At 42.3% G+C, this 115,343-nt stretch carries 107 protein-coding genes, 3 pseudogenes and 1 riboswitch (1 of these 111 running past the window's edge); of the genes and pseudogenes, 42 read left to right on the top strand and 68 right to left on the bottom strand.

Features of this window, described 5'->3' with window-relative positions; genetic code table 11:
* Nucleotides 1–81 precede the first annotated feature (81 nt).
* On the top strand, nt 82–462 hold the full coding sequence (locus C5469_RS01870; RefSeq protein ID WP_166301488.1) for a hypothetical protein: 381 nt from the start codon (nt 82–84) through the stop codon (nt 460–462).
* A gap of 108 nt (nt 463–570) precedes the next feature.
* Here the strand turns inward: C5469_RS01870 and mscS are convergent, their stop codons facing one another.
* Together mscS and C5469_RS01860 are read right to left on the bottom strand one after the other, a co-directional pair.
* The gene (gene mscS / locus C5469_RS01865) at nt 571–1,425 is read right to left on the bottom strand and encodes a small-conductance mechanosensitive channel MscS (protein ID WP_166301485.1); all 855 of its coding nucleotides are present in this window, start codon (nt 1,423–1,425) and stop codon (nt 571–573) included.
* Nucleotides 1,426–1,547: 122 nt separating this feature from the next.
* Entirely contained in the window at nt 1,548–1,916 is a 369-nt protein-coding gene (locus C5469_RS01860; protein WP_166301482.1) for a YacL family protein, read from the bottom strand.
* Nucleotides 1,917–2,247: 331 nt separating this feature from the next.
* Here C5469_RS01860 and C5469_RS01855 point away from each other — a divergent pair, with 331 nt between their 5' ends.
* Entirely contained in the window at nt 2,248–2,544 is a 297-nt protein-coding gene (locus tag C5469_RS01855) for a Dabb family protein (protein WP_166301479.1), read from the top strand.
* Between the two features lie 185 nt (nt 2,545–2,729).
* On the opposite strand, the gene acnB is transcribed toward C5469_RS01855, so the two are convergent.
* The 10 genes from acnB to ampE all read right to left on the bottom strand — a co-directional run bounded on the left by acnB (nt 2,730) and on the right by ampE (nt 16,055).
* Nucleotides 2,730–5,327, bottom strand: coding sequence for a bifunctional aconitate hydratase 2/2-methylisocitrate dehydratase (acnB, locus tag C5469_RS01850; RefSeq protein WP_166301476.1), 2,598 nt, complete (start codon nt 5,325–5,327; stop codon nt 2,730–2,732).
* A 446-nt stretch (nt 5,328–5,773) separates the two neighbouring features.
* Complete coding sequence (lpdA, locus tag C5469_RS01845) at nt 5,774–7,201, bottom strand: dihydrolipoyl dehydrogenase (protein WP_166301473.1); 1,428 nt, start codon at nt 7,199–7,201, stop codon at nt 5,774–5,776.
* A 206-nt stretch (nt 7,202–7,407) separates the two neighbouring features.
* The gene (gene aceF / locus C5469_RS01840; protein ID WP_166301470.1) at nt 7,408–9,000 is read right to left on the bottom strand and encodes a dihydrolipoyllysine-residue acetyltransferase; all 1,593 of its coding nucleotides are present in this window, start codon (nt 8,998–9,000) and stop codon (nt 7,408–7,410) included.
* Between the two features lie 14 nt (nt 9,001–9,014).
* The gene (gene aceE, locus C5469_RS01835; RefSeq protein ID WP_166301467.1) at nt 9,015–11,678 is read right to left on the bottom strand and encodes a pyruvate dehydrogenase (acetyl-transferring), homodimeric type; all 2,664 of its coding nucleotides are present in this window, start codon (nt 11,676–11,678) and stop codon (nt 9,015–9,017) included.
* 186 nt (nt 11,679–11,864) lie between these two features.
* Nucleotides 11,865–12,629 carry a pyruvate dehydrogenase complex transcriptional repressor PdhR gene (pdhR, locus tag C5469_RS01830; RefSeq protein WP_166301464.1) on the bottom strand — a complete coding sequence of 255 codons (765 nt, stop codon included), beginning with the start codon at nt 12,627–12,629 and terminating at the stop codon, nt 11,865–11,867.
* Nucleotides 12,630–13,118: 489 nt separating this feature from the next.
* Nucleotides 13,119–13,487, bottom strand: coding sequence for a hypothetical protein (locus tag C5469_RS01825; RefSeq protein WP_166301461.1), 369 nt, complete (start codon nt 13,485–13,487; stop codon nt 13,119–13,121).
* 48 nt (nt 13,488–13,535) lie between these two features.
* On the bottom strand, nt 13,536–13,817 hold the full coding sequence (locus tag C5469_RS01820) for a hypothetical protein (RefSeq protein WP_166301458.1): 282 nt from the start codon (nt 13,815–13,817) through the stop codon (nt 13,536–13,538).
* A 344-nt stretch (nt 13,818–14,161) separates the two neighbouring features.
* On the bottom strand, nt 14,162–14,383 hold the full coding sequence (locus tag C5469_RS01815) for a helix-turn-helix domain-containing protein (protein WP_166301455.1): 222 nt from the start codon (nt 14,381–14,383) through the stop codon (nt 14,162–14,164).
* A gap of 8 nt (nt 14,384–14,391) precedes the next feature.
* The gene (locus C5469_RS01810; protein WP_166301452.1) at nt 14,392–14,970 is read right to left on the bottom strand and encodes a hypothetical protein; all 579 of its coding nucleotides are present in this window, start codon (nt 14,968–14,970) and stop codon (nt 14,392–14,394) included.
* Between the two features lie 230 nt (nt 14,971–15,200).
* Nucleotides 15,201–16,055, bottom strand: coding sequence for a beta-lactamase regulator AmpE (gene ampE / locus C5469_RS01805; protein ID WP_166301449.1), 855 nt, complete (start codon nt 16,053–16,055; stop codon nt 15,201–15,203).
* Nucleotides 16,056–16,316: 261 nt separating this feature from the next.
* On the opposite strand from ampE, the gene nadC reads away from it, so the two are divergent.
* The 8 genes from nadC (at nt 16,317) to yacG (ending at nt 22,346) form a co-directional block, all read left to right on the top strand.
* Nucleotides 16,317–17,207, top strand: coding sequence for a carboxylating nicotinate-nucleotide diphosphorylase (gene nadC, locus C5469_RS01800; protein ID WP_166301446.1), 891 nt, complete (start codon nt 16,317–16,319; stop codon nt 17,205–17,207).
* A gap of 201 nt (nt 17,208–17,408) precedes the next feature.
* Nucleotides 17,409–17,834 (top strand): prepilin peptidase-dependent pilin, encoded by a 426-nt coding sequence (ppdD, locus tag C5469_RS01795; protein WP_166301443.1) that lies wholly within the window; start codon nt 17,409–17,411, stop codon nt 17,832–17,834.
* Between the two features lie 180 nt (nt 17,835–18,014).
* On the top strand, nt 18,015–19,460 hold the full coding sequence (gene gspE, locus C5469_RS01790) for a type II secretion system protein GspE (RefSeq protein ID WP_166301440.1): 1,446 nt from the start codon (nt 18,015–18,017) through the stop codon (nt 19,458–19,460).
* Nucleotides 19,460–19,939, top strand: a complete 480-nt coding sequence (locus tag C5469_RS23440; protein ID WP_242689354.1) for a type II secretion system F family protein — start codon at nt 19,460–19,462, stop codon at nt 19,937–19,939. Before gspE ends, C5469_RS23440 begins: the two co-directional genes overlap by 1 nt.
* An 8-nt stretch (nt 19,940–19,947) precedes the next feature.
* Entirely contained in the window at nt 19,948–20,658 is a 711-nt protein-coding gene (locus C5469_RS23435; RefSeq protein WP_242689353.1) for a type II secretion system F family protein, read from the top strand.
* 91 nt (nt 20,659–20,749) lie between these two features.
* Nucleotides 20,750–21,373: a dephospho-CoA kinase gene (gene coaE, locus C5469_RS01780; protein ID WP_166301437.1), complete on the top strand. Its 624-nt coding sequence runs from the start codon at nt 20,750–20,752 to the stop codon at nt 21,371–21,373.
* The gene (zapD, locus tag C5469_RS01775) at nt 21,366–22,118 is read left to right on the top strand and encodes a cell division protein ZapD (protein ID WP_166301434.1); all 753 of its coding nucleotides are present in this window, start codon (nt 21,366–21,368) and stop codon (nt 22,116–22,118) included. The genes coaE and zapD overlap by 8 nt, the downstream gene beginning before the upstream one ends.
* 30 nt (nt 22,119–22,148) lie before the next feature.
* Nucleotides 22,149–22,346 carry a DNA gyrase inhibitor YacG gene (gene yacG, locus C5469_RS01770; protein ID WP_166301431.1) on the top strand — a complete coding sequence of 66 codons (198 nt, stop codon included), beginning with the start codon at nt 22,149–22,151 and terminating at the stop codon, nt 22,344–22,346.
* A 38-nt stretch (nt 22,347–22,384) separates the two neighbouring features.
* Here the strand turns inward: yacG and mutT are convergent, their stop codons facing one another.
* The 3 genes from mutT to secM form a co-directional block, all read right to left on the bottom strand.
* On the bottom strand, nt 22,385–22,777 hold the full coding sequence (gene mutT, locus C5469_RS01765) for an 8-oxo-dGTP diphosphatase MutT (RefSeq protein ID WP_054479263.1): 393 nt from the start codon (nt 22,775–22,777) through the stop codon (nt 22,385–22,387).
* Between the two features lie 116 nt (nt 22,778–22,893).
* Entirely contained in the window at nt 22,894–25,605 is a 2,712-nt protein-coding gene (gene secA / locus C5469_RS01760; protein ID WP_166301428.1) for a preprotein translocase subunit SecA, read from the bottom strand.
* 80 nt (nt 25,606–25,685) lie between these two features.
* Nucleotides 25,686–26,213 (bottom strand): secA translation cis-regulator SecM, encoded by a 528-nt coding sequence (gene secM / locus C5469_RS01755; RefSeq protein WP_166301425.1) that lies wholly within the window; start codon nt 26,211–26,213, stop codon nt 25,686–25,688.
* A gap of 31 nt (nt 26,214–26,244) precedes the next feature.
* On the opposite strand from secM, the gene C5469_RS01750 reads away from it, so the two are divergent.
* Entirely contained in the window at nt 26,245–26,769 is a 525-nt protein-coding gene (locus C5469_RS01750) for a DUF721 domain-containing protein (protein ID WP_166301422.1), read from the top strand.
* A gap of 88 nt (nt 26,770–26,857) precedes the next feature.
* Here the strand turns inward: C5469_RS01750 and lpxC are convergent, their stop codons facing one another.
* The 19 genes from lpxC to ilvI all read right to left on the bottom strand — a co-directional run bounded on the left by lpxC (nt 26,858) and on the right by ilvI (nt 48,550).
* A complete protein-coding gene (gene lpxC, locus C5469_RS01745; protein WP_166301419.1) occupies nt 26,858–27,775 on the bottom strand; it encodes a UDP-3-O-acyl-N-acetylglucosamine deacetylase in 918 nt (305 codons plus the stop codon).
* Between the two features lie 98 nt (nt 27,776–27,873).
* Nucleotides 27,874–29,034 carry a cell division protein FtsZ gene (ftsZ, locus tag C5469_RS01740; protein WP_166301416.1) on the bottom strand — a complete coding sequence of 387 codons (1,161 nt, stop codon included), beginning with the start codon at nt 29,032–29,034 and terminating at the stop codon, nt 27,874–27,876.
* Nucleotides 29,035–29,097: 63 nt separating this feature from the next.
* Entirely contained in the window at nt 29,098–30,354 is a 1,257-nt protein-coding gene (gene ftsA, locus C5469_RS01735; RefSeq protein WP_166301413.1) for a cell division protein FtsA, read from the bottom strand.
* Between the two features lie 42 nt (nt 30,355–30,396).
* Nucleotides 30,397–31,191: a cell division protein FtsQ gene (ftsQ, locus tag C5469_RS01730; protein ID WP_166301410.1), complete on the bottom strand. Its 795-nt coding sequence runs from the start codon at nt 31,189–31,191 to the stop codon at nt 30,397–30,399.
* Between the two features lies 1 nt (nt 31,192).
* Nucleotides 31,193–32,113: a D-alanine--D-alanine ligase gene (locus tag C5469_RS01725; RefSeq protein WP_166301407.1), complete on the bottom strand. Its 921-nt coding sequence runs from the start codon at nt 32,111–32,113 to the stop codon at nt 31,193–31,195.
* Nucleotides 32,106–33,581, bottom strand: a complete 1,476-nt coding sequence (murC, locus tag C5469_RS01720) for a UDP-N-acetylmuramate--L-alanine ligase (RefSeq protein ID WP_166301694.1) — start codon at nt 33,579–33,581, stop codon at nt 32,106–32,108. Before murC ends, C5469_RS01725 begins: the two co-directional genes overlap by 8 nt.
* Before the next feature lie 55 nt (nt 33,582–33,636).
* Nucleotides 33,637–34,704: an undecaprenyldiphospho-muramoylpentapeptide beta-N-acetylglucosaminyltransferase gene (murG, locus tag C5469_RS01715; RefSeq protein WP_166301404.1), complete on the bottom strand. Its 1,068-nt coding sequence runs from the start codon at nt 34,702–34,704 to the stop codon at nt 33,637–33,639.
* Nucleotides 34,701–35,894, bottom strand: a complete 1,194-nt coding sequence (ftsW, locus tag C5469_RS01710; protein WP_166301401.1) for a cell division protein FtsW — start codon at nt 35,892–35,894, stop codon at nt 34,701–34,703. Before ftsW ends, murG begins: the two co-directional genes overlap by 4 nt.
* A complete protein-coding gene (gene murD, locus C5469_RS01705; protein ID WP_166301691.1) occupies nt 35,894–37,204 on the bottom strand; it encodes a UDP-N-acetylmuramoyl-L-alanine--D-glutamate ligase in 1,311 nt (436 codons plus the stop codon). Before murD ends, ftsW begins: the two co-directional genes overlap by 1 nt.
* A 2-nt stretch (nt 37,205–37,206) precedes the next feature.
* On the bottom strand, nt 37,207–38,289 hold the full coding sequence (mraY, locus tag C5469_RS01700; protein WP_166301398.1) for a phospho-N-acetylmuramoyl-pentapeptide-transferase: 1,083 nt from the start codon (nt 38,287–38,289) through the stop codon (nt 37,207–37,209).
* Nucleotides 38,283–39,662, bottom strand: coding sequence for a UDP-N-acetylmuramoyl-tripeptide--D-alanyl-D-alanine ligase (gene murF / locus C5469_RS01695; RefSeq protein WP_166301395.1), 1,380 nt, complete (start codon nt 39,660–39,662; stop codon nt 38,283–38,285). The genes mraY and murF overlap by 7 nt, the downstream gene beginning before the upstream one ends.
* On the bottom strand, nt 39,659–41,146 hold the full coding sequence (gene murE, locus C5469_RS01690) for a UDP-N-acetylmuramoyl-L-alanyl-D-glutamate--2,6-diaminopimelate ligase (RefSeq protein ID WP_166301392.1): 1,488 nt from the start codon (nt 41,144–41,146) through the stop codon (nt 39,659–39,661). Before murE ends, murF begins: the two co-directional genes overlap by 4 nt.
* A complete protein-coding gene (locus tag C5469_RS01685) occupies nt 41,133–42,899 on the bottom strand; it encodes a peptidoglycan glycosyltransferase FtsI (RefSeq protein ID WP_166301389.1) in 1,767 nt (588 codons plus the stop codon). The genes murE and C5469_RS01685 overlap by 14 nt, the downstream gene beginning before the upstream one ends.
* A 29-nt stretch (nt 42,900–42,928) precedes the next feature.
* Entirely contained in the window at nt 42,929–43,249 is a 321-nt protein-coding gene (gene ftsL, locus C5469_RS01680; protein ID WP_166301688.1) for a cell division protein FtsL, read from the bottom strand.
* Entirely contained in the window at nt 43,246–44,190 is a 945-nt protein-coding gene (gene rsmH / locus C5469_RS01675; RefSeq protein ID WP_166301386.1) for a 16S rRNA (cytosine(1402)-N(4))-methyltransferase RsmH, read from the bottom strand. The genes ftsL and rsmH overlap by 4 nt, the downstream gene beginning before the upstream one ends.
* Nucleotides 44,191–44,192: 2 nt before the next feature.
* Nucleotides 44,193–44,651 (bottom strand): division/cell wall cluster transcriptional repressor MraZ, encoded by a 459-nt coding sequence (gene mraZ / locus C5469_RS01670; protein WP_166301383.1) that lies wholly within the window; start codon nt 44,649–44,651, stop codon nt 44,193–44,195.
* A gap of 583 nt (nt 44,652–45,234) precedes the next feature.
* Nucleotides 45,235–46,242 (bottom strand): catabolite repressor/activator, encoded by a 1,008-nt coding sequence (cra, locus tag C5469_RS01665; protein WP_166301380.1) that lies wholly within the window; start codon nt 46,240–46,242, stop codon nt 45,235–45,237.
* Between the two features lie 86 nt (nt 46,243–46,328).
* Entirely contained in the window at nt 46,329–46,820 is a 492-nt protein-coding gene (gene ilvN / locus C5469_RS01660) for an acetolactate synthase small subunit (protein ID WP_012777275.1), read from the bottom strand.
* Nucleotides 46,821–46,822: 2 nt separating this feature from the next.
* Entirely contained in the window at nt 46,823–48,550 is a 1,728-nt protein-coding gene (ilvI, locus tag C5469_RS01655; RefSeq protein ID WP_166301377.1) for an acetolactate synthase 3 large subunit, read from the bottom strand.
* Between the two features lie 185 nt (nt 48,551–48,735).
* Here ilvI and C5469_RS01650 point away from each other — a divergent pair, with 185 nt between their 5' ends.
* From C5469_RS01650 to C5469_RS01640, 3 genes and pseudogenes are all read left to right on the top strand, one after another.
* Nucleotides 48,736–48,900: a hypothetical protein gene (locus tag C5469_RS01650; protein WP_166301374.1), complete on the top strand. Its 165-nt coding sequence runs from the start codon at nt 48,736–48,738 to the stop codon at nt 48,898–48,900.
* Nucleotides 48,901–49,242: 342 nt separating this feature from the next.
* A pseudogene (locus tag C5469_RS01645) lies at nt 49,243–49,473 on the top strand (hypothetical protein); the annotation flags it as partial.
* Between the two features lie 389 nt (nt 49,474–49,862).
* The gene (locus C5469_RS01640) at nt 49,863–50,429 is read left to right on the top strand and encodes a tetratricopeptide repeat protein (protein WP_166301368.1); all 567 of its coding nucleotides are present in this window, start codon (nt 49,863–49,865) and stop codon (nt 50,427–50,429) included.
* 174 nt (nt 50,430–50,603) lie between these two features.
* Here C5469_RS01640 and C5469_RS01635 read toward each other — a convergent pair whose 3' ends face one another.
* The 3 genes from C5469_RS01635 to leuO all read right to left on the bottom strand — a co-directional run bounded on the left by C5469_RS01635 (nt 50,604) and on the right by leuO (nt 54,663).
* The gene (locus C5469_RS01635) at nt 50,604–51,170 is read right to left on the bottom strand and encodes an RBBP9/YdeN family alpha/beta hydrolase (protein ID WP_166301365.1); all 567 of its coding nucleotides are present in this window, start codon (nt 51,168–51,170) and stop codon (nt 50,604–50,606) included.
* Nucleotides 51,171–51,683: 513 nt separating this feature from the next.
* Nucleotides 51,684–53,483, bottom strand: coding sequence for an AMP-dependent synthetase/ligase (locus tag C5469_RS01630; RefSeq protein WP_339413435.1), 1,800 nt, complete (start codon nt 53,481–53,483; stop codon nt 51,684–51,686).
* A gap of 235 nt (nt 53,484–53,718) precedes the next feature.
* On the bottom strand, nt 53,719–54,663 hold the full coding sequence (gene leuO / locus C5469_RS01625; RefSeq protein ID WP_166301359.1) for a transcriptional regulator LeuO: 945 nt from the start codon (nt 54,661–54,663) through the stop codon (nt 53,719–53,721).
* 937 nt (nt 54,664–55,600) lie between these two features.
* Between leuO and leuA the strand changes: the two genes are divergently transcribed.
* From leuA to C5469_RS01550, 14 genes are all read left to right on the top strand, one after another.
* Entirely contained in the window at nt 55,601–57,163 is a 1,563-nt protein-coding gene (gene leuA, locus C5469_RS01615) for a 2-isopropylmalate synthase (protein ID WP_166301356.1), read from the top strand.
* 2 nt (nt 57,164–57,165) lie between these two features.
* On the top strand, nt 57,166–58,257 hold the full coding sequence (gene leuB / locus C5469_RS01610) for a 3-isopropylmalate dehydrogenase (RefSeq protein WP_054480165.1): 1,092 nt from the start codon (nt 57,166–57,168) through the stop codon (nt 58,255–58,257).
* 1 nt (nt 58,258) lies between these two features.
* A complete protein-coding gene (leuC, locus tag C5469_RS01605) occupies nt 58,259–59,668 on the top strand; it encodes a 3-isopropylmalate dehydratase large subunit (RefSeq protein WP_166301353.1) in 1,410 nt (469 codons plus the stop codon).
* A gap of 8 nt (nt 59,669–59,676) precedes the next feature.
* Complete coding sequence (leuD, locus tag C5469_RS01600; RefSeq protein ID WP_166301685.1) at nt 59,677–60,282, top strand: 3-isopropylmalate dehydratase small subunit; 606 nt, start codon at nt 59,677–59,679, stop codon at nt 60,280–60,282.
* A gap of 465 nt (nt 60,283–60,747) precedes the next feature.
* Nucleotides 60,748–62,409, top strand: a complete 1,662-nt coding sequence (sgrR, locus tag C5469_RS01595) for an HTH-type transcriptional regulator SgrR (RefSeq protein WP_166301350.1) — start codon at nt 60,748–60,750, stop codon at nt 62,407–62,409.
* A 585-nt stretch (nt 62,410–62,994) separates the two neighbouring features.
* Nucleotides 62,995–63,681 (top strand): DNA mismatch repair endonuclease MutH, encoded by a 687-nt coding sequence (gene mutH / locus C5469_RS01590; protein WP_166301347.1) that lies wholly within the window; start codon nt 62,995–62,997, stop codon nt 63,679–63,681.
* Nucleotides 63,682–63,773: 92 nt separating this feature from the next.
* The gene (locus tag C5469_RS01585) at nt 63,774–64,493 is read left to right on the top strand and encodes a TerC family protein (protein ID WP_166301344.1); all 720 of its coding nucleotides are present in this window, start codon (nt 63,774–63,776) and stop codon (nt 64,491–64,493) included.
* A 572-nt stretch (nt 64,494–65,065) separates the two neighbouring features.
* A complete protein-coding gene (locus C5469_RS01580) occupies nt 65,066–65,626 on the top strand; it encodes a fimbrial protein (protein WP_166301341.1) in 561 nt (186 codons plus the stop codon).
* 101 nt (nt 65,627–65,727) lie between these two features.
* Complete coding sequence (locus C5469_RS01575; protein ID WP_166301338.1) at nt 65,728–66,444, top strand: fimbria/pilus periplasmic chaperone; 717 nt, start codon at nt 65,728–65,730, stop codon at nt 66,442–66,444.
* On the top strand, nt 66,444–67,016 hold the full coding sequence (locus C5469_RS01570; RefSeq protein ID WP_166301335.1) for a fimbrial protein: 573 nt from the start codon (nt 66,444–66,446) through the stop codon (nt 67,014–67,016). The genes C5469_RS01575 and C5469_RS01570 overlap by 1 nt, the downstream gene beginning before the upstream one ends.
* Before the next feature lie 33 nt (nt 67,017–67,049).
* Nucleotides 67,050–67,784: a fimbria/pilus periplasmic chaperone gene (locus C5469_RS01565; RefSeq protein WP_166301332.1), complete on the top strand. Its 735-nt coding sequence runs from the start codon at nt 67,050–67,052 to the stop codon at nt 67,782–67,784.
* A 38-nt stretch (nt 67,785–67,822) separates the two neighbouring features.
* The gene (locus C5469_RS01560; protein WP_166301329.1) at nt 67,823–68,614 is read left to right on the top strand and encodes a fimbrial biogenesis chaperone; all 792 of its coding nucleotides are present in this window, start codon (nt 67,823–67,825) and stop codon (nt 68,612–68,614) included.
* Between the two features lie 82 nt (nt 68,615–68,696).
* On the top strand, nt 68,697–71,339 hold the full coding sequence (locus tag C5469_RS01555; protein WP_166301326.1) for a fimbria/pilus outer membrane usher protein: 2,643 nt from the start codon (nt 68,697–68,699) through the stop codon (nt 71,337–71,339).
* A gap of 93 nt (nt 71,340–71,432) precedes the next feature.
* Entirely contained in the window at nt 71,433–72,587 is a 1,155-nt protein-coding gene (locus C5469_RS01550; protein WP_166301323.1) for a hypothetical protein, read from the top strand.
* 436 nt (nt 72,588–73,023) lie between these two features.
* Here C5469_RS01550 and speB read toward each other — a convergent pair whose 3' ends face one another.
* Both speB and speA read right to left on the bottom strand, forming a co-directional pair.
* Entirely contained in the window at nt 73,024–73,950 is a 927-nt protein-coding gene (gene speB, locus C5469_RS01545; protein WP_166301320.1) for an agmatinase, read from the bottom strand.
* A 170-nt stretch (nt 73,951–74,120) separates the two neighbouring features.
* The gene (speA, locus tag C5469_RS01540; RefSeq protein WP_166301318.1) at nt 74,121–76,025 is read right to left on the bottom strand and encodes a biosynthetic arginine decarboxylase; all 1,905 of its coding nucleotides are present in this window, start codon (nt 76,023–76,025) and stop codon (nt 74,121–74,123) included.
* Between the two features lie 627 nt (nt 76,026–76,652).
* Here speA and metK point away from each other — a divergent pair.
* Nucleotides 76,653–77,825 (top strand): methionine adenosyltransferase, encoded by a 1,173-nt coding sequence (gene metK, locus C5469_RS01535; protein ID WP_166301316.1) that lies wholly within the window; start codon nt 76,653–76,655, stop codon nt 77,823–77,825.
* A 150-nt stretch (nt 77,826–77,975) separates the two neighbouring features.
* Entirely contained in the window at nt 77,976–78,473 is a 498-nt protein-coding gene (locus C5469_RS01530; protein ID WP_166301314.1) for a SprT family zinc-dependent metalloprotease, read from the top strand.
* Nucleotides 78,474–78,768: 295 nt separating this feature from the next.
* On the opposite strand, the gene C5469_RS01525 is transcribed toward C5469_RS01530, so the two are convergent.
* From C5469_RS01525 to C5469_RS23430, 4 genes are all read right to left on the bottom strand, one after another.
* A complete protein-coding gene (locus C5469_RS01525; RefSeq protein WP_166301312.1) occupies nt 78,769–79,659 on the bottom strand; it encodes a leucine-rich repeat domain-containing protein in 891 nt (296 codons plus the stop codon).
* Between the two features lie 534 nt (nt 79,660–80,193).
* On the bottom strand, nt 80,194–81,267 hold the full coding sequence (locus C5469_RS01520) for a magnesium transporter (protein ID WP_166301310.1): 1,074 nt from the start codon (nt 81,265–81,267) through the stop codon (nt 80,194–80,196).
* A 74-nt stretch (nt 81,268–81,341) separates the two neighbouring features.
* Nucleotides 81,342–81,513: riboswitch (M-box (ykoK) riboswitch) on the bottom strand.
* A 153-nt stretch (nt 81,514–81,666) separates the two neighbouring features.
* Complete coding sequence (locus tag C5469_RS01515) at nt 81,667–81,999, bottom strand: DUF6694 family lipoprotein (RefSeq protein ID WP_166301308.1); 333 nt, start codon at nt 81,997–81,999, stop codon at nt 81,667–81,669.
* A gap of 246 nt (nt 82,000–82,245) precedes the next feature.
* Nucleotides 82,246–82,494, bottom strand: a complete 249-nt coding sequence (locus tag C5469_RS23430) for a 2Fe-2S iron-sulfur cluster-binding protein (RefSeq protein ID WP_242689352.1) — start codon at nt 82,492–82,494, stop codon at nt 82,246–82,248.
* A 588-nt stretch (nt 82,495–83,082) separates the two neighbouring features.
* On the opposite strand from C5469_RS23430, the gene C5469_RS01505 reads away from it, so the two are divergent.
* Together C5469_RS01505 and C5469_RS01500 are read left to right on the top strand one after the other, a co-directional pair.
* Nucleotides 83,083–84,219, top strand: a complete 1,137-nt coding sequence (locus tag C5469_RS01505) for an ABC transporter substrate-binding protein (protein WP_166301306.1) — start codon at nt 83,083–83,085, stop codon at nt 84,217–84,219.
* A 309-nt stretch (nt 84,220–84,528) separates the two neighbouring features.
* Nucleotides 84,529–86,013 (top strand): aldehyde dehydrogenase family protein, encoded by a 1,485-nt coding sequence (locus C5469_RS01500; RefSeq protein WP_166301303.1) that lies wholly within the window; start codon nt 84,529–84,531, stop codon nt 86,011–86,013.
* A 51-nt stretch (nt 86,014–86,064) separates the two neighbouring features.
* Here C5469_RS01500 and C5469_RS01495 read toward each other — a convergent pair whose 3' ends face one another.
* A complete protein-coding gene (locus C5469_RS01495; protein WP_166301301.1) occupies nt 86,065–87,432 on the bottom strand; it encodes an alanine/glycine:cation symporter family protein in 1,368 nt (455 codons plus the stop codon).
* 606 nt (nt 87,433–88,038) lie between these two features.
* Between C5469_RS01495 and C5469_RS01490 the strand changes: the two are divergent.
* A pseudogene (locus C5469_RS01490) lies at nt 88,039–89,160 on the top strand (FGGY family carbohydrate kinase); the annotation flags it as partial.
* Nucleotides 89,161–89,245: 85 nt separating this feature from the next.
* Here C5469_RS01490 and C5469_RS23425 read toward each other — a convergent pair.
* The 4 genes and pseudogenes from C5469_RS23425 to C5469_RS01470 all read right to left on the bottom strand — a co-directional run.
* Nucleotides 89,246–89,383, bottom strand: a pseudogene (locus C5469_RS23425) (TehB-like domain-containing protein); the annotation flags it as partial.
* Between the two features lie 307 nt (nt 89,384–89,690).
* A complete protein-coding gene (locus tag C5469_RS01480) occupies nt 89,691–91,832 on the bottom strand; it encodes a polysaccharide biosynthesis tyrosine autokinase (protein ID WP_166301299.1) in 2,142 nt (713 codons plus the stop codon).
* A gap of 69 nt (nt 91,833–91,901) precedes the next feature.
* Nucleotides 91,902–92,330: an arsenate reductase/protein-tyrosine-phosphatase family protein gene (locus tag C5469_RS01475; protein WP_166301297.1), complete on the bottom strand. Its 429-nt coding sequence runs from the start codon at nt 92,328–92,330 to the stop codon at nt 91,902–91,904.
* Nucleotides 92,330–93,475 carry a polysaccharide export protein gene (locus tag C5469_RS01470; RefSeq protein ID WP_166301295.1) on the bottom strand — a complete coding sequence of 382 codons (1,146 nt, stop codon included), beginning with the start codon at nt 93,473–93,475 and terminating at the stop codon, nt 92,330–92,332. The genes C5469_RS01475 and C5469_RS01470 overlap by 1 nt, the downstream gene beginning before the upstream one ends.
* A gap of 726 nt (nt 93,476–94,201) precedes the next feature.
* Between C5469_RS01470 and C5469_RS01465 the strand changes: the two genes are divergently transcribed.
* Nucleotides 94,202–94,597: a VOC family protein gene (locus C5469_RS01465; protein WP_166301293.1), complete on the top strand. Its 396-nt coding sequence runs from the start codon at nt 94,202–94,204 to the stop codon at nt 94,595–94,597.
* Between the two features lie 80 nt (nt 94,598–94,677).
* Here C5469_RS01465 and C5469_RS01460 read toward each other — a convergent pair whose 3' ends face one another.
* The 20 genes from C5469_RS01460 to sctW form a co-directional block, all read right to left on the bottom strand.
* Nucleotides 94,678–95,127: a lysis protein gene (locus C5469_RS01460; RefSeq protein WP_166301291.1), complete on the bottom strand. Its 450-nt coding sequence runs from the start codon at nt 95,125–95,127 to the stop codon at nt 94,678–94,680.
* A 9-nt stretch (nt 95,128–95,136) separates the two neighbouring features.
* Entirely contained in the window at nt 95,137–95,538 is a 402-nt protein-coding gene (locus tag C5469_RS01455; protein WP_054480612.1) for a structural protein, read from the bottom strand.
* 9 nt (nt 95,539–95,547) lie between these two features.
* On the bottom strand, nt 95,548–95,874 hold the full coding sequence (locus C5469_RS01450; protein WP_166301290.1) for a phage holin, lambda family: 327 nt from the start codon (nt 95,872–95,874) through the stop codon (nt 95,548–95,550).
* 476 nt (nt 95,875–96,350) lie between these two features.
* Entirely contained in the window at nt 96,351–97,148 is a 798-nt protein-coding gene (locus C5469_RS01445; protein ID WP_166301289.1) for an alpha/beta hydrolase, read from the bottom strand.
* Nucleotides 97,149–97,399: 251 nt separating this feature from the next.
* A complete protein-coding gene (locus C5469_RS01440) occupies nt 97,400–98,386 on the bottom strand; it encodes a glycosyltransferase (protein ID WP_166301288.1) in 987 nt (328 codons plus the stop codon).
* A 643-nt stretch (nt 98,387–99,029) separates the two neighbouring features.
* Entirely contained in the window at nt 99,030–99,422 is a 393-nt protein-coding gene (locus C5469_RS01435) for a YscW family type III secretion system pilotin (protein WP_166301287.1), read from the bottom strand.
* Nucleotides 99,419–99,652: a T3SS regulon translocated regulator ExsE family protein gene (locus tag C5469_RS01430; RefSeq protein ID WP_166301286.1), complete on the bottom strand. Its 234-nt coding sequence runs from the start codon at nt 99,650–99,652 to the stop codon at nt 99,419–99,421. Before C5469_RS01430 ends, C5469_RS01435 begins: the two co-directional genes overlap by 4 nt.
* Nucleotides 99,649–100,092 carry a type III secretion system chaperone gene (locus tag C5469_RS01425; protein WP_166301285.1) on the bottom strand — a complete coding sequence of 148 codons (444 nt, stop codon included), beginning with the start codon at nt 100,090–100,092 and terminating at the stop codon, nt 99,649–99,651. Before C5469_RS01425 ends, C5469_RS01430 begins: the two co-directional genes overlap by 4 nt.
* Before the next feature lie 338 nt (nt 100,093–100,430).
* Complete coding sequence (locus tag C5469_RS01420) at nt 100,431–101,315, bottom strand: YopD family type III secretion system translocon subunit (RefSeq protein ID WP_166301284.1); 885 nt, start codon at nt 101,313–101,315, stop codon at nt 100,431–100,433.
* 11 nt (nt 101,316–101,326) lie between these two features.
* Nucleotides 101,327–102,487 (bottom strand): type III secretion system translocon subunit SseC family protein, encoded by a 1,161-nt coding sequence (gene sctE / locus C5469_RS01415; protein ID WP_166301283.1) that lies wholly within the window; start codon nt 102,485–102,487, stop codon nt 101,327–101,329.
* Nucleotides 102,468–102,977 carry a SycD/LcrH family type III secretion system chaperone gene (locus C5469_RS01410; RefSeq protein WP_166301282.1) on the bottom strand — a complete coding sequence of 170 codons (510 nt, stop codon included), beginning with the start codon at nt 102,975–102,977 and terminating at the stop codon, nt 102,468–102,470. The genes sctE and C5469_RS01410 overlap by 20 nt, the downstream gene beginning before the upstream one ends.
* A gap of 9 nt (nt 102,978–102,986) precedes the next feature.
* Nucleotides 102,987–103,976, bottom strand: a complete 990-nt coding sequence (locus C5469_RS01405; protein WP_166301281.1) for a virulence-associated V antigen — start codon at nt 103,974–103,976, stop codon at nt 102,987–102,989.
* Between the two features lie 10 nt (nt 103,977–103,986).
* Entirely contained in the window at nt 103,987–104,265 is a 279-nt protein-coding gene (locus C5469_RS01400; protein ID WP_149616237.1) for an LcrG family type III secretion system chaperone, read from the bottom strand.
* Between the two features lie 40 nt (nt 104,266–104,305).
* Nucleotides 104,306–104,740: an LcrR family type III secretion system chaperone gene (locus C5469_RS01395; RefSeq protein WP_166301280.1), complete on the bottom strand. Its 435-nt coding sequence runs from the start codon at nt 104,738–104,740 to the stop codon at nt 104,306–104,308.
* Complete coding sequence (sctV, locus tag C5469_RS01390) at nt 104,737–106,809, bottom strand: type III secretion system export apparatus subunit SctV (RefSeq protein WP_166301682.1); 2,073 nt, start codon at nt 106,807–106,809, stop codon at nt 104,737–104,739. Before sctV ends, C5469_RS01395 begins: the two co-directional genes overlap by 4 nt.
* A 47-nt stretch (nt 106,810–106,856) precedes the next feature.
* Complete coding sequence (sctY, locus tag C5469_RS01385; RefSeq protein WP_166301279.1) at nt 106,857–107,186, bottom strand: type III secretion system chaperone SctY; 330 nt, start codon at nt 107,184–107,186, stop codon at nt 106,857–106,859.
* A 2-nt stretch (nt 107,187–107,188) separates the two neighbouring features.
* Nucleotides 107,189–107,554 carry a YscX family type III secretion system protein SctX gene (gene sctX, locus C5469_RS01380; protein WP_166301277.1) on the bottom strand — a complete coding sequence of 122 codons (366 nt, stop codon included), beginning with the start codon at nt 107,552–107,554 and terminating at the stop codon, nt 107,189–107,191.
* Nucleotides 107,551–107,922 (bottom strand): type III secretion chaperone SycN, encoded by a 372-nt coding sequence (sycN, locus tag C5469_RS01375; protein ID WP_166301275.1) that lies wholly within the window; start codon nt 107,920–107,922, stop codon nt 107,551–107,553. Before sycN ends, sctX begins: the two co-directional genes overlap by 4 nt.
* The gene (locus tag C5469_RS01370; protein ID WP_166301272.1) at nt 107,919–108,203 is read right to left on the bottom strand and encodes a TyeA family type III secretion system gatekeeper subunit; all 285 of its coding nucleotides are present in this window, start codon (nt 108,201–108,203) and stop codon (nt 107,919–107,921) included. Before C5469_RS01370 ends, sycN begins: the two co-directional genes overlap by 4 nt.
* A complete protein-coding gene (gene sctW, locus C5469_RS01365) occupies nt 108,184–109,053 on the bottom strand; it encodes a type III secretion system gatekeeper subunit SctW (protein ID WP_339413327.1) in 870 nt (289 codons plus the stop codon). Before sctW ends, C5469_RS01370 begins: the two co-directional genes overlap by 20 nt.
* A 235-nt stretch (nt 109,054–109,288) precedes the next feature.
* Between sctW and sctN the strand changes: the two genes are divergently transcribed.
* The 8 genes in view from sctN to sctU are tightly spaced (at most 11 nt apart) and all read left to right on the top strand, a layout consistent with a single transcriptional unit that may run on beyond the window.
* Nucleotides 109,289–110,611 carry a type III secretion system ATPase SctN gene (gene sctN / locus C5469_RS01360; protein ID WP_166301270.1) on the top strand — a complete coding sequence of 441 codons (1,323 nt, stop codon included), beginning with the start codon at nt 109,289–109,291 and terminating at the stop codon, nt 110,609–110,611.
* Nucleotides 110,611–111,072, top strand: a complete 462-nt coding sequence (locus tag C5469_RS01355; protein WP_166301267.1) for a type III secretion protein — start codon at nt 110,611–110,613, stop codon at nt 111,070–111,072. Before sctN ends, C5469_RS01355 begins: the two co-directional genes overlap by 1 nt.
* 11 nt (nt 111,073–111,083) lie before the next feature.
* Nucleotides 111,084–112,562, top strand: coding sequence for a type III secretion system needle length determinant (locus tag C5469_RS01350; RefSeq protein ID WP_166301265.1), 1,479 nt, complete (start codon nt 111,084–111,086; stop codon nt 112,560–112,562).
* The gene (sctQ, locus tag C5469_RS01345; protein ID WP_166301263.1) at nt 112,559–113,488 is read left to right on the top strand and encodes a type III secretion system cytoplasmic ring protein SctQ; all 930 of its coding nucleotides are present in this window, start codon (nt 112,559–112,561) and stop codon (nt 113,486–113,488) included. The genes C5469_RS01350 and sctQ overlap by 4 nt, the downstream gene beginning before the upstream one ends.
* Nucleotides 113,485–114,138: a type III secretion system export apparatus subunit SctR gene (gene sctR, locus C5469_RS01340; RefSeq protein WP_166301260.1), complete on the top strand. Its 654-nt coding sequence runs from the start codon at nt 113,485–113,487 to the stop codon at nt 114,136–114,138. Before sctQ ends, sctR begins: the two co-directional genes overlap by 4 nt.
* A 2-nt stretch (nt 114,139–114,140) precedes the next feature.
* The gene (gene sctS / locus C5469_RS01335) at nt 114,141–114,407 is read left to right on the top strand and encodes a type III secretion system export apparatus subunit SctS (RefSeq protein WP_166301258.1); all 267 of its coding nucleotides are present in this window, start codon (nt 114,141–114,143) and stop codon (nt 114,405–114,407) included.
* The gene (gene sctT / locus C5469_RS01330) at nt 114,404–115,192 is read left to right on the top strand and encodes a type III secretion system export apparatus subunit SctT (RefSeq protein WP_166301256.1); all 789 of its coding nucleotides are present in this window, start codon (nt 114,404–114,406) and stop codon (nt 115,190–115,192) included. Before sctS ends, sctT begins: the two co-directional genes overlap by 4 nt.
* Nucleotides 115,189–115,343 carry the beginning of a type III secretion system export apparatus subunit SctU gene (sctU, locus tag C5469_RS01325; protein ID WP_166301253.1) on the top strand. The gene runs 901 nt beyond the window's last position, so 155 of the gene's 1,056 nt are visible here — the first part of the coding sequence; its start codon is at nt 115,189–115,191; its stop codon lies off the right edge, out of view. The genes sctT and sctU overlap by 4 nt, the downstream gene beginning before the upstream one ends.

The raw sequence follows: 115,343 nt of genomic DNA, 5'->3' as shown, positions 1-115,343 counted from the left end.
ATTCAAAGGAAATCAAGCTAATACAGACTAAAAGCATTGATAAATATGTTAATTTTGTGAACATAAGAGGAAGAGATTATTTTGAAAAAAATTATTGGCTTCATGCTGTTAGTAATCATTATTCTTACTGTATTCACTATCAGAAATTACTATTTGCTCCGAAGTGATGTTGAAGAGACATTAAACCAATCTGAAATAATTAAATATTATATTGGTACAGCAAATATTACCGATGTAAAACTCAGTAACTATCAGCCTTTCTCATGCAAAAAAGGCTGTGAACGTTTTATCCTTAAAGTGCAAGGTGAAAATGGTGATGGAACAGTCACTGCTGATATTAATTTCCACGATTCAGATGTCTCATCTGCTATACTTTGCTTACTTGATAGCAAGAAAATAGTGCTGACAGAAGACATCAGCGATGATTTTATTAAAAACAATCTTGGCACTTTATGTCAATAAAACAAGTCAGATAAACAGATTGCCCGCGCCATTTACGGCGCGGTGCTGGTTTATTCGCAAAAGCTTAAAACATCTTTTTCATCAAGTGATTAAAACTCACCACTTTGATTAATCACTGACTTTATTCTGATGCAGATACACATCCATTTGTGGATAAGGAATACTGATATTGTGCTTATCCAATGTGCGTTTAAAGTTCTCCATTAAATCCCAATAAACATCCCAAGCGTCACCATTGGTAGTCCATACACGCACAACAAAATTCAACGAGGATGGTGCCATTTCATGTAAACGGACCGTCACACCTCTATCATGCTGAATACGGCTGTCTGCCGCAATGACGTCGCCCAACACTTTTTTAACTTCATCAATATCCGCATTATATGCAACTCCAACCATTATCTGAGTTCGACGGTTTGGTTCACGACTGGTATTAATGACATTATCTGCAATAATTTTCCCATTCGGAATAACAATGATTTTGTCATCGGCTGTACGCAATGTGGTAGAGAAAATCTGCACCTGAATCACGGTACCTTCAACTGCCCCCAAAATGACATATTCACCAGCACGGATTGGACGGAAAGCGACCAATAACACGCCTGCGGCAAAGTTAGATAGAGAACCTTGTAAAGCCAAACCAACGGCCAAACCAGCAGCACCGATAACCGCAATCACAGAAGCTGTCTGAACACCTAATTTGCCCAAGACCGCAATAACAGTGAATGCAATAATCAAATAACGGACAACAGCAGCCAAGAAATCCGACACAGTTACATCAATGCCGCGCAACGACATAACTCTTTTAATGCCCTTACTGATCAATCTTGCCGCCATCAACCCCAGAACAAGAATCAACACAGCAGCAACCATATTGACCAGATACTGAATGATTAAATCCTGATGACTGATAAACCAATTTGTAGCCTCATTAAAACCACCAGACAAACTGATATCTTCCATTAAAACCACCTTGATTATTTAATTATTCAACTATAATGAGCAAAACTACTTGATTACTATTCCTCAGCGCAAGAAAAAACTATCAGGTCAGAAAATTATTTCTGTCTATATACAAATTCTTATCAATAGTTTTTTTGCAAAATAAAATCCCGATAATTGGATAACATATCAATAAAATCCTTGGTTCCACAAAAGGCCAGACTCTCATTATCGTAATAACTCATGCCCTCCTCCACCGAATCAGTTTCAAACTCAAGCTGATTGGCGCGAATCATAACCTCTTCGTCATCCATCAGCAGCGTATATTCATGGCCCACGAGTTGCCACTGGCGTTCACTTCCCTGAATTTCAACCAGCGCTGAAGTAATCTTATCCAGCACAGTCAAATCACCTTTAACTTCTTCATTCAACCACTGACCAATAGCTTCGTGATCCATTGAAAACCGGGTAGTCACCTGCCCAGCGATATCCCGCAAAAATTCGTAGTCCATCATTTACCTCCAGTGCATTTTTTTCATTTTAATACTTTCCAGCAATTCCAACCCAGCATCAGCCCACAAGCTGGTTAGAAGTGGAAGATCAAAGCCTCTATAACTGACACAACTGCATGATTCTGCACCTGGATGACCGACATTTACCCAGCACTATTAGGGCTTATGTCCACTATGGATAAATGGCACTATGCTAATAATATCTCAGGGAAACAAAAACAGCAAAATTGAACGCATAACCGCTGACTGATGAGATACATTAGAAGTATTACAATACAACCATTTATTTTCTATCTTGTCTGGAAAACAGAGACACTTTTCAGGAGTCATCATGATACGTCATATTCTTTTATTAAAATTCACATCCGAGATAAAAGAGCAACAATTAACGACGATAAGAAATACTGCTATTTCCATACAGCATAAAATTAACGGTATTTCTTCTGTTGAGTGGGGAGGTAATGTAAGTAGTGAAAACAAAAATAAAGGTTTTACACATGCTATCACCATGACATTTGATGATCATAAAGCTATTTCAAACTATTTGTCTCACCCAGCGCATGACAAATTAAAAGATCTCCTTATCGATTCTGTCGACGATATCATCGTATTTGACTATGAAGCATAAAGTATGCCTGGATAACCTTAAAATCAATTTAAATATTTAACCAATAGTAAGATACAGATAAATTTTCAATTTTTCCTTTTCATTTATATATTTTCCGTAGAATTAGCACTGTAAAAAACAACCAGATAATAAAATGGGAGGTCTTTTTCCTCCCATTATTTATGTTGCAATCTACAAATACAAAGTTACACCGTAGTTTGGAAAATCACATCATCTGCTTTTTCAGTGTATTGGTTCAGTTGATCAAAATTGAGATAACGGTAAGTATCTTCCGCGGTCTCATCAACTTTATTCATAAATTGTTGATACTCTTCCGATGTAGGCAAGCGTCCTAACAGAGAAGCTATAGCAGCCAGCTCAGCCGATGCCAGGTAAACATTCGCCCCCGTCCCCAAACGGTTCGGAAAGTTACGAGTTGACGTGGAAACAACCGTTACACCATCAGCAACACGCGCCTGGTTACCCATGCACAGGGAACAACCCGGAATTTCAACCCGCGCCCCACTCTTACCAAAGATGCTGTAATAACCTTCCTCTGTGAGTTGAGCTGCATCCATTTTCGTTGGTGGAGCAACCCATAAGCGAGTTGGTAATTGGCCTTTATGTTGATCCAATAATTTACCAGCTGCACGGAAATGACCAATATTAGTCATACAAGAGCCGATAAAAACTTCATCAATTTTACTGTTAGCCACATCAGACAGTAAACGGGCATCATCCGGATCATTCGGTGCACATAAAATTGGCTCTTTAATTTCAGCCAGATCGATTTCGATAACCGCTGCGTATTCCGCATCAGCATCGGCTTCCAGCAATTGAGGATCTTTCAGCCAGTTTTCCATACCTGTTACACGGCGTTCCAGTGTACGGCGGTCACCATAACCTTCAGCAATCATCCATTTCAGCAATACAATATTGGATTGCAAGTATTCGATAATCGGCGCTTTATCCAGTTTAATGGTGCAACCCGCCGCAGAACGTTCCGCAGACGCATCCGCTAGTTCAAACGCTTGCTCAACTTTCAGATCTGGCAAACCTTCGATTTCGAGGATACGACCAGAGAAGATATTTTGCTTGCCTTTCTTCTCAACCGTCAGAAGACCTTGCTGAATCGCATAGTAAGGAATCGCATGCACCAAATCACGCAGAGTAATACCAGGCTGCATCTGTCCTTTAAAACGAACCAGAACAGATTCAGGCATATCCAAAGGCATCACACCTGTCGCAGCCGCAAACGCCACCAGACCAGAACCTGCCGGGAAGGAAATACCAATCGGGAAACGGGTATGAGAGTCGCCACCAGTGCCTACGGTATCAGGCAGCAACATACGGTTTAGCCATGAGTGAATAATGCCATCACCTGGACGCAGAGAAACACCACCACGGTTCATAATAAAATCAGGCAAAGTATGGTGAGTAGTGACGTCAACTGGCTTAGGATAAGCAGCCGTATGGCAGAATGACTGCATCACCAGATCCGCGGAGAAACCCAGACATGCCAAATCTTTTAGCTCGTCACGGGTCATCGGACCAGTGGTATCCTGAGAACCCACTGAGGTCATTTTAGGTTCACAGTATTCACCTGGGCGAATACCTTCGGCGCCACATGCCCGACCAACCATCTTCTGAGCCAGAGAGAAACCACGACTGCTTTTCTCTACCGCTTTCGCCTGACGGAAGATATCACTGAGTGGTAAACCAAGAGACTCACGAGCTTTACTGGTTAAGCCACGACCGATAATCAGTGGAATACGACCACCAGCACGAACTTCATCCAACAATACATCTGTTTTCAGTTCAAATTCAGCCAGTAGTTCATGAGTTTCGTGGTTACGTACTTCCCCTTTATATGGATAGACATCAATCACATCACCCATATTTAATTTGGTAACGTCCAGCTCTATTGGCAACGCACCGGCATCTTCCATCGTATTGAAGAAAATTGGTGCGATCTTGCCACCCAGAACAACTCCACCACCACGTTTATTGGGTACAAACGGAATATCATCGCCCATAAACCACAACACTGAGTTAGTCGCCGATTTACGGGAAGATCCTGTACCAACAACATCACCAACATAAGCCAGTGGGTAGCCTTTCTTATTCAATTCTTCAATCTGTTTGATGGGGCCAATAACACCAGCTTGATCAGGTTCAATACCTTCACGGGCATTTTTCAGCATAGCCAGAGCATGCAATGGGATATCAGGACGTGACCATGCATCTTGTGCAGGAGATAAATCGTCAGTATTTGTTTCACCCGTCACTTTAAATACCGTGACGGTGATTTTTTCTGCCAGTTCAGGACGTTCCAAATACCACTGCGCATCAGCCCAAGACTGCATAATTTGTTTAGCTTGTGGATTACCTGCTTTCGCTTTTTCTTCTACATCATAGAAATTGTCAAACATCAACAGCGTATGAGAGAGCGCTTTTGCGGCAATCGGTGCCAGTTTTTCATTATCCAGAGCATCAATCAGAGGATGAATATTATAACCACCTTGCATAGTTCCAAGCAGTTCAACCGCTCTTTCTGGAGTGATTAATGGTGAGGTAGTTTCACCCTTTGTAATGGCGGCCAGAAAACCAGCTTTTACATACGCCGCCTCATCAACACCTGGGGGAATACGGTTAATTAACAGATCTAACAGGAAATCTTCTTCACCTTTTGGTAGGCTCTTCAGTAACTCAACCAGCGCCGCCGCTTGCGCCGCGTCCAATGGCTTAGGGACGACGCCTTGGACTGCACGTTCGGCTACGTGCTTGCGGTATTCTTCTAGCACGACTTTCTCCTCGCTCTCATTATCATTTATATACCCGGCTGTCTGCACCCGACTTAAAACCTGTCTCATCAGGCTATTATGTTTTCGCAAAAATAACACTAACTAGAGCAGGCTGTGAGTTATAGTTCCGGGTGCCAGGTCAGAGGATTGCTGGCATAACCTAATCAGTTCAAGTTAAGTTATGCCCAGCTTCGGGCACTCAGCATACCAAAATTTGAATGCGATGTTAATTCGTTCACATAAAAGTAACATTAACTGATAGTAATATTCTGAATTAACAGCAGACAAAGCTATTAAAACAGATTATTCCGCTGATTTTTGCCAGTAACCCCCACAAAAGCCATACTTTTTATATCACATCTCTTCAAGCAGGTCATACCAGAATAAAAAACGGCTTTCAATAAATGAAAGCCGCTTCAGTAAATTAGACTAATCGATTTAAGAAATTATTTCTTTTTCTTTGCCTTAGCATTTGGTAAATCAGTAATGCTACCTTCAAAGATTTCAGCAGCCAGACCGACAGATTCATGCAGCGTTGGGTGAGCATGGATAGTCAGCGCGATGTCTTCCGCATCACAACCCATTTCAATTGCCAGACCGATTTCACCCAGTAGTTCACCACCGTTAGTACCAACAATAGCACCACCGATAATACGGTTACTTTCTTTATCGAAAATCAGCTTGGTCATGCCGTCAGCACAATCAGAAGCAATTGCACGACCAGATGCAGCCCACGGGAAGGTTGCTGTTTCATAGCTGATGCCTTTCTCTTTCGCTTCTTTCTCAGTCAGACCAACCCATGCAACTTCTGGCTCAGTGTAAGCAATGGATGGAATAACTTTTGGATCAAAGTAGTGTTTCTTACCGGAAATCACTTCAGCCGCAACGTGGCCTTCGTGAACCCCTTTATGAGCCAGCATTGGTTGACCAACAATATCACCAATCGCAAAGATGTGCGGTACATTGGTACGCATTTGCTTATCAACATGGATAAAGCCACGGTCATCAACTTCAACACCCGCTTTACCTGCATCCAGCATTTTACCGTTAGGTACACGACCAATAGCAACCAAAACAGCGTCATAACGCTGTGGTTCTGCAGGTGCATTTTTACCTTCCATCGTGACGTAGATACCATCTTCTTTGGCTTCTACTACAGTCACTTTAGTTTCCAGCATCAGATTGAATTGCTTGCTAATACGTTTGGTAAATACTTTCACCACATCTTTATCAGCCGCAGGAATCACCTGATCCAACATTTCAACAACATCAATCTGAGAACCCAGAGCGTGGTAAACAGTTCCCATCTCCAGACCGATAATACCTCCGCCCATCACCAGCAGACGCTCAGGAACCGTTGCCAGAGCCAGTGCATCTGTAGAATCCCATACGCGAGGATCATCATGAGGGATAAATGGCAATTGGATAGGACGGGAGCCAGCGGCAATAATGGCATTATCAAAATTAATCGTTGTTGCGCCACCTTCACCTTCAACAACCAATGTGTTAGCACCCGTAAATTTACCAATGCCATTGACAACTTTAACTTTGCGGCCTTTAGCCATACCAGCCAGACCACCAGTCAGCTGATTGATAACTTTTTCTTTCCAAACACGGACTTTCTCAATATCAGTCTTTGGTTCACCAAAAACGATACCGTGATTTGCCAAAGCTTTAGCTTCTTCAATAACTTTTGCTACGTGAAGCAATGCTTTAGAAGGGATACAACCAACGTTAAGACAAACACCACCTAAGGTAGAGTAACGTTCCACCAGAACGGTTTCCAAACCTAAATCCGCGCAACGAAAAGCAGCAGAATACCCTGCTGGGCCTGCCCCAAGCACCACAACCTGGGTTTTAATTTCAGTACTCATCATGACCTCTTAATTGTTTGTCCGGCGGGTCAGACGCCAAAAAACGATATATTCCACCGGGACCTACACACCGCGAGCAGTTTACAGAATTGTTAATAACCTGAAAAGCGCGTTAACGTGACAGAACTCGCAACAAACCAACCAGATGCAAGCTATTCCCTGCCACAGCAATAACAATCAGGCCGGCACATGGCCGGCCTTTGAGATTACATCACCAGACGGCGGATATCGCTCATCGCATGATTAATAAATGTAATGAAACGTGCACCATCAGCACCATCGATCACACGATGATCGAAGGAAAGTGACAGAGGCAACATCAGGCGTGGCACAAATTCTTTACCATTCCAGACTGGCTTCATCGATGAGCGAGATACGCCCAGAATAGCCACTTCTGGCGCATTAACGATTGGCGTAAATGCTGTACCACCAATACCGCCCAAACTTGAGATAGTGAAGCATCCACCCTGCATATCAGATGCAGTCAATTTGCCAGCACGCGCTTTCTTAGACATCTCAATCAGTTCGCGGGACAATTCGATAATGCCTTTCTTATTAACGTCACGGAATACAGGAACCACCAGACCATTAGGTGTATCAACTGCTACACCAATGTTGATGTATTTTTTCAGTGTCAATTTCTGACCATCTTCCGAGATAGAGCTGTTAAAGCGCGGCATCTCTTCCAACGCTTTTGCTACCGCTTTCAGGATGAACACCAGTGGGGTGATCTTCACACCAAGCTGTTTCTTTTCAGCTTCCTGATTCTGTTGTTTACGGAAGTTTTCAACTTCAGTGATATCCGTTTCATCGAACTGCGTAACATGCGGGATCATCACCCAGTTACGACTCAGGTTAGCACCAGAGATTTTCTGAATACGACCCAGTTCAACTTCTTCAATTTCACCAAATTTGCTGAAATCAACTTTCGGCCAAGGCAACATACCCGGCAAACCACCACCAGCTGACGCAGGGGCTGATTCAGCACGTTTAACCGCGTCTTTCACGTAAGCCTGAACATCTTCACGCAGAATACGGCCTTTACGACCCGTACCTTTCACTTTAGCCAAGTTAACACCAAATTCACGGGCCAGACGACGGATCACCGGTGTTGCGTGAACATAAGCATTATTTTCAGCGAAATCGTTTTTACCTTCTTCCACGAAACTTCTGCTCTCTATAACTGGCACCGCTTTCTCTGGTTCAGCCGCTGGCGCTGGAGCAGAAGCCACAGGAGCTGGCACTGCGCCCGCAACTTCAAATACCATAATCATAGAATCGGTTTTTACTTTTTCACCGACCTTGATTTTGATTTCTTTAACAATACCTGCAAATGGTGCGGGTACTTCCATCGAAGCTTTATCGCCTTCTACAGTGATCAGTGACTGCTCCGCTGTAACCGTGTCGCCTACTTGAACCATCACTTCGGTCACTTCAACTTCATCACCGCCGATATCCGGTACATGAACATCCATGGCCGCAGAAGCCACTGGCTCCGGCTCTGCCATACGAGAGGACAGAATCATAGCTGCTGATTCTTCCGCTGGTGCTGCGTCTACAGCACCAACAGCCGAATCAAAAATCATAATCAGTTTGTCAGTTTCAACTTTATCGCCAACTGCAATGATGATCTCTTTAACAACACCCGCTTGAGGGGATGGAACTTCCATCGAAGCCTTATCACCTTCTACGGTAATCAGCGATTGATCAACTTCTACTGTATCGCCAACTTTCACCATAATTTCGGTGACTTCAACTTCATCTGCACCGATATCCGGTACCTTAATTTCGATAGCCATTGGTTCTTTACCTCTTATGCCAGACGCGGGTTAACTTTCTCTGGGTTAATGTTGTATTTCTTGATTGCTTCTTCCACAACATTCACGTTGATTTCACCGCGTTTAGCCAATTCACCCAGAGCAGCAATTACCACGTAGGAAGCATCAACTTCAAAGTGATGACGCAGGTTTTCACGGCTGTCGGAACGACCGAAACCGTCAGTACCCAATACACGGAATTCGCTTGCAGGGATGAAGTTACGAATTTGTTCTGCGAACAGTTTCATATAGTCAGTAGAAGCAACTGCTGGTGCTTCATTCATGATCTGAACAACATAAGGTACACGTGGCGTTTCTGTTGGATGCAACATATTCCAGCGCTCACAATCCTGACCATCACGAGCCAATTCAGTGAATGAAGTTACGCTGTACACATCAGAACCCACACCATAATCGTTAGCCAGAATCTGCGCAGCTTCACGAACATGACGCAAGATAGAACCGGAACCTAACAACTGAACTTTACCTTTACTACCTTCCAGACTTTCCAGCTTGTAGATACCTTTACGGATACCTTCTTCTGCGCCTTGTGGCATCGCCGGCATGTGGTAGTTTTCGTTCAGCGTGGTGATGTAGTAGTAAACGTTCTCTTGTTTCTCACCATACATACGCTCCAGACCATCATGCATAATCACAGCAACTTCATAAGCAAATGCTGGATCGTAAGAGATGCAGTTAGGTATAGTCAGAGACTGAATGTGGCTGTGACCATCTTCGTGTTGCAGACCTTCACCGTTCAAGGTAGTACGACCTGAAGTACCGCCAATCAAGAAGCCACGCGCCTGTTGGTCACCTGCTGCCCAGCACAAGTCACCAATACGCTGGAACCCGAACATGGAATAGTAAATGTAGAACGGAATCATTGGCAGGTTATTAGTGCTGTAAGACGTTGCCGCCGCCAGCCACGATGAACCTGCTCCCAGTTCATTAATACCTTCTTGCAGGATTTGTCCTTTCTCGTCTTCTTTATAGTAAGCAACTTGCTCACGGTCCTGCGGGGTATACTGCTGACCGTTAGGACTATAAATACCGATCTGACGGAACAAACCTTCCATACCGAAAGTACGAGCTTCATCGGCAATGATTGGAACCAGACGATCTTTGATTGACTTATTCTTCAGCATTACGTTCAGCGCACGAACAAAAGCGATAGTAGTAGAAATTTCTTTATTTTGTTCTTCCAACAGAGCACCAAAATCTTCCAGTGTTGGTAATTCTAGTTTCTCTTCAAAATGAGTGCGACGACTCGGCAGATAGCCACCCAGCGCTGCGCGATGTTCATGCAAATATTTGTACTCTTCAGAGTCTTTATCGAAAGTCACATACGGCAGGTTTTCGATTTGGTCATCTGCAACAGGTACATTGAAACGATCACGGAAATGGCGAACCCCTTCCATATTCATTTTCTTAACCTGATGAGCGATATTTTTACCTTCAGCAGTATCACCCATACCATAACCTTTGACAGTCTGAGCCAAGATGACGGTTGGTTTACCGGCAGTTTCCTGTGCTTTTTTCAAAGCAGCAAAGACTTTCTTCGGATCGTGACCACCACGGTTCAATGCCCAAATCTGGTCATCAGTCATGTCTTTGACTAATTCTGTCGTTTCAGGGTAACGACCGAAGAAATGCTTACGAACATAAGCACCATCTTTGGATTTGAAAGTCTGGTAATCACCATCCAGAGTTTCGTTCATCAGTTGGATCAATTTACCGCTGGTATCTTTACGCAGCAATTCATCCCAACGCTCACCCCAAAGAACTTTAATAACCTGCCAACCTGCACCACTGAAAATACCTTCCAGCTCGTTAACGATTTTACCATTACCAGTAACCGGACCATCCAAACGTTGCAGGTTACAGTTGATAACAAATACCAAGTTATCCAGTTTCTCACGAGTTGCGATCGTGATCGCACCTTTAGATTCTGGCTCATCCATCTCTCCGTCACCCAGGAATGCGTAAACGGTTTGTTTGGATGTATCTTTCAAACCACGGTGTTCCAGATATTTCAGGAATTTAGCCTGATAGATCGCACCAATTGGCCCCAATCCCATTGATACAGTTGGGAATTGCCAGAATTCAGGCATCAGTTTTGGATGCGGGTAAGAAGACAGGCCGTTGCCATTAATTTCCTGACGGAAATTATTCATTTGCTCTTCAGTCAGACGACCTTCAAGGAAAGCACGAGCATAAACGCCCGGAGAGATGTGGCCCTGGAAATAAACCAAGTCGCCGCCATCATTTTCATTACGGGCACGGAAGAAGTGGTTAAAACAAACTTCATACATGGTTGCTGAAGACTGGAATGAAGCCATGTGACCACCTAATTCCAGATCTTTTTTGGATGCTCGTAAAACAGTCATCACAGCATTCCAACGAATAGCAGAGCGAATACGGCGCTCCAAATCCAGATTGCCAGGGTAAGCGGGCTCATCCTCAACAGGAATGGTATTGATATAATCGCGGTTAGCAGCACCTGCTGCAACATTCACGCCACCTTTACGTGCTTCGTTCAGTACCTGATCAATCAAGAACTGAGCACGATCAACACCCTCTTCACGGATGACCGATTCGATCGCCTGTAACCAGTCGCGAGTTTCGATCGGGTCCACGTCATTTTTCAAAATGTCTGACATGGTGTATTCCTTATCTGTTATCTGTTTCTAATGGTTATTTGGAGCCTATCTTCCGGTCATACCCTTGACGTTCACCCGGTCATGACCGGAAGATAGGCCCTCACTGTTGTTGCCGCTAGCGCCCTCAGTTAAGGGACTCGACTAGCCATGCAGACGCAGCAAACTTCAAGATCTGCACAGCTAATTTTATTCTGGATGTTGTTGGAGACGCCGTAATGATCGCTCGCGGCGGGTATGCTCACGGCTGAGATCCAATAAAACATCTTCAATAAAAGCTAAATGGCGATGGGAAGCTTCGCGGGCTTTCTCCGGTTGTCTTGCCACTATAGCTTCAAAAATTTTTGCCCGATGATCACTGACAGCCATCAGCATTTCTCTGCGGGTATAAAGAAACTCAAAATTCTGCCGGATATTTTGTTCCAGCATAGGTGCCATACAACGCAATAAATGAAGGAGAACCACATTATGGGCAGCTTCAGTGACAACGAGTTGATATTGCAGAACAGCATCAGATTCAGCATTGACATCACCACTTTGCTGAGCTTGTTGAATAACAAGGTGATGTTCCCGAATACGCTCAAAATCTTTGTCAGTCCCACGCAATGCTGCGTAATAGGCTGCAATACCTTCCAAAGCATGGCGAGTTTCAAGGAGATCAAACTGAGATTCTGGATGACCAGCCAACAATTGTGCCAATGGATCACTGAAACTTTGCCAGAGATTACTCTGAACAAATGTTCCACCACCTTGACGACGAAAGAGAAAGCCTTTAGCTTCCAACCGCTGAATAGCTTCGCGCAATGAAGGCCGTGACACATCAAATTGTTTCGCCAACTCACGTTCAGGTGGCAACTTCTCTCCAGGACGCAAAGACCCTTCAAGGATGAGATGCTCAAGACGCTGCTCAATGACATCTGATAATTTTGGTTGGCGGATTTTGCTATAAGCCATATTTACTGTAAGCCAGTTAATGGATAAACATTGCTTCGGTCCCTACCGTAGTCAATTGGTAATACCAATTTAAACTACAGGGCCATAAAAGTAACAAAGTATTCACCAGCTGTCCATAAAGACCTTGAGCTAAATCATAAAAACCTGCAAATTTTAACAATTTTTTTTAAAAATTAGCAAAAATTGATAACTAATAGGTTAATAAATCCTCTACAATGATATTTTAATCTAATCTTTTGAAACGTATAAATAGATATAATGAATCGTTACAGCAAAGAAATAGTTGAATATTTATTCAAAAAGTATAGATACCAAATCATCACTTGTTAATTTTAAACACAACGACTATTCCATTAGATTATAAATGTAGCTCAAATCAGCAAAACCGAATGGCCAAAAGCTGCAATTAGAAAGGAATAATTACAAATATGTGAGGAACCACCAGCAACAGCTCCACGGACCTCTTGCTGATGGGAAAAATTCACGACATTAAAACCAATAACGTGTTTCTTCATGCCATCCTTTTTTATACATACAAGAAGAAATTACCCAACTCCTTGCAGATTCATTTTTATCCCAGCGTTCAACTTCAGCTTTTGGCACAGTGATATAATGTCCGCAGGATTTATCTTTTTTCCCGTCCTTATCTTCACAAGGGAAATGTTTCGTCTCATAAGAATGAACAACTTTGCTGTCCCAGTCTGGTGGAAAACGAAAATAACCCTGCTCCTTACATTCAGAATAATCTCTGTCTCTATCAAACTGAGTTGCTCCCGGCTTTTCCCAAGACGTACAACCACTTAATAAAGTAAATAATATAATTAAAGGAATAATAGTGATTTTTTTTATGGAATTCATAAAAAAATGCCTCAAACAAAACTAAAGAAAATAATCAAGGAAATTAAATTAGAATTTAAAAGTTCCCCTAATACGGTAACTCTTATCTTCAAAAGGTGGCCTTCCACCAGATTGTATAATTTGTCTGTCTTGGATTGATGTGTTTTTATCAAAATCAGGCACAGGATGCGGAGTATTTACTTTGACTTCAGTACCCGAAATTATATCTTTAACATTACATTCAAAATAATCACAGGTTGAAATATAGCCATCAGTAAGCCATGGCCGTGGCATAGAAGAACATCCTGTAATCACAAACATTGACAATAAAGCAATGAGAAATTTATTCATTCTTAACATCCTTAATTTGCTGTATATATTATAAAAATTTAACTTAAATTAAAACCATATAAAAAGAGAGATCATTTATTACGATCAAGTAAATAATATCTACATATGCATTTTATCTTTCTGGCATTCCACGGAATATCGGAACAATATCCCCCCAGAGAGAAATATATACTCTTATCACTGGGAAAAACCTGATTTATTGGTGCTACATTAACACCAAAGAATAACAGGCCAGATAAAAAGTATGAAATAATTAATATTTTCATGCAGTTAAAACTAATTAATGAATATAAAACTCCATCTTATAAAACACCAAAAGACATACAGTGACTTTATTTGTTGTATTAACGATTATCCTCTCCATCTTCCACATATTCCAATATATCTCCGGGCTGACATTGTAAATATTTACAAATTTTTTCCAACGTCTCTATACGGATACCTTTTATTTTTCCATTCTTCAGCAATGATAGATTTTGCTCGGTGATATCAATAATTGCAGCCAACTCTTTAGACTTTACTTTCCTTTTCGCTAAGATCACATCCAATCTTATTATAATACTCATGATGATTCTCAGATAAAATAACGCTGCTCATCGCTTATCTTCTTAGATTCACGCATAACTAAGCTAACTATCAGAAGGAACACACCAAACATAATAATAAACAGAGATTCTGAACCAACGCCAAACGAAAAACTAAATACCCGTTGCCCTTTTACTAAATCCACAGATAACGCCATTCCTTGTAACATATTAATCACAGGGTAAAGAAGTTGCTCCAGAATCATCAGACAACCAATAATACATGAACCGGAAATATTACGGTTACTCCATATTTCACCTTTAGCAAACCGAAAAAATAGAATGCCAATTAATACGAAGGATGACGTTGATATAATCGGGGGTATCGTATCCAATGAGATATAAAGTACCTGACTTAATAAAGATTGCTTAAATCCTTTTGCAACCAATGCCGGCATAAAATCGCTATACATCTGAAGGGCAGCCTGACGAGTGGTGTCATGCCATAACGACCAAGAAGCAATATGGAACCCCATATCACCAACTGCCATAACGGAAGCAATAATAATAGCCAAAAGGCTAAGTAGCCTGATTCTGGGATTAGTTACAAACTCCTGTTCACTACACATTTTGTATCATTCCATATACATGTTTAACTAAACTTTCGTTAAAGTACTTCAAAAGTTATCGTATTACAATAAGTTTTTATCATTAAATAAACAGAATATTACCTCGAATGATATGTAAATCACCGTGATTATAGTTGGCAGATATAATTAATTTATTGATAGAAAAGAAAAAAGGAGCTATTTACACGGCTCCCTTTATAGATAATTAAGCTATTGAGACGACAAACAAATCAAACCAATGCCCCATAAATTGTCAGTAAAGCAACAACAACGATAATAGAGAAAGTCACCTTTTTCGCTAATGTCACCGCTGCAACAGGCGTTTGAATTGAATCAAGATGGGGATCGCGGCTTAATGAAAACTGAGCAAGCTGGCATACCACTTTATATTGTGAAGTTCTCAAATCGCTAAGAGAAGCAACCCACGCTGGTAAAGCCCGTTCACCATGTCCTAACAAAGCATAAGCAACGCCAGCCAACCGAGCCGGAATCCAGTCCAGCCAATGCAACAGGCTATCAACGCCAGACTGTGCACGCTGAATCGGAGTACCATATTGTGCTAACCAGCCTTGATAAGCTCTTAAGAAACAATATCCCATCAAAGCAACCAGCCCTAATTTACCGGCAACGATTAACCAAAAAATCGGAGCCAAGTAATAGCGAAAATTTATCCATAGCAACGCATTTTGTATCTCACGCAATTCACTTTCTTTACTGGCATCAGACGGTAAACCATGAATGATTGCGAGACGCGTAAGATATTCTCTTCGTTGCTCTCGGTCATCCTGATGAACAGTACGAAAATATTCACGATAATCATGCCGTAAGTGCCCCGCTCCAATGCACAGTAAACAAATCAGCACCCATAAAACCAGTTCAAGAATGCCGAACATAAAATCATCAAGTATTACAATGAATAACCATGTAAGCAGCATCACGGCTAATGTCATCAATAAGCTTTTCCATAATGAAAAAGACTTCATGTTGGTAAAAATTGGTTCAAGACGGTGATCCAATTGCCAATGGTCACTTAATTTAAACAATCTTTCCCACGCCAGCACTAACAACAGTATAAAGAGGGTCATTCTTTCTGCTCCTGCAACAATTGCTGATGATGTGTCCAATCGAAATAAAGTCCCAGATCAATTTTTCTTCCCGGAGCAACATCATTGTAGCCATGATGTGCTCTTTTATATCCGGGTCTGCCTATAAATCATTATGTCAGTACAACAAAGCTTTCATATTAAATCTAGATAGCAAAACCAAGATAGTGATAGTAGTTGTTCACTACACAACAGGGTAGCATGTTAAGACCATCAATATTGTTATCACCCCTGGAGCTTTTAATGACAAAACAAAATTACAATACAGATCAGCGCCGTGCTGTTCTGATGGAAAGTTTGCAGAGCGACATCCCTGCCAGTGTAACTCTCGCACTAAAAGAAGATCTGGGCGGAAACACAGATTTAGCATCTGACATTACTGGTCAGTTAATTCCAGCAGATAAACAAGCCACCGCAATAATTATTACTCGAGAAGATGGCATTTTCTGTGGTCAGCAATGGCTGAACGAAGTCTTCACTCAATTGGGCGATCAAACCTCCGTTGAATGGCTGGTAAAAGATGGCGATTCAATTATAGCCAACCAAAAACTCTGTGTATTACAAGGCTCAGCACCTGTATTACTGACAGGCGAACGCACTGCTCTTAACTTTATTCAGACGCTCTCTGGTGTCGCAACAGAAGTCAGTCATTATGTTCGCCTTCTTACCGGTTTAAAGACCCAATTACTTGATACGCGTAAAACGCTACCGGGATTACGCACAGCCCTAAAATATGCTGTACTTTGCGGAGGTGGTAATAATCACCGCCTTGGATTATTCGACGCTTTCCTCATCAAAGAAAACCATATTATTGCCAATGGCTCTATTAAACAGGCAGTAGATAAAGCTCGTTATTCTCACCCTGATGTTCTTGTTGAAGTCGAAGTAGAAACCCTGGATGAGTTGATCCTGGCTCTGAAATCCAATGTTGATATTATTATGCTGGACAATTTTACTATTCCAATGATGAAAGAAGCCGTCGCTATTACATCAGGTAAAGTCGCTTTAGAAGTATCAGGTAATATCACCCTAAATACCCTGCGCAGCTATGCTGAAACAGGTATTGACTTTATTTCTGTTGGAGCACTCACCAAACATATTAAAGCATTAGATCTCTCAATGCGCTTTCAGTAATTAACAATAATGATATTGATGGTGGTGTAAATTAGCAATGGGTAGCTAGAAAATTTGCGAACACCACCGTAAATATTTTTGCAAACCTTGCAATTCAGAAATATTTTTTCGAGTCAATTCCATAACCTCCATATATCCTGTTTCATTTTTTTCTCTTTCCTTCATTCTCCATATCGCAATACTACAACACGGGGAAAGAATATGAAAAAACAACAAGGATTTACTTTAATGGAGATCATGGTTGCTATTGCTATCATTTCCATCCTAAGTGCTATTGGTATTCCCAGTTACCAGGGATATATTCAGAAAGCAGCTTTAACAGATATGTTACAAGCTATTGTGCCTTATAAATCAAGTATAGAGCTTTGCAGTTTTGAAACTGAAGATTTTAAAGGCTGTAATTCAGGAGCAACTTCAATTCCTAATAGTCACAATAGCAGATATATTGGAAATATTTCAGTTAAAGAGGGAGAAATTACTATTAATGGACAACAGAGCCTTAAAGATCTTAACGTTATATTGATTCCAATGAAAAACCCACAGACAGATACAATTAAATGGATTTATAAATGCGAATCTGCAAGTAAATCATTAAAGAATCGTTGTCAGGAAATATTCAAATTCTAGAGCCAAATAGATGTATACCCAATGGATTTCAAGATGGATCGCGACGGCAAGGGAGCATAGATAACTCTGTGACCGGGGTGAGTGCAGCCAACAAAGAGGCAACTTGAAAGATAACGGGTATAATAGAATAGACAGTTAATTTATCGTCCTTATAAATATATATTGACTCAGGAAGAAATAATGAATCCACTTTCAGTAGCAGAAAACACATTGATGGAAAGAGAAATTCATGATATTTGTCAGCGACATCAATCTGTTGTGATAAAAAAAGATGATAATACGATAACAATTGCTAGCAGTGAATTACCCAATGATGATCTATTAGCGGCATTACGCTTTATTTCCGGGCGTATCGTTAATGTAGAAATTTGGCCGCTGGCACGAATTGAATCAATATTACACCAAAACATTTCACTAAGTCATTTACCAGAGGAAGAATCACCTTTATTACCACCTACAACGGATATTAATGCAGATGAAAATGATGCACCAGTCATTCAGCTTATTAATCAGACTTTATTAACTGCAATTCAACGGCGTGCATCTGATATTCATTTTGAACCATTTCAACAAGGTTATCGTATTCGTATCCGAGTTGATGGAGCATTACACCTCTTATCATCTCCATCTCCTCAAATGAATGCCAGCATTGCCGCACGCCTTAAGATCATGGCGAAATTGAATATTGCCGAAAAACGGCTACCTCAAGATGGACAATTTGATTGGTATGACGCACAACACAACTATGCTATCCGTATGGCCACCTTACCAACAATACATGGAGAAAAAGTTGTACTCAGAATATTAAATACAATGCGGCAACTGTCACTGGATCAGTTAGGTATCCCTGATCAGTTGTTAAATCAACTACGACAAAAATTAGCATTACCACAAGGGATGATTTTAGTGACAGGCCCAACAGGTAGCGGAAAAACCGTAACTTTATATAGCTGTTTACAATATCTGAATCAGAATAAAAAGAATATTTGCAGTGTAGAAGACCCTGTTGAAATCCCGCTCAACGGTATTAATCAGACACAAATTAACAGTAAAATTGATCTCAATTTTTCCAAAGTATTACGAGCATTATTACGACAAGATCCAGATGTTATTATGGTAGGAGAAATACGTGATAGTGAAACAGCCGAAATCTCAGTAAAAGCGGCACAAACAGGTCATCTGGTTCTTTCTACACTGCACACCAATTCAACCGTAGATACATTATCTCGCCTACAAAATCTGGGTATTTCAGGTTATATGGCTGCGTCTTGTATCAAATTAATTATCGCCCAACGACTTGTTAGAAAATTATGCCCTCATTGCCGTAATCAGCAAACGGATGAAACAGTGATTAATATTGGAAGTAATTCTGTATTTATCAGGCAATGGCTAGCAGTTGGTTGCAAGCATTGTTTCTCTGGTTATTATGGCCGAACTGCTATTTATGATTTTTTGGAAATAACACATGAACTCCAGCAAGTATTATCACAGCAAGCTCCTCAAGACTTACAAAGAATTATTATTTCTCAAAGAAAAGAGACCTTGTTTTCATCCGGTATTTTATTAGTAGAACAAGGAATCACTACACTAGAAGAAATTTATCAAGTTACAGGACAAGAAGAGTAATGAAAATCCATTATATTTATCATTGGCAAGCAATTAATAATAAAGGTGAAATATCAAAAGGAAAATCACTATGTGATAACCGAAAAGTTTTATACCAACAACTTATCCATGTTGGATTGCAACCTTATAATATAAAATGTGACAAATGGATATTTTATCACCATCAACAAATTGCCTACCGGATAAACTTTATTCGTCAATTGGCAACACTATTATCATCAGGAATGCCATTACTCAATTGCCTGAATATTCTTATTCGAGAATGTGTTAATCCATTATGGCATTGTGTATTATCAGATATTAGCAAAAAAATTACCCGCGGAGAATCACTCTCCGCTTCATTAAAAAATTATCCATTTCTATTTCCAACTCTATTTTATCAACTCATTGCTGTTGGTGAGTTAACTGGCCAATTAGAGAACTGCTGCCAATTATTGGTTAAACAACAGGAACAACAAGATAAGTTACAAAAAAAATAGCGAAAGCATTGCGTTATCCTCTGATTATTACCGTTGTTGCCAGCATCATTATTTTATTAATGCTGATTTTTGTCTTACCTGAATTTGAACACATTTATCGTTCATTTGATGCACAACTCCCTTTGCTGACCCGTAGTTTATTAATGACTTCCAACTGGCTTATTCAATATGGTGGCTATGGTGCTATTGGATTAATAGTACTACTCCTATCTTACCTACAGTTACGCCAACGCCACATAATATGGATTGTCCGTGAGAAAAATCTAATATTACGTTTACCGATTATTGCGAAATTAATTAGCTGCCAACAATTAGGGCAACTTTTCCATATCCTATTTATGACACAAAAAGCTGGCCTGACACTCACAGCCGGGTTAGACAGTGCTATTGCATCAATAAATCATCCGGTATTTTTGAAAGCAACGAAATTCTTACGTGCCCAAATTAATCAAGGAATATCAATGAGCGAAGCACTGAAACAACAACCTTGTTTTCCTGCATTGTGCCAACAATTCATCAGTGTTGGCGAAGAGTCTGGCAATTTAGAACTGTTATTGGAGAATCTAGCCGACTGGTATCAACAACAGGCACTGGAAATTTCTGAGAATATGGCTCAGCTACTGGAACCAATACTTATGGTTATAATAGCTACTATTGTTGGCATACTATTACTCGCAATGTATTTACCAATTTTTCAGCTAGGTACAATACTCACTTGAAATAAAAACAATTCCATGGTTTTGCTCTAGGTCATCTGCCTCCCTTTCGGTTACAATCCCAAAATACTATCAAGTAATATTAAGGGATAGGATGACTTATATTATTGCACTCACAGGTGGGATTGGCAGCGGTAAAACCACTATAGCCAATGCTTTTGCAGCTCTTGGTGTTCCTCTTGTTGATGCAGATATTATTGCCAGAGAAATCGTAGCTCCTGGAACTCCTGCTTTACAAGCCATCAAAGAACGCTTTGGACATGAAATACTAACGCCAGATGGTAGACTGAACCGAACACTGTTACGCCAGAAAATTTTCACAAATCAACAAGAAAAACAGTGGATTAACCAACTCCTTCACCCTCTAATACATAAAGAAACCAGACGCCAATTAGAGCAGATAACTGCACCTTATGTGATTTGGGTTATTCCATTATTAGTCGAAAATAATTTGGGGCATCTGGCAGATCGAATTCTAGTCGTTGACGTTTCACCTGAATTACAAATCAGCCGAGTAGCCACTCGTGATGGTATTAGCAACCAACAGGTTGAAAATATTTTAGCTGCACAGGCATCCCGTAGCGAGAGGCTGGCTTATGCCGATGACATTATCTCAAATCATGATAACGTACAGACAATTGCTCCTTGTGTTGCCGAACTACATCAACAATATTTAAGATTAGCTGGATCAGCCAGACAGGATAATCATGATGAGTGACCCAACTTCTACAATTATTTTTGAACACCCACTGAATGAAAAAATGCGATCATGGTTGCGGATTGAATCTTCTCTGCAACAGCTCACCAGTCAACGCCATTTAAACTCATTGGCAAGTAGCCTTGCCTTTTTCCGTACTGTTGCTGAACTCCTTGAAGTTTTAGAACGAGGTGAAGTACGTTCAGAACTATTAAAAGAATTAGAACGCCAACAAGCGAAATTAAAACAATGGGCCAAGATACCTGATGTTGATATTAATATCGTCAATAATTTCAGATTAAAATTAAAAGAACGAGCTGTTGCACTAAGCAAAGCACCACGACTAGGGCAATCCCTTAAAGAAGATAAAATCATTAGTATGGTACGCCAGCGCCTCAGTATTCCAAGTGGTTGCTGTGGTTTTGATCTACCCACCCTGCATTTATGGCTTCACTTGCCACAATCAGAAAGAGATAAAATGGTTTCATTCTGGATTGATAGCTTGTTGCCACTCCAACAAGCCCTGGAAAGTATTTTAGAACTAATACGCCAGTCTGCTACCTTCCGTTCAGAAGTCAGTAAAAACGGTTTTCACCAAGATACAGCAGAAGGTTCAGATTTACTAAGATTACGGTTACCATTAAAACCTTTATTGTTCCCTCAAATCTCTGGTCATAAGACCCGCTTTGCTATCCGTTTTTTACCTCTAGATAGTGAAAAAGGCTCTATACCTGCTCATTTGCCATTTGAACTGGCATGCTGTTAAGATTACAAACTAATTGTCCGGAGAGAGATTATGTCTGAGTTATTAACCATTGAATGTCCAATATGTAGTAAAAGTGTGGTTTGGGGAGAAATAAGCCCATACCGCCCATTTTGCAGTAAACGCTGTCAGTTGATTGACTTAGGCGAGTGGACAAATGAAGAGAAACGGATATCAAGCCAAAGTGAAAACTCCGATAGCGATGATTGGAGTGAACAACCTGAGCAATAATAAATAGCCGCGTTATTATTAATGCGGCTATAGACAACTCAAGTAGTCAATAAGGCGACAATGCTGCGATTAGCAGGTGGGAATTCATCTGCAATTAAATCTTTCTGTAACACCCACCGAGAAAGCTGACCTTCTTTGCCGAAAGGCTCATTTTCCCATTCACCTACCAGGAAGAAATAAAGGGTAATTAGTCTATCAGGAAAATCATGTTCAACCGTTTTTACCAACTCATAATGAGTAACAGTAATACCTATTTCTTCCTGTAGTTCACGAACCAACGCCTGTTCAGGTGTTTCCCCCTTTTCGACCTTCCCACCAGGAAACTCCCAGAATCCCCCCATATGTGTATCAGCATGACGCTGAGTAATAAAAATTTCATATTGTGAGTTTCTAATAATTCCAGCAGCTATATGCAGGTGTTTCTTTTCCATATCACTATTATCTTCATCTATTTTTTGGCTGCTTAAACAACCAATAGTCAAATATCGTTTCCAAAGGAGGTAGATTAAGGCTGACAGTAAAAAGGCGGTTTCCCGCCTTTTCATCATTACTGCAAACGCCCATGGCAATGTTTATATTTCTTACCTGAGCCACAAGGACAAAAATCATTACGGCCTACTTTACGAACACCACTGGCTATCTGAGCTTCTGTTTTAGACATCAAAGCACCTTTTTCAACTTCATGGCTTAATTGCTGTTGTTTTGCCAGACGTTCAGCTTCCATACGACGTTGCTGTTCTAATGCCTCAACCTCTTCCGGCATTCTCACCTGAACTTTGCTTAATGTACTAATCACTTCATATTTCAGCGATTCCAACATGTTTGCAAACATGGCGAAAGATTCACGTTTGTACTCCTGTTTTGGATCTTTCTGAGCATAACCACGCAGGTGGATACCCTGACGCAGATAATCCATTGCAGCCAGATGTTCTTTCCACAACATATCCAGAGTCTGCAACATGATACCTTTTTCAAAGTTACGCATCATTTCAGTGCTAACAATCTCTTCTTTACGTTTATGGATTTCAACAGCCTGTTCAAGAATACGCTCACGCAAAGTTTCTTCATGTAGTTCAGGCTCTTTATCCAACCACTCTTTGATCGGTAGCTCCAAATCAAAATCAGCCATTAAACGCTGCTGCAAACCTTCTATATCCCACATCTCTTCCAGAGATTGAGGGGGAATATAAGCATCAATGGTTGCTTTAAATACATCTTCACGAATGCTACTAATAGTTTCGCTAACATCACTGACATCCAGCAAATCATTGCGCTGTGTATAGATAGCACGGCGCTGATCATTAGCAACATCATCGTATTCCAGCAATTGCTTACGTATGTCGAAGTTACGGCTTTCTACTTTACGCTGAGCATTGGCAATAGCTTTAGTTACCCACGGGTGTTCAATCGCCTCACCAGGTTTCATACCAAGTTTACGCATCATACCCGTAACACGATCAGATGCAAAAATACGCATCAGTGAGTCTTCCATTGATAAATAGAAACGGGATGATCCAGCATCCCCTTGACGACCGGAACGCCCACGTAACTGATTATCAATACGGCGGGATTCATGACGCTCCGTGCCGATAATATGCAAACCACCCGCAGCCAGAACAATATCATGGCGCTCCTGCCATGCAGCTTTAATCTCTTCAATCTGAACTTCTGTTGGTTCTTCCAGTTTAGCAATTTCTGCCTGCCAACTACCTCCCAGCACAATATCGGTACCACGACCTGCCATATTAGTCGCAATAGTTACTGCACTCGCCTGACCAGCCTGCGCAATAATATCTGCTTCCATTGCATGGAATTTGGCGTTAAGCACGTTGTGCTCGATACCCGCTTTAGTCAGTTCACAGGAAACCAGTTCAGATTTTTCAATAGAAATAGTTCCCACCAATACCGGTTGCCCTTTACCGGTACATTCGCGGATATCTTCAATGATAGCTTCAATTTTTTCAGCTTCGGTCATATAAACCAGATCCGGCAAATCATTACGGATCATTGGGCGGTTTGTTGGCACCACAATGGTATCAAGCTTATAAATAGAGCTAAACTCAAATGCTTCTGTATCTGCCGTACCGGTCATACCCGCCAGTTTTTCATACAGACGGAAGTAATTTTGGAAAGTAATCGAAGCCAAGGTTTGGTTTTCGTTTTGAATTTCTACGCCTTCTTTAGCTTCAACAGCCTGATGTAGCCCATCAGACCAACGACGCCCCTGCATAGTACGGCCAGTATGCTCATCAACAATAATAACTTCACCATCTTTCACGATGTAATCAACATCACGGGTAAATAAAGCATGAGCACGTAACGCAGCGGTAACATGGTGCATCAACATAATGTTAGTGGGTGAATACAGGGATTCACCTTCTTCCATCAATTTGGTATCCACCAGTAATTGTTCAATCAGAACCAAGCCGCGTTCTGTCAAGTTAACCTGACGGGACTTCTCATCAACAGAGAAGTGCCCCTCTCCCTGGAAAGTATCTGAATCTTCTTTTTCCTGACGGATCAGCTTAGGAATCAGCTTATTAACTTTAATATAAAGCTCAGAGCTATCTTCAGCAGGGCCGGAAATAATCAATGGAGTACGGGCTTCATCAATCAGAATGGAGTCAACTTCATCCACCAACGCATAGTGCAGTTTACGTTGAACACGTTCTTCTGGACTAAATGCCATGTTGTCACGAAGATAGTCAAAGCCATATTCGTTGTTTGTGCCGTAGGTAATATCCGCTGCATATGCTTCGCGTTTAGCGGGTGCGGGCATACCTGGCAGGTTGATACCCACGCTCAATCCCAGAAATTCAAACAATGGACGGTTATTTTCAGCGTCACGCTGTGCCAGATAATCATTCACGGTGACTACGTGAACACCACGTCCAGTTAGTGCATTCAAATAAGCAGGCAAAGTCGCTGTGAGTGTTTTACCTTCACCGGTACGCATCTCAGCAATACAACGCTCATTCAGAACCATACCACCTAGTAGCTGAACGTCAAAATGGCGCATAGCAAACACGCGCTTACTCGCTTCGCGTACTGTTGCAAATGCTTCAGGTAACAGATTCTCCAGCGATTCGCCTTTTTCCAAACGAGCACGGAATTCAATCGTTTTACCTTTTAATTCGTCATCAGATAGTTTTTCAAATTCTGACTCCATGCGGTTGATTACATCAACTACCTTACGCATACGACGCAATGTACGATCATTACGACTACCAAAAACCTTAGTTAATAATTTAATCAGCATAATTAGTTACATCTCAGATAAGGCCGTTATCTCGCAGCCAACAAATAGTTATTTATTCGAAACTTGTAAAAAAATGAAGATCAAAGGTAAGCAGAAGGACCTGCACGAATACCTTGGGCTTTTGCAATCCAAAACGCCGTAGTATGAGAAGATTGTGATACGGTAATCGGAAATTGTGTCTCTGAAACCGGTTCAGGTAGCTGAGGCTCCCGAGTTAACAGTGCATTTAGCGTTTCCAGCACAATCTGCTGAATATTGGAAGAACTTAACCGGATACTTTGTTTTGCTGTTTCATTGTTCATAGGTTGGGAAACAAAAAAAGCAAAAGAAAGCTGACGGATCATATTACGTACAGCATGTTGTTGCCAGTAATTAGCACCATTATTGGCAGGCTGACGCTGAACATTTTGCGGTGAGAATAGGTTATCAAAAGCCGATAAAGCCTGATTTTGCCAACGCTGACTGGATGATGTATTAGCTTGTAAGATATTATCCGTAACACCCACTAAGATGGTAGGAACACCAATACTTGCCGCGACCATCCCTAATAACAGATGTGGCCAGAAATAACGTCTGCCAAATTGTCGCCAAAGATTTAGAATACCCATTAATCCTTCGTTATACCGGAGCTACTTTTATATGCGCGATAGTCGCCCACAATCATTAGATGTTCTTTTTGAAGACGCTTCTACCGTTGAGAAAAGCCCGCTTCATGTTATCCAGCAACATGCTGTCGCTTTATTAAAACTAAATCGTGCGGTTATCAGCCTACTCCCCGCACAATTACATCCGTGGTGCCGGGTCGCCAATTATCGCAAACAAATTCTGGTACTGGAAGCAGGAAACGCCAGTTGGATGACCAGATTACGTTACGAGTTGCCAACACTGCTCTCCACATTAAGAAGTGAAATTCTACCATCATTGTCATCGATCGACATCAGGATTAACCCATCACTAATGGTTAAGCGTGACAATAATGCGCAGAGCCTCGCAAAAACAATGAGTAGCAGTCACAAAACCTCACCGATACGTCGGTTAAGTCAAGAGAGTGCTAAGGAATTAATAGTATTGGCGAACCGTAGTCCGAAAAAATTAAAGGAGAGATTGGAACGATTGGCTGCACTAGCCGGAGAGGGTGCTAGCACAGCCAACAAGAAGCGCTAACGCTGAATAAAAAACATCAGCGAAAACAAAATCACTGATAACACAACCCACTGATGTATCATTGAGTTATCTCTTGCATACCCAAGAGTTATGCCATTACAGTTGATGGAGCACGAAAAGCCTGCGGCATTTCAGCTTCATCTTCGAAAGTGATCAGTTCCCACGCACTTTCTTGCGCCAAAACTGCCTGCAACAGTTTATTGTTCAATGCATGACCAGATTTGAACGCAGTAAACGCGCCAATGATGTTATAGCCACACATAAATAAATCACCGATTGCATCTAGCATTTTATGGCGAACAAATTCGTCTTCAAAACGCAAACCATCTTCATTAAGCACACGATAGTCATCAACAACGATCGCACAATCAAAACTACCGCCTAAACACAAGCCTTTAGATTGTAAGTACTCAATATCACGCATAAAGCCGAAGGTACGTGCACGACTGATTTGACGAACAAACGCATCTGCTGAAAAATCTAGGCAGTAACGTTGAGAACTTGAATCAATCGCAGGATGATTGAAATCAATAGTGAAATCCAGACTGAAACCATTATAAGGTGTCATCTCTGCCCACTTATCGCCATCTCCCACACGAACAGCTTCTTTAATACGCAGGAATTTTTTAGATGTGTTCAATTCTTCAATACCAGCATCCAGCAGCAAAAAGACAAACGGGCTGGCACTACCATCCATAATAGGAATTTCTGGTGCATCAACTTCGATAACAATATTATCGATACCCAACCCTGCAAGTGCTGCGTTCAGGTGCTCAACTGTTGAAATTCGCACATCATGCTCATTCACCAGGCAAGTACAGAGCATAGTATCACGCACAGATTTTGCATCTGCCGGAAAATCAACCGGTGGATTCAAGTCAGTGCGACGATAGATGACCCCGGTATTAGCCGGTGCTGGGCGCATTGTCAGCGTGACTTTCTTACCGGTGTGCAAACCGACGCCAGTCGCCTGAACAATACGTTTAAGTGTCCTTTGTTTGATCATCGTTTTATCTCGCAATGTTATCCATCCTGCCAACCACTATACACTATGGTTGGCGGGGAAGTTTAGCACAAAAAGCGGAGAATCCAATCTTTTAGCTATTAATCGGCCTGTTTACGTAAAAATGCAGGAATATCCAGATAATCTGGTTCCTTGTTTGTTTGTGCGTTTTGGTCATTCACCACTTTTGCCGCGGGTTTATTCTCTTCAGACAATGAGGACATACCACCAGACATCTGCTGATGACGGTGCTCCATTGCACTTGATTGAGATACCTTGTTGGTGACTAGCGTAATTTCAGGACGCTTATCCATGCCAATACCGGTAGCAACCACAGTCACACGCAACTCATCATTCATGTCTGGGTCCAGAGAAGTACCGATAACGACAGTTGCATTATCAGACGCGAATGCCCGAATAGTGTTACCCACGGTTTCGAACTCATCCAAACGCAGATCAAAGCCAGCAGTAATGTTAACCAAAACACCACGAGCACCAGACAAATCGATATCTTCTAGTAACGGGCTGGAAATTGCCATTTCAGCGGCCTCTTCTGCACGATCTTCACCCTGAGCAATACCAGAACCCATCATCGCGTAGCCCATTTCGGACATCACGGTGCGCACGTCAGCAAAGTCAACATTCATCAAGCCTGGACGCGTTATCAGTTCGGCAATACCCTGAACTGCACCTTTCAAGACGTCATTAGCTGCACCAAAAGCATCCAGTAGTGAAATACCACGGCCAAGAACTTTCAACAATTTGTCGTTAGGGATAGTAATCAATGAATCCACATGTTTGGACAGTTCAGTGATCCCCTGTTCAGCAAATGCCATACGTTTCTTACCTTCAAAATTAAAAGGTTTAGTCACGACGGCAACTGTCAAAATCCCAAGTTCTTTCGCGATTTCAGCGACCACAGGTGCTGCACCAGTACCGGTACCGCCGCCCATACCGGCAGCGATAAATACCATATCTGCACCATCAAGAGCAGTACGCAACGACTCACGATCTTCTTGTGCAGCAGTACGGCCAACTTCTGGGTTTGCACCAGCCCCCAAGCCTTTAGTAATACCATTACCAATCTGAATAGTCTGGCCGACAGCAGTTTTACGCAATGCCTGAGCATCCGTATTTACTGCGAAGAATTCAACACCTTCGATGCGCTCGCGCACCATGTGCTCAACAGCATTACCGCCGCCACCGCCGACGCCGATGACTTTAATCACCGCGTCATTGGTTAATTCTATTGGTTCAAACATAGTTTCTCTCCGCTTTGTGCCTTTATATCGAGACCAAAAAACAGATGTAGTCTCTGTATAAAATTAAAACTCTTTTTTCAGCCAGCTACTGACTTTCTTAAACCAGCGACTCACTGAAACATGTTTTTCAATATCCGCATCACCATTAAGGTGAGAGGCTTTTCCGTAATGCAACAACCCTACTGCTGTTGAATAATAGGGTTCCTGCGCATAGTCCGTCAGGCCAGTAATATTAAGAGGTTGACCAATACGCACCTGAGCGTGGAATACACGCTGGGCACATTCAGCCAAACCATCAATCTGGGCACCACCACCGGTTAAGACAATACCCGCAGCCAAATGGTGTTTAACACCTTGCTGACGTAACTGTTCCTGCAATCGCAGGATTTCATCATTCACTAAATTCAGTAATTCGATGTAACGTGGCTCAATCACTTCAGCCAGCGTTTGGCGCTGTAAGCTACGTGGTGGGCGCCCACCGACACTCGGTACCTCCACACTTTCATCCTTGCTAACCAACGAACCCAGCGCACAACCGTGACGTACTTTTATCGCTTCGGCATCGCTTGGTGGCGTACCAAAGGCATAAGCAATATCGCTGGTAACGACGTTCCCAGCGTAAGGGATTACTTTGGTATGACGTAGCGCTCCGCCGGTATACACCGCGATATCCATCGTCCCACCGCCAATATCTACCACACAAACACCTAGTTCACGCTCATCCTCAGTCAAAACTGCATAGCTGGCAGCCAAACCGGAAAAAATAAGCTGATCGACTTTCAAACCACAACGCTCAACGGCTTTTGCAATATTTTTCGCCATATCGTTATGGCAGGTAATCAGATGAACTTTCGCCTGCATACGCACTCCGGAAAGCCCTACCGGATTTTTGATGCCTTCCTGGTAATCGATCGCATACTCTTGAGGAATAACATGGAGTATTCGGTATTCATCGCGTACACGAACCGATTTGGCAGTATGAACGACATTGTCTACATCTTCCTGGGTGACTTCCTCTTCAGAAATGGGAACCATCCCAATTTCATTCTGACAACTGATATGTTTTCCAGATAACGCCAGATAAACAGAAGAAATTTGACAATCCGCCATCAATTCAGCCTGATCGATAGCCCGCTGTACACATTTAACAACCGACTCCAGATCGTTTACACCACCTTTATCCATGCCGCGGGATGGACAGCTTCCCACCCCGATAATATTAACCATACCATCGGGCAGAATTTCACCAACAAGGGCAGATACCTTTGCTGTGCCAATCTCAAGGCCAACTACTAATTTTCTGTCCGTCGATTTGATCATTGTTATTCTGCCTGCCTCTATATTATTGCCAGTAACTGTTTATTACCCATTGACCGGAGCACCAATTAGTAAAGGAGCCCAACCTACCGCAGCACCACTGTCATAACGTAAATCCACGTAATCCACTCTTTTCTCTGTGTTCTGCTGTAATAGTGGATAAAGCTCGATAAAACGTTTAATACGACCTGTTGTATTCATTCTTCCCAGCTTTAATCGGATATCATTATCCAGTGTCAGTTGCCATGAACGACGCGCAGTCATTGCCGCAGCTTTTAATTTCAATTTATTGGCAGCGAGAAGTTTAGCCATTGCCCGGTAGCTATCAAGCACCTCTTTCTCACTACCTTGTGGGCCATAAAGCATCGGGTAATGACCTTTAGCTTCCCATTCAACCGGTATACTGAACACCAGCCCTTCTGCATCCAGCATTTGTGTATCATTCCAACGCACATAAGGAACATATTCTACCAGATGAATTCTCAGCTCATCAGGCCACTGTTTACGGACAGTGACTTGCCTTATCCATGGCATTCGTTCAATCTGTTGCTGAATGATATTCACATCCTGCGTCATGAAAGTTCCCGGCTGCCCTAATGACAAAATTGCCTGCCGAATATCATCGTTGGTGGTGTAATGACGCTCACCCGTTACCACCAGCTTTGAAATAGGCAATCTGTTAGCATCTTTCATCCAGTTAAGAACTGCCCAACCACCCCAAATAATGGTCCCAAGTACCATCAGGAAGAAGATAAGTCCTGCCAGATAAGAGCCATTACTAGGGCGGGAACGACTATTTTCACTATCCCGCCCCTTTACTTTCAGGGCCGCCTGAGACATATCAATCAGCCAACTCCAAAATCTTTACTACCAATTGTGAAAAATTTAACCCTGCTTGACGTGCTGCCATTGGTACCAAGCTATGGTTGGTCATCCCAGGAGATGTATTCACTTCTAACAGATAGAAACCACCATCAGTGTCCATCATGACATCTACCCGCCCCCAGCCACTGCATCCAACCGATTTGTAGGCTTTTAGTGCTAGTTCTGCCAGTTGTTGCTCTTTTTCATCACTTAAGCCACTCGGACAAAAGTACTTCGTTTCCTCAGACCAATATTTTGCATCATAGTCATAAAAAACAGCAGCGGGCTGAATACGGATAGAAGGTAAAGCCGTATCATCAAGAATAGCTACAGTGTATTCTGGGCCGTACAACCATTTTTCTACCAGCAAGTCAGCGTCATAACGAAATGCCATTTCCAGTGCGTCACGCAACTCTGAAATCTCATTAACCTTAGTCATACCCACACTGGAACCTTCCAGACTTGGCTTAACAATTAATGGCAAACCTAAATCTGTTACATATTCTTGGAGTTGCGAATCAGTAAATTGTTCAAACTGCTGAAAATTAATTGCAACATATGGCGAGACAGTTAATCCTATCCCTTGCCATAACTGCTTTGTACGCAATTTATCCATCGATAATGCAGAAGCCATCACACCACTTCCGGTATAAGGCAGCTGCAAAAATTCTAATACGCCTTGCAAAGTACCATCTTCCCCACCACGACCATGAAGAGCGATAAAGACTTTCTCAAATCCTGCCTCTTTAAGTTGCGTTACAGGAAAATCTTTTGTATCAACTGGATGAACATCAATACCTGCTTCTTTCAATCCAGCTAGCACGGCATGTCCCGATAACAGTGAAACTTCACGCTCAGCAGAAGTTCCTCCCAACAATACCGCGACTTTCTCAGCCATGGTGTTTTTCCTCATTCAAAGATGGCTGTAATTTGGTTTCAGCCAGATTGCGCGCTATTTTGCCTATATTCCCGGCCCCTTGAACCAAAACTAAATCATTACCGTCTAGTACCTGTGCCAACACAGCGGCCACTTTTTCTGGCTCAGATACCAGAATCGGATCTAACTTACCGCGGCTACGAATAGTACGGCACAACGAACGGCTATCCGCCCCCGGAATAACCGCTTCGCCAGCAGAGTAAACGTCCAGCATTAGCAATACATCTACCTGATTCAATACATTGGCAAAATCATCGTACAGATCACGCGTCCGAGTATAACGATGAGGCTGAAATATCATCACAATACGCTTATCCGGCCAGCCAGCACGAGCGGCTTTAATGGTTGCATCCACTTCCGTTGGATGATGACCATAATCATCAACCAACATTGCACTACCACTTTTGCGGTTAATATGTTCCAGAGAAAAATTCCCTAGAAAATCAAAACGGCGTCCGGTTCCCTGAAAACCGGCTAACGCAGCCAGAATATCACTGCCAGAAATACCTTCTTCGGTTGCAACAGCAATTGCCGCCGCCGCATTTAGCGCATTATGGCGACCCGGTGCATTCAATACGACTTTCAAATCAACCATATCTTGGCGACTAACAGTAAAATACCCTTGAGCACCTTTTTGCTCATAATGGGTGATACGTACATCTGCTTCCTCACTGAAGCCATAAGTCGTGATATAGCGTCCCACACGAGGGATTAACTCTTTGACGACTGGATCATCAATGCACATGACTGCACGCCCATAGAAAGGTAAGTTGTGCAGGAAGCTGATAAATGTCTGTTTCAGTTTTTCGAAGTCACCATGATAGGTATCCATATGGTCTGCTTCGATATTAGTAACTACTGCCACCATGGGCTGCAAATGCAGGAAAGAAGCATCGCTTTCGTCGGCTTCCGCAATTAAATAGCGGCTACTACCAAGACGGGCATGTGTTCCTGCTGCTTTGACTAAACCACCATTAACAAACGTTGGGTCTAAACCAGCCTGTGCATAAATACTGGAAATCATCGCCGTGGTAGTTGTTTTGCCATGAGTACCAGCAATAGCAATACCATGACGGTAACGCATCAGTTCTGCCAACATTTCTGCTCTGCGAATGACCGGAATCCGAGCTTCACGAGCAGCAATAATTTCTGGGTTATCTGCTAAGATTGCAGTTGAAGCCACAACAACACTAGCATCCAGTACATTTTCAGGACGATGGTTAAAATAAATCTGAGCACCTAACTTAGTTAGTTGCCGAGTTACCGGATTTGGCGCCAAATCAGATCCGCTAATCTGATAACCTTCATTGGCCAACACTTCGGCGATCCCCCCCATACCAGCACCACCAATGCCGACAAAGTGGATATGCCTGACTTTTCTCATTTCAGGCACGAAAGCTCTTAATTTCGCCAGTTGTTGTGTATTCACGTTTTCTTCTTCACTGTATATGTTTACTTCACCACCCTTTTTCAGGTGGTCTGAATCATTTTTTGGCTGCATCGATTAATGCCGCCGATACTTGCTCAGTTGCATCAGTAATTGCTGCTGAACGGGCTTTTTTTGCCATTTCCAACAATTGTGGGCGTTGCCACTGAGTTAATAATTCCACCACTGCATCAACCGTAAGTTGTGGTTGTTCCAGTATTTTTGCTGCACCAGCTCTTTCCAGTGGCAGCGCATTCCAGTATTGCTGACGATCTTTATGCTGAAATGGTACAAAAATCCCAGGTAATCCAGCTGCTGCCACTTCGCTGACTGTCAACGCACCAGAACGACAAACCACTACATCAGCCCAGGCATAAGCTTGCGCCATATTGTCAATAAATTCAGTAACCTTATGTTCACATTTAACGGAATTATTATAGGCATCCTGAACACTTTCTTTAACCCCTTTGCCAGTCTGATGCCAAAGGGTAATTTTATCACCCATACGGGCTGCAACTTCGGGCATTATCTGGTTGAGAACTCTCGCGCCCTGACTACCACCAATAACCAGAACCCGAACCGGGCCTTCACGCCCTGCCAAACGCTGCTCAGGTGTGGGTAATGTCAGCACATCTTCACGAACAGGGTTCCCAACAATAGGCGCTTTTGGGAATGCGCCGGGGAATGCCTGTAAAACAGTTGTAGCGATTTTTGCCAGCCAACGGTTTGTCAGCCCGGCAATACCATTCTGCTCATGCAAGACAACCGGAATACCACACATCCACGCAGCAATACCACCGGGGCCAGAAACATACCCCCCCATTCCGAGCACTACGTCTGGCTGATAGCGGCGCATAATCGCTTTTGCCTGACGAATTGCTTTGAAAATTCGTGCTGGCGCCGTTAGCAGTGCTTTAATTCCCTTACCTCTCAAGCCAGAAATCTGAACAAATTCAATTTCAATACCATGTTTCGGCACTAAATCTGCTTCCATACGATCCGCTGTTCCCAGCCAACGAACTTCCCAGCCTTGGTTTTTTAAGTGATGAGCTACAGCTAAGCCTGGGAAGACATGTCCTCCGGTTCCACCAGCCATCACCATCAAACGCCGGGTCTTACCACTCATCGAGAACTCCTTACAAACGCCTGTGCTTTTGCCAAACGTGTTTCAAAATCAATTCTTAATAGCAATACGATAGCGGTCGACATAATCAACAAACTTGAACCCCCATAACTAATCAGAGGTAAAGTCAGACCTTTGGTCGGTAACATGCCTGCGGCAGCCCCGACGTTAACCAGGGTTTGAAAACTGAACCAGATACCAATTGAACAAGCCAAAAAACCAGAAAAACGCTGATCCATCTGCAACGCACGACGACCTATGGTCATCGCACGAAAAGCGACGAAGAATATCATTAACAACGCCAAAACCACACCTACGTAACCCAATTCTTCTGCCAAAACAGAGAAAATAAAGTCAGTATGCGCTTCGGGTAGATATGCCAGCTTCAGTACTGAATTTCCCAATCCTTGCCCCAAAAACTCCCCACGACCAAAAGCCATCAAAGATTGTGTTAATTGATAACCTTTGCCATACGGATCTTCCCAAGGGTCCAGAAAAGAAGTTACACGGCGTATACGATAGGGCTCAGCAATAATTAATAGAGCTACTGCAAATATCCCCGAACCAATAATTGCCAGAAACTGCCACAATTTTGCTCCCGCTAGAAATAACATAGCCAATGTTGTTACAAACAGCACTACCACAGTTCCCAGGTCAGGCTGAGCTAAAAGTAATACAGCCAACACCACCATGACGCCCATTGGCTTACAGAATCCCCAGAAGTTATTCCGTACTTCTTCCACTTTACGCACCAGATAACTGGCGAGATAACAAAATAGAGAAAGTTTGGATAACTCAGCTGGCTGAATTCTCAAAGGTCCAAGCGCAATCCAACGCGAGGCACCATTTACCGAGCTTCCTACCGCCAATACAACCAGTAGTAGAATAACAGAGACAAGCAACATCAGGTTGCTATAGCGCTGCCATAAATCCATTGGAATACGTAGTGTTATTAATGACAATCCGAAAGCTAGCAACAGATAAATCGCATCACGTTTAGCAAACAGAAATGGATCTTCTGCAAGACGCTGCCCAACCGGCATTGACGCCGAAGCCACCATAACAAAGCCGATAATACCTAATCCGAGTGTCAGCCAAATCAAGGTGCGATCATACAACACCATATTAGTAGCATCGGTTTCACGGCCACCAATAATCCAGTCTTTTAATCTACTGAACCCGGAAATAGACATCAGCCTAACTCCTCAGCCAGACGAGCAAACTCATGACCACGCTGTTCAAAATTACGAAACTGATCAAGGCTGGCACAAGCAGGAGATAACAGCACCATGTCGCCGGCAACCAATCGCGGCGCAATATCACGCATCGCCTGTTCCATAGTTTCAGTCAATATAGCTATTTCCGGGCGTAGTTGCGCCAACCGTTTACCATCACGACCAAAACAGTAAAGCCGGATTTTATTTCTGCTAAGGAAAGGTTTGAGCGGAGAAAAGTCTGCTGATTTACCCTCACCACCCAACAGCAAATAAAGCATGCCATTCAGCTCCAAGCCATTAAGAGCCGCTTCCGTACTACCAACATTGGTTGCTTTAGAGTCGTTAATCCAGCGTATCCCCTTGTTCAGATGAACAAGCTGGAAACGATGCTCAAGCCCTGGGTAAACCGCCAATGCTGCCAGGCTGGCTTTACGGGGAATACCAACTGCATCAACTAACGCCAGTGCAGCCAACCCATTAACGTAGTTATGCCACCCTGTCAGTTTGATTTCATTTGTCGCTAACAGTGATTCATTGTGAACTTTCAAAAACGCATTTTTACTGTCAAGTTGGTAGTCACCACAATCGACACCAAAACTAATACAACGACTATCGGTACCAGTTTCCGGCAATGTTAAAGAGTCCTGAGCATTAACAATGCATGTCTTCGCCTGATGATAAACCCTCAATTTAACTGCCCGATACTGAGACAAGCCTTGAGGATAACGATCCATATGATCTTCAGTTACATTCAGCACAGTTGCCGCTGCTGCCTTGAGACTATATGTAGTTTCCAACTGGAAACTGGAAAGTTCCAAAACATAAAGCTGACAAGATTGTTTCAATAGTTCTAACGCAGGAAGACCGATATTACCGCCGACACCCACTTGCCAATCAGCCGCTTTCGCCATTTCTCCGACAAGACTAGTCACGGTACTTTTACCATTAGAACCGGTGATTGCGATTATCGGGGCTGTTGCTTCACGGCAAAATAACTCGATATCGCCAACAATTTCTATGCCAGCATTAGCCGCAGCCAGTAATTCGGCTGTTGCCAGAGCAACACCTGGGCTTACAACAATCAAGTCAGCATCCATCAACCATTTGGCATTCAGGCTACCACTATGACATTCAACCTCATCAGGCAATTTACTCCTGCCAGGTGGCATTGCACGGGTATCGATCACGCGAGGAATAACACCCCGCGCCATAAAAAAGTCAACACAGGAGAGGCCCGTTAGCCCTAACCCAATAATGATGACTTTTTTACCCACATAATCCGCCATGATTAACGTACCTTCAATGTTGCCAAGCCAATCAGCACTAACATTAGAGAAATAATCCAAAAACGCACGATAACGCGCGGTTCTGGCCAACCTTTCAATTCATAATGGTGGTGAATAGGTGCCATACGGAAAATACGCTGTCCTCGCAGTTTAAAAGAACCTACCTGCAAGATAACTGACAAGGTTTCCACCACGAATACGCCGCCCATAATCACCAGTAGAAACTCCTGACGCAGCAATACAGCAATGGTCCCAAGCGCACCACCTAATGCCAAAGAACCAACATCTCCCATAAAAACCTGAGCCGGATAAGTGTTGAACCACAGGAAACCTAATCCAGCACCAACAATTGCAGTACAGACAATGACCAATTCACCAGCATGATTCAAATAAGGAATATGCAAGTAATTGGCAAAATTGACATTACCTGTTGCCCATGCAACCAGTGCAAAACCAGCCGCAACAAAAACCGTCGGCATAATTGCCAAACCATCCAACCCGTCAGTTAGATTCACTGCGTTGCTGGTTCCGACAATCACAAAATAAGACAACAGGATGTAAAGCACACCCAGTTGCGGCATCACATCTTTAAAGAATGGCATGACCAATTGTGTTGCCTGGGTATCTTTACCGACACTATACATCGCGAATGCTACGCCCAATGCCAAGACTGACTGCCAGAAATACTTCCAACGAGCAATCAACCCCTTAGTATCTTTACGCACGACTTTACGGTAATCATCCACGAAACCAACAATGCCGTAACCAATCAGGACAATCAGCACGCACCAGACATATGGGTTATTCAAACGCACCCACAACAGTACCGAAATTGTGATTGAGAACAGGATCAGCAAACCGCCCATGGTCGGCGTGCCACGTTTACTGAAATGAGATTCTGGCCCATCATTGCGAACAACCTGCCCAATTTGCAATTTTTGCAGGAAGGCTATCATGCGCGGCCCCATCCATAACGCAATAGCCAATGCAGTCAGCAGGCTGACGATAGCCCTAAACGTCAGATAAGAAAAGACGTTAAAGCCAGTGTGATACTTGACCAAATATTCGGCCAGCCAAACTAACATGTGAAGCTCCCCTGTAATGCGCTCACGACATCTTCCATCGTAGTACTGCGCGAACCTTTAACTAAAACTGAAATGACTTTGTGTTGCTGTAATAGTGGAATCAATGCTGCAACCAACGCAGTTTTGTCCACAAAATGCTGACCACAACCACTCGCTTCGCTAATGTACATACTTGAAGTGCCCACACTGAATACTTTGTCGATACCATTAACAGCTGCGGCTTCACCCACTTGACGATGGTAATTCTCTGCCTGTTCACCCAACGCCCCCATATCGCCAACGACCATGACTCGATACCCAGGCATCTGTGATAACACCTGAGCCGCAACAGTCATCGAACCGACATTAGCGTTATAAGTATCATCAAGCAGCAATTTTCCTTCCGCCAAATTGATTGGAAATAACCGGCCCGGAACAGCCTTCAATCCAGACAATCCAACACAGATATCTTTTAGCTCTGCACCAACAGAAATTGCCAACGCACTGGCAGCTAAGGCATTGGCAACATTGTGTTTCCCAGGTAATGGCAAAATGATTTCTGTGCTGCCGATGGGGGTATGCAAATGAAAATGAGTGGTCAGTTGCTTAACCTGAACATTTGTAGCATAAAAATCAGCATCCGATGCCTGTTGCATGGAAAAACGCCATACAGTTTTGTTGCCAGTAATCTGTTGCCAATTCGCCCAATCATTGCTTTCCACATTGATAATGGCAGTACCTCCTGCTGGAAGACCAGAGAAAATCTCTCCCTTGGCTTTTGCAATACCAGCCAGAGAACCAAAATCTTCTAAGTGTGCAGTGGATAAATTATTGACCAGAGCTGTTTCTGGTCGGGTCATTTCTGTGGTATAGGCAATCTCACCAATATGGCTTGCACCCAATTCAATCACGGCAAACTCATGCTGTTTTGTCAACCTGAACAATGTCAACGGTACACCAATCTCATTATTCAGATTGCCCGCAGTATAAAGCGTGTTACCACACTGACGCAAAATCGCTGCGGTCATCTCTTTCACCGATGTTTTGCCGGAAGACCCCGTTAGCGCAACAACTTGAGCTTTACTCTGCTGGCGAACCCAGCCAGCTAATTTCCCCATTGCTAAACGGGTATCTTTGACCACGACCTGAGGACAATTAACCGCTAATACACGGCTCACCAGCAAAGCACCGGCACCCGCTTTTACTACATCATCAAAAAAATCATGGGCATCAAAACGTTCACCTTTCAATGCAATAAACAGACTACCATTTTCAACCTTACGGCTATCAGTAGTGACATCACGGATATAGATATCTACTGCCTGCCGCTCAGTCACCTGATTTAGTACCCCGTCAGTAACTTGTGCCAACTGTTGCAAGGTAAGGGAAATCATGCAATTACCCCCAGTAACCGTGCAACGGTCAAGCGGTCTGAATAATCCAAACGACGATGGCCTACCAACTGATAATCTTCATGGCCTTTACCCGCCACTAATACAACATCATCTTCTTTTGCCTGCATAATGGCACTGGTCACCGCTTCAACACGACCATGAATCGCCATTACTCGCCCCGGATCAATAAAACCAGTCAAAATGTCAGCAACAATTGCCTGTGGCTCTTCACTTCTCGGGTTATCATCGGTAACAATCACATAGTCGGCCCACTGTTCTGCCACACTTCCCATTAAAGAACGTTTGCCTTTATCACGATCACCACCACAACCAAAAACACACCAAAGTTTGCCTTTACAATGCAGACGTGCAGCCGACAAAGCTTTCTCTAGTGCATCAGGTGTGTGAGCATAATCAACAACGACCGCTGGCTTATTCGGTGCAATAAACACTTCCATTCTCCCGCAAACAGGTTCAAGGCAGGAAGCAGTTTCAAGCAGTTTTTCCAATGGATAATCCAGCGCTAATAAGGTAGAAAGTGCTAACAGCAGGTTGCTGACGTTGAATGCTCCCATCAGGGGGCTGTCAATTGTACCGCCTCCCCAACTGGACTCAAAAGTAATCGATACACCTTTATCGTAATATTTTATTTCACAGGCCGACAACCAACGCCCTTGCCAATCTTCTGGCACGCGGTTTTCCATCGTCACAGCCACCGCTTGCGGTAAACGGGATAACCATTTCAGACCAGTATCATCGTCAGCATTAATGATTTGTTGTTTCACATTGTGAGAGGAAAACAGTAGCCACTTAGCGGCTTCATAGTGTTCCATATCACCATGGTAATCAAGATGATCACGGCTCAGATTGGTAAATACCACCGCCTCAAATGGTAATGCGGCCACACGCCCCTGCACCAGTCCATGGGAAGAGACTTCCATTGCTGTAAAAGTAGCCCCTTGTTGAACAAGTTGTTGTAAATCCAGTTGGATATCAACAGCTGAGCCGGTGGTGTTTTCACTTGGCGCCACATGCCCCAATAAACCATTACCTACTGTTCCCATCACTGCGCTGGTTTCACCCAATCCGAAAGCCCACTGTGCAAGTAATTGGGTCGTAGTCGTTTTACCGTTGGTTCCGGTCACACCAATCAGGTGTAATTTATCACCAGGGTGGTGATAAAACTGACCGGCTAACTGTGACAACTTATTATTCAAATCGCTCACATAAACAACCGGAACACCATGTGTAACCTGCACAGTCCCGTTATCGGCCTCGCCTTGGGCTTCTGCAATAACCGCCGCGACTCCTTGCGCGATGGCCTGAGGAATGTAGTGTCGACCATCTGCCTGATGCCCTTTAATAGCAACAAACAAATCTCCGGCAGCCGATTTACGGCTGTCCAATGTCATTTCGCGTAATGCACGCTCTGGGGCATCAATACCCAATGGAGCGAGTAAACCGCGTAGATTACGATCTGCCACCTGTATCCTCTTTCTTATTAATCACAAATTCGTTTTTATCACCTGCTGCCAAAGCATCCGGCTCCACATTCATGATGCGCAGAACACCCCCCATAATGGTGCCAAATACCGGCGCAGAAATCGCACCACCGTAATACTTACCTGCTAGTGGATCATTAATGACTACAATCAGTGCAAATCTTGGATTACTTGCTGGAGCAATGCCTGCGGTGTAAGCGATATACCGATTAATATATTTGCCATCCGGCCCAAGTTTCTTGGCTGTGCCAGTTTTGATGGCAATTCGATAACCTTTTATCGCGGCCGATGTTCCAGCACCACCGGGCAAAGCCACACTTTCCATCATATGAACCACCGTGCGCATAATGGGCTCAGGAAATACTCTTGAGCCTGGCACGGGTGGATCAACTTTGGTAATCGACAGGGGGCGATAAACGCCCATGCTGCCAATCGTTGCATAGACCCGCGCTAACTGTAACGGTGTTACCATCAGCCCGTAGCCGTAAGAAAAGGTGGCTCTATCAAGATCTGACCACCGTTGTTTTTTTATTGGATATAAGCCACTGCTTTCTCCAACCAACCCCAGATTGGTCGGTTTCCCCAACCCAAAGCGTGAATAAACATCCACTAACTCTGTAGCAGGCATCGCTAACGCCAGCTTAGAAACACCGACATTACTCGATTTCTGTAAGATACCAGTGATAGATAATTCTGAATAACGGCCCACATCCCTGATTTCCTTACCGCTGATCCTATAAGGTACTGTATTAATAACGGTATTTTCTTTAACAATACCATCATTCAGCGCAGCCATGACCACCATAGGTTTCACTGTGGAAGCCGGCTCGAAAATATCAGTAATAGCACGGTTACGCATCGCTTCTTTTGACGTATTGATGCGATTATTTGGGTTATAAGATGGACTATTTGCCATCGCTAGCACTTCACCAGTATTAACATCTACCAGTACGGCTGTACCGGATTCTGCTTTATTAAAAGCCACCGCATTGGTCAGTTCACGGTAAACTAGTGACTGCAAGCGTTCATCAATACTCAATACCAAATTGTGTGCAGCCAGACTATCAACAGATGAAATATCTTCGATGACACGACCAAAGCGGTCTTTACGTACAATCCGTTCACCCGGCTGACCAGTCAGCCAGCGATCAAAACTTTTTTCTACGCCTTCAATACCCTGACCATCAACGTTGGTCACACCAATAATATGGGCGGTTACCTGACCTGACGGGTAATAACGCCGAGATTCCTGACGCAAATAAATTCCCGGCAATTTCAGTTTATGAATATAATCGCCAACCGATGGATTAACCTGACGCGCCAGATAAACAAAACGACCTTTGGGATTAGCACTGATTTTGCTAGTAAGTTGCTCAACAGGCAGATTAATGGCATCAGACAAAGCTTTCCAGCGGGTATCATCAGTCATCCCCCCTTTTTCAAATACCTCTTTCGGATCTGCCCATACAGCATTAACCGGAACACTGACAGCCAAAGGTCGCCCCATGCGGTCGCTGATCATACCGCGGGCGGTAGGAACTGACTGTACGCGCAAAGAACGTAAATCCCCTTCTTTAACCAATTGATCCGGATTGATAACTTGCAGGTAAGTCACTCTCAATAGCAAGCCAACTAAAGCAAGGGCAATTCCCCCGCATAACAAGGCAAAACGCCAGCTGACAAAGCTGGCTTTATCTTCTTGCCGTTTTGACTTCGCAGGGCGTGCCACTTTCATCGCTTACCTTATTAATTAATCAAATTAACTCACTGTAAAACAACAACGTTTTCCTGTGCAGGATTAACATGCTGCATATGCATTTTTTCAACTGCTACTCGCTCAACCCTGCTCTGCTCACTAAGAGCATTTTCTTCAAGGATTAAATTACGCCACTCGATATCTAATGCATCACGTTCCAATACCAGATGCTCCTTTTCAGCAATCAACAAACGGGTTTCATGCGTTGTGGTCACAACAACTATGGCTGAAACCACCACAGCCACTAGAAGAATCAATGGTATTTTGGCATTTCTGAGCAAATCGCTGCCGATAATACCGGCTAATCCGTGACGTTCACCTGCCATTATTCACTAACTTTTTCAGCAAAACGCAAAACCGAACTACGAGCCCGTGGGTTATCAGCCACTTCGTTCTCTGAAGGTTTCATCTTGCCAATAGATTTTAGGCTACGCCCACCCTGTGCTTTCAGTTGCTCTTCTGTCAGTGGTAATCCTGCCGGTACTTGTGGCCCACGACTGTTATGACGAATAAATCGCTTAACAATGCGATCTTCCAGTGAATGGAAACTGATAACTGAAAGTCGTCCATGTGGTGCAAGCACCCGTAATGCACCATCCAGCGCTTGCTCAATCTCTTCCAATTCACTGTTGATATAAATCCTAATCGCCTGGAAGCTCCTTGTTGCTGGATGCTTATGCTTCTCTTTCACCGGACTGGCTTGAGCAATCAAATCCGCCAACTCTTTTGTTCGGGTAATGGGTTGTTCCTGATTACGTGTAACAATTGCTCTGGCAATACGTTTGGCGAAACGCTCTTCACCAAATGTTTTCAACACCCATGCAATATCATCCGCTTCCGCTTTCATCAGCCATTCTGTAGCTGACTGCCCGTGAGTCGGGTCCATCCGCATATCTAGCGGCCCATCACGCATAAAAGAAAAACCACGTTCCGGATCATCCAATTGAGGTGAAGAAACACCTAAATCCAGTAATACACCATCAATTTTGCCTGTCAGACCGGCTTTTTCTACATAGTGCGCTAACTCAGAAAACGGTCCATGGACAATTAAAAAACGTGGATCTGTGATCAATTTTGCAGTTTCAATCGCTTGCGGATCACGATCAATTGCGATTAAACGACCGGCCATACCCAGTTGTGACAAAATCAGGCGTGAATGCCCGCCACGCCCAAATGTGCCATCAATATAGATTCCATCTTCACGAATATTCAGTCCGTTGACTGCTTCATCCAGCAATACGCTGGTATGTTTAAAATGACTGTTTGCCATGTTTATAGTGATAAGTCCTGTAGCCGTACTGATAAAGGTTGTTGTGTGGATTGTTCAGTTGCAATATCATCCTTAACCTGTTGATACCAAGCCTGCTCATCCCACAATTCAAATTTGTTGAACTGACCAACCAGCATGACTTCTTTGACTAGCCCTGCGTGCTGACGCAGAGTATTGGCTAACAAAAGACGTCCAGCACTATCCATCTGGCATTCACTGGCATGACCTAAGAGCAAACGTTGTACCCGACGCTCTGCCGGATTCATACTGGATAAGCAGGAAAGTTTTTCTTCAATAATTTCCCATTCAGATAGTGTATAAAGCAGCAGGCATGGCTGATGAAGGTCAATGGTACAAACCATTTGCCCTTGCGATTCCTCGTTTAGCATAGCTCGATATCGGGTAGGTACGGCAAGCCGTCCCTTGCTATCGAGATTAACCAACGTTGCTCCACGAAACATCCTCAAGTTGCCTCAGACAATTCAAAATTACCACTTTATCCCACTAATCCCCACAATAAGGAGTTTACGGATGGGACGAAAACCTTGTCAAGCCAGAGCCGATGCGCTTTAGCTATATTTAGTAAAAGGATTTTGGAAGTTGGCAGCACAATGATTGAATTTAGCAATATCAATAATAATTAACACTATGATAATTTTGAACAATTTTTCGAGCAAAGGAGAATGAACGTTTACGATAAAATAATGAAAAAATAATTGTGTTATTAGTTTATTTACATAATTTACATTTCATTACCATCCAACCACCATACAATAATATTTATCATTTAAATGGGTACATTCGATACTAAAACCAACAATGATAATAAAATTATCAAAAATAACATCATTAAAATCGATTTAATATATAAATAAAACAACGAGATAAGATAAAACGCAAAAAATTACAAATCCTAATAAATTCATATTCATGCTTTTTTCTGATAAATAATTTAAGCATTGCTCTAAAGTTGCCTTCTGACACTTTTTTCTACAAACCTAGAGTAAAAGCCCCCTCACCCCAAAATTAATGAGGGGGCTTTTATCATAACTTTCGACTCAAGCTTCCTCTACGACATAAGTCACGGCGTATCCGTGTAATACCTGGGCTTGGTTTTTGCTTTTCATCCAAATGGGCTAATACTAGTTCTAATACCCGATCCGCAACTTCACGATGGCGCTGCGCTACAGAAAGCACCGGACATTCAAGGAAATCCAATAATTCATGATCACCAAAAGTCGCAATAACCAATTGATTAGGTAACCGGCCACTGTGTTTAAGCGTAACATCCATTACTCCCTGTAAAAGAGCAAAAGAAGTAGTGAACAACGCTTGTGGCATCGGGTAAGTTTCCAACCACTTAGCGAACACCTCAGCCGCCGCATCACGTTCATAGCTGTTTGAGTAAAGATACATAACTTCGCGAGGGTCATCTTTCCAAGCTTCACGGAACCCCTGTTCACGCAGAAAGCTAACGGATAGCTCAGGTAATGCCCCAAGATACAGCACAGATTCAGCGGGGAATTGACGAAACTCTTGTGCCAACATTTTAGCATCTTCAAAATCATCACCCACTACGCTGATAAAGTGTTCATTTTCCAATGCGCGGTCGAGCGCAATAATAGGCAAAGAACGATTTGCCCAGCGCTGATAAAAAGGATGTTCCGGAGGTAATGCAGTAGAAACAATAATTGCGTCCACCTGACGTTGTAACAGGTGTTCAACACAGCGCATTTCATTATCAGGCTGATCTTCAGAGCATGCTATCAATAATTGATAACCACGCTGACGAGCTTGACGCTCTAGATAATTCGCAATACGGGTATAGCTGGTATTTTCTAAATCTGGAATAACCAAACCAATAGAACGGGTGCGTCCTGCACGGAGACCAGCTGCCACAGCATTCGGATGGTAATTATGCTCTCTAACCACAGCCATCACTTTCTCTACCGTTTTATCGCTGACCCGGTATTGCTTAGCTTTACCATTAATCACATAACTGGCCGTTGTGCGCGAAACACCTGCAAGGCGGGCGATTTCATCCAGTTTCACATTAACTCCTCATAAACCCAGAAAAGGCCCTACTCTATCGCAGAGCCTCATAAATGTATGTACATTGTCCCGCAGTTTGCGATTTTTCATCGCATAATTTTATCCCCACGCGATACACCGACGATACCGGAACGGGCCACTTCTACAATTTCAGCAGCATCACGAACGGCATCAAGAAATGCATCCAGTTTATCGCTTGTTCCTACCAGTTGTACGGTATATAGGGTAGAAGTCACATCAACGATCTGCCCACGAAAGATTTCAGTACTGCGCTTGATTTCCTCACGGCCATATCCGCTGGCCTGTAATTTCACCAGCATAATCTCACGTTCTACATGAGAACCTGATACCAACTCGCTGACCCGCAACACATCTACCAGCTTGTGCAGTTGTTTTTCAATCTGCTCAAGTACCCTGGCATCCCCTTTAGTCTGAATGGTCATACGTGACAATGTCGGATCATCAGTTGGAGCCACAGTCAAACTTTCAATGTTGTAACCACGCTGGGAAAACAGACCAACAACACGGGACAAAGCCCCCGATTCGTTTTCAAGTAATACAGATAAAATCCGGCGCATAATCAGGTTCTCTCCGTTTTGCTTAACCACATCTCATCCATTGCCCCTCCACGGATCTGCATAGGATATACGTGTTCAGTTTCATCCACTGTGACATCAACAAATACCAGCCGCTGGTTTTCAGTCACCTCTTTCAAAGCTTCTGCTAATTTACTTTCCAGTTCATCATAACTCTGAATAGAAATACCAACATGACCATAAGCCTCTGCCAGTTTGACAAAATCAGGCAAGGATTCCATATAAGACTGAGAGTGGCGGCCAGCATAAATCATGTCCTGCCACTGTTTTATCATCCCCAGAAAACGGTTATTTAGATTCAGAATCAATACTGGCAGGTTATATTGCAATGCTGTGGACAATTCCTGAATATTCATCTGAATACTGCCATCCCCAGTAACACAGACTACTGTTGCTTCTGGTTTCGCCAGTTTGACCCCCAAAGCAGCAGGTAAACCAAATCCCATGGTTCCCAAACCGCCAGAACTGATCCAACGCCTTGGCTTATCAAATGAGTAATGCAATGCAACAAACATCTGGTGCTGCCCAACATCCGAAGTGATATAAGCTTCGCCTTTAGTCAGACGATAAAGAACCTGGATGGCGGCCTGAGGTTTAATCTTTTCACCATTACGATCAAAATTGAGACATTTACGACTACGCCATTGCTGAATAGATAGCCACCAATCTCTCAACGCATCCGGGTCTTGTGTATCTTCCATTGTTTCTAGCAATTCCAGCATTTGCCCCAGAACCTGTTTAGCATCACCAACAATAGGTACATCTGCGGAAACGGTTTTCGAAATTGATGTTGGATCAATATCAATATGTAAAACCGTTGCTTCCGGACAGTATTTTTCCAGATTATTCGTCGTACGATCATCAAAACGGACACCAACAGCAAAAATCACATCTGAATTATGCATCGCCCTGTTAGCTTCAAGTGTGCCATGCATACCAAGCATGCCCAGATTTTGCCGATGAGTTGCCGGGAAACTGCCTAATCCCATCAAGGAACTGACAACAGGAATATGAAATTTTTCTGCTAATGCCAGTAATTCTGCCGAACAATCTGCATTAATTACTCCACCACCTACATACATAATCGGTTTTTTCGCACTCAGAAGTTTTCTCAATGCTCGCTTAATCTGCCCTTTATGCCCTTGAATCGTCGGGCTATAAGAGCGCATGCTTATCTGTTCAGGATAAATATATGGCAATTTTATTGCTGGATTTACCGTGTCTTTTGGTAAGTCAATAACAACTGGCCCCGGGCGACCACTAGCAGCCAAATAGAAAGCTTTTTTCAGTACTTTCGGAATATCTTCCGCTTTCTTCACTAAAAAGCTGTGTTTCACGATCGGACGAGAGATACCCACCATGTCACATTCCTGGAATGCATCATTACCAATCAAGGAGCTGGCTACCTGACCGGACAATACAACCATTGGAATTGAATCCATATAAGCTGTCGCAATACCCGTGATTGCATTGGTCGCACCTGGCCCAGAAGTGACCAACACTACCCCAACCTTACCCGTAGAACGGGCATAACCATCAGCCATATGAACTGCGCCTTGCTCATGACGTACCAGGATATGCTCAATTCCCCCAACCGTATGCAAGGCATCGTAAATATCCAGTACTGCCCCACCCGGATAACCGAATACATGTTCAACGCCCTGATCAATTAACGATCGGACGACCATTTCAGCTCCTGATAACATCTCCATGGGTTTTCCTCCAGGCTCTGTTTGCAAGTTAATAATCGGAAATTATTTCCACTTTTATTTTAGTAAGACAAATAGACTTTCAGCTATTATTGTTGCTGAGTTAATTAACATAACGCCAGAGACGGATGTTAGCAATGTAAGTACTAAGTTTTCTCTTACTATCTGGCAGCCTGAGGGGAAGTTGAATGTTAATGACTATGCCTGAGAAAGAACTACAACATATATACCGTTCATCTTTCAAATTGTTGCTTTGTTGGCTGCTTTCACTTACCCCAGTCACATCGTTATCTATGCTCCTAGGGATGCGTTCACTTGCCGCCGCGCTGCAATTTGAAATCTACTGGGTATAGGTATTATCCGAGATATATACGATAAAAAACTAAAAACCAATTTTCAAAATCGTTTAAGCTACCAAAGTACGAATCTGATCTAGGAAATGCAGATAAATGCCTTAGCTAATTTGACTGTAATTTCATTGCCTAGTGAAACCTTGCTATATGTATTACAAGTTAAACAACTGCCCAGTGAAAAATTAAAAAATTTGAGCAATATTCTACAGACACAAACAGCTTATTATTCAGCCATCACGAAATCACATTGGCGTTATCCTCAATTCCACTGAAAAGTGGCAACAAACCCAAGATCTGGTAGATAATCAATATCTGACCTAGCTAAGGAAAGACAAACAACTAAGTGCAGCAGAACAACAATATCAGGCAGAACTGGGCTCACCAAGTAGTGAAATGGAAGCACTAGCTTCAATAACCCGAATAGAGCAGCAACGTACCAAGGATTATGAACGTCTCTTGGCAAAAAAATACCTGTCTCAGCATGAGTGGCTGGCACAAAAAAGTACGTTATTAGAAACACAAATCTTTTTCTCTCCACAAAAAATTCATCAATTGAAGTCAGACAGAAAATAAAACAAGCACAGAAAGTAGAAGTGTGGATCGCTAAACACCCGTTACGGCTTTTTGACTGGCAAAATGAAAAGCATCAGCTTTAATGCCATAGAACACGAAAAACGCGGCCTAATTTATCCCGCTATCATGCAGTTAGATAAAAATCATCTGACGGTTAATGGTAAATAAATGACGCTGGTTGCCGGTATGAACGTAATGGTAGAAATAAAAACCGGGCGGCGGAAAATTATTGACTATATACTCAGCCCACTAAACAACAATAACGCAGAATTGTTTGGGGAAGATTCCCAACTCAACCCCTTGCCGTCAATCTGATAGGGTAGACTAATAGAATGAAACATATACTATTACTGACGATCGTATTATTTACCTATGCATGTGCAGAACCGATGAAAATAAATGTTCCTAGAACTGTATTTGATGGAATCAAATATACCGGCATGGTTAAGGAGCTTCCACTAAAAGCACCAAGAACAGTTGAGAAATTTCGGGAGCTGGAAAAACAAACTCAAAATGGTAGCTCTGATGCCTATTTTTTATTAGGAAAACTTTATACTGACAGTTCATTAAATAAATCAGAACAGAATTATCAAAAGGCTATAGAGTATTATAACAAGGCGTTAGAGTTGGATCAAAACCATGCGGAATCTTTATATAATCTCGGTATAATTTATAGTTTTGGTTATGGCGTCCAAGAAGATCAAATGAGAGCCAATGATTTACTTCAGAGAGCTGGAGATTCAGGAATAATAAATGGATATCAGATAATAGGGGTAAATTATTTACATGGTTTGGGGAATAGCCCTCAAGATTTAAAAAAAGCGTATCACTATATTAAAATAAATGCTGCAAAAGGCACTGTGGAAAAAGGAATGTCTCAAGAAATAATAAATCATTGGGATGAATTCTTAATTCTCATGGGGTACCAATCCACCTCATTGGCAGAAAAAAAATAACTGAAAATATGTTTACAACCCCGCTCTGTATTCAGAGCGGGTTATCTTACAGTAGTAAAATAATATTTTGATAATTTATGTAAAACACACAAAATCTACCATAATTATAATCACATAAAACAGGAATAAGTTACTATTAAGAGTGAACCATCCAGTAAATAAAGGCATTCTTATTCACAACATTGAATTATCTTTTAACACCTTCTCCAGATTAGGAAAAACAGTAAAACCATCGCGATCTAAAAAGTGCCCGCCATCAGGGAAACCGTACAATTCAGCACAAATCTTCTGGCTCAAATTTAATGTAAACTGTGGGGGTACAATCTCATCATTAAGAGATAATACTACTATTCGCTGCTTTATTTTTTGTATAAAGAGACGAAAATCTAGATTCACATCAGTAAATGTACTTAATTCAGGTAGGGTAGGTAATTTTTCAGAGAATCCTGAAATTAATACGACACCCCCTATAGTGACATCATCAGGTAAAGATGAGATATACCGGAGTGTGGCAATACAGCCCAAGCTATGCCCAATAAAAAGCGTTCTTTCATTAGGATTGGGTATACTTTGCTGCAATTTTTCTTGCCACAAATGAGGAGAAGGAGCATGTGATTCTGGCATTTCTGGCACAATAACCTGAATATTTGACCTTTCATATTGACCTTTAAGCCAAGGAAACCAATGACTATTAGAGGCAGCTAGAAAACCATGAACAATAACTAAATTATCAAAATTCATTAATTCACCCAATTATACAAAATGTGTTCTATTTACTATGAAAATGAGCATAAAATACTATCAGCTCATTTTTATAGTCCTCTTTTACGTATACTTTTCATATCTTATCTTAATCAACTAGAAATAAAATACTCTATCTGATAGGAATAACATAATGTTGTCAGTCAACAGGCCATCTATAAATTAGCAGAAAAAATCACCAGCCCCTGAAACTATATGAATTTTTTTCTGAGATAAAATAATATTTTCATAGCATAAATCACCTAATAGTTTTCAGATGACAAGTATTCGAACTGTGATATTTAACAATCACAGAACGATATCAGAGAATGTAATTTACCTACGACTTTTAAGGCTGGACTACAGTTTATTCGTCCAATATTGAGATCTTTAAAAACCAGAGAACTTTGGGTAAGTTCCAGGTGGAATATGACGCAAAATACCACCTAGAACTTTCCTTGAATTACTGGCTTAAGGAAATAATATTAACTAACTTGATATAAATCCTGAGAATCAATCCTGATACATAGACTCAATTTCTTGATGGTAACGCTGCATAATAATTTTTCTTCGTAATTTTAATGTTGGAGTCAATTCACCTGTTTCCATTGAAAATGGTTGCGGCAGTAATGTGAAACGCTTGACCTGATCAAAATGGGCAAAATTTTTCTGCATCTCTTTTAGGCGTTGTTCAAACATTGCCATAATGTGGCTATTACTCAATAATTCAACTCGGTCATGATATTTGAGATTGATTGATCTTGCGTACTCTTCCAAGGCATCATAACAAGGCACGATAAGAGCGGATACAAACTTACGGGCATCAGCAATAACCGCGACATGCTCAATAAAACGATCTTGTCCCAAAGTACTTTCAATCATTTGTGGAGCAATATATTTACCGTTTGATGTTTTCATTAAATCTTTTAAGCGCTCGGTAATAAACAAATGACCATTTTCATCCAATTTACCAGCATCACCAGTACGTAACCAACCATCTTGAGTAAACGTTCTGGCAGTTTCTTCCTGATTATTGAAATAGCCTTTCATCACAATTGGACCACGCACCTGTATCTCATTCTCTTCACCGATACGGACGTCAATACCAGGCAGTGGAGTACCGATAGAACCAAGCACGTAACCTTGCTCATTCCAACAGGAAACCGTGGCACAAGTCTCTGTCATGCCATAGCCATATTTGATATTTATACCAACAGTGAGGAAAAATAGGATAATTGTTTCGTCTAAACGCGCACCAGCTGCTGGTAAAAAACGGACTCTGCCACCCAATATATTACGCAACTTACTCAATACCAACTTATCGGCCAGTCGGTGCATTACCGTTGACCAAGGACAACTTTCTTTACCTTGCTGCTTGCGTAAAAACTGACGTTCTCCACATTTAATCGCCCAATTAAAAAGTTTCATCCGATGCCAAGGCGCCTGAGAAACCTTTTCAAAAACCGCACTATAAATTTTTTCATAAAATCTTGGCACTGCACACATCACTGTTGGACGAATAGCTGCCATAGCTTGACGAACAAAATTAGTATCCGTCAAATAAACGTTTTGTGCGCCAGTATGCATGATATAAAAGCTCCATGCGCGCTCGAATACGTGGGATAACGGCAGGAAACTCAAAGAAACATCCTGATCAGTTAATGTCAGTATATGGTCATGTGAATGTAGCTGATATGCTAAACTACGGTAATCAAGCATGACACCTTTAGGCTCACCGGTTGTACCAGATGTATATATAAGCGTAAAAAGATCATCCAAGTTGCGGTTAACAATACGGGTTTCCAACTCAGACTGATGCTGTAATTTGTTATCAGTCATAAAGTCAGATAAATGCTGTGCTAATGAACAATCGTGCAAATCAACTGATTCATCCAATACAATGATATGACTTAGCTGAGGACAACATTCTGTCAATGTGATAGCAACATCGTACTGCGCCTGTCCACCAACAAATAGAATATGTATACCGGCATCATTAAGAATAAAGCCAGCCTGCTCCTGACTGCTGGTTGCATACAAAGGAACAGTAACTGCCCTGAGCTGTAATACAGCAATATCTACTAGAGACCAAGCCATACTGTTATGTGCAAAAAGGCCAATTTTTTCCTGTACATCAATACCAATCTCCAGCAATGCCCGGCTAATAGCTTTTGCCTTTTTATCAATATCATTCCAGCTTAATTCGAGTTGTTCATCTGGAGACCATTGACGAAAAGCTATTCTCTCTGGGTATTGTTTGATTTGTTGCTGTAATCGGTTTATCAAGTGATAAGGGTGTAAATTTTCAGTTATCACAATTCTTTTCCTGTTAGAAAAAACTTTTCTTATCAGAGAAAAAACAGAGGCTTTATTCTCTAATAATACCTGTTTGCATCACTTACTCGCTTTTCAGCTTACAGGTGTTAGCTATTTCCTTGCAGTCTACCTATTCCTGAACAACAGGAAAAGAATATTTATCAAAAGTTGAGAAATTTGTGATAAAGCAAAAAACTCACTACCAGTTATCCAATAGTGAGTACCAAGTTAATTAGTTTCCACCGAGTTGACTCAGCAGCGATTTCATCCACTGATGCCCTTTATCTTTTGTTGTAGATTCGTGCCAAATCAAATAGCACGGACGACTGACTTTATCCCACGGTAATGAAATAGCTTTTATTGCTAATTGCTCGCTGTAGTGTTCAACCAACCATCTTGGAGCAACCGCAACCAAATAGGTTTGAGATACGATATGTAACACACTATTCAAGTCAGTTCCTTGATAAACGACAGAACGCAAACACTCGCCACCATCATAATAAGGGATACTGAATGAATCTACATTATCCAAGGATACAACTGCATGATGCTCCTCATACAATTGCTGTTCGCTAATACTATTTCCAATTCTTGGATGACTACTGGAAACGGCCAAAACCAATTCATCATTGAATAACGGATAATGATGAAAGTCCGTACGTTCCAACTGCGTATAACTAATGACAAACTCAGTTTCTTGATATCTGAGCTGATGCTCAATATTATCATGCAGATATGATCTAATCGTGACACCCAGATTCGGCGTATTTTGTTTTACCTGTTCAACTATTTTTGCGGCCAGTCTAATATCCAAAGGGCTACAAATTGAAAGATTAAAAACCCTATCACTATCATCAGGCTCAAAACCAACCCCAGGTAACTCATTATATACCAATTGTAATGCCTGACGGACAGGACCAAATAATTGATGAGCTCTTGCTGTCGGTTGTATTCCACGCCCATAACGCACAAATAATTCATCATTGAACATTAACTTTAAACGAGAAACTGCATTACTGACCGCAGGCTGTGACATCCCTAATATCTGCGCAGCACGTGTTATATTCTGCATTTGCATAACTGCATCAAAAACAGTCAACAGATTTAGATCCACATTACGTAAATGAATTTCACTTGAACCTTTTTGGTTTGTCGTTACTGAGGTGTATTCAGCCATTGTTTAACTCCACTAAACTCATTCAGATGACCCCAACTAATAACAAAACATCGGAAATACTTCATTCATCACTCAGATATTACGATGACTTTTACTATTAACGAGATCAATTACCTTAATCATTTTGATGATAAATAATTAAGAATCGTCCTTGTACAAATCTGAATACGCATAGCTAACCAGCGCATCCCCTTATTAGTGTTAAAAATATATAATTTCAATTAGTAGAAAATGTAGATGCTCATTATTCATTCACAAAAAAGTACAATCATGTTAACAATCCATTTACTCTAGTTCGTTAGATAAGATAATAAATCAAAGAATGACATAATTCATAATAAAATTGCTGATTTATTATTATTAAACAATTTTATCAGAGTTATTATATTATGAAATTATTTTTTCAAGGATATATAACATAACTTCCTATTTACATCTATTTTGTCAATAACAGATGACGTTTTTTAGAAAAATACAAATCGCTTTCCATCTCTCTTCATGGAAAATACTTAATTTTAATTAATAAGTATAATACGCTATTTTTTATATAATTATGAGTTTATCACTAAAGTCAAAATGGGTCTTAAAAGAATAAAATAAAATCTTTTCAAATAAATACAGATTAACACTTCAATTTATCACCATAGGAAAAGTAAAACCAAGAATCATATGCCTAAATGAATTCTTGACATCACTTTTAAGATAACGTATCAATAAAAGTATCGGAATCACAAACACTCATTAATACTGCTGAAAGGTTGGATCAATATGATTCACTCAATTTGTCTATTAAACCTACTACTAATCGTATCTGATATGCGCGGTATGCTGGTGGACAGAAAACAGAGTTGATCCAAACCAGACATTAACAACCCGCGCCATGCGCGGGTTTTTTTTACCTGCTGGGCGCAAAAAACAACCACGAGAGGAGCACAATATGAACCAGCAAGTTATTATCTTCGACACCACTTTACGGGACGGAGAACAAGCATTACAGGCCAGTTTGTGTGTGAAAGAAAAACTCCAAATTGCACTAGCTTTGGAAAGAATGGGAGTTGATATCATGGAGGTTGGTTTTCCAATTTCCTCGCCTGGTGACTTTGAATCTGTACAGACAATCGCTCAGCAGATAAAAAACAGCCGTGTTTGTGCCTTAGCCCGTTGTGTAGAAAAAGATATTGATGTTGCCGCTGAAGCATTAAAAGTTGCGGAAGCCTTTCGTATCCATGTTTTCCTGGCTACCTCTAACTTACATATTGAATCCAAACTGAAAAAAACATTCGAAGATGTCATGGAAATGGCAGCTCAATCAATCAAGCGGGCCCGTCGTTACACCGATGATGTCGAATTCTCCTGTGAAGATGCTGGACGCACACCTATTGATAATCTATGTCGGATTGTTGAAAACGCGATCAAAGCAGGTGCAACCACCATCAATATCCCAGATACCGTCGGCTACACCACACCCTATCAATTTGGTGGCATCATCACCAATTTGATCGAACGAGTGCCTAATATTGATAAGGCTATATTATCCGTCCATTGCCACGATGATTTGGGTATGTCTGTTGCCAACTCAATCACAGCGGTACAATCTGGTGCCCGTCAGGTAGAAGGAACGATGAATGGTCTTGGTGAACGAGCTGGCAATTGTTCGCTGGAAGAAGTCATCATGGCAATTAAAGTGCGTCAGCAGATATTAGGTGTCTATACTAATATCAATCATCAGGAAATTTACCGTACCAGTCAGTTGGTCAGCCAGTTATGTAACATGCCGATCCCTGCTAACAAAGCGATTGTTGGTAGTAATGCATTTTCCCACTCATCCGGTATCCATCAGGATGGAGTACTGAAAAATCGTGAAACTTACGAAATCATGACGCCAGAGTCCATCGGTCTGAAAGACATTCAATTAAATCTGACTTCCCGCTCCGGTCGTGCAGCAGTAAAACATCGAATGGAAGAGATGGGATATCAAGACAAAGATTACGATATGGATAATTTATACGAAGCCTTTTTACGGCTGGCGGATAAAAAAGGCCAAGTATTTGACTATGACCTGGAAGCTTTAGCGTTCATCAACTTGCAACAACAAGAGCCAGAATTTTTCCATTTGGATAATTTTAATATCCAATCCGGTTCAAGTGTAATGGCAACAGCAGCGGTACGTTTAGTGTGTGGCAAAGAGATAAGATCAGAAGCTGCCACAGGTAATGGCCCGATAGATGCTATTTATCAGGCAATTAGTCGAATAACTGAATACCCAGTTGAACTTGTTTCTTATCAGTTATCAGGTAAAGGGCAAGGGAAAAATGCGCTGGGTCAGGTAAATATCGTTGTCGAATGCTTTGGGCGTCGCTTCCACGGCATGGGATTGGAAACAGATATTATTGAATCCTCTGCCAAAGCAATGATTCATGCGCTGAATTGTATCTGGCGCACAGAGCAAGTTAAGAAAGAGAAACAACGCATACAGCAAAATACAAAGGAAATGGTGTGAACATGTCGAACAATTATCATATTGCAGTTTTACCCGGTGATGGTATTGGCCCAGAAGTTATGACGCAAGCCCATAAGGTACTGGACGCAGTCCGCAAGCGTTTCAATATCCGTATCACCACCAGCGAATATGATGTAGGTGGAGTTGCTATCGATCGTCACGGCTGTCCGCTGCCGGTAGAAACCATAGCAGGCTGTGAACAAGCTGATGCCATATTGTTCGGATCTGTGGGGGGGCCTAAATGGGAACATTTACCACCAGCAAAACAACCTGAACGTGGTGCTCTGTTGCCATTACGCAAACATTTCAAACTGTTCAGCAATTTGCGCCCTGCTCGCTTATATGCTGGATTAGAAATATTTTGCCCTTTACGCAGCGACATCACTGCCAAAGGCTTTGATATTTTATGTGTCCGTGAATTAACAGGCGGTATTTACTTTGGTCAGCCAAAGGGGCGTGAAGGCCAAGGTAAATTTGAGCGTGCATTTGATACTGAGATTTATCACCGCTTTGAGATTGAGCGTATCGCCCGCATCGCTTTTGAATCAGCCCGCAAGCGCCGTAACAAAGTCACATCTATTGACAAAGCAAACGTGTTGCAGAGTTCCGTGTTATGGCGGGAAGTTGTCACTGAAATTGCTAAAGAGTACCCCGATGTAGAAATTGGTCACATGTATATTGATAATGCCACCATGCAATTAATCAAAGATCCGTCCCAGTTTGATGTCATGCTGTGCTCCAATATCTTCGGTGATATCTTATCTGATGAGTGCGCTATGATCACCGGTTCAATGGGCATGTTGCCTTCTGCCAGCCTGAACGAAAAAAGCTTTGGTTTGTATGAACCCGCAGGTGGTTCTGCGCCGGATATTGCCGGGAAAGGTATTGCTAACCCAATAGCCCAGATTTTATCTGTTGCGTTACTGTTGCGTTACAGCTTAAGTCAGCATGATGCTGCTAATGCAATTGAACAAGCGGTGAACCATGCACTGGAACAAGGTTATCGCACAGTAGATTTAGCCGGAAATGGTAAAGCAATCAGTACTGATGAAATGGGTAACGTCATTGCCCGTTATGTAGCCGAGGGGGTTTAATATGACTAAGACTTTATATCAGAAATTATATGATGCTCATATCGTCCGGGAAGTACCAAATGAAATCCCGTTACTCTATATTGATCGTCATCTGGTTCACGAAGTAACCTCCCCGCAAGCTTTTGATGGTTTACGCACCAAAGGTCGCCCAGTTCATCAACCCAGTAAAACGTTCGCCACAATGGATCATAACGTCTCCACACAAACAAAAGATATAAACGCCTGTGGTGATATGGCACGTATTCAGATGCAAGAGTTGATGAAAAACTGCGCCGAATTTGGTATCACATTATATGACTTAAACCACCCCTACCAGGGAATTGTTCATGTGATCGGACCGGAACAAGGTATGACCCTGCCCGGAATGACTATCGTGTGTGGTGACTCACATACCGCAACCCATGGCGCATTCGGCTCATTAGCATTCGGTATTGGCACTTCTGAAGTTGAGCATGTACTGGCAACTCAAACCCTGAAACAAGCTCGTGCTAAGACCATGAAAATAGAAGTTGTTGGCAATGTCGGTGATGCTATTACCGCCAAAGATATCGTTTTGGCAATCATCGGCAAAACAGGCAGTGCAGGTGGTACAGGTTATGTTGTTGAATTCTTTGGTAAAGCGATTGAAGCACTTAGCATGGAAGGCCGGATGACCTTATGTAATATGGCAATTGAAATGGGTGCTAAAGCAGGTTTAGTTGCGCCAGATGAAACTACTTTTACTTATATGAAAGGCCGCCAGTTCTCACCAAAAGGAGCGCTGTGGGAACAAGCTGTTGCTTACTGGAAGACGCTAAAATCCGATCCTAACGCACAATATGACACAACTGTAACTATTAATGCAGAAGAGATCTCCCCACAGGTCACATGGGGAACAAACCCAGGACAAGTAATCGCTATTGATCAGGCAATTCCTGCACCAGAATCTTTCATTGATCCTGTTGAACGCGCATCTGCTGAAAAAGCACTGGCTTATATGGATTTGAAACCCGGTATTAAGCTGACGGATGTGAAAATTGATAAAGTCTTTATTGGTTCCTGCACCAATTCCCGTATTGAAGATTTACGGGCTGCGGCAGCTATCGCGCAAGGCCATAAAGTTGCCCTAGGTGTTCAGGCGATCGTTGTTCCGGGATCAGGCCCAGTTCAAGCACAAGCGGAAGAGGAAGGTTTGGATAAAATCTTCATGGATGCCGGTTTTGAATGGCGTTTACCCGGATGTTCAATGTGTTTGGCAATGAATAATGACCGCCTGCAACCGGGTGAACGCTGTGCTTCAACCAGTAACCGCAACTTTGAAGGACGTCAGGGGCGTGGGGGACGTACACACCTGGTTAGCCCAGCAATGGCAGCTGCGGCAGCGATTAACGGCCATTTTATTGATGTACGTAATTCTGTACAGAAGTCATAAAGGAGAAAATTATGGAAAAATTTATTCAGCATACTGGCTTAGTTGCTCCTTTAGATGCCGCAAACGTTGATACCGATGCCATTATTCCCAAACAATTTTTGCAGAAAGTTACCCGTACCGGATTTGGTTGCCATCTGTTTCACGACTGGCGTTTCCTTGATGATGCAGGAGAGAAACCGAATCCTGAATTCGTATTAAATCTGCCCTGTTATCAAGGTGCCAGTATCCTTCTAGCCCGTGAAAACTTTGGTTGCGGCTCCTCCCGTGAACACGCACCTTGGGCATTGACGGATTATGGTTTTAAAGTTGTTATTGCTCCAAGTTTTGCAGATATTTTCTACGGTAACGCCTTCAACAACCAGTTACTGCCAGTGAAATTAGACGATAAAGATGTAGATGAACTATTCGAACTGGTTCAGCAAAACCAAGTTTGTCGTTTTACCATCGATTTGGGACAACAGAAAGTGCATGCTGGTAATAAAAGTTATGACTTTGAAATCGACAACTTCCGGCGTCACTGCATGATGAATGGCTTGGATAGCATCGGTCTGACATTACAACATCTGGATGACATAATAGCCTACGAGCAGGAGCAGCCGGCTTTCTTGCGTTAATCTTTTCTTTATTTATTCATCGATTAATCCCGTAGTTTTCTGCTGCGGGATTTTCTTATCACCCAGGTAGAAGAAATGCCTTAGCGTTAGCTTAAAGCATTGCAGAAATTGATACACAAGAGCAACAACAGCACCTAGACAAAATTCAACCAACATCAGATTGCTACTCAATTTTGAATCGATGCATAAAATAGAAACAATACAGAATAAAATATCTAAATTTCCCCATACTGACTTCTATTATGTGAATGTTAATCACAACAACAGAATAACAACACACACAATGTACAATAAGAAAAAAAGCCAGTAAGCTTGCTTACTGGCTGGCAAATCACCATTACTCAAGAAAATTGGGGGAGAAGCCAGATATCGTTCTGGCCTATTGAGCTACTTTCAATACTGTTAATTATCTGCTCAATATAAGGAAACAAAAATTGATCAATAATACTACGGAGTTCCTCTTTTATGCCCAGCCCACGTTTACAACAACAATTCATCAGACTATGGCAACATCATCAAGGAAAAGAGGCTGAAACAACATTACAGGAACTGGCAAATATCTTGCATTGTTCAAAGCGCCATATCCGCTCACTGCTCAACAATATGCAGAAAGCCGGCTGGTTACAATGGCAAGCAGAATCCGGTCGAGGGAAACGTTCTCAACTGAATTTCTTGCGTGACGGTCGAGAACTCCAGCAACAACGAGCTGAAGAATTACTTGAACAGCAGAATATTGAAAAGCTAGTTCAACTCGTTGGTGATAAAGATGCCGTTCGTCAGATGGTGTTATCCCAGATTGAACGCCGTTTCCGGCAAGGAAAAAACCTTCTACGGATACTCTATTATCGCCCTTTCCTTAACCTTCTACCCGGCTCACCTTTACGCCGTTCTGAAATTCATCTAGTCAGGCAGATATTTAATAGCCTGACACGCATAAATGAGGAAAATGGGGAACCAGAAGCTGATTTGGCTCATCACTGGCAACAGATATCGCCAAATCATTGGCGATTTTATCTGCGACCAGCCATCCATTTTCATCATGGAAGAGAATTACAGATGGCAGATGTCATTGCTTCGATACAAAGATTAAGTAACCAGCCTCTTTTCTCCCACATTGAAAAAGTAACAACACCGACACCACACGTAATTGATATTTTTCTTTCAGAACCCGATCACTGGCTCCCTTTATTAATTGGTAGTCCACATGCCATGATTTTGCCGCAAGAATGGCATCAACTACCGAACTTTGCTCGTATGCCAGTAGGAACGGGTCCTTACCAAGTAGTCAAAAATAGCTCTCAGAAACTGCAAATCCGAGCCTTTGATAATTATTTTGGCTTTCGAGCGCTGATTGATGAGGTGAATATATGGGTTCTGCCAGAGTTAGCGGAAAAACTAGTCTGTACAACCCTACACCTGGAAAGCGATAGTACAGGTAATAATTCGTTAGAAAGCAGGATAGAAGAAGGCTGTTATTTCCTACTGCATGACCACCGTTCTGATAAATGTAAAAGAGAAGATGTTCGCCAGTGGCTATGCAGCCTATTAACACCAATAAATCTGTTGGCACATTGTGACCCTTTCTATCAGCGACATTGGTCACCGGCATACGGCTTATTACTACGCTGGCATCACAGTAAGCTAATAGCAGAGTTAGATAAACCAGAAGATATTACCCATCTGACCGTAACTCTTTATCATCAACACCACGAATACCACACAATCAGTCAAATCCTTCAAACCATCCTGAAAAAATGCAGAGTCGAACTGAAAATCAACATCGTGGATTATGACACATGGTTCAATGGTAACGCCGAAAGTGACCTCTGGCTTGCTACCGCCAATTTTTATAACCCACTGGAATTTTCACTGTTTGCCACATTGTATGAGATGCCATTATTGAAAAAATGTCTTGGGGATAACTTAGATAAAGAAGTCTCACAATGGCGACAGCAAGAATTATCGCTTGAAGAATGGTGCCAAAAAATAGTCGATAAACACTGGCTTTATCCGCTATTCCACCACTGGCTTGAACTACAAGGACAGAGAAGTATGCGAGGAGTAAAAATGAACACCTTTGGCTGGTTTGATTTCAAATCTGCCTGGTTTAACCCATATGAAGGGTAATTCACAGAAAAGGCCACAGTTATGAACATACACAGGTATACACATCTGCTTTTATTCACTTTTTCTGTGGATATCTATGTGAAAAAGGCAGGGGTAATTCAGGTATAGCTTTATATTATGAATTATCAACCTATAAACAAAGAATGAAATTGTATTTATTTTTCATTGAAATAGCAGTTATTTACCCCGTTATTTTTGGCGTCAGCCATTGCTATAACCGGTAACATTAGTCAACAAGAACAAAAAACAACCAACAATAACATTATCCACAGGTTATGCTTTTTAGTTAAACAAAAAACAGGGTTTTTTGTAGAGAAATATGTTAGTCAAGGCTGTAAATCAAACCAGTGATCTCATTTTTGTCTACTTATCCCATAAAACTGTGGATAACATGGTGTAAAATCCTGTTCATTATTACCGGCAATCGGTGAACAATAGTGTCAGTCAATCTTACAATAATCCAAACAGCAATAAAAAATGTTTATATATCATGCTATTATCACTCTGTTAGTGACTGTGTAAAATCCAGATTTATTATTCACAAACAGCAAGGCTATTTTTTGACCTAAAAACGGATATCCCTAAATGAACACACGTTTTGCCCCGCCCCTTCCACCGGACAACGAACAACAGTTATTTGAATGCGCCCAACTTTTGGCTGGTTTATCAATGGGAGAACTCGCGACAAAAGCCGATTTACCTATCCCTCCCAATCTGAAACGAGATAAAGGCTGGGTAGGAATGTTGCTGGAATACTATCTTGGCGCCAGCGCCGGCAGTAAACCCGAGCAGGATTTTGAACACATCGGTGTTGAACTTAAAACTATCCCTGTAGACAGAAAAGGCTATCCTTTGGAAACAACGTTTGTTTGCGTTGCACCATTAACCGGGAACAGTGGTATTACCTGGCAAAGTTGTCACGTCAGACGCAAGTTATCACGAGTGCTGTGGATACCCGTTGAAGGTGAACGGGACATTCCTTTGGCTAAACGCCGGGTTGGTTCCCCCCTGTTATGGAGTCCCAATAAAGAAGAAGAAGAGTTACTGCGTCGTGACTGGGAAGAATTGATGGATTTTATCGCACTTGGCAAAGTAGAAAGTGTGACAGCCCGTCATGGTGAAGTCTTACAGTTACGCCCTAAAGCAGCCAATAGCAAAGCATTAACCGAAGCAATCGGAATACACGGCCAACCCATTATGACTCTGCCCCGAGGGTTTTATCTGAGGAAAAATTTTACGGCTCCTTTATTGGCTCGTCATTTCTTGATTTAACATCAATATTCGATCATTTTTTTCATTGATATACTTACCTTGCATTCAATCACGCGTATAATTAAGTCTTTACCTTAAGGTCTTAATACACAATGTTAGAATGGATCGTTGATCCCCATGCTTGGATGGCGCTTGCCACCCTGACAATTCTGGAAATCGTTTTAGGGATTGATAACATCATCTTTTTGTCACTTGTTGTCGCAAAACTCCCTACCCATCAACAAAATAAAGCACGCAAAATCGGGCTAATGGGAGCAATGTTGATGCGCCTGGCGCTATTGGCATCCATTGCTTGGGTTATCCAGCTAACCTACCCGATATTAACCATTTTTGAACATGACATTTCTGCGCGCGATCTGATCCTATTCTTTGGCGGACTATTCCTCATATGGAAAGCCAGTAAAGAAATTCATGAAGCCATTGAAGGCGGAGATGAAGGAGACTTAAAACGCCCTGTTCACTCTTTCTTTGGTGCTATCACTCAGATTATGCTGTTGGATATTATTTTCAGCCTGGACTCTGTCATTACCGCTGTTGGTCTGTCCGATCATCTGTTTATTATGATGGCAGCCGTTGTAACCGCTGTCGGAGTTATGATGCTGGCGGCTCGTCCTATCGGAGAGTTCGTTGACCGTCACCCTTCAGTAAAAATGCTCGCACTGTCATTCCTGATACTTGTGGGTTTTACCCTTATTCTGGAAAGCGTACAGGTACACATACCTAAAGGTTACATCTATTTTGCAATGTTCTTCTCAATGACAGTGGAAACACTGAACCTGATGCGTGGAAAAAAGAAAAGAAATAAGAAGTAGCGTTACAATAACGCCAAAAATATCATTCTCTAATATAAAAAGTATTTTACCAAAGCCCTGTTCAGTATTGCGGCATCTAAATTCCATATAACAAAAAATTGCCGGTTATTCCGGCATTTTTTTTATTACACTTAGCTAACCTAGCCAAATATGAGGGATTTATTATGACTGTCCAGGCAAGACCGCATAAAAATCAATCAAAACACTTTCGTTCGAGAGATCTCTGTTAATGCGACAGAACCCCTCCCCCCCTTTTGAAGGAATTATTAAAATTCAGATATTAATTTAATAAGGAACAAATACTCACGACACCATAACGTTTAGGTATTAATGTTGAGTATATCGGAAGCTAATAATTGATTGTCTCAAAAAGAGAACAAACTGCCTCTCAATATTTCCCGCTCAGAAATAGATATGTTATCGACGGTTTAACCAAAGTTCAGATTAGTTAATCAGCAAACAAAATAACTCAAATGACAAGTAAAACGCACCGCGTTAGCGATCTGATTGTTTAACTTGTCGTGATGTTGTTTTAGGCAAAATGTATCGAATAGATAAAAGGAATAGATGAAATGAAAAAACAAATTTTGAAGACCTGTGCGATAGCGGCCCTGTGTCTGGGGGGGATGTCGCAGGCTATGGCGGAGGAAGTTAGTGCCGGTACCCTGGCGGTGAGCTCTTCAGTGACCGCAGAAACTTGTAAGTTTGCAGCAATAGAGCCTGTTAGTCTCACCGCTTTGGTATCTGATTTCACAGCGGTAGGAAATGGAGCAATCTTAGCTAACACGCAAAAATTCGTCACGATTAAAACGGAAAAATGCCCTCTGTGGAGTTCCGCGAAAAGCGTTAAATTAACGGTTGCCGGTACCGCATTAGCATCATCCAGTAATTACTTTCAGCTTCTTAACGCTGCGGGTAATACTGCAATCACCGACCATGCGGTTATTCTGACAATAAATGATAAGGTTTTACCAGCAAATGCAGCAATTAACCTAAAAGATCCCCAATACAGCGCCGCAGTAGCCGGTGATAACGCCATCACGCTTAAAGTAGGGCTGGCTAAGATTGGTGCGGCGGCGGTAAAAGCAGCTGACTCCAAAGCAAACCTGACCGTGAAAGTAGCGTATGACTAATTTAACGCCGATAGGCGTTAGAAACACATAGCTGTGGAATTGGACAGGGAGGCCCAATTCTTACTTACGCAATACCAATCCAGACATTTTCAGGTGAGTCAGTGAAAAGATTGATGACAGCAATGATAGTGACCGCTCTGTCAGGTTGCCCGGTCATGTCCGTGCAGGCGGAAGGGGTGGGGATCAATACGACCCGCATTATCTATCCAGCGGACAGCCGCGCGACAACCGCCTCAGTGAGCAATACCAGTAAAGAGGCGGTCTATTTAATACAGGTGACAGTCAGTTCTACTTCTGCGGGAGACAAAACCGCTCCATTTCTGGTGACGCCGCCCCTGTTTCGTATGGAACCAGACAGCCAGAATCAGGTGCGCATCATCAAAACTGGCCCGTCGTTGCCAGCCGATCGGGAATCCCTGTTCTGGTTTACGGCGAAGGCCATTCCGTTAAGCTCTGAATCCGATAATCGCTCCCAGAGGAATGTCTCCGGCGGAATACAGTTTGCTATAGCCAACACGATTAAGCTGATGTATCGCCCGTCGAGACTGTCGGTTTCGCCGGAGCAGGGATTTGGTTCACTGCGTTTCAAACCGACAGCAGCGGGAATCACGGTCACCAATCCGTCACCTTATTACATCACCTTAACCTCCCTAAAAGTGGGTGGACAGGAGGTGATGACGCAGCAGAAAGAAAACATGGTCTCCCCATTCTCTGACCTCTCTCTACTACTTAAAGGAGGGCATTATCCAGCCAAAGTAAGCTGGACGGTGATTAATGACCTCGGCGGAGAATCCACCTATCAAGGGGAGATACGGTAATGTGCAAACCGTGGACTCTTATCAGACAGACAACATTAGCCAGCCTGCTCTGTACCGCCCCTCTGCCTGGGGAAGCGAGCTCAAACACAGCAGAACTGACATTGGCATTGACGCTGGAGCAGCCAACCTGTGAGCTCTACATGCAGACATCCCATGTCGAGTTTTCATCCGTACCACTCACCGAGGTGCGGTACAGCACGCAACATATTGCGGCGGCGGGCAGCAAACCCATTACGTTGGCGTTGTCAGGCTGTGCGGGGTCAGCCAGAGCAGGTCGTGCCCCGGCGATTAAAATAGTCGGCGCCACGCCAGAAGACCACCCGACGTTATTTCGGGATAAAGCGTCAACTGTAGCGGGAAATGTAGGATTTGGCCTGCGCTATCAATTGCCGGGCGGTGGGCTGGGGAACTACCTGAAAAATGGCGATTATGTGAATTTGGCGCCACTGGGTAACGCAGCTAAAGACAGTCAAATTACCTTCCTAATGGATATGCGGCATGAATCCGGCACGGCTGTGCCGACTCCCGGTGAACTGACCGCGCACATTCAATTTCAATTTAACTATCACTGAGTGTGGCTCAGGTAACAGGTTTCAGGAGGCGTTGTGGAAACAGGTCGGGTACGCCCTGCATGGTACCGGCTGGTGCCATTGGTGTTCTGGCTAGGGTTAGGGATGACCGGTACAGAATCCTGTCTAGCCGCCGGTATCAGCCTAAATAAAACCCGGGTGATTTTTACCCAAGGGGAGCGGGCACAAACGCTGACAGTGGTCAATACCACACCTCAGGCGTGGCTGGTGCAGGTAAGGATAACGGAAGATCAGGAGAAAACTACACCGGCGTTTGTAGTGATACCGCCGCTGTTCAGGTTGGAAGCCAACAGTCAAAACAGCTTGCGTATTTTGCCAACCTTTAATCACCCCCCCTTTCCGGTGGGTCGGGAATCGCTCGGGTATGTCCAAATGAATGCTATCCCCGCCTCCCATCAGATGGCGAATGAGCACATTCGGGATCAGGCGTCGATGAGCATGGGAATGCGGATTAAGTTTTTCTGGCGACCGTATGGCCTGCCGATGTTGCCTGAAGAAGCGTATGGACAGCTCCGCTTTCAGTCGCAACCCGATGGCATCAAGGCGTGCAATCCCACTCCGTATTTCCTGTCGCTGGACAGTCTCATGCTGGACGGACAGGCGCTCGATCTGAACCTCTATCCCTCCATGATAGCGCCACAGGATTGTGTGACCTATGCCGGGCTGGTGGGTAAAAAATCAGTGAGCTGGTCGATGATTAACGATTACGGCGGGGCTTCAAAAATATTTACCGTCAGGGTGGCATGTTAAATCCGCCCTTGTTTTCTACTTTTCTACGGAGGTGGAGAATGAAGAGAGTCAGTAACCGGCATGGGCGGACACACTGGGGGGTAATGCTTTATTCCCTCGGTTTCGCCCTGCTGCTAGGGAATATATTCAAGGCGCAGGCGGTTGATAATCAAGGGCTATCGTTCTCCCCGATGCAGTTGTCTTATATGGCTAAAGATAGCCCGGGAGGCGTGACGCTCAGCATGACTAATCACACGGCGCAGAACTATCTGGTACAGGGATTTGTCAGCCCGATGGACCCCGATACCGGTCGCTTTGACACCCAAGCCGAGCAAGTTCCCCCTTTTATCGTTCTGCCTCCGTTAAAACGGGTCGAGGCTGGCGAGAAATTTTCGTTCCGTATTCGCCAGCTTGGGGGGCAATTACCGCCGGATCGGGAATCGGCCTTCGTAGTTTCTTTGCGAGCTATCCCGGGAGTTGCCGTACCGGATACCGCAGAGGCACCGGCATTAAGTCACCGGACAGACAAAGCGTCGCAGGTGCAGGTCGCTTTACAGATGAATATCCGACTGTTTTATCATCCTCAAGGAGTACCCGACCGGGATAACGCCACGGTGGCTAAACAGGTGAAATTTTCCCTTCAGGGGACGCAGTTACGGGTGGAAAATCCCACTCCCTATTTTCTGACCTTTTCTGCCCTGAAAGTAGGCACCCAACAGGCAGATGATCACATACGTCAGGCGATGGTGCTCCCGAAAGGCATACAAACCTATTCGTTTACCGCCGGAGTACAGGGGCCACTGGTCTGGCGTTTTCCCGGCGACAGTCAGGATCGCCATGTTCCGTTATGACCCGTTCTCATCTGTGAGTAGTGACCGGCAAAGTGACCTCAAGATTAACAGCATAGGCTTAAGTTAGAAGCAGAAATGAGCTATGACAATAAACATTTTATTTTCGTCTGCGTGGCTGGCAGGCAGTCAACGTGCGCCCGGTCAGTCGGGCAGTTTCCGGCTCCGTCCTGTATATGTATGTCTGCTATGCTCACTGACGGCGACAACCTTGCCTACCTCTGCGCGGGAATACTTTAATCCCGCTTTCCTGATGGGGGCGACGGGGGAGCAGGAGCATATCGATCTCTCGGTGTATGAAAACGCGGGCTATGTCGCACCGGGACGCTATTTGGTGGATGTCTACATGAACCAGAATAAGGTGGATAACCGCGAGATTGAATTTAGATTGGTAAATGACCATCTGCAACCGGTATTAACGGTTGCACAGCTCGAAGAGTATGGGGTCAATATTCGCGGGTTACCGGCTTTTCAGGGAAAAGCGAGCGATAGCCCCATCACGGATCTGACGAAACAGATCCCACATGCCCGCGCGATACTGGATTTCGCCCATTTGCGTTTGGATCTGAGTGTCCCTCAGGCAGCTATGCAGCCCCACCATTCTGGGATGGTCGATCCGTCACTGTGGGATAACGGGATACCGGCCTTTTTGATGAATTACACCGTCAACGGTTCGGAAGGGCGTTATGACGGTCAAGAAACCGGCGGCGGATCACGCTCCCGTAATCTGTTTGCCTCTTTTCGTAATGGGTTGAATCTGGGGCCGTGGCGTCTGCGCAGCACGCAAACTTACAGTTACAATCGCCAGCGCAACGAAGGACCCTCCGGTTTTTCCCCCTCGACGCAAACCCAATGGCAGGTGAGTAATACCTATCTGCAACGTGATGTGCAGTCACTGCTCAGTGAATTCACGGCTGGTGAAACGTATACCGGTGGGGATATTTTTGACAGCATCCCATTGCGTGGCATGAAACTGGCTTCGGAGGAGGCCATGTTACCTGACAGTCAGCGCGGTTTTGCCCCGGAGATAACCGGTGTGGCGAGCTCTAATGCGCAGGTGACCGTATCTCAGAATGGTTATACCGTGTATCAAACCACGGTGGCGCCGGGGCCGTTTCGTTTCACCGACCTGTACACCACCGGGGATTCTGGCGACCTGACGGTCACAGTCAAAGAGGAAGATGGCAGTACTCGTGTCTCTACCCTTGCTTCTTCATCTGTCCCGATGATGCAGCGTCCCGGCGGCATTAAATATGAGTTAACGGCCGGTCAATATCACGGCGGCAACCTCACCGATGGCAGCCGTTCCCCGGTATTTGCTCTGGGCACTCTGGTCTATGGTTTGCCACACAATATCACCTTGTACGGCGGGGGACTGGTCGCAGGCAACTACCAGTCGGGTGTATTAGGCTCGGGCGTGTCACTGGGGGCATTCGGTGCACTGTCTGCGGATGTGACGTTTGCCCGTGCCCAGTTGCAAGGGGCCAAGGAGCAGGAAAATAACCGGCAACAAGGCCAATCTTATCGGGTGAAATACTCTAAGAACTTGATCAGTACCGGCACCGGCATTGATCTGGCCGCCTACCGCTATTCCACTCAGCATTATTACAGTTTCAGTGATGTTAACAGCATGGGGTACAGCTTGAATGAATATCAGGTCCCGTGGGCGCTTGACCGACGTCAAAGCACCTGGCAGGTGAACCTGCGTCAAACGCTAGGACGTTGGGGCAGTCTTTACGCCTCCGGGACGCGCAACGATTATTGGAATGGCCGTACTGACAACAATCTGAATCTGGGTTATAACGCAATGCTGATGGGGATCAGTTATAACCTGAGTTATAACATTTATCGCATGGAAGGGGCAGGCAACTGGTCGGAGAATCGTCAGGTGTCATTCAATATGCAGGTCCCGCTCAGTCTCTTTGGTTCATCGTCTGCGCTACGGGGCGTTTACACCCGTTATACAGCTTCGCGCGACTCGCAGGGTAACCTCACTCAGCAGACTGGGATCAGTGGCATGTTATGGAATAACCGTTTGAATTATACCCTCCAGCGAGGTTGGGGGAACAGCGGCCAGCAAAACAGCCGGGCCTTGTCTCTGAGTTATCAGGGCAGTCAGGGAAACGTTAATCTGGGCTACAATGACAGCGCAAATAGCTATCACTTCACCTACGGGGCTTCCGGTGCTCTTCTAATCCATCCTTACGGTATGACGCTATCACGCTCACTGGGCGAGGAAGCTGTGTTGGTCCGCGCGCCCGGGGCGAAAGGGGTGACGGTCGGTGACGGCAACGTGCAGACCGACTGGCGTGGCTACGCCGTACTGCCGGGCGGATCGGTATACCAAAAAAACACTATCAATCTAGACCCATCCACCCTGCCGGAAGGGGTCGATATTGACCAGACCAGTAAGAACGTTTATCCGACCAGAGGAGCAGTGACGCTGGCAAATTATCAAGTTCGCTCAGGCAGCCAGTTACTGTTGACTTTGACACATCATGGCAAACCGGTACCCTTTGGCGCTACCGCGACGCTGGAAGAGAATACTACTCAGGCCGGTGGTGGCATTGTGGGCGATAACGGCCGGGTTTATCTAAGCGGTATGCCCCCCGCCGGTCGCGTGAAAGTCAAATGGGGAAACGGGGCAACGCAACAATGTATCACCCGTTATCAGGTGCCGTCCGATACACCCGGGCAATTGGTGCAGGCAAATGCAGTGTGTCTGTAAGCGTTACCCTCATGTAGGCACCGACAAAAGTGAGGTTATCTCGGCAGTTAAAGTAAGCGATTTGAACAAATGAGTAGTTTGGAGAGAAGAAGAATGTTAAACACTGAACGTTTGTGGAGCAGTAGTGTAGCAAATCCCGTCTCAACCCTCATGGGCCTAGGGGTATCACTGCTCTTTTTATTGACCGCTTTGCCACTCCAATCGGCAGAGACTTATCAGGACTGTGAGATTGAACTGGTGCAGATGGTTCGCAATGTCACCGGTTATGCAATGGTGCCAAACAACAAAGATAAGCGTGATTACTCACGTGATGAGATAGTAGGCTATACCACCAGTGGTCCTCTTGACTGGTCAACAACCTGTCGCGTTTCTGCTGGAACGCAGTTTATGGCCTACACGGTGGAGTCTGGAACGAGCCCATTAATCTCTTCGTCGTCACCGAGTAGCGTCAGGGTGGGACGGTCCGGCGACTTTATGGTTGATGTCGGGCAATCTTCACTCTCTTGCCAGACACACGGTTCACCCGGTACGTATCGCTCAGCCAGTCTGGCAGGGGGGAATGTCGGCGTTAACATTCCCTGCATTCCCGATACCAACGGCCTGGTTGATGTCAGTGTCCGCACCGTGACAGGAGCAATTTACCCGGACAGTGACGGCAATTTCAATGCGAAGGCAGGAGTCAGTCCCCTGTCAGTTGGCGCGGTCGGCTGGACTCCTGCGGCCATATTGGGTTCTAACGGCATGCTGAAACCACTATGGACCACAGTTATTCTCTCACCGGTCAAAAAGCCATCCACCTGTGCGGTTGTCCTGACACCCTCATCGGTGGATTGGGGAACGGTGAAAAGAATCGGTAAACAGGCGGGAGACCCTCTGGCGTCAGCCAGACAGATAGGGATAAGCAGCACATGTTCCAGCGATGACGATGTATTCCTACATTCACGCCTGCTCTACCGAATCGATGGGCCACTTGTGCCGGGGAAACCGAATGCATTAGCTTCCTCAATAGAAGATATCGCCTTCGCGTTCACCGATTCTGCCAACAAACCCTTATCTCTCGGTACTGGGCACAGAGGCGAAGGAGAGAACGCAAGATACGTTAAGCGGGGAGACGATAGCTATACCGCATCAACACAACTGTCTGTTGTACCGATTCTGATGAAGACTGACGGAGCCGGAGGGCGAGCCAGTGCCGTTGCTGTCATCTCAGTGTGGTCGGATGTTAATTTCGTCGAACCATCTGCTTAGGCCGGGGAATTTGTCGGAATGGTTTAGCAAAAACTGCTGTAAACCCTAGCCCAGTGCGGGCGGGGAGGTTCTGTCGCATTAAGCGCTGTTTGGATAATATTGCATTTTTTTATTGCTTGAATTGAATGGCATTCGGTTAATCAATGCTCATATGTGAAAAATGATAGAGGATATCCATAGGAAAGCATATAAACACATGCATATATACCTGTCATCTTTCAAGTTGCTTCTTTGTTGGCTGCACTCACTCACCCCGGTCACAGAGTTATCTATGCTCCCGGGGATTCGCTCCCTTGCCGTCGCGATGCATCTTGAAATCCATAGGGTATATATAAAGGCCACACCAATTCAAATAATACTGAACCAGGGGATAGATTCACAACTCGTTACGAGCTTAGCGACTATCCCCTGATGTTATATATTAGTGCATAAGAATTCAGATTATCTTCTTAGCTGCCTGTAAGTAAAGCATCTCCAGCGCAACCGTTGCCCCTGCTAAAGCAGTGATCTCAGACTGATCATAAGCTGGAGCCACTTCTACCACATCCATACCGACAATATTTAGCGGTTGCAAACCGCGCAGCAATTTCAATACCCGATCGGTTGTCAGTCCACCAATTACAGGCGTACCCGTACCTGGTGCAAAAGCAGGATCAATACAATCGATATCGAAAGTCAGATAAACCGGCATATCACCAACAGTCTCTTTTATCTGAGCGAGCAAATCATCCACACTACGCTCATTAACCTGAGCAGCATCCAACACGGTGAAACCATCGTCCTGACCATGTTCAGTACGTATACCAATCTGTACTGAATGATGTGGGTCGATCAATCCTTCGTTTGGAGCATGGTAGAACATAGTACCATGGTCAAATTTGCTACCGTTTGGATAGGTATCAGAATGAGCATCAAAATGGACCAGAGCCATTTTGCCAAAATGTTTAGCATGAGCGCGTAAAAGCGGCAAAGTAATGAAATGATCACCACCAAAAGAAAGCATGCGCTTACCGGAAGCCAACACTCTTTCCGCATGGTCCTGTAATTTGTTACTCATATCCTGAGCATCACCAAAATCGAAGACCAAATCACCACAATCCACAACATTTAGATGATTGCGTAATTTAAAGTCCCACGGCCAGCGGCGGCTTTCCCATGCCAGGTTAGTAGAAACCTGGCGAATAGCCGCAGGCCCGTGGCGACTGCCTGAACGACCTGATGTTGCCATATCAAATGGCACTCCGGTAATTACCCACTCTGCATCGCTAGAATACGGCTGGAAATTCAGCGGAAAGCGCAGGAAACCGAAGGCGTTAGAAACTAGAGAGTTATCTTGTTGGTTGCCCAAGGTACTTATTGTCATGAGATATATCCTCAGAAGTTTCCTGACAGGATAATGCTATTTAATTCCAGAATACCTAATGCTATTACGAAATGGGGTATCCCTGAGATAATCCCATTTCTATGCATCCCCAAATCTGGTTTTATAAATAACGCTATCTGTATACAGGAGGCTTAATTAACACCAGAAGACTATTCATCTTCCAGATATGTGTAGCCATAAAGACCACTTTCAAATTCCAGTAAAAATTGCTCTTGCAAACCGGTGTCCAAATCCGTGCCTTTTACTTGATCACGGAAACGGGCCATCAGCACGTTAGGGTCCAGTTTCACATATTGCAGCATATCCGCGACTGAATCCCCCTCTTCACTCTGGTTATAGGTCACTTCGCCATTATCAAATACATAAACATCAATAGCCGCAGTATCACCAAACAGGTTATGCATATTGCCAAGAATTTCCTGATATGCCCCTACCATAAAGAAGCCAATCATTGGCGGGTAATCAGGATCATAAGCAGGCATTGGCATTGTCGTTGCTACACCATCACCATCCACATAATGATCAATAATACCATCGGAATCACAGGTGATATCTAACAAGACAGCGCGACGATCCAACGGCTTATCCAGCCCTTCAATCGGCAAAACAGGGAACAACTGATCGATTCCCCATGCATCAGGCATAGACTGAAACAGAGAGAAATTCACATAGAATTTGTCTGCCATGCGTTCTTGCAATTCATCAATAATTGGCCGATGAGCACGGTTGCTTGGATCAAGATCCTGCTGAATACGACGGCAGATATTCAAATACAACTCTTCCGCCCAAGCCCGCTCAGTCAAATCCAGCATGCCATGAGCATATTGTGTATGAACATCATGCAGATCAAGCTGGCTGTCATGCAACGATTCACGTAAAGAACGTCTATTCCCTTCAGAATGCATCTCCTGCCATGTTTCCCACAGACTAGCAAGCGGGCGGGAAGCATCTTCTGCCGGTGGCGTTGTCTGCGTAAATTCATTACGTTCAACACCGATAACATTGGATACCAACACAGTATGGTGAGCAGTCAGAGCACGACCAGATTCGGTGATAACGGTCGGATGTGGTAAACCATGTTCATCACAGGCATCACCAATGCCCCAAATCACATTGTTAGCATATTCATTCAACCCGTAGTTTACAGAACAGTCAGATTGAGAACGAGTTCCTTCATAATCGACACCTAATCCACCGCCAACGTCAAAACACTGAATATTGACACCGAGTTTATGTAACTCGACATAAAAACGGGCTGACTCACGGACACCCGTTGCGATATCACGAATATTCGACAATTGTGAACCAAGATGAAAATGCAGTAATTGCAGACTATCAAGCCGCCCCACTTCACGCAGAGTCTCAACCAATTGCAGTACCTGAGTCGCCGCCAGCCCAAATTTCGATTTTTCACCACCACTGGCTTGCCACTTACCCGAGCCTTGCGATGCCAAACGTGCACGAACTCCCAGGCGGGGGATCACATTCAGCCGTTCAGCCTCTTCCAGCACCTGAGCAATTTCAGACATTTTTTCGATCACCAAATAAACTTTGTGACCTAACTTTTCACCTATCAGCGCCAAACGAATATATTCACGATCTTTATATCCATTACATACGATTACAGTACGAGTCATACCCGCATGTGCTAACACCGCCATTAACTCAGCTTTAGAACCCGCCTCAAGCCCTAAAGGTTCACCAGAACTTGCCAGCGATTCAATAACCCGGCGTTGTTGGTTAACTTTAATGGGATAAACTAAAAAGTAATCACCTTTATAGCCGTATGACTCTCTGGCTCGCCTGAATGCAGCGTTAATTGAACGCAAACGATGCTGTAGGATTTGAGGAAAACAAAATAACGCCGGCAAGCGTAAATGTTCCTGCTCTTCCTGAACTCTTTTCACTAATCCCGCAAGATCAATTCTTGCCCCTGGTAAATCAGGGTTTGGACAAACACTGACATTACCTAAATCATTGACGTAGTAGTAACTCCCTCCCCAATATGCAATATTGTAAGTCTGTTGCATTTTACGAGCGATATTATCATTCATGGCAGTCTCCTTAATGGAGTTAGAGTTTCGCCTTCGCCTGTAATTAATAAATAACTCAAGACGCCATATCTTGCGTGTTAAGAAATATCAGGGAACAGCATGCTCTCAGGTTTAAAAAGCGTTTAGTTACTACTAAACAATGACAAAATTACCGAGCGACAATACGTCTGTCCGACATATCCGGCCTATTTGCTGACAACGGATAACATCGAATTAAAGACATATTGAAAAGAAAGGAAAAAGATGCGGACAAATCCGACAAGTGTGGCTGTTGGCCATTAGCAATCAGCAGATAATGGATCATTACCCATTCACCCCCACACATGGCTCATACTTAAAGAGCCATTTTCTCGATTGAGAAACAGAAGCTATTTAGCTTTCTGCAAGTCTGTAGCACAAATAATTCAACTACGGCCGCTGTTTATACTCGCAATCACACAAAATTGCAAAATGAAATTGAATAAAACTGACATATAAACAAAGAAATTATTTGTCACCAGATGAAAATTACCACTTATAACTAAAAAAATCTGGAACACGGATAGTAATTACCCTAAAATAGCCATCTAGATGTTAATCCATCCATCATTCCCAAACTGAAATTATATTTTAAGGTAACGTAATATAATGACCACATACCTTTTCACCTCTGAATCTGTTTCTGAAGGGCATCCTGATAAAATCGCAGACCAAATTTCTGATGCTGTTCTCGATGCTATTCTGGAACAAGATCCAAAAGCTCGTGTCGCATGCGAAACCTATGTTAAAACCGGCATGGTTATGGTTGGTGGTGAAATCACTACCAGTGCTTGGGTTGATATTGAAGAAATTACGCGGCAAACAGTTCGAGAGATTGGTTATGTCAATTCTGAAATGGGTTTTGATGCAAACTCATGTGCAGTATTAAGTGCCATTGGCAAACAATCACCAGATATTAATCAAGGCGTTGACCGCAAAGATCCTCTACAACAAGGTGCTGGCGACCAAGGGCTAATGTTTGGTTATGCAACCAATGAAACTGATGTACTGATGCCTGCACCTATCACCTATGCACACCGTCTGGTCCAGCGTCAAGCGGAAGTTCGAAAAAATGGTGTACTACCGTGGCTACGTCCAGATGCAAAAAGCCAGGTAACATTCCAATACAGTAACGGCAACATTGTCGGCGTTGACGCAGTTGTACTTTCAACACAGCATTCTGAAGACATTAACCAAAAAGATCTGCAAGAAGCGGTAATGGAAGAAATCATCAAGCCGATTCTACCTTCTGAATGGTTAAATCCAACAACCAAATACTTCATCAACCCAACTGGCCGTTTTGTAATTGGTGGCCCAATGGGTGACTGCGGTCTAACAGGTCGTAAAATCATTGTAGATACTTACGGTGGTATGGCTCGTCACGGTGGTGGTGCATTCTCTGGTAAAGATCCATCCAAAGTTGACCGTTCAGCCGCTTACGCTGCACGTTATGTAGCAAAGAATATTGTGGCTGCTGGCTTAGCTGATCGTTGTGAAATTCAGGTTTCCTACGCTATCGGCGTTGCAGAGCCAACTTCCATTATGGTGGAAACATTCGGTACTGAAAAAGTGCCAACAGCAACTTTGACTCTACTGGTACGTGAATTCTTCGACCTGCGTCCTCATGGCCTGATTCAAATGTTGGATCTGTTACACCCAATCTATCGTGATACCGCTGCCTATGGCCATTTTGGTCGTCCACAATTCCCATGGGAAGCAACTGATAAAGCAGAAATCCTACGTGAAGCGGCTGGTCTTAAACTGTCAGCTATCAATATATAAAAGCAAAAAACCCGGTTTGGATAAACTGAACTGGGTTTTCCTTAACATTAGCTGACGATTGAAAAAATCATGAAATTATTATTATCGTTAGCGAGTGTTTAAGAATTTCTAACCAATATCCACCTATCTCACTTACTTCATTTTCAACACATGAAATCAGTTAGAGTTCCAATCGCGTTACAACAAGCTGTTATGCAAACCTTGCGGCAAAAGCTGCAACAGGCAAATTTGCATCTTAAGCGTGATTTTCCCGAACCTACAATAAATTACCGCCAGCGAGGAACCACTGCCGGCAGCGCTTACATACAGAGTTGGGAAATCCGCCTTAATTCAGTGCTATTGATTGAAAACCGACAAACTTTTATTGATGAAGTTGTACCTCATGAACTGGCACATCTACTGGTTTATCGTTACTTTGGGAAAGTGCCTCCACATGGCAAACAGTGGCGTTGGATGATGGAAGAAGTTCTGGACGTTCCGGCCAACCGTACACACAAATTTGAAATCGATTCAGTGCGCAGTAAAACTTTTACTTATTACTGTAACTGCCAGCAACATGTACTAACCCTACGTCGCCATAATAAAATCTTACTGGGAGAAAGTAATTATATCTGTCGAAAATGTGGTGAGAAACTTATTTTTAAATAATAAAACCAATTGAAAACAAAGAATAATCGGAAAACATTTATATTAAGAGGTAATTATCTATATTACTTATTTTTTCATAAATAACTTTAAATAAATATTAAAAACAAACAATAATCAAATATATAATTCCAAGCGGTTTCTCATAGTAACCAAAAACTTTGGATCATCAGTACATTACCTTTTTCATATATAATGAAAGAGAAAAAAGATTTGCATTAAGATAGTGAAAACTTTCAGTTGTCGTAATGTATGGCATTGTATTAATTTTATACATCCGTGTACCTATTAAATTATACTAAATATGAACAAGACAGCCTTTTTCTCTAAGGATATTTATTTCATCAGATATCTTTGAAAACTTATTCCATCTTAAATCAATTCTTTTTAGACTCTTCATATTAACTATATCAAATGGTAAAGAAGTCAAATTATTAGCACGCAAGTCTAAACTAATCAAATTATTTAATCCGGAAATAGAATCAGGTAAAAAAGAGAGCTTATTAAATCTCAAATTCAATTCCGTTAAAGATTTTAAACTTCCAATATCTATAGGGAGCTGCTTTATTAAATTATTTGACAAATTTAATACAGATAAGTTCTCTAATTTAGAAATCTCATCCGGAATTACAGAAATTAAATTATTCATCAAATGAAATTCACGCAATAAATTTAATTTTTCTATATTAGGAGGAATATTAACTATACGATTATTATAAAGGCGAAGCTCAACTAATGAATTCATGGAAAAAATTGATAAAGGAATGACATTGAGTTTATTATCAGTTAAATTTAGATAAATTAGTTCCTGTAAATCACGAAATGAGTCAGGTATAGAAAATAGCTGATTATCACTTATATATAAATATTTTAATAATGCAAGCTCTCCCATCTCATAAGGCAATTTAGAGATCTTATTATGCCCAAGATCGAGCATTTCTAATTTAGATAAATTTGCAATTTCTTTAGGCAAATTATTAATATAATTACATGATAAATTAAGTATCTTTAATTTCTTATGATTACAAAGCAACTTAGGGAAATCAGTAAGGTTATTATTATAAAAACTCACAAAAGATAAAGAATCTCCTATAAGAAGATCTTCTTCAACGACATCAATCTGTTGAGAGTCTTTATTGAGATACTCACCTTCATCTCGGTCAATAGAAATTACATTCTGATGAAACACTCAAACCTCCTTACTAACTGATAAGAATATTTTGTAAAGGAATAACCATGATAATCAACGGAAAATACCTTCTCTTTAACCAATTTATTCTCCTGTTTCTTAGATTCGATAATTTGTTGAATAGAACTATGTGGTATGTAACGTATAACGCTATCTTATTTAACAACAAGATATTCTTTTTCAATACCAATAGAATTGCGGGTTCAATTTTACCATACTTAATACAAAATCCTATTTCTTTATTAAGATAGTCTAATAGAATAGTTATCATATTCAATATTAACATAACCTTATTATAACCTAAGTTACCATCTTAGTATTGAGTACGCCATATAAAAATATAAAAATATAAAAATATAAAAATATAAAAATATAAAAATATAAAAATATAAAAATATAAAAATATAAAAATATTATCCAATTTCATTAACAGAAAGCCAAAAAATTTCAATCAATATTACAGATGGATATATAAAATAAGCTCTTATCCAGTCAATAAGATACCCAATTAATATGGGCACCTTATTGATAATTTTAAACGAGCTCTGTCATCACTGATTTAGCTATTTCAAAATAGATAATCAAACCAGTACCATCAATAAGCGTGGCAATAAAAGGGGCAGATACCACAGCCGGATCAATAGAAATCCTTTTCAATACCATCGGAATAATGGAAGAAACAATGGCACTCCAGACGGTAATTGCAATGATGGTCAAACTAACAACAATCGTCACTTCAATACCGACACCTAATACCCAAGCACGGATAAGGGCAGCAAAACCTATCGTTATCGCCACTAAAAATGAAGTGGAAACCTCTTTACGTAACACCGCCCACAGATTACGCAAACTCACTTCCCCCAATGCCATTGCCCGGACCAACGTTGAGGTAATTTGCGTTCCACTGTTACCCCCCGTTCCTATTAATAACGGGATGAAAAACGCCAGAGAAATTGCCGCTTCTAATTGATCTTCAAATGCTTTAAGCACAGCTCCGGTATAGGCTTCTGCAACAAATAGCAGCAATAACCAACCGACACGCTTACGCCATAATGTTATTGGGCTGGTACTCAGATAAGGCTGGTCCAGAGGTAAAGTTGCCCCCTGTAAATGAGCATCCAACGTATTTTCATCTTCTATCAGTTCAGCAATATCCTGCGGTCGTAGCACGCCAACTAATTTGCCAAAATGAATGACCGGAACACTATCCATACCGCTGTGATTTATCAGACTATAAACATCATGACGCGGCTGCTCCGGTGATACAGAAAAGTAGCTTTGCCTCATAATATCTGACACAAATAAATCATCGGCTACGGTTAATAACACCTTCACCGGCAATATGCCATTCAGATAACCTTCATCATCAATGACATATAAATACGTCGGGATCTGTTCTCCCTCAAGTTGATTAATCAGATTACCTTTTGCCGATAAAACAGAATCAGCAACGGATACAGAAATAAAACATTGACTCATATATGCACTGATAGTTGCATCTTCATGTTTCAATTGATGCTTCTGCTGCTGATCAACATTTTTTTCATTAATGGAATGGTTACTAGCAATAGCTAATAGATCCATTTTTTCATGGGATGTAACTTTCATGATGTTGGTCCCTATTACTGTTGTGAACTTCAAACAGCACTCACATAGGGGCGAAACCAGATGAGAGAATGCAACAGCTATCTCCACGTCTCAGTTTTAGCACTATACAACGTATCCTGATTTATCAGGAAGTTACATGGGGATATACCTTGGTTCGATATATCCTGTCCTAATCTTGGGCGTCTCTCGACGTCGTCAGATCAGCAACCTGTGTTTGTATAGGAGCCTCGCCTAACGAGATACTGCACTTAAAATGCGGCTTGCATTATAAACAAAATTTATAATAATTCAAAATTATAAAATAACTTGTTTAAATTCTGTTTAAATTACTAATGATAATAAAAAAACGGCATAGATTTCTATCTCATACCGTTTAATGCAAATAATCCTACGAAGATACTACTCATTTTCTGATTTCTTAGCTTTAATTTTTTCAGCCTCAGCAATCAGTTGGTCAGCTGTTTTACCATCCAGTGACTTATAAAACTTTTGTTTTAATTCTTTTATATCGCTATTAACACCTGATTTAACCAGTTCATTGAAATCGATGCTATTAAACATAGCTACCTGAATTGATTCATCAAACTGAGCTCTTTTATCATCTGGTAGCACATCCCTTATCTTATCAATGGATGTTTTCAGAGCAATTTCATTAGAAGCATCAATTTTAGGTTGGTTATCACAGCCAGCTAATACAAATCCCAACAAACAAATTGCTAACAATTTTTTCATACTCGTCCCCCGAAGAATATTAAACAAGGGAATAATAACAGAAGTAAAAACAATAAACCGTTTATAATTAGCCAAATTAGCCAAATTAGCCAAGAATAGGAATATACCCGTTATCTTTCAAGTTGCCTCTTTGTTGGCTGCACTCACTCACCCCGGTCACAGAGTTATCTATGCTCCCGGGGATTCGCTCCCTTGCCGTCGCGACACATCTTGAAATCCATAGGGTATAAAATGAAATTTTTTACTCTATTCCAGAACAATATCTCTCCGCAATTGGCAACTGCATGCCAGAACATAACCGTTTGCTATTTCATTAGCCGTTAATGTCATTGTACTGCCGGTTGTATATGCACCACGGATAACCCGAGTCTTACAATTGCCACAAACACCCGCCCGGCATGCGGCCATCACCGGAATATAGCTATTTTCCATTGCTGCTAGCAAAGTTATTCCTACCGGTACTTTAAACCTAGAAAATGACCGGTTCAAAGTCATAGTTAAATGACTCTTATCTTCAGGTTGTTCTGGCTCTGTTGAAAATCGCTACATAAAAAAGCGATTTTCTGCCACACCAAGACCATAGCAAAATTCACGAGCATTTTTCATATAAGGCGCAGGCCCACACGTCATGACTGTCTGACAGCTAATAACAGCTAATATCAGGAACCAGCGTAGCCAGCTTTTCTTCAGTTAACACCTTTAAGACTACCATATTCCGGTTGTTCAACCATACCCGCTGCTGACTTTGACAGGTTTTTGACCTTTAAATCCTCAAATATAGGGATTTCAGATAGCAATCACCACTTAACTCATTGTTATCAATTAAAAATTGTGAAAAATAAAAATATTATTTACCAGAGCCACTAAAACTATTTGATTAATATAAATCGTTATCATTATCATTTTAAGTTTATTGTAAACAGATGTGGGCCCAATCAGATGAAATCATATCAGCATTTACTGTTTTGTTTAATTATTCTAATGGATCAACCAAGAACACCCTATATTCCAACATTCATGAATCTCTGATACAGAATATCGCTTTGAAAATCTGCATATGAAACTTAAATCAAAGGAGAAACAATGTCAGTCATCCACCGCACTGCAAAATACTTTCTGACTACTATGTTGATATTATTGCCTATCTTTACTCAGGCAAAAGAAATTACGGTCAAGGATGTTGCTGGCCGGAAAGTTAAAGTTCATGCACCAGTCAGTAGGGTTATGCTGGCTGACAGCCGGGTATTAATCGCATTGAATATTCTTCATCCTGATAATCCGCTTAAAGGCATTATCGCCTGGGATAATGCATTAGAAATCAAATCCCCAGACCTGGCAACAGCTTATGAGCAAGGCTTCCCACAGTTACGGGATATTTCCGTATTTCCTAATCCTTATCAAAGCGATTTCAGCGTTGAAAAAGCACTAACTCATAAACCCGATTTAGTTATTTTTGATATTGGCCTTCAATCCAAACTCAATGATAGTGGAACCATGACTTTACTTGAGAAAGCAGGTATCCCAGTTATTTTTATCGATTTCCGTCAATATCCGCTGACAAATACCGTTCCGAGTATGATTTTGCTTGGGAAAGTATTCGGCGAAGAAGAAAATGCACAGAAATTCATTAAGTTTTATCAAGATAGGATGCAAACCATTAATAAACGAATCGGTACACTGGGCAAAGAACAGCGCCCTCCAGTGTTTATTGAACGCCATGCAGGAATGTTTGGCACAGAACATTGCTGTCAGACTTTCGGTAGTGGAAATTTTGGTGAATTTGTTACTGCTGCCGGGGGTGATAACCTTGGTGCTCGCTGGTTCTCAGGTATGGGTGGTGAAGTAAGTGAAGAACAATTAATTGTCAGTAATCCTGAATTTTATCTGATGACCACCGCAGATTGGGATAAAGTTCGCCCTGAAAGCCTTGCTGTGCCATTGGGTTATACCGGCAATCTGAAACAGTCACAGGAACGACTGGAAAAACTACTGACACGACCAAAGCTGAGCGTATTAAGAGCATTTCGCGAAAAGCGGGTAACAGCACTGTATCACCAATATTACGATACCCCCTTTAACATCATTGCAGTTGAAGTTATAGCTAAATTTTTACATCCAGAGCTGTTCGAAGATATCGACCCACAAGCCGACAGCATATACCTGCATAAAACTTTTACTGCCCTTGATGGTAGTGGGGTATTCTGGGTTACAGCAAAATAATATTTATTTTTAATCCGTTGGAATATTCCAACGGATATTTATTTCACCCTTTATTTATAATTTCCGTTCGTTAATATACGTAATATTTTATATAACACGCTAATAGACATCTATTATTTTGTACTCTACTATGTTGGTACTAAAAAAAACAACAAAATATAACAAGAAATATTTGACCAGATAATAAATTATAAATCAAAGATACATTCACATATTGAAACTATATTAAGGATATTAATTAATACCCTTTCCTATGATACAAGGCAGTAAACGTAACTATTCTTAAACCAAAGTACCCGGAGTATGTTAATGAAACGATTACATGATATCGCTAAAGAGATGTTACCCGTTGAATCCTACAAAATGCTTATCGGTGGACAATGGGTAGATAGTGTATCCAAAGAAACAAGTAAAAGTTATAACCCAACGACAGGAGAATTACTGACTGAATATGCATCCGGTAATGCCGAGGATGTTGATCTTGCTGTCAGGGCCGCAAAAAAAGCCTTTCCCGCATGGAGTCAAACCTCCGCAATTGAAAGGCAATCAGCTTTGCTGAAAATTGCTGACTTACTGGAAGCAGAGCTAGAACGTTTTGCTATTCTTGAATCACTGGATAACGGCAAACCATTAAATGAATCCCGGTATATGGATCTGCCCGCCTGCATTGACCATTTCCGCTACTTTGCGGGTGTGATCCGTGCCCATACCGATGAAGCTTCAGTTCTGGATACCAATACACTTAGCCTAGTGATCCGTGAACCCATTGGTGTTGTCGGACAGGTAATTCCCTGGAATTTCCCGTTACTAATGGCGGCATGGAAACTGGCTCCTGCGCTTGCAGCGGGGAACACGATTGTTATTAATCCGGCAACATTGACCCCAATCACACTGCTTGAATTAGGTCGGATATTGGATCAAGTCCTGCCAGCTGGCGTGGTTAATATCGTTACAGGTCGTGGTTCAATCGTAGGTCAAGCGATTCTTGACCATAAAGACATCGAGAAAGTGGCATTCACCGGTTCCACCCGAGTTGGTTATACTGTAGCCGAAGCCGCAGCCAAAAAGCTGATCCCTGCAACACTGGAACTTGGTGGTAAATCGGCCAATATTATCTTCCCTGATGCCAACATGAAGAAAGCAGTAAAATATGCTGCCAAAGCGATTCTGTTGAATCAAGGGCAGGCGTGTGAATCAGGTTCTCGGCTATTCCTACATAAAGATATTCATGATGAATTCCTTAAGTCCCTGAAAATAGAATTTGAGTCTGTCCAGGTTGGTGATCCATTGGAAATGGAAACACAGATGGGAAGCCAAATCAGCAAGGAACAAATGGAAAAAATTCTCTCATATGTTGATATTGCTAAAAAAGAGGGGGCGACTATCTTAACGGGTGGCAAACGGATTACTGGCGAAGGTTATGATGATGGCTTCTTTATTCAACCAACCATCATTATCAATGCAACTAATGAAATGCGAGTAGCACGCGAAGAAATCTTTGGTCCTGTATTGACAGTCATTCCATTCAGCACAGAAGAAGACGTGATCAGCATGGCAAATGATTCTGATTATGGGCTTGGTGGTGCTGTCTGGACACAAGATATCGACCGCGCATTACGTGTTTCCAAAGCTGTCAGAACGGGTCGTATGTGGATCAATACCTACCATGAACTACCTGCTCACTCACCATTTGGCGGCTACAAAAAATCCGGCCTTGGAAGAGAAACACATAAAATGATGCTGGACTCTTATACTCAGGTCAAAAACATCTATATTAAAACGAGTGAAGAATAAAATTAGTTTCATCTAGTGATTAAGAAAGCCTTCCATCCGGAAGGCTTTTATTCAATTTTTTTCTTTAATATCAACACTATCCGAATTTACATCTTTAATATGTTCTTTTGTCAGCCGGTAAACAACCGGGCTTAATAATGCTAATGCAATTAGGTTTGGTATCGCCATCATTGCATTCAGTGTATCGGCCAGTAACCAGACGAAATCCAACGACTGAGTAGCACCTACCATCAAAGCAATAATCCATACCACACGAAAAGGGATAATTGCTTTTTGTCCAAACAAATACTGAATACATTTTTCACCATAGAAACTCCAGCCAAGAATGGTGGTAAAGGCAAATATTACCAGCGCCCCCGCAACAATATAGTTACCGCCAGGAATCGCCGCAGAGAAAGAAGTTGCGGTCAGTGTCGCACCGGTCTGACCGTTCAGCCAACCGCCAGTAATAACGATAGTTAAGCCAGTGATAGAACAAACAATAATGGTGTCGATAAAGGTACCGAGCATAGCTATCAACCCCTGACGAACCGGATTTTGTGTTTTTGCTGTTGCATGAGCAATCGGAGCACTTCCCAGCCCCGCTTCATTAGAAAAAATTCCTCGAGCCACACCAAAACGAATCGCAGCCCATACTGCTGCACCAGCAAAACCACCTTGAGCAGCAACGGGTGTAAATGCAGATTTAACAATCAAAGCAAACGCAGCGGGAATTTCACTGAAATTCACACCCAAAACAACAATTCCAGCAACCAAGTAAGCAACTGTCATAAATGGCACTAATTTACCTGCCACATCAGCAATACGTTTGATACCACCAATAAGTACTGCACCAACCAGAAACGCCAGTATTATGGCAGTTACCATGGTAGAAACACCGAAATTACTTTGCAGTACATCAGCAACAGAATTCGCTTGCACGGTATTACCAATACCGAAACAAGCAAGACTACCAAATATCGCAAATAGCGTTCCCAGCCAGACCCATTTTTCACCCAGACCATTTTTTATGTAATACATAGGGCCACCAACATAGTGACCATTTTTGTCAACCTCACGGAAACGGACTGCCAACACAGCCTCTGAATATTTAGTCGCCATGCCAACTAATGCAGTGATCCACATCCAGAACAGCGCCCCCGGCCCACCCAACACAACTGCGGTAGCAACACCGGCTATATTACCTGTACCAATGGTGGCTGAAAGCGCAGTCATCAGTGCGTTAAATGGCGATATTTGCCCTTCTCCTCTCTGATGATTACGCTCAAACAGTAACTTAAAACCCGTTCCCAATTTACGTATAGGCAGTAAAGAAAGGCGGATCTGCATAAAGATCCCAACCCCCAGAAGACCAACCAGCATCGGTACTCCCAACACAACCCCGTTAATGACATTCAACCATTCTGTGACTAATTCCATATATTCCCTCGAATATTTCGCAACAAAATAACAACATATATGCATCAAATTAAATAAAGAATATTTATAGAAAATATGCGAGAAAAAATTTCCAAAAACGGAAAAAGATTTGATACTTGTGAGTGATATCACTTGATACAAGTGTAAGATAGGATATTCAAAATTTGTTACCCCAAATTCATCACAAAATATTTACGCTTAAGCCACTCTTTTCTTCATCCAAACAATTTACTGGTAGATTTAACATTGTTAATTAATTAAAAAACCATTCGTCACATTTAGTTTTTTTATTAATTAATGCTCTTTCTAAAAGAGTAATTTATTGATTAACTAATAACTCAACAGAGGTTATCAACGATTTTTCTGAAAACATCTTTCTTACTCTCTCTATCATATTTTCTCGCTTAAACCTGCCATTTTCTAAAACGGATTTCATTACGCCAATCTGGAGAGAAATAGAAAAATATATGTAATATTCTTTTATAACCATAAAATTACCGAATCTTTCTCGAGCCGCTTCACAATAATTAAACAACCCCATTGTATTATTGTTCTGTTCAACTCATTTTGTCAGCTCAAGTTAACGAATAGGTGGAGGATCACATGATGGAACAACAATATTTCATTGGTGTTGATGTTGGCTCAGCCAGTGTTCGTACTGCGATTTTTAATCAACACGGTAAACGGCATGCATTCTCTGTGCGCCCGATCCAACAATTTCATCCAAAAGCGGGTTTTGTTGAACAGTCCTCCACAAATATCTGGGAACAAGTGTGTATCACCGTAAAAGAAGCTGTCACATTGGCAAATATCAATCCGATTGATGTTAAATCAATCGGTTTCGATGCCACCTGCTCACTCGTCGCGGTAGCGGCTAAAGGCCAATCTCTTTCTGTTGCTGAAAATGGCAAGCCTGAACACGATATCATCATGTGGATGGATCATCGCGCGCTCGAAGAAACTGCCACTATAAATCTGACCAATGATCCGGCACTAAGCTATGTAGGTGGCGAAATCAGCCCTGAAATGGAGCTACCGAAAATCTTATGGCTAAAAAACCATTTCCCTCAGCGTTACCAAGATGCATGGCGTTTCTTTGACTTAGCTGATTTTCTAGTATGGAAAGCAACTGCGGTTGATGTAGCCAGTATCTGTACTCTCACCTGTAAATGGAATTATCTGGCTCATCAGAAACAGTTCAGCGAACAACTACTTTATGATGTAGGTTTAGAAAATTTAGCAGATAAAGTTCCAGCGACTATTCTCGAACTTGGCGAAAAAGCCGGTCATCTAACTACTGAAGTGGCTAAAGACTTTGAGCTACATACAGGGGTTGTAGTCGCCGGTGGAATTATTGATGCTCATGCAGGTGGTCTAGCATTAGCTGGAGCATGTCCAGAAGGCAGTCTGGTCATCATCAGTGGTACTTCAAACTGCCATATGATCGTCAGCCCCGACTCTGTTATGGTTCCAGGGGTTTGGGGGCCTTATTTCGGCGCTATGCTACCCGGTTACTGGCTCAACGAAGGCGGGCAAAGTACAACAGGCGCATTAGTTGAATGGACAATTCGTCAACATGATAGCTGGCTAGAGCTAGAAGCTGAAGCTAAGGCATCTGGTCGTGATTACTATCTACTACTAAATGAAGCTGTTGCTCAGTTAGAACAACGAGAAAAATACCCAACTGCACAGCTTCACATTTTAAGTGACCATTACGGTAATAAAACAGATATTGCGGTTCACATAAAAAAGAGAGCTGGCATTTTATATCATCACTCACCCATTTAATCTTATGCCAAACTTGTGGCTGAATGATAGGAGGCTGTTTTTGCACATTAAAGTATTCTGTTTCCTCTTGTTCACCCTCGAAAATAACAAACTCCAGCTCACCCTCAAAGATTTCAAGACAAGCATAAGTACCCTCTTTAGTATTATGTCTTTGAGTGAACATTTCAGGAATCGTATTTTTCTGCCAGATTGGCATTCGTTTGTAACAAACAAGGTCGCTCATTGGATTTCCCTGGAAATTAAGTTACATAATAAATGCATCTTATAGTTACATTCTGCAACTGTAAAGGTGTAAAATAGCAACAGAAAAAGTTCAGTCGATGTTCCGAGACAATCCCTTCAAAATAAAAGGAAAAATAATCAATTTTCCTCTTCCTTTAGTCAACCTATCCACGGTCAAAAAGCAGAAAAAATAAGATTTCATTGATAAAATTTCTCCGGCCTACGGCTAAAGGCCGGAGAAAAACAAATCAATCCTTATAACTGTATTGATAATGTCCGCCGTAATAGAGACTCGAATTCTTCTCTACAGCATTTAACAATACGCCTTTAATATGCGTGCCATTTTGCTCAAAACGGCGAATAGCAACACCAACTTCTTTAACTCTCGTCTTATAATAACGGGCAATTAATAATGAAGTTCCGGCATATCTTCCGATGATTGCAGCATCAGTTACAGCCAAAATAGGAGGGGTATCGACTAAAACATAATCATAATGCTCTTCTGCCCAGGATAATAATTCCTTAAACCTATTGTGCATAAGCAACTCTGACGGATTAGGCGGAATAGTGCCTCGACTAACAAAATCAAGCTCAGTAAGATAAGTTCTAGTGATAGTCTCTTTTATCTGATTCTGACCAGCTAGATATTCTGAAAGCCCTGGAGACTGAGGACTTTCTAACACCTTATGTAAATGCCCTCTTCTCATATCCGCATCTATTAAAAGAACTTTTTTATTACCTAATGCCAATACTGCTGCAAGGTTTACTGAAATAAAGGATTTTCCCAATTCAGGAGCAGGGCCAGAAAGAAGAATAATTTTATTTGCAGACTCCATCATCGAAAAATGCAAAGTTGTTCTAAGACTACGTAATGCTTCAATCGCCAAATCAGTGGGATCATGAATAGCTAATAACCGTAATCTCTGATGATAAGATCTTTTTTTCTGTTGCTGCTCAAGCTTAGCTTGAGTCTCCGATAGTGGAATAGTTGCATAAACAGCAATCCCTATTTCTTCCAACTGTTCGGGACTTTCAATTCCTTTACGGAACAATACACGTACTAAAACTAATCCAATCGATAATACAAGCCCCAGTACCATCATAGCCGCAATGATCAAAGGCTTTTTCGGTTTTATCGCTGAAGTTTCTACAACGGCTTCATCAATAATACGTACATTACCAACCGTCCCAGCTTTTAGAATGTTCAGCTCCTGCTGCTTATTAAGCAATTGAACATAAATTTCTTGCCCAACCTGAACATCTCTGGTCAAGCGTAAAATTTCCTGCTGGGTTTTAGGTAGCCGTTTGATTGACTGATTCAACTCTTTTTTGGTATCAGCCAGAGTCTTGCGTTTATCAAGCAATGCAACATAAGCAGGGTGTTGTTTGGTATACAATTGCTGTAACTCAGCTTCTTTGAAAGTCAGTTCATTAAGCTGTTTTTCAATCTGGACCAATGTCTCCAAAGCAGATTTTGCTTCAAGCGATAAATCAATAGATTCATTAGCTTGACGATATTGATTAAGCAACTCTTCGGAGCGATTGAGTGCCATTTTAACTTTAGGTAAATGATTCTTTAAGAAATTAAGACTACTCTCAGCTTCTTCGGTCTTCCTTGTCACATTCTGTCGCAAGTAATTTTTACTGATACTATCAAGTATCAATTTTATCCTTGCACGATCATCACCTTCTATTTCGAGCGAGATAATACCGGTATTATTTCCTTTCTCTGTTACCCGCAAAGATTGTTGCAACCCGCGAATTACATTTAACTGGACCTTTTTAACCAATGTAAAACTTTGTCCGGGAGGAGCCGAAATATTTGATATAAGCAAATTTATACCATCAGCATCAAATACCTTATTAACTTGCCCGTTAAAAACCTGGCCGTCGAATTCCAATCGATAATGTTCTGAATCATCAACATATATTTTCATGAATTTGTTAATATTATGTGACGATACAGTAAAATTCTTAATAACAATGTTAGGCTTTGGCATACCACGAAGACGAGCAATACCTTTACCTACCACAGGAAAATAATCAGCCTCAACCTGAATATCCAGATCCAGATCTCTTACTGTTTTTCCTATTATCATCCGGGAAACTAATAGCTCCAATTCTGCTGATGTATCTGACGGTCTTCCAGATAGCATATCCGTCATGTCCCCGACTAAAGACAACGCACCACTTTTCTTTTCAACCTGCAATAATGCATTCGCTTTGTATACCGGTGTAGCAATCAAGGCATAACAAAGACCAATAACAGTGAATAATAGAGTGACTCCGCCAATAATCCAGCGATAATCGAATAAGGCACTAAAAAGACGGCCTAAATCAATTTCATCACTATCCGTATGAGTGTGACTTGATTTATCTGATGTAGTCATAAAAAGCCTATAATTGCTTATTAAGAAGTAATGAAAAATAAAAAACCAAAATTAAAGGACACTTATAAGTTATAATTTCCCTAGCCAACTATTAGCGCTTTTAAATAATAATTGATATACATATTCATAAACCTCGGTATCAGATTTATAAGGATCAGGAATCTCCATTTCACTTAGCCAATGGCCTAAGAGCATTGTCTTCCCTCTTGCTCCCAGGTTAACTCTATTTACAGCCTCAATATGTCTTTTTTCCATAACCAGAATCAGATTTGACTGCTGACATAACTCACTGGTTAATTGGCGAGCTGTATGCCCTTCCAGAGACAATCCATGTCTAGCAGCAACTCTACTAGAAAGCTCATGTGCAGGTTTACCAATCAGAGCTGATATTCCCGCAGAATAAATCTCTTTCTGAGGGAATAGCCGCCGCAATAAACGCTCTCCTGTTGGAGATCGACAAATGTTACCTACACAAACAATCAGAATAGAATTAAACATCAATTAGGCCACTTACGAATCCACTTGGTTGTTTCTGTCAAACTGTTAATGCTTGATATTGTTGGCACCAGTTGACTAATAACCCGATTCCAGCGAACAATTGGTGCACTGGTAACATAAACAATATCATAAGGTTGCAAATCAAACTCAGTTCCCAAGATTAACGTTGTCGCATCCTTGGCATTGAGCTGATAGATATTAGCTATTTTCCCATTCTTATCAGGTGTATTGCGCAATGAGCGAATCACAAAAATGCCACTGGCATCGCTTGATAATTGATCTATACCTTCAGCATTACCTAATGCCTCAGTCAAGGTCATTCCACTACGGTCCATACGTAAAGTGCTTTGTTTTTTGACTTCTCCCATAACAAACACTTTCAAATCATCATTACGAGGAATATATAAAATATCACCGGAATAGAGCAGATGATTCTGCTTTAGATCCCCGTTTTGCATTAAATCTTGAAGAGAAATAACTGTTTCTTTTCCTTTATGAGTTAAAACAGCTCTCTTCCAGTCAGCATTTTCAGTCAAACCGCCGGCATGGTTAATCGCATCAATCACGGTTAAAGGAACATTAGTGATAGGCTGTTGATCTGACCTAACAACTTCACCGGTTACATAAGCTTTTTGTGAACGGAAAGCAGCAACATTGACATCGACCTGAGGTGATTCAATATACTTTGATAACTTATTCGTAATCATAGTACGCACCTGAGTAACTGTTTTCCCCTTCACATACAATCTGCCAATATATGGGTAAAAAATTGTTCCGTCAGAATGTACCCAGTTACCGGTATCACTAGCACTGCGATATTGCCCCGCAGGCGTTGTTAATTCAGGATGATCCCAGACAGTAACCATGATTACATCACCCACACCAATACAATATTCATATTGCTGCAATTCTTTATCTAGTTCAGGATTTGGACGAGCAATAGCAGAATTCACCCGCAACTTTTCAATTAACTTCGGTGTTATCGGATAAACATTTACCAAATTATTAATATCATAGTTACTATCATTATCATTGATTATTTCTTTATTATAAACAGGAAGGCCGCTCCCAGGAGCAACCGTACAACCACCTAATAACATAGAACAAGACAACGCTTGAACTATAATTAATTCCTTTATATTCATCAGACTTTTATCCTTAAAAAACAATAAGCAAAAAATACATAAATAGTATTAATTATAATCTCCTTAAGAAAGTAAGATTATAATATAATAAGATATAATATAATATAAAAATTTTGCTTAAGTATCATGGACTATTGAGTCATTGATCATATCACTTTGTAAAAACAATAAAAATCAGCTTAGTACCTTTGATAAGCTCTGGCTACTAAATAGAAAATAAATCAAACAAATAATATAATCACAAACTATTTAATTATAAAATGTATTTCACAAGATATTGTTGCAAATAGAAAGTAAGGGCTGAATACCCCTGATACAGGAAAGAGAAAATATCACTATAACTTGTTGAAAAAAATGAATATTTATGATTGCATTGCCAGAAAAACACATTTCTACTTGTATCAAAATCAATGCTTAATTAGTAAGTGATTTTGTAATTCATACTATGGTAATAAGCCAAAGGGTAGACCATGAGTTTGCCAAAAAAACCACAAATAAAAAAAATAAATTAACAAAAAACAAACAATAACCCTACTATATTTTGCATTTTAATAATAATAAACTTAAGTATGTTTTATCAAAATTTCAGACTATTCTGGTTTTTTAAGTTTATCACTTTGTATTTTCGCGACTCTTAACTACTATATTAATTGTTTTATATAGAGTAGAGACAAAAAATCTGTAAGTTAAACATATCCAATAAAGACTTTACCGACCGGAACCATTATGAACAAATCAACCATTCTAAGGATAGCCAGGCCAACAGACAACCTAAATCAGATCGTTAAAATGTACTGTCAAGGTTTAGGATTTATTGTTTTAGCTAAATTTGAAAATCATGAAAACTTCGACGGCGTTATGCTGGGGCATCCAAATCATCTTTGGCACCTCGAATTTACACATCATCGCAGCACAACAGTAGGTAGAGCTCCGACACAGGATAATTTACTGGCCTTCTATATACCAGGCCATTCGGAGTGGTTACATCAAACATCATTAATGAAAACTGCTGGTTTCATTGATGTCCCCTCTTACAACCCATATTGGGATGTCCAAGGTAAAACGTTTGAAGATATTGATGGTTATCGGGTTGTGTTACAAAACACAGCATCCCCTGTTTGATTATAAATCAACTTTCAGCACACTTTCCTGATAACCAACCCATATCTACGTTGTTTCACAACAACATTATCAAAACTCAGCTACTGACACTGAGTTTTGATGTAGTCCTGCAAGTATTTAGTTTGCTTCTCGTTCTCAACAATCATTCTTCGGAGATCGAAATAATCTTGTTCAGCTGCCGGGTTAAATCGTGGGGTTCCTGCATGGCCCACGCTGCCGGAGGAACCAGTTTCGCCCTGACTACAGGTTGCCGCGATGCGCAACCTGAGACGACCAGCGGCAACATTATTACGAAGAGCATCAATTTCAGATTTTGCATTAGCAAGCTCCTTTGTATGTTTATCATCCAACTCAGATAAGCGTTTTATCCGCCCCTGCTGACTGACAATTTCATTCTGTTGCTCCAACAGCCGACTCTGTAACTGAACTGTTGTATCAAGCTGTTTGGTATATTTACCGTAATAGTGATACGCCAGCAACGAAGCAAGAGCCAGGGCAATGATCGTGTAGCTATGAGAATTAAACTTCATAATATCACCCTACAAAAGTGAAAAAGCTTTATCAATCACCTCATTGCTATAGGGCTGGCTACCATTTTCCACTGTAATAATGGCTTTAATAATTTTTATCATAAATATCTTATTAAACACATCAATAACCTGATCGCAACTAACCCCAGTGTCTTTACACACACGATTAACATAACCGTCCGTATTATTTTCATTGGGAGGGGCCCATCGTGAAATGATGCCTCCCACTGTTTTAAGATTATATTTTCTATTATAGTTATGAAGAATTTTAATCATTGCCCGAATACCATATTCAGGACTGATAAACTGACAAAAAGATTTATCGGTACGCTGTGATTCAGGCACCAAACCTTGCCAATCATCCCCCCAGCGAATATTACCAGGGTTATTGTTTCGAATACCTCTGCTCATAATCTGCTCCTACTGTTTGTTACCTGTTTTATTATTAACAACTTTTCTTAGGATCTGACCAAAATAATCAGTTCCCAGATAACCAATAATGACACTGCTTATGTAAGCCAAATCCGTACTCATACCAAAAAAATCCAATACATCACGGATAAACCAGGCAATCATGGCGCACATAATGGCGTCCATAATTGTCGTCCAGAATTTACCGCCGTTATATCGACCTCTGAGATAAGCCATTGCAGCAGCCAGTGCCGCACCTATACCTTGTTCTTTGACTGACAGCAGCCATAACCATAGCTGCATCCAGATGTCAGGCTGTTTATCCATGTATTTCATCCTTCCACTCCCATTCATACAATGGGAATCCATAGGCTGCCGTGTAGCCTTAAATTTGAGTTAATAGGAATACTGCGAAATCAGTAGAATAAGAAAAGGCCACACATAGCGCAGCCTTAAATTTTGTTAGGTGATTACTTACATTTAGTATAATACCGCACTCATCAGCAACCCCCTGTTCATCAGCAACCCCCTGTGATGTGTCATTATAGATAAAAAACTAGAATGATGAATGGATATATAATTAATTGGAACTTTTATTATTCCCAAAAAATAATATTTCTACTGATAAACATTATTATATTTTCTATGAAAATCCAACTTACAGTGTATTTTTTAATATTTTGATATCGTATTACTTGATTAAAAGGCAAAATATTATTATCTTGCCTTGAACTTGCCACTTCCAAATAGTCATTATCCGAACTGGGTTTAAACTCATGATGAGCTGCTATATTATTATAATACCCTCACCTCTATTCTTTTAATAAAAACCTTTTTAAGGTGCGATGAACCTCTTCAGGTTGCTCAAGTATACCCAAATGTGTTCTGGCACTTTCCAATCGCTTAACCTGGAAAAAAGAATTCGCGTGAGAAAATTTTTGCTGCTCAAGCAGATAATGGTCTCTTCTATCTAAAGAATAAATATGAATACATTGATGGCGCCCAGATAAAAGTTTCAATCTATCCAGAGGAGAACCATATTTGTTATATGCCCCCGCTATCGCCTTTCCCGCCGCTTCCCACACAGTAAAACCCACTTGTGACATTTCTTTAACTAAGTGGTCCTTAACGACTTTATTATTTCCACCGCCCATCCAAAAATTAAATAAAGAATTCCTTGCTGAAACCCAATTTTCAGGCTCTTGTATATGGTTAATTGCTTGAAAGAATGTAGGATCAGGGTTAGTCATAATCCAATCAAGAAATACGAGTGCAGAGACTCTCTCTGGCATTATCTCTGCTATATCGGCAGCAATCCAGCTAGCGTGAGCAACCGAAACTAGTATAAATTGCTCTATGTCTAATGAGTTAATTAGCGAAACAACATCATTTAACAATATTTCTGGAGTTAATGGCAATACAGATTGTGAAGATAGTCCGTGATTACGCCAATCCAGGCTAATAATTCTGAAAGTTTCCGAAGCCAACGCTTCAAATGGCATAAAAACCGTTTTAGGTTCACACCATCCAGGAAGGAGTAATAATGTAATAGGACCAATACCACTATCATTGTAATCTATTTTTATGTCATTGCAATAAAATTGACTCATAATCCTATTCTCAACAGAAAGATTAAATAACGAAAACCCAAGACCGACAATAAATTGTCACATTTAGGTTTTATTGTCTATATCCTGATTGGTTTTCATCATTGAAATAGCACTAAAAGTAAATTTCAGCTAACATTTAAAACATAATTACTTAAATAAGAATTTAAAAGAAAAATATTATTTATATTATCTATTTCGGTATTTTAGGTAAGAACAATCTAAAAAAAAGATCATTCCGAGTACAGTCGTCACTAATTCATGAAACTCCTTAATACTAAGATTAAATTACAACGTATAATAAACCATAGCTCATGATAATTATGTACACCAGGTAATAAATCACTCAAAAAAATTTGATGAACAAAACGTTTAGCAAGCAATTTCTTTAAAGCAGGATCTTGTATTCTTTTTCTATACAAAATAAAAAAACTTCCAACCTCTCTTATTGCATGACGACTAAGTGACCTTCTTAACGATTTTTTATCTTTAATTTCTTTTGAAATTTTAATAATTGAATCAACTACAGTAATATAGCTATCAGCTCGATGATATAATCTTTTAATTTCTGTTGAGCGAGTTATTGATTTCGGATTATTCCTATAACAATATAATAGTTCCTTACAGAAGCCAATTCGATTTGCTATAAGTGCCAAATTAATTGTCCATAAAATATCCTCATGAAAGGTGTTTTCTGCAAAATTCAATTGGTTGTCAAGAATCAACTCCTTTTTAATGAGTTGTAGCCAAACAAAATGTGGCCATTCCCTACACTCAACACAATATTCAATCCACTCTTTACCGGTTAACACGCTACCATAAGGCTGTTTACGTGTTACTTTTTTATTATCTGGTGATAATGGGTTTTCGGTAAAACTGACACCATTACCAATGAGAACATCTAGTCTTTGTGCAATAGCCTGATCAAGCCATTTTTTCAATATTTGCGGCTTTAACCAATCATCACTATCAACAAATAAAACCCACTCTCCTCTCGCATATTCTATACCATGATTTCTGGCTATTGACACTCCCCGGTTTTCTTGATTAATAATTCGTATTCTATTATCTCTATTTTTATATTCTTCCAGTACTTTTAAACTATTATCGGTGGAGCCATCATTGATAATGATGACCTCAAAGTTAATATTTTCTTGTGAAGATATTGAATCCAACAAATAGACTATATTGTTTTCTTCATTGAAGACAGGAATAATGATACTGATTTCAAACTGAGACATTTATAACCCTTTTGAAGAGATAGTAGATTTTAACAGAAATATTAATTTCATAATAAAACAAGCCTTTTCTTGTCTCTATTTATCTACCATACAGTATCTTAAAAGCTATTTATAGATAGGAATGGATAATTTTATTAAAATTATCATTAATTAAGTACGACAATGATATTGGAAATTTAAGGATAGAAAAGTACGAACCATCATTACATACAACGATAACCACTGTAATTCAATTTCATTTATCCAGTACTAAATCAATCAGAAAATATATCAATATAAATTAGAAATAATTGTACAGTCATATCTCAATCTAATGACTTTTATGAATCACATGATTATCTATTATCAATGTAGTTGTTGGGTATATCAGTATATTCATATCAAACAAACCAGACTAATTTTCTATCGTCTACTATATAAATAATGGGATAAGGATAATGGAAATATGTCGTTCTAAAAATAAAAACTTCATATATATCATGGATCTTTAATATATCTGAAGTTTATTGAATTATATAATTCAGATAATAAAATATCCCATAAAATCATTAAATATAAGATAATATAAATTAAATAGCATTTGAAAACCTATAAATAAATATATTTCCCTATTTATTGTTCCCGAAGTACTTACTACCCAATCTTATAAACATTCTGGATAACACGGTAAGGGAGATAATTGCACTACGACTTTTTTTCCTGCAACGATCCGTTGTTGATTCTTTGCCTGTACCGCTCGTTTGTCATCCCAACGTAAATAAGTTCGCAAGAACAAATTTTCATGAGAAAATGGTAATGAACCCAAACGCATGGAAAAAGTCAAAGGTAACATATCCAAGCGATAACACATCTCGCCAACGGTCAACACTTTCCCATCAACGACAGCAAGCAACGATAGTTCAACATTTGCAGTTTTGGACAGAGGAACCGGCATAGTCACATCCCCCTCAATCAACTGTGATGTTCCATTATCTGTTATGTTACTTACACACCCGGTAATCAGCAAACACCACAATATCAACCTCTTTTGGGTCATGACAAACTGATCCGACGTTGTGACAACGGTGTATGCTGCCTATCTAACAAACGTTGCAATGCTGTCTCATGTTCTAGCTCTATTACAAGACCTCTACTCAGAACTACAGAAAGCGGTTCATGAATATTTTGCGGTACACTCCCTGACGTAACCCTACGACCACAGCAAAAACTATCATTTTCATGAGACACATTTGTTAAATGAATGGGTAACGAATTTTCAATTTTCATACTCGCATTCCCAAAAATTTGCTCTGCTGAGTATCAGTTGGAAACTGAGCTTGCAATAATTCCTGCCAAAACTCAGCATGATCCAACATACTCGAAAGACTTGCCTCAAAAGTAGCCAGATTCAACTGACTGGCTGACATTTGCCGATAAAGCTGCACCATCAGAGTTGACTCATCAAAACCAAAGTGAAGATCAAACTGATACCAATGGCGATTAAAACTGGCCAGTTGGCGGAAAATTCCCTCACCAACCGCAGTGATATCAGCTACATCTATTTGCAAAATTAGCTGATCACGTTCGGGAATTAAGATCAAAGAGAGGTGAAGGTGCTCATCAAAACAGAGAGCGGCCACACCTTCATGATTTAAAGCTAAGCGTGGCAAGCCGAATTTGGTGGCAAATTCAGCCAAAACTTGGTTGATGATGGTTATCACATCCATGGTTCACTCCTACAGAGAAGGAAATCAAGCAAACTTGAAGTTACCACGCAGTTGAGCAAACGGGTGACTCCCGAGAAAAGGGAGTCAGTCTACTACCATCATCTTTCATGCCTCTGTCACTCAAAGGCAGTTCTTTTAATAAAAAAGTCACTCGGATCGTTATCAAAAAACCAAATACCGATCATAGCTAAAGACCGGATATCATGATTCGATGTTTTCGCCCCTTTATGCTTTTAGTGATAACCCGCGGATTTTAAAAACAAAATCAATAGCAGCCATCTATCAATAAGAGCGCACCTTTCGATGCGCTCAAGCTTATACAAACAGTTACTACCGCGTTACACCACACCAGCCGCCGCACGCCATGCCTGGTTATAACTCTGAGAAAGTTGTTGCAACAATTGCAAAACATCTCTCATGAAATTGTTATTCAATGAAATCTGATCTTCACTTTTTTGTTTTTCGTGTTGAGCCACAGAGGCATCCACTTCATGTTCCTTGGCTCTAGCCTGAGAAAGCCCTTGCTCTACTTGCACTGAATTATTAGACATACTTGATAACGAGTTCATCACTAAACTGAAGATCTGCTGTTTGCTGCTAAGACTATCAAACACTCTAGTAAGCGATTTCAGGGCATTTTCATCAGCAAACTGTTCTTTGGCCCATACCTTACTAACCGCAGCCCGATCCACATCTCCATTTTTCCCTAGCTGTTGCAACTTAAGGTCAATCAATTCATTACGGCCAGCAATATTATTTTCTAACGTTTTCTGCTGCTTAACCACCTGACTACTTTTAACAGCCGAAAAGGCTCCCATCAGAGCTGAAAAAAACGTCATCACACCAGAAACAACCGCCACAGCAATTACCAACATAGCAGCATGGCGCATTTCATTCACTTGTAATTTCTGAGCACCAATAGCCGCCTTGTTTTCCGTATCACGCTGCAAGATACCCAATTCACGCATCTTCCTGGCAATTTCAAAAAGCAACGATATCGTGTTCAATGTACCATCTAATTCTTGCCTGATCTTTCCTAAGCGACTGAGATCCAAAGCCTGCTTCGGTGCAATCAAGTCAACTTTATCCATAAACCCAGTCTTTCCCGGCTGTTGAACAGCCGCAGCATGTATTGTTGATTCAGCACTTTTATCAACCATAACATCAGCACTGTTACTAAAAGTAATCGACTGATGACCGTTAACGCTATCAATAAAACTCATCTTGTTATTCCCTAAATTTCACGTGGCCGACTGGCAAGATTGTTCATCATTTCCCCTCTGGCATTAAGCATCTGGGAAACCATTTCCATCACATGTTGGAAAGACTCCACCATCTGGGACAACTCTTCTTTAAGCCTGTCCATAACAGCCTGGAATGCCGTCAATTCGCTACGTGAAAGTAGCACATCAACTTGCCGATTAGCTGCTTTGCTCTGGAAAGCAGAATTGGCGGTTTGAACAGCACCATTAGCGAAATCAACCGTCATGTCACTCACCTGTATACCTACTTTCACGCTACGAGACAGAGTATTAGCTGCTGTACCGGCCATTTTTGCAGTAAACTCTGTAACCTTTGTTGCTACCTTAGCCGTCATTTCAGCAACTTTACCGCCAATCTTGGCTCCCATTTTAGCGAGCATTCCAGCGGCTGAACCGCCAAAACTGACCGCTGCTGCCACCACAGCCATCGTAACCTCAAGTACAGTTATTACTGGCCCCAACCACTTCATGGTTTCTTTACTAATTAAACCGTCCTGAGCTGCTTGTTGCAGTCCCTGCGATACTACGCCAAGTACCCCTCCGGCAATCAGCAAAGCGCCTGCTACCGCACCAACACCGCTAGCAACCATGATTGCTCCGACCACAATTGAAGCAATCGCACTGATCCAACCAAAGATTTTAGAAAACAGTCCAGATTTCTGCGCCTCTTTAGCTGAATTTTCTGCCTCTTTGATCTTATGCTGGTTCTCATCCATTTTCTGCAAACTTTGCTGACGTGCTCGCTGGATATCCTGGAGCCTAAGATCCGTTTGATTATGTTCGATCTCACTGGTCAGTTTGCCCAGTTCAATTTCGAATGCCGCAGGTGAAGATATATTCAGAGAAGCCAACCGAGAAATTACCCCGACTGCCAGCTTCGTTCCTTGAGTAACCGATTCAAGCAGATGAGCAACTTCTTCTTGTTGCTGAACATCGAGGAGAGTATTACTCACTGCCAATGGTACCGGCAATGATACTCTTATTGACCTAACCACATTAGAATTAGATGGTTGGTCACCAGCCTGGCTCAATGTAACGCGATCCTCCTTAGAAGACGTAGTCGCCGAGACATTATTAACCAAAGCGTCATTCTGTACTGGAAGAACCTGGGGTTTATTTACTATCAGATCCATCTTCCTGATTCCTTTTTATTGTCATGGCTTCTAACATTGCCGTGCAACTAGCAGCTAAAGCAGCGTGTTCCGGTAAAACTACCGCAAGCTGTTGGGCCGAGTAGAAACCACTCTCTGCCCCATCGAGTTCTCCTAATTGCAGGAGGCATTCAGCAGCATGAAATGGAAAACGAGGTTCATTAATATCAAGCATTGCTCCATAGCTATAGCTTTGAATCGCCTGTTCCAATTGCCCCATTGCTTGGCGGCATGCACCCAATCCAAGGAAAAAGCGAGCATCATAGTGATCTAGCATGCATAAAGCCTGAAATATTTTATTCGCATCCTGCCATTTACCTGATTGATACTGGTTGAATGCTAATGAATAAAGTTGTTCAAGCGTATCACTGGAGACATCCTTCAACATGGCAAGAGTGCCACCATCATGAAGAAAAGCCTCCAATTCTTGTGCATATTGGTCAGAAGTCGTAAATGTTTCTTGGTGCTCCATAATCATTCCTTAAATTGCGCCGAGAATGCTGCGCATAACACTGTCATACTTCTGGATAAAACGATTTAACGCTTCAATGGCGGCATTGTAACGAGAACTAATATCATTTAGCCGAGTCGTTTTTTCTTGGACAGAATTGTTTAATGGACTTACGCGGTCGTTGACTGAAGTAGAAAAATTGGCCAGACGGTTATTGTCTTTTTCATATTCATATAAATTATCCAGACCTGCCATTGCACCACTCTGCTTGTTAGGACTTTCCAAAAATGTCTTAATAGATATGTGTGTTGAGTCAGGAGATATCTTATTCAATAATTGATATTCAGCACTCTTCCTAAAAGCATCATCATTGTCAAAACCATACTTTTTATAATCCAGCAAGTTGAAAGAATTACTGCCATCAATAGAAAGTTTCTGATTGCTCTCTTCCTTAGCTGATAATTTCGCATTAATTTCCGATTGAATAACGCTGTAAATCTTCAGCTCCGCAGTCAGTGCTGTAAGCTCATTACGCAGTAGTTGTCGTTTTTCATCATGACCTAACATGACAGAAGCAAATATATTAATTACAGCATCATCAAGGCGATTCTGTGGTAATTTAAAATGCGCTGTAGCCAAAAATTCTCTTAGATCCCAGTGGGTTTTTAATTCAGTCGTCGGCTTACCTTGCGCATCTTTTTTATAAGTATCACTCAAGAGAGATTTAATACTTTCGATCCCATTTTCTATTCCGCTAGCCAGATACCCTTTCTTAACAGCAGCAGCATCCTCCGTCTCTAGAAAATGAATAACCATTTTTTTTAGGCGCTCTTCATCGTCAGTAATAACCCCTACATAAGCAGGATCATCTTTTACTGCAATCTTGATATCTTTATCACGGATAAGCGAAACCAGTTGATTAAGCGCCACAGATTTAGAATCTTGCAGATCTTTCAGCGAAACCTTATCCAGCTCTGCCAGAGAAAACTGTAAGTTACTACGATAAGAGCTAATATCCACTGTTAAATCCTTATATTATGATGCCGCGCATACGGGGCGGGCGACGGAGACGCTTTCCTTCTTCCAAAGAGTGGGGATGACTGTTCCGTAAGCGATTAACTTCTGTCACTAGCTCCTGCTCAGCACTCTGAACTAGAGCAAGATCAGTATGACCAAACAGCTCAGCCCCCACATTGGGGTTAACACCAAGGGATTGCCACATCTCCTGCAATAACTGTAATCTGTGATCGCTATCCTTAATAGCTATCTCAGCGGCCAACAGTACTTTGGCATTGGGTTCCTCTTGCATCAGTGACTCCTATAATAAAGATAGATATTGATTCTTCCTGTCAAAGTTGGACTTTTTTTTGTTGTTTTCTCATTTGAGGTAACGATATAACGCAACTAACTTCTAACTCGAACCAGCCAGGTGTTACCTCTCTTGCTCCTGCCCAGCGGTGGTAAAATCGAGCCAAACGTTCGTCATTAAGGGGTGAATCAACCAAGGTATTAACCTGACCATAAAGCCGACTACCCGGTCCAAGCACTTCCAAAGTCACTTTTGCCAATAGATAAAGAGGAGCAAATGGATTAGCAAGTCCTTGGCGTTGTCGGGTTCGGCGCAACATAATGATCCAAACCCTCGGTGCATCATAGCGCCAGGCAATTTCACAGCCTTCACACCACACACGCCAGCCAAGAGGAATTGAGCTATTCCCCATACAGTGAGGTAGCACCGAATAACCGTGCGCTTCAAACCACGGGGTAAACGGATCATGATTCATAGACAAACCCTACCAAGAGGCTGAATATTAATCTGTTGAGTCAACTCCTGGTATGAAAGGACTGGTAAACCATAGTGATCACCCTCAATTAACTTACGTACATAGCGACGAATATCCATTGATACGATCAACACTGGCTTATTCTGCATCTGCGTTAAATCGCCTACAGTTTTCTTCATCTGTTCAAGGAAACTTTGAGTCACCGCCGGGTCCAGCGCCAGATAACTCCCTGCACTCGTCTGGCGAATTCCTCCCCGGATCTGTTCTTCTACCTGTTGGTCCAGCAGATAAGCAGGCAGAATGTTATTGCCGTTAGCGTATTTGTAACAAATGTAACGTTTGAGGCTACTACGAATATACTCCGTCAATTGCACCACATCTTTCTCCTTTTGCCCCCATACCACCATGGCTTCGAGAATCGCGCGTGTATTGCGAATAGAGATATCCTCTCCTACCAGTCGTTGTAGTATCTCTGTCATCCGTTGCAGTGGGATTATGCGCATAGCCTCCTTGACCAACTCACCATAGCTGCCTTCCATCTGCTCCAAAAGATAACGGGTTTCCTGAACACCAATAAAATCTTCCGCATATTCCCGCAACACATGTGACAAATGCCAAGTTATTACCTGAGACATTGATAAAACCGCCAATCCAGACTTAGATAAACGCTCTTGGTGTGCTTCAGCTACCCACAAAGTAGGTTGATTCGGTAACAACGGCTCTCCTTCCTCATAGGGAATAGCCAACAATTCCAACTGACTGACCGGTTCCTGTACCAGCAAATGTGCCAAACGCAACCGACCACGGGCAACAGGTACCTCTTGTAGTTGGATCAGGTACTCTCCTTCCTTCATACCCTCATTAAAGCGTAAATGGATACCTGGAAATGGGACTCCCAAGTCTAAATAGAGCGCGCGTCGTACCCGTATTAATTCATCATTAAGCGAAATAGCTTCCAGTTCAGCTTGTAACCCAGCATCCACATCAATAAGTAAAGGAACCGTCATAGCGAATTCCTCTTTCTCACTAAGTTTCCCACCTTTGGCCTTACTACCGATCTTAGGCTTAGATTTAGGTTTAGCTGCCGGAGCACCCGCCCCTTGAGCTAACAAACTAGGAAGGTCAGTTTGCTGGCTAGCGTTGACTTGCCGCTGACGTTGGAACAAAAAATAGCCTCCACCAGTCACCACCAGCGCAAGCATCAAAAAGGTTAATGTAGGGAACCCGGGAATAAGGCCAAACAATACCAATAAAACACCACCAATCAGCAGCGCCTTAGGTTGAGCAATGATCTGCTCGCCAATCTCATTACCCAGATCCAAGGAATCTTCCGATGAAACCCGAGTAACAATAATACCCGCCGTGATAGCAATCAGCAGTGCCGGAACCTGAGCAACCATGCCATCACCAACGGTCAAAATAGCGTAGAGTTGCAATGCCTCAGAAGCTGCCATCCCCTTCTGAGTAACACCTATAGTTATTCCCCCCAGGATGTTGACAAAGATGATGAGGAGACTAGCAATAGCATCACCCTTAACAAATTTCATTGCGCCATCCATTGAACCAAACATCTGGCTCTCTTTTTCGATAATGCTGCGCCTCTCCCTGGCTTCATTGACGTCAATCACTCCAGCACGCATATCTCCGTCAATGCTCATCTGCTTACCGGGCATAGCATCAAGGGAAAAGCGGGCGCTGACCTCAGCCACACGTTCCGAACCTTTGGTTATGACGATGAATTGTACGATAGTGATAATCAGGAAGATCACTATCCCTACTATCAAATTTCCACCAACAACAAAATTACCAAAGGTATAAACAATCTTCCCGGCATCAGCCTGCAAAAGGATCATTCGGGTGGTACTCACTGAAAGCGCCAAGCGAAACAGAGTTGTTACCAACAAAACTGCCGGGAAAGCAGAAAATTGCAAAGGTGAATTTATATAGACCGCCATCATCATTAGCACGACAGAGATAGTCATATTAATGGCGATCAAAATGTCAAGCAGGACAGGAGGAAGTGGCAACACCATCATGAAGACAACAGCCAGCAACAATATTGCTAGCATAATATCTTTACGCTCGCCGAGCAGACGTAATAACTCAAACCCACGATTCACAGTGGAGTCCCTTGGGAGAGATAACGCTGATAAGCACTACGAGCTTCTTCCAAATCTCCCTCTTGTTGGCAAGCTCGGCTGACACAAAGCCAGAGGGCTGCACCTTGTTCTCCCTGCTCCTGTAAGAGCATACAATGCTCTTTTGCCACACCTCCCCGTTGCAGCTTAAGTAATGAAACTACCAAAGCTCGACGTCCTTCTTGATGTTCAGGATGCAAAGCTAGTAATGCATCCAACAAAATACGAGCCCGTTCAGGATGACCGTACTGGAGTTGAAGCCAACCGAGCAGTAGCAAAGCGCTCTGCTGTTTAGAACTGAGAGTCATGGTCATACCTTGTGTAACAGATGTAGAGCCATCTGCAACAACTGTTCATCTTGATTCATATTTTCCAACAAGGAAACGGCATTCCGTACCCTAATATCATCACCTTGTTGTAAAGTCGCTCGCAGGCTACTGACAGCCTGACGGAAATCCTGCGGACGCAACAGAGAATGAAACCCATCTTTTGGGCAGGCAAAAGCCAGTAAAGCTTGCTCAGCTTTGTTAGCTGGATAAAGACGTGCAGAATGGGTCTCAACGGATTGACCATCGGGCAATAACGCATAGCGTTCGGGCAAACCAACTGCTATCTCTTCCCGGCTGATTGCCGTCAGTTGCTCAATTCCTATATGGGCGGAAGCGATTCTACTCACGAAGCGAGCACCTCACGCTGTACCCTCAATAAAGAGCAAAATGCCTGATGCAGCAAAGGCAGCGTTACGCACCGTTCATCTAATGTAACAAACAATAACAGACGATCATCTCCCAACCAGCTACAGCGCAGAGGTAATTCAGGTCCCAACCCGCTAAAAGTGAGCGACATTGCCTTAACCATCACGTCTCCCCCCTGATGCCAAGGGATTTCACTGGCCAGCCAAAGCGTTAATAACCCACCATAACGTTCAATCTGTAACGTGCCAGAGTACTCAAAATCTATTTGGATCAAAGGACTGGAAGCATCGGACATTTCCACACCCAAATCCTGACAAAATTGGAGCAATTGTGGCTCTACCCAGTTCATGATGTTCCTTCTCCTGACCACAATTCATCTTCACTCTCAATTGCCGTATCAAGTGCCGATTGACAGGAATTAAGCAGGTTTTGGCGCTGTTCCTCATCACTAAACACTTCCACCGGAATCAGCCGAATCAGTCGTTTCAATTCCCGGTAGAAATGAATTTGAGTTTGGCTATCCTGCAACCCTAAAGCATGACAGAGCATTTCAACATCCCGCACATTGGCCCAGCGTTTCTCGATCAAAGAAACAACATCTCCCATAAGGTCAGAAGGCCCGTATGCCATGACTTTCCCCTTCGATCACGCTTTTCCACAACTGCTCAACCTGAACTGACAAACTGTTAAGCAAACGGAGCTTATGCATGTCACTCATCACTCGCTCCAGCTTCACAGGATCAAGATGCCGCGGTTGGCTGTCCAGATCAGCACTCAAAGCTTTCATGATAAACCCGGTCACTTCCATCACAGAGCTACTCTTGAAATGGGACTGAATATCCCGCCAGACTGCCGATAGCCCTTGATAATCCATAACTGCATCACGATAGATATTACGCAATGCCTGCAATTCACCCACTCCATCTTGAGCCGCTATTGTCGCATCAAGAGTAATACGAGCACCTGATTCAATAGCTACGCCTTGCTCTTGTGCTAAACGTGACAATTCATGTTCAATTAATGTCAATATAGCGCGTGCTTCTGGCCTACCTGCCAACGCTTCGCGGGCCTGACTTAACGCATAAAATTGCTCACTCACTTCTCCAGAGAAACTCTCCAGATAAGCCTGTAGCTGAGAAATATTAACCAGTTGACCGTTATTTAAGTAAGAGATCAATGACTTGATCTTTTGTTGACGCTCCAAATCCGGCACCTTCTGAAGATATTCACTCACCAATGCCTCAATTTCCCTCACCCGGGCATGTCCATCGCTAACCTTACGTCTGGAGAGCGGCATATCCTTACGTTCCGAAAATGCAAAGGTAAGCTCTTCCGCTGCATCAGCAAAAGATTGGGATGCAGCTACCAGCACCGCTTTCTCTCCCTGAAACTGGCCGATCTCCTGTTTCTGTTGTGCTGCAATCCCGGCATCAGGTTCTGGCAAAGTCATCGAATGAAGATGATTTTGGATAATACCCACGGTTTAACCTGTCATATCAGAGTTAATAATGGACAAATTATAAAGATACCAACCCAGTGTCTATGCCAAAATCAGTCGTGAATTTTTAGCAAAATCCGCCAGAAACTGCCCTCAAAGCGATTGGGGAATAGTCATGTAAACTACAACCATTTTCTAAAAACTCCCGACTCAGACTGCAATCCCTCCTCCATTCCCTACTTTATAGTGTTGGCAGCAGAGATTACATATAACGACTATGAAACTTTCTCTAGACCACATTCCCGGCCAAATGCACCATGCCATTAGGGAATGTCGACTGATTCAGATTCGCGGTAGAGTTACCCAGGTTACAGGCACCCTGCTCAAAGCCGTTATTCCTGGTGTACGGATCGGTGAACTTTGTCACCTGCGCAATCCTGATAATACATTGTCGCTCTTGGCGGAGGTTATCGGCTTCCAGCAACATCAAGCTCTGTTGACACCACTTGGTGAGATGTTTGGCATCTCTTCGAATACAGAAGTGAGTCCAACCGGTGCTATGCATCAAGTTGGGGTTGGTGATTATCTATTAGGGCAAGTCCTTGACGGATTGGGTAACCCATTTTCTGGCGGCCAATTACCGGAGCCACAAACCTGGTATACAGTTTATCGAGACGCTCCAGCACCAATGAGTCGTAAACGGATTGAACACCCGCTCTCACTTGGAATCAGAGCTATTGATGGCTTGCTAACCTGTGGTGAAGGGCAACGTATGGGGATTTTTGCCGCTGCGGGTGGTGGAAAAAGTACGCTGTTATCTACATTAATTCGTAATGCCGAAGTTGATGTTACCGTGCTGGCACTCATCGGTGAACGAGGTCGAGAAGTACGAGAATTCATCGAATCGGATCTGGGTGAAGAGGGACTAAAACGCTCAGTGCTAGTAGTAGCAACCTCAGATCGTCCAGCCATGGAGAGGGCTAAGGCAGGATTCGTAGCCACGTCAATCGCCGAATATTTCCGCGATCAGGGCAAACGAGTACTACTATTGATGGACTCCGTGACCCGTTTCGCCCGAGCTCAACGAGAAATAGGTCTGGCTGCCGGTGAACCGCCAACCCGACGAGGATACCCTCCATCAGTCTTCGCGGCCTTACCGCGGTTAATGGAACGTGCTGGTCAATCTGACAAAGGTTCAATTACAGCCCTTTATACCGTATTGGTAGAAGGAGATGACATGACAGAACCCGTGGCAGATGAAACTCGTTCTATCCTAGACGGCCACATTATTCTGTCACGCAAGTTGGCCGCGGCTAACCACTACCCGGCTATTGATGTATTACGTTCCGCTAGCAGGGTGATGAATCAGATTATCACCCCCGAACACCGAGTTCAGGCCAACCTGTTACGCCAGTGGCTAGCTAAGTATGAAGAGGTTGAACTTCTGCTCCAGATTGGAGAATACCAAAAAGGGCAAGATCCTGTTGCCGACAACGCTATTGCGCGTATTGAAGCAATACGAGGTTGGTTGCGTCAAGGTACTCATGAGCCAAGTGATCTGCCGCAAACTCTAGCGCTCTTACAACAGATAACGAAATAATGATTGATCGCTTACAACGTATAAAAGCGTTGCGCGTCAAACGCGCTGAACAACATTTGTCATTGCAACAAATAAAACTTCAAACGGCTCATCAACGCCACCAACAAGCCTTACGAAATGTGCAAGATTACTATCAGTGGCGAATAAAAGAAGAACAGCGTCTTTTTAAACTGTGTCAAGGCAAACCCATTGACCGCAAAGGGCTTGAACGCTGGCAGCAACAAGTTGCCCTGTTGCGTGAAAATGAAGCGCAACTGGAGAAGAAAGTCGCTGAAATACTCGAACAAGTGGAGCTAGAGTTCCGCCAATTACAAGAGTGCCAACGCATATTGCACCACGCACGCCGTCAACAAGAAAAATTTAATGAATTGAGTCGCCAGAAACAAGAAGCGCTCCGTATCCAAAGTGAATACCAGGAAGAGCTGGAACAAGAAGAGTTCCATCGTCAAGAAAGAGTATAAAACAGAAAAGCATGAACCCACTGACAGCTATCGGCAAAGGTGTATCCTCCCTCCCAGAGTCCTCCGTGGCGGCAGACGCAGACTTGCAACGCCGTTTCGAGCTGGCTATCACCTCTCACACACATCAGCCAATACCACCACGGTCGGAACAATCGTTAAATGACACGAAGACAAATAACAGAACAGCGAATTTGCATTCCACGGATGACTCAAATGAGGAACTTTCTTCATTCGACTCCATGCCCCTAACAACCAATGACTCGGGTATACATTCTTTCCCACAGCCACACCATAGTATCTCTCCCGTTTCACATAATAATAGAGAAGAGAGCCAGGCTAGCCCAAATCAGAGGGAAATCTTACCAACATTTGTTTCTCCCCCTGCGGAGACAATCATTGAACACAAACAGAGAAACACCATAGCTGTACAGAAAGACGCAAACGGTGAACCAGCATATTATCCAGTGACTAAAACAACGCCAAACATATTCGCCACCCAACCAGATACACAGCAAACGGCTCTCCAACCACTGCTAAACCGTGATGCACCAACCCCCTCTCAAGGAGGTGATATAAACTCTAGCTACTGGGAAGCTGAACTGGATCAGAAAGAAAATCTATCGGCATCTGTTCATCACCTCAATGAAATCGCGATTGAAATAAAACAGTCTCTGACACATAAATGGACAGGCTCTCTGGCAATACCTGATCTCCCGACGCGTCAGACAAACCAGAACACCCAACCCATTTCTGATCTAGAACCGGTCGATATCACATCTACTATTACTTCTTATCCTGACACGGCAGCTATCCCTGTACGGGAAGACCCAAACAATAAACCGACAGACTACCCGGCGACTCAGACAACACCTGATATATCCACACGACCAGACACACAACAAAGGGTAATTCCTCGCCAGCAAGCAGATCTGACTTTACCTATACCTATCTACCATCCCAATGAACTTGGTATTGCAGAAAGCAAGCTCCTCAACGAATTAGAGATGCCCCCTCTGTCGGCGTCGAAGCCAACAGAATCTGACACTCAGTCCTCTTACCCTAACGAATCAGATGGGAAAGGGCTCTTCTTGCCACAAACACAACTCCTGCCAGGAGAGCGCATACTAGCTACGATGCAAGCAGCCTCAGCCACTTCTCCCCTTTTAGCGGCGCTGATTGATAAACTGGGTATAGAGATCAGTATAGAACTAACACGACATCCACATCCGACGACATTACACCTGACACTGCCTAACCTGGGCGCTCTTGAGATCCAACTAACCAACGAGAATGGCAAACTTCAAATAGAGATTCTGGCGAATCCGACAGCCCAACAACTAATGAAGCAGGCACGCTTTGAGCTGCTTGAACGTTTACAGCTCCTTTATCCAACACAAACGATCGAACTCTCTCTTCCGTCTCAAACGGATAGCGAGCATGGTTCGCGACAACGTCGCAACATATATGAAGAATGGGAAGACGATGTATGAATAGCCTGACCTTACCCAAAGTCTCACTGGAAGAATTGACCTTGCGTCAGACCCTGAGTCGTCATCAGCAACAATTTAGCTGGGCTAATGGTCACCTCTCCCTAGATATCGTCTCTCCCCCGCAAACATTGGATAGAGTACTACTTGCCCATTGGAAAGGACATACATTCTGTTTTTATTGCCATGCAGCTGAACTGGGCCTGTGGCTTGCTCCTGATCTGCAACAAGCAGACTTATCCTCACTTCCACAAGATCTACTGCTATCACTGCTGGAATACCAGAGTAAGATGCTATCCGATCTATCATGGTCAGCACTGCGTACCACATCGGCTCCCGCTTTATCAGTCTGCTTACTATTACGCTTTGAGCGGCAAGGTGCCACATTACCGCTCTGGTTACCAGAACCCTCTCCCTTACTTGCCATATTGCCAAAACGTCAACCGGGCGAATACCTGACCATTCCATTGCGGCTTTCTCTGCAATGGGGGGCAATAAACCTGACCTTGAACGAATTTCGCACCGTGGAATCAGGGGATGTACTGCTACTGTCCCCCCAGCAGCAACCGGATACTCCTCTGTTAGGATACCTAGAAAGACGCCCCTGGGCCTACTTTAAATATCATGAATATAGACTGGAGTTAATCACTATGCACACACCCTCTCCTGACAGTCCCAGTAACACTTCGTCAGTAACGGACTTAGACAGCTTAGAGGTTCATGTCAGTTTCGAAGTAGGTCGGCAGGTTATTGATTTACATACACTTACCAGTCTACAACCCGGTTCATTGCTCGATCTTGGTGTCCCGCCAGATGGCGAAGTACGTATTCTCGTCAACCAAAAATGTCTCGGCTCAGGGAGGCTAGTGGATATTCAGGGGCGTCTGGGAATAAGAGTTGAGCGCCTTGCCATGGAGAAAGAATCATGATCCAGCTACCGGACGAGCTAGATCTCATCATCGGACTTGCACTACTATCACTGCTCCCTTTTATTGCCGTGATGGCTACCTCTTTTCTCAAACTGACTGTGGTATTTTCCTTATTACGTAATGCCCTGGGAGTACAACAAATCCCACCCAACATGGCTATGTATGGGCTGGCAATTATCCTCACTATCTATGTGATGGCTCCTGTGGGTTTTGCTACTCAGGATTACCTGCGCCAGAACGAAGTTTCATTTAGCAACGCGCAATCAGTAGAAAAATTCCTGGAAGAAGGCATGGCGCCTTATCGGAACTTTCTCAAACAACATATTAAACCCAGTGAACGAGCTTTTTTTATCGATAGCACCCGACAAATTTGGCCAAACCAATACGCAGACCGACTGGAACCAGACAGCCTGCTAATCTTGCTACCATCCTTTACCGTCAGTGAGTTAACCCGAGCATTTGAAATTGGGTTTCTTCTTTATTTGCCATTTATTGCGATCGATCTCATTATTTCTAACATTCTGCTCGCAATGGGGATGATGATGGTCTCTCCCATGACCATTTCTCTTCCTTTCAAGTTACTACTATTTGTCCTGCTTGATGGCTGGACACGCCTGACACACGGCCTTGTCATCAGTTATGGAAGTTAAATATGAGTAACGCTGATATTCTACATTTCACCAGCCAATCTCTCTGGTTAGTGTTAATCCTTTCCCTGCCACCTGTACTGATGGCTGCCGCAGTGGGAACACTGGTTTCTCTGATCCAAGCACTCACCCAGATACAAGAACAAACGCTGGGTTTTGTCATCAAATTAATTGCGGTCATCATCACTCTGTTTGCCACTGCTACCTGGCTTGGCAATGAACTCTACAGTTTCGCCAATATGGCCTTTTCCAAGGTGCCACTGATCAAATGACGCTACAAGAGTTCCAGCAACACATACTTGCTTATACTCTGCTGTTACCCCGCATTATGAGCTGTTTTGTGATATTCCCTGTCATCAGCAAACAAATGTTGGGAGGAGGAATGATTCGCAACGGTGTAGCTTGCTCACTGGCCCTTTATGTTTACCCAACGATAGCAGGTAGCTCTCTGCCCACTTTTGGCAGCCTGGAATTGATGCTGCTGCTTGGCAAAGAAGTCCTGCTTGGCTTACTAATCGGCTTTATCGCTTCTATCCCATTTTGGGCCATGGAAGCCACAGGTTTTATTGTAGATAACCAGCGGGGAGCAACAATGGCTTCAGTACTTAATCCTTCCCTAGGAAGTCAAACCTCACCCACCGGTCTGTTATTAACTCAAACCCTAATCACACTTTTTTTCTCCGGTGGTGCTTTTCTTAGTCTTCTTGGTGCCCTATTTCAGAGCTATAACAGTTGGTCGGTAACTCAATTCTTCCCCCAAATCACCAACCAGTGGATCAGTTTTTTCTATGGTCAGTTCAGTTATCTGCTACAACTCTGTGCCTTGATGGCTGCCCCCCTGTTAATTGCCATGTTTCTGGCAGAATTTGGATTAGCACTGATTAGCCGCTTTGCTCCCTCTCTCAACGTCTTCGTATTAGCAATGCCGATCAAGAGCGCAATTGCCAGCCTGTTACTGGTTATCTATATCCGGTTACTGATGCACCATGCCTATGATAAGGTGTTGTTAATATTCTCACCTCTACACATGTTAACCCCTATCCTGGAGGCCCCATGAGTGGAGAAAAGACTGAAAAACCTACCCCCAAGAAACTCAGAGATGCCCGTAAGAAGGGCCAGGTAACTAAGAGTACTGAAATAGTCTCTACCTCCTTAATCCTGGGGCTGGTCGGTATGATAATGGTTATGTCTGATTACTATTTGGAACA

It is taken from the genome of Photorhabdus cinerea (genome assembly GCF_011189575.1).
GTDB lineage: Bacteria > Pseudomonadota > Gammaproteobacteria > Enterobacterales > Enterobacteriaceae > Photorhabdus > Photorhabdus cinerea.
Note: the sequence above shows the minus strand (reverse complement) of the source record. Positions and strands in the feature narration are given on the sequence as shown.

Bases quoted from the DNA above. Each gene is read 5' to 3' on its own strand.
- ilvN (WP_012777275.1), bottom strand. From the start codon at position 46,820: ATGCGCCGGATTTTATCTGTATTACTTGAAAACGAATCGGGGGCTTTG.
- ilvI (WP_166301377.1), bottom strand. From the start codon at position 48,550: ATGGAGATGTTATCAGGAGCTGAAATGGTCGTCCGATCGTTAATTGAT.
- sctY (WP_166301279.1), bottom strand. From the start codon at position 107,186: ATGACTCTCAGTTCTAAACAGCAGAGCGCTTTGCTACTGCTCGGTTGG.
- sctT (WP_166301256.1), top strand. From the start codon at position 114,404: ATGACGCTACAAGAGTTCCAGCAACACATACTTGCTTATACTCTGCTG.
- C5469_RS01555 (WP_166301326.1), top strand. From the start codon at position 68,697: ATGACAATAAACATTTTATTTTCGTCTGCGTGGCTGGCAGGCAGTCAA.
- C5469_RS01825 (WP_166301461.1), bottom strand. From the start codon at position 13,487: ATGAATTCCATAAAAAAAATCACTATTATTCCTTTAATTATATTATTT.
- sctQ (WP_166301263.1), top strand. From the start codon at position 112,559: ATGAATAGCCTGACCTTACCCAAAGTCTCACTGGAAGAATTGACCTTG.
- C5469_RS01395 (WP_166301280.1), bottom strand. From the start codon at position 104,740: ATGAATCATGATCCGTTTACCCCGTGGTTTGAAGCGCACGGTTATTCG.
- C5469_RS23440 (WP_242689354.1), top strand. From the start codon at position 19,460: ATGAAAATCCATTATATTTATCATTGGCAAGCAATTAATAATAAAGGT.
- C5469_RS01560 (WP_166301329.1), top strand. From the start codon at position 67,823: ATGAAGAGAGTCAGTAACCGGCATGGGCGGACACACTGGGGGGTAATG.
- ampE (WP_166301449.1), bottom strand. From the start codon at position 16,055: ATGACCCTCTTTATACTGTTGTTAGTGCTGGCGTGGGAAAGATTGTTT.
- C5469_RS01450 (WP_166301290.1), bottom strand. From the start codon at position 95,874: ATGAAATACATGGATAAACAGCCTGACATCTGGATGCAGCTATGGTTA.
- secA (WP_166301428.1), bottom strand. From the start codon at position 25,605: ATGCTGATTAAATTATTAACTAAGGTTTTTGGTAGTCGTAATGATCGT.
- C5469_RS01410 (WP_166301282.1), bottom strand. From the start codon at position 102,977: ATGGAGCACCAAGAAACATTTACGACTTCTGACCAATATGCACAAGAA.
- sgrR (WP_166301350.1), top strand. From the start codon at position 60,748: ATGCCCAGCCCACGTTTACAACAACAATTCATCAGACTATGGCAACAT.
- C5469_RS01435 (WP_166301287.1), bottom strand. From the start codon at position 99,422: ATGACCCAAAAGAGGTTGATATTGTGGTGTTTGCTGATTACCGGGTGT.
- C5469_RS01685 (WP_166301389.1), bottom strand. From the start codon at position 42,899: ATGAAAGTGGCACGCCCTGCGAAGTCAAAACGGCAAGAAGATAAAGCC.
- C5469_RS23430 (WP_242689352.1), bottom strand. From the start codon at position 82,494: ATGACTTTGAACCGGTCATTTTCTAGGTTTAAAGTACCGGTAGGAATA.
- sycN (WP_166301275.1), bottom strand. From the start codon at position 107,922: ATGAACTGGGTAGAGCCACAATTGCTCCAATTTTGTCAGGATTTGGGT.
- C5469_RS01570 (WP_166301335.1), top strand. From the start codon at position 66,444: ATGTGCAAACCGTGGACTCTTATCAGACAGACAACATTAGCCAGCCTG.
- C5469_RS01635 (WP_166301365.1), bottom strand. From the start codon at position 51,170: ATGAATTTTGATAATTTAGTTATTGTTCATGGTTTTCTAGCTGCCTCT.
- C5469_RS01505 (WP_166301306.1), top strand. From the start codon at position 83,083: ATGTCAGTCATCCACCGCACTGCAAAATACTTTCTGACTACTATGTTG.
- C5469_RS01355 (WP_166301267.1), top strand. From the start codon at position 110,611: ATGATTGATCGCTTACAACGTATAAAAGCGTTGCGCGTCAAACGCGCT.
- murF (WP_166301395.1), bottom strand. From the start codon at position 39,662: ATGATTTCCCTTACCTTGCAACAGTTGGCACAAGTTACTGACGGGGTA.
- C5469_RS01725 (WP_166301407.1), bottom strand. From the start codon at position 32,113: ATGGCTGAGAAAGTCGCGGTATTGTTGGGAGGAACTTCTGCTGAGCGT.
- sctR (WP_166301260.1), top strand. From the start codon at position 113,485: ATGATCCAGCTACCGGACGAGCTAGATCTCATCATCGGACTTGCACTA.
- coaE (WP_166301437.1), top strand. From the start codon at position 20,750: ATGACTTATATTATTGCACTCACAGGTGGGATTGGCAGCGGTAAAACC.
- ppdD (WP_166301443.1), top strand. From the start codon at position 17,409: ATGAAAAAACAACAAGGATTTACTTTAATGGAGATCATGGTTGCTATT.
- C5469_RS01530 (WP_166301314.1), top strand. From the start codon at position 77,976: ATGAAATCAGTTAGAGTTCCAATCGCGTTACAACAAGCTGTTATGCAA.
- ftsQ (WP_166301410.1), bottom strand. From the start codon at position 31,191: ATGTCTCAGGCGGCCCTGAAAGTAAAGGGGCGGGATAGTGAAAATAGT.
- ftsA (WP_166301413.1), bottom strand. From the start codon at position 30,354: ATGATCAAATCGACGGACAGAAAATTAGTAGTTGGCCTTGAGATTGGC.
- leuC (WP_166301353.1), top strand. From the start codon at position 58,259: ATGACTAAGACTTTATATCAGAAATTATATGATGCTCATATCGTCCGG.
- C5469_RS01350 (WP_166301265.1), top strand. From the start codon at position 111,084: ATGAACCCACTGACAGCTATCGGCAAAGGTGTATCCTCCCTCCCAGAG.
- murD (WP_166301691.1), bottom strand. From the start codon at position 37,204: ATGGCGGATTATGTGGGTAAAAAAGTCATCATTATTGGGTTAGGGCTA.
- C5469_RS01420 (WP_166301284.1), bottom strand. From the start codon at position 101,315: ATGAGTTTTATTGATAGCGTTAACGGTCATCAGTCGATTACTTTTAGT.
- gspE (WP_166301440.1), top strand. From the start codon at position 18,015: ATGAATCCACTTTCAGTAGCAGAAAACACATTGATGGAAAGAGAAATT.
- C5469_RS01465 (WP_166301293.1), top strand. From the start codon at position 94,202: ATGAACAAATCAACCATTCTAAGGATAGCCAGGCCAACAGACAACCTA.
- leuB (WP_054480165.1), top strand. From the start codon at position 57,166: ATGTCGAACAATTATCATATTGCAGTTTTACCCGGTGATGGTATTGGC.
- C5469_RS01855 (WP_166301479.1), top strand. From the start codon at position 2,248: ATGATACGTCATATTCTTTTATTAAAATTCACATCCGAGATAAAAGAG.
- C5469_RS01500 (WP_166301303.1), top strand. From the start codon at position 84,529: ATGAAACGATTACATGATATCGCTAAAGAGATGTTACCCGTTGAATCC.
- C5469_RS01815 (WP_166301455.1), bottom strand. From the start codon at position 14,383: ATGAGTATTATAATAAGATTGGATGTGATCTTAGCGAAAAGGAAAGTA.
- mutH (WP_166301347.1), top strand. From the start codon at position 62,995: ATGAACACACGTTTTGCCCCGCCCCTTCCACCGGACAACGAACAACAG.
- C5469_RS01640 (WP_166301368.1), top strand. From the start codon at position 49,863: ATGAAAATAAATGTTCCTAGAACTGTATTTGATGGAATCAAATATACC.
- C5469_RS01370 (WP_166301272.1), bottom strand. From the start codon at position 108,203: ATGGCATACGGGCCTTCTGACCTTATGGGAGATGTTGTTTCTTTGATC.
- lpxC (WP_166301419.1), bottom strand. From the start codon at position 27,775: ATGATCAAACAAAGGACACTTAAACGTATTGTTCAGGCGACTGGCGTC.
- C5469_RS01475 (WP_166301297.1), bottom strand. From the start codon at position 92,330: ATGTTTAATTCTATTCTGATTGTTTGTGTAGGTAACATTTGTCGATCT.
- sctE (WP_166301283.1), bottom strand. From the start codon at position 102,487: ATGGATCTGATAGTAAATAAACCCCAGGTTCTTCCAGTACAGAATGAC.
- mraZ (WP_166301383.1), bottom strand. From the start codon at position 44,651: ATGTTTCGTGGAGCAACGTTGGTTAATCTCGATAGCAAGGGACGGCTT.
- leuA (WP_166301356.1), top strand. From the start codon at position 55,601: ATGAACCAGCAAGTTATTATCTTCGACACCACTTTACGGGACGGAGAA.
- rsmH (WP_166301386.1), bottom strand. From the start codon at position 44,190: ATGGCAAACAGTCATTTTAAACATACCAGCGTATTGCTGGATGAAGCA.
- speB (WP_166301320.1), bottom strand. From the start codon at position 73,950: ATGACAATAAGTACCTTGGGCAACCAACAAGATAACTCTCTAGTTTCT.
- C5469_RS01445 (WP_166301289.1), bottom strand. From the start codon at position 97,148: ATGAGTCAATTTTATTGCAATGACATAAAAATAGATTACAATGATAGT.
- aceF (WP_166301470.1), bottom strand. From the start codon at position 9,000: ATGGCTATCGAAATTAAGGTACCGGATATCGGTGCAGATGAAGTTGAA.
- yacG (WP_166301431.1), top strand. From the start codon at position 22,149: ATGTCTGAGTTATTAACCATTGAATGTCCAATATGTAGTAAAAGTGTG.
- ftsW (WP_166301401.1), bottom strand. From the start codon at position 35,894: ATGTCTATTTCCGGGTTCAGTAGATTAAAAGACTGGATTATTGGTGGC.
- leuO (WP_166301359.1), bottom strand. From the start codon at position 54,663: ATGGCTGAATACACCTCAGTAACGACAAACCAAAAAGGTTCAAGTGAA.
- pdhR (WP_166301464.1), bottom strand. From the start codon at position 12,629: ATGGCTTATAGCAAAATCCGCCAACCAAAATTATCAGATGTCATTGAG.
- mscS (WP_166301485.1), bottom strand. From the start codon at position 1,425: ATGGAAGATATCAGTTTGTCTGGTGGTTTTAATGAGGCTACAAATTGG.
- C5469_RS01820 (WP_166301458.1), bottom strand. From the start codon at position 13,817: ATGAATAAATTTCTCATTGCTTTATTGTCAATGTTTGTGATTACAGGA.
- C5469_RS01455 (WP_054480612.1), bottom strand. From the start codon at position 95,538: ATGAGCAGAGGTATTCGAAACAATAACCCTGGTAATATTCGCTGGGGG.
- C5469_RS01430 (WP_166301286.1), bottom strand. From the start codon at position 99,652: ATGAAAATTGAAAATTCGTTACCCATTCATTTAACAAATGTGTCTCAT.
- C5469_RS01580 (WP_166301341.1), top strand. From the start codon at position 65,066: ATGAAAAAACAAATTTTGAAGACCTGTGCGATAGCGGCCCTGTGTCTG.
- secM (WP_166301425.1), bottom strand. From the start codon at position 26,213: ATGGGTATTCTAAATCTTTGGCGACAATTTGGCAGACGTTATTTCTGG.
- aceE (WP_166301467.1), bottom strand. From the start codon at position 11,678: ATGTCAGACATTTTGAAAAATGACGTGGACCCGATCGAAACTCGCGAC.
- C5469_RS01650 (WP_166301374.1), top strand. From the start codon at position 48,736: ATGTTAATGACTATGCCTGAGAAAGAACTACAACATATATACCGTTCA.
- C5469_RS01515 (WP_166301308.1), bottom strand. From the start codon at position 81,999: ATGAAAAAATTGTTAGCAATTTGTTTGTTGGGATTTGTATTAGCTGGC.
- C5469_RS01400 (WP_149616237.1), bottom strand. From the start codon at position 104,265: ATGCAAGAGGAACCCAATGCCAAAGTACTGTTGGCCGCTGAGATAGCT.
- ftsZ (WP_166301416.1), bottom strand. From the start codon at position 29,034: ATGTTTGAACCAATAGAATTAACCAATGACGCGGTGATTAAAGTCATC.
- C5469_RS01480 (WP_166301299.1), bottom strand. From the start codon at position 91,832: ATGACTACATCAGATAAATCAAGTCACACTCATACGGATAGTGATGAA.
- C5469_RS01585 (WP_166301344.1), top strand. From the start codon at position 63,774: ATGTTAGAATGGATCGTTGATCCCCATGCTTGGATGGCGCTTGCCACC.
- sctN (WP_166301270.1), top strand. From the start codon at position 109,289: ATGAAACTTTCTCTAGACCACATTCCCGGCCAAATGCACCATGCCATT.
- C5469_RS01440 (WP_166301288.1), bottom strand. From the start codon at position 98,386: ATGTCTCAGTTTGAAATCAGTATCATTATTCCTGTCTTCAATGAAGAA.
- lpdA (WP_166301473.1), bottom strand. From the start codon at position 7,201: ATGAGTACTGAAATTAAAACCCAGGTTGTGGTGCTTGGGGCAGGCCCA.
- C5469_RS01425 (WP_166301285.1), bottom strand. From the start codon at position 100,092: ATGGATGTGATAACCATCATCAACCAAGTTTTGGCTGAATTTGCCACC.
- C5469_RS01550 (WP_166301323.1), top strand. From the start codon at position 71,433: ATGTTAAACACTGAACGTTTGTGGAGCAGTAGTGTAGCAAATCCCGTC.
- C5469_RS01470 (WP_166301295.1), bottom strand. From the start codon at position 93,475: ATGAATATAAAGGAATTAATTATAGTTCAAGCGTTGTCTTGTTCTATG.
- C5469_RS01860 (WP_166301482.1), bottom strand. From the start codon at position 1,916: ATGGACTACGAATTTTTGCGGGATATCGCTGGGCAGGTGACTACCCGG.
- C5469_RS01495 (WP_166301301.1), bottom strand. From the start codon at position 87,432: ATGGAATTAGTCACAGAATGGTTGAATGTCATTAACGGGGTTGTGTTG.
- sctS (WP_166301258.1), top strand. From the start codon at position 114,141: ATGAGTAACGCTGATATTCTACATTTCACCAGCCAATCTCTCTGGTTA.
- murG (WP_166301404.1), bottom strand. From the start codon at position 34,704: ATGAGTGGTAAGACCCGGCGTTTGATGGTGATGGCTGGTGGAACCGGA.
- nadC (WP_166301446.1), top strand. From the start codon at position 16,317: ATGACAAAACAAAATTACAATACAGATCAGCGCCGTGCTGTTCTGATG.
- sctV (WP_166301682.1), bottom strand. From the start codon at position 106,809: ATGCTAGCAATATTGTTGCTGGCTGTTGTCTTCATGATGGTGTTGCCA.
- zapD (WP_166301434.1), top strand. From the start codon at position 21,366: ATGAGTGACCCAACTTCTACAATTATTTTTGAACACCCACTGAATGAA.
- speA (WP_166301318.1), bottom strand. From the start codon at position 76,025: ATGAATGATAATATCGCTCGTAAAATGCAACAGACTTACAATATTGCA.
- C5469_RS01750 (WP_166301422.1), top strand. From the start codon at position 26,245: ATGCGCGATAGTCGCCCACAATCATTAGATGTTCTTTTTGAAGACGCT.
- C5469_RS01520 (WP_166301310.1), bottom strand. From the start codon at position 81,267: ATGAAAGTTACATCCCATGAAAAAATGGATCTATTAGCTATTGCTAGT.
- metK (WP_166301316.1), top strand. From the start codon at position 76,653: ATGACCACATACCTTTTCACCTCTGAATCTGTTTCTGAAGGGCATCCT.
- mraY (WP_166301398.1), bottom strand. From the start codon at position 38,289: ATGTTAGTTTGGCTGGCCGAATATTTGGTCAAGTATCACACTGGCTTT.
- C5469_RS01460 (WP_166301291.1), bottom strand. From the start codon at position 95,127: ATGAAGTTTAATTCTCATAGCTACACGATCATTGCCCTGGCTCTTGCT.
- mutT (WP_054479263.1), bottom strand. From the start codon at position 22,777: ATGGAAAAGAAACACCTGCATATAGCTGCTGGAATTATTAGAAACTCA.
- C5469_RS01810 (WP_166301452.1), bottom strand. From the start codon at position 14,970: ATGTGTAGTGAACAGGAGTTTGTAACTAATCCCAGAATCAGGCTACTT.